This is a genomic window from Salinibacterium sp. 10G20-15, assembly GCF_057365065.1.
Map to the genome: position 1 here is coordinate 402,911 of NZ_CP195118.1, position 115,343 is coordinate 518,253.

The 115,343-nt window shown below is 61.3% G+C and carries 111 protein-coding genes, 1 tRNA gene, 1 pseudogene and 2 riboswitches (2 of these 115 running past the window's edge); of the genes and pseudogenes, 40 read left to right on the forward strand and 73 right to left on the reverse strand.

Translation table 11 applies throughout. The features are described 5' to 3' along the window. Positions 1-1,241: the 3' portion of an excinuclease ABC subunit UvrA gene (gene uvrA, locus ACR3YK_RS01895; RefSeq protein WP_486175563.1), read on the forward strand. The gene continues 1,237 nt to the left of window position 1, outside the view; only the last 1,241 of its 2,478 coding nucleotides appear in the window; its start codon lies beyond the left edge, outside the window; its stop codon occupies positions 1,239-1,241. Positions 1,242-1,395: 154 nt separating this feature from the next. Here the strand turns inward: uvrA and ACR3YK_RS01900 are convergent, their stop codons facing one another. From ACR3YK_RS01900 to dapE, 3 genes are all read right to left on the reverse strand, one after another. Further along, positions 1,396-1,569 carry a DUF3117 domain-containing protein gene (locus ACR3YK_RS01900; RefSeq protein ID WP_100389750.1) on the reverse strand — a complete coding sequence of 58 codons (174 nt, stop codon included), beginning with the start codon at positions 1,567-1,569 and terminating at the stop codon, positions 1,396-1,398. Between the two features lie 94 nt (positions 1,570-1,663). Next, positions 1,664-2,905 carry a mannosyltransferase family protein gene (locus ACR3YK_RS01905; RefSeq protein WP_486175564.1) on the reverse strand — a complete coding sequence of 414 codons (1,242 nt, stop codon included), beginning with the start codon at positions 2,903-2,905 and terminating at the stop codon, positions 1,664-1,666. Then, positions 2,887-3,984, reverse strand: a complete 1,098-nt coding sequence (dapE, locus tag ACR3YK_RS01910) for a succinyl-diaminopimelate desuccinylase (protein ID WP_486175565.1) — start codon at positions 3,982-3,984, stop codon at positions 2,887-2,889. The genes ACR3YK_RS01905 and dapE overlap by 19 nt, the downstream gene beginning before the upstream one ends. Positions 3,985-4,010: 26 nt before the next feature. Here dapE and dapD point away from each other — a divergent pair, with 26 nt between their 5' ends. Together dapD and ACR3YK_RS01920 are read left to right on the forward strand one after the other, a co-directional pair. After that, the gene (dapD, locus tag ACR3YK_RS01915) at positions 4,011-4,952 is read left to right on the forward strand and encodes a 2,3,4,5-tetrahydropyridine-2,6-dicarboxylate N-succinyltransferase (RefSeq protein WP_341620314.1); all 942 of its coding nucleotides are present in this window, start codon (positions 4,011-4,013) and stop codon (positions 4,950-4,952) included. A gap of 32 nt (positions 4,953-4,984) precedes the next feature. Then, entirely contained in the window at positions 4,985-6,298 is a 1,314-nt protein-coding gene (locus ACR3YK_RS01920) for a hypothetical protein (RefSeq protein WP_486175566.1), read from the forward strand. A 76-nt stretch (positions 6,299-6,374) separates the two neighbouring features. On the opposite strand, the gene ACR3YK_RS01925 is transcribed toward ACR3YK_RS01920, so the two are convergent. The 4 genes from ACR3YK_RS01925 to ACR3YK_RS01940 form a co-directional block, all read right to left on the reverse strand. Next, the gene (locus tag ACR3YK_RS01925; protein ID WP_486175567.1) at positions 6,375-7,670 is read right to left on the reverse strand and encodes a citrate synthase; all 1,296 of its coding nucleotides are present in this window, start codon (positions 7,668-7,670) and stop codon (positions 6,375-6,377) included. A 99-nt stretch (positions 7,671-7,769) separates the two neighbouring features. Beyond that, entirely contained in the window at positions 7,770-8,876 is a 1,107-nt protein-coding gene (dapC, locus tag ACR3YK_RS01930; RefSeq protein ID WP_486175568.1) for a succinyldiaminopimelate transaminase, read from the reverse strand. Further along, positions 8,876-9,211 (reverse strand): ferredoxin, encoded by a 336-nt coding sequence (fdxA, locus tag ACR3YK_RS01935; protein WP_486175569.1) that lies wholly within the window; start codon positions 9,209-9,211, stop codon positions 8,876-8,878. The genes dapC and fdxA overlap by 1 nt, the downstream gene beginning before the upstream one ends. After that, positions 9,208-10,383, reverse strand: coding sequence for a PIG-L family deacetylase (locus ACR3YK_RS01940; protein WP_486175570.1), 1,176 nt, complete (start codon positions 10,381-10,383; stop codon positions 9,208-9,210). The genes fdxA and ACR3YK_RS01940 overlap by 4 nt, the downstream gene beginning before the upstream one ends. Before the next feature lie 116 nt (positions 10,384-10,499). Here ACR3YK_RS01940 and efeU point away from each other — a divergent pair, with 116 nt between their 5' ends. Genes efeU through efeB form a run of 3 tightly spaced genes read left to right on the forward strand, consistent with a single transcriptional unit; the run spans position 10,500 to position 13,843 of the window. After that, positions 10,500-11,357 carry an iron uptake transporter permease EfeU gene (gene efeU, locus ACR3YK_RS01945; protein ID WP_100389743.1) on the forward strand — a complete coding sequence of 286 codons (858 nt, stop codon included), beginning with the start codon at positions 10,500-10,502 and terminating at the stop codon, positions 11,355-11,357. Then, positions 11,357-12,532, forward strand: a complete 1,176-nt coding sequence (gene efeO, locus ACR3YK_RS01950) for an iron uptake system protein EfeO (protein WP_100389742.1) — start codon at positions 11,357-11,359, stop codon at positions 12,530-12,532. Before efeU ends, efeO begins: the two co-directional genes overlap by 1 nt. A 42-nt stretch (positions 12,533-12,574) precedes the next feature. Beyond that, on the forward strand, positions 12,575-13,843 hold the full coding sequence (gene efeB / locus ACR3YK_RS01955) for an iron uptake transporter deferrochelatase/peroxidase subunit (RefSeq protein ID WP_486175571.1): 1,269 nt from the start codon (positions 12,575-12,577) through the stop codon (positions 13,841-13,843). Between the two features lie 27 nt (positions 13,844-13,870). Here efeB and ACR3YK_RS01960 read toward each other — a convergent pair whose 3' ends face one another. From ACR3YK_RS01960 to ACR3YK_RS01990, 7 genes are all read right to left on the reverse strand, one after another. Next, complete coding sequence (locus tag ACR3YK_RS01960) at positions 13,871-14,332, reverse strand: hypothetical protein (RefSeq protein WP_486175572.1); 462 nt, start codon at positions 14,330-14,332, stop codon at positions 13,871-13,873. A 132-nt stretch (positions 14,333-14,464) separates the two neighbouring features. Further along, positions 14,465-16,372, reverse strand: a complete 1,908-nt coding sequence (typA, locus tag ACR3YK_RS01965; protein ID WP_486175573.1) for a translational GTPase TypA — start codon at positions 16,370-16,372, stop codon at positions 14,465-14,467. Positions 16,373-16,591: 219 nt separating this feature from the next. Further along, the gene (locus ACR3YK_RS01970) at positions 16,592-18,394 is read right to left on the reverse strand and encodes an ABC transporter family substrate-binding protein (protein ID WP_486175574.1); all 1,803 of its coding nucleotides are present in this window, start codon (positions 18,392-18,394) and stop codon (positions 16,592-16,594) included. Positions 18,395-18,499: 105 nt separating this feature from the next. Next, a complete protein-coding gene (locus ACR3YK_RS01975; protein WP_486175575.1) occupies positions 18,500-20,251 on the reverse strand; it encodes a dipeptide ABC transporter ATP-binding protein in 1,752 nt (583 codons plus the stop codon). Further along, complete coding sequence (locus tag ACR3YK_RS01980) at positions 20,248-21,207, reverse strand: ABC transporter permease (RefSeq protein ID WP_486175576.1); 960 nt, start codon at positions 21,205-21,207, stop codon at positions 20,248-20,250. Before ACR3YK_RS01980 ends, ACR3YK_RS01975 begins: the two co-directional genes overlap by 4 nt. Then, positions 21,197-22,126, reverse strand: coding sequence for an ABC transporter permease (locus ACR3YK_RS01985; protein ID WP_486175577.1), 930 nt, complete (start codon positions 22,124-22,126; stop codon positions 21,197-21,199). The genes ACR3YK_RS01980 and ACR3YK_RS01985 overlap by 11 nt, the downstream gene beginning before the upstream one ends. Before the next feature lie 139 nt (positions 22,127-22,265). Continuing rightward, on the reverse strand, positions 22,266-23,876 hold the full coding sequence (locus ACR3YK_RS01990; protein WP_486175578.1) for a peptide ABC transporter substrate-binding protein: 1,611 nt from the start codon (positions 23,874-23,876) through the stop codon (positions 22,266-22,268). A 249-nt stretch (positions 23,877-24,125) separates the two neighbouring features. On the opposite strand from ACR3YK_RS01990, the gene ACR3YK_RS01995 reads away from it, so the two are divergent. The 4 genes from ACR3YK_RS01995 (at position 24,126) to ACR3YK_RS02010 (ending at position 26,337) form a co-directional block, all read left to right on the forward strand. Beyond that, complete coding sequence (locus ACR3YK_RS01995; protein WP_486175579.1) at positions 24,126-24,527, forward strand: thiol-disulfide oxidoreductase DCC family protein; 402 nt, start codon at positions 24,126-24,128, stop codon at positions 24,525-24,527. A gap of 11 nt (positions 24,528-24,538) precedes the next feature. Next, on the forward strand, positions 24,539-25,315 hold the full coding sequence (locus tag ACR3YK_RS02000; protein ID WP_486175580.1) for a CPBP family intramembrane glutamic endopeptidase: 777 nt from the start codon (positions 24,539-24,541) through the stop codon (positions 25,313-25,315). A gap of 75 nt (positions 25,316-25,390) precedes the next feature. Then, entirely contained in the window at positions 25,391-25,882 is a 492-nt protein-coding gene (locus ACR3YK_RS02005) for a GyrI-like domain-containing protein (protein WP_486175581.1), read from the forward strand. A 32-nt stretch (positions 25,883-25,914) separates the two neighbouring features. Beyond that, on the forward strand, positions 25,915-26,337 hold the full coding sequence (locus ACR3YK_RS02010) for a VOC family protein (RefSeq protein ID WP_486175582.1): 423 nt from the start codon (positions 25,915-25,917) through the stop codon (positions 26,335-26,337). Between the two features lie 35 nt (positions 26,338-26,372). Here ACR3YK_RS02010 and ACR3YK_RS02015 read toward each other — a convergent pair whose 3' ends face one another. The 5 genes from ACR3YK_RS02015 to ACR3YK_RS02035 all read right to left on the reverse strand — a co-directional run bounded on the left by ACR3YK_RS02015 (position 26,373) and on the right by ACR3YK_RS02035 (position 33,602). Next, positions 26,373-28,139 (reverse strand): VWA domain-containing protein, encoded by a 1,767-nt coding sequence (locus tag ACR3YK_RS02015; protein WP_486175583.1) that lies wholly within the window; start codon positions 28,137-28,139, stop codon positions 26,373-26,375. A gap of 256 nt (positions 28,140-28,395) precedes the next feature. Further along, positions 28,396-31,323, reverse strand: a complete 2,928-nt coding sequence (gcvP, locus tag ACR3YK_RS02020) for an aminomethyl-transferring glycine dehydrogenase (RefSeq protein WP_486175584.1) — start codon at positions 31,321-31,323, stop codon at positions 28,396-28,398. Then, positions 31,323-31,694 (reverse strand): glycine cleavage system protein GcvH, encoded by a 372-nt coding sequence (gcvH, locus tag ACR3YK_RS02025; RefSeq protein ID WP_100389727.1) that lies wholly within the window; start codon positions 31,692-31,694, stop codon positions 31,323-31,325. Before gcvH ends, gcvP begins: the two co-directional genes overlap by 1 nt. Positions 31,695-31,696: 2 nt before the next feature. Continuing rightward, the gene (gene gcvT, locus ACR3YK_RS02030; RefSeq protein ID WP_486175585.1) at positions 31,697-32,854 is read right to left on the reverse strand and encodes a glycine cleavage system aminomethyltransferase GcvT; all 1,158 of its coding nucleotides are present in this window, start codon (positions 32,852-32,854) and stop codon (positions 31,697-31,699) included. 35 nt (positions 32,855-32,889) lie between these two features. Beyond that, a riboswitch (glycine riboswitch) is annotated at positions 32,890-32,993 on the reverse strand. Position 32,994: 1 nt separating this feature from the next. After that, a riboswitch (glycine riboswitch) is annotated at positions 32,995-33,116 on the reverse strand. Between the two features lie 54 nt (positions 33,117-33,170). Next, on the reverse strand, positions 33,171-33,602 hold the full coding sequence (locus tag ACR3YK_RS02035; RefSeq protein WP_486175586.1) for an Lrp/AsnC family transcriptional regulator: 432 nt from the start codon (positions 33,600-33,602) through the stop codon (positions 33,171-33,173). 129 nt (positions 33,603-33,731) lie between these two features. On the opposite strand from ACR3YK_RS02035, the gene ACR3YK_RS02040 reads away from it, so the two are divergent. Both ACR3YK_RS02040 and ctlX read left to right on the forward strand, forming a co-directional pair. After that, positions 33,732-34,763, forward strand: coding sequence for an ornithine cyclodeaminase (locus ACR3YK_RS02040; RefSeq protein ID WP_486175587.1), 1,032 nt, complete (start codon positions 33,732-33,734; stop codon positions 34,761-34,763). Between the two features lie 6 nt (positions 34,764-34,769). Beyond that, on the forward strand, positions 34,770-35,762 hold the full coding sequence (ctlX, locus tag ACR3YK_RS02045) for a citrulline utilization hydrolase CtlX (protein ID WP_486175588.1): 993 nt from the start codon (positions 34,770-34,772) through the stop codon (positions 35,760-35,762). A 138-nt stretch (positions 35,763-35,900) separates the two neighbouring features. Here the strand turns inward: ctlX and ACR3YK_RS02050 are convergent, their stop codons facing one another. The 5 genes from ACR3YK_RS02050 to ACR3YK_RS02070 all read right to left on the reverse strand — a co-directional run bounded on the left by ACR3YK_RS02050 (position 35,901) and on the right by ACR3YK_RS02070 (position 39,710). Then, on the reverse strand, positions 35,901-37,580 hold the full coding sequence (locus ACR3YK_RS02050) for a VWA domain-containing protein (protein WP_486175589.1): 1,680 nt from the start codon (positions 37,578-37,580) through the stop codon (positions 35,901-35,903). 310 nt (positions 37,581-37,890) lie between these two features. Beyond that, positions 37,891-38,094, reverse strand: a complete 204-nt coding sequence (locus ACR3YK_RS02055) for a hypothetical protein (protein WP_486175590.1) — start codon at positions 38,092-38,094, stop codon at positions 37,891-37,893. 43 nt (positions 38,095-38,137) lie between these two features. Further along, complete coding sequence (locus tag ACR3YK_RS02060) at positions 38,138-38,263, reverse strand: hypothetical protein (protein WP_486175591.1); 126 nt, start codon at positions 38,261-38,263, stop codon at positions 38,138-38,140. Positions 38,264-38,283: 20 nt separating this feature from the next. Continuing rightward, positions 38,284-38,490 (reverse strand): CDGSH iron-sulfur domain-containing protein, encoded by a 207-nt coding sequence (locus ACR3YK_RS02065; RefSeq protein ID WP_486175592.1) that lies wholly within the window; start codon positions 38,488-38,490, stop codon positions 38,284-38,286. Further along, complete coding sequence (locus ACR3YK_RS02070; RefSeq protein ID WP_486175593.1) at positions 38,487-39,710, reverse strand: iron-containing redox enzyme family protein; 1,224 nt, start codon at positions 39,708-39,710, stop codon at positions 38,487-38,489. The genes ACR3YK_RS02065 and ACR3YK_RS02070 overlap by 4 nt, the downstream gene beginning before the upstream one ends. A gap of 291 nt (positions 39,711-40,001) precedes the next feature. On the opposite strand from ACR3YK_RS02070, the gene ACR3YK_RS02075 reads away from it, so the two are divergent. Further along, positions 40,002-41,351, forward strand: a complete 1,350-nt coding sequence (locus ACR3YK_RS02075) for an MFS transporter (RefSeq protein ID WP_486175594.1) — start codon at positions 40,002-40,004, stop codon at positions 41,349-41,351. On the opposite strand, the gene ACR3YK_RS02080 is transcribed toward ACR3YK_RS02075, so the two are convergent. Together ACR3YK_RS02080 and ACR3YK_RS02085 are read right to left on the reverse strand one after the other, a co-directional pair. Beyond that, entirely contained in the window at positions 41,352-42,329 is a 978-nt protein-coding gene (locus tag ACR3YK_RS02080; protein ID WP_486175595.1) for a Ppx/GppA phosphatase family protein, read from the reverse strand. Between the two features lie 21 nt (positions 42,330-42,350). After that, positions 42,351-42,710, reverse strand: a complete 360-nt coding sequence (locus tag ACR3YK_RS02085) for a zinc ribbon domain-containing protein YjdM (protein WP_197107410.1) — start codon at positions 42,708-42,710, stop codon at positions 42,351-42,353. A gap of 182 nt (positions 42,711-42,892) precedes the next feature. Here ACR3YK_RS02085 and ACR3YK_RS02090 point away from each other — a divergent pair, with 182 nt between their 5' ends. Further along, positions 42,893-43,477 (forward strand): nitroreductase family protein, encoded by a 585-nt coding sequence (locus ACR3YK_RS02090; RefSeq protein ID WP_486175596.1) that lies wholly within the window; start codon positions 42,893-42,895, stop codon positions 43,475-43,477. Here the strand turns inward: ACR3YK_RS02090 and ACR3YK_RS02095 are convergent. After that, on the reverse strand, positions 43,474-44,493 hold the full coding sequence (locus ACR3YK_RS02095; protein WP_486175597.1) for a hypothetical protein: 1,020 nt from the start codon (positions 44,491-44,493) through the stop codon (positions 43,474-43,476). The two genes, ACR3YK_RS02090 and ACR3YK_RS02095, sit on opposite strands and share 4 nt — an antisense overlap. A 56-nt stretch (positions 44,494-44,549) precedes the next feature. After that, positions 44,550-45,224: an SDR family NAD(P)-dependent oxidoreductase gene (locus ACR3YK_RS02100; RefSeq protein WP_486175598.1), complete on the reverse strand. Its 675-nt coding sequence runs from the start codon at positions 45,222-45,224 to the stop codon at positions 44,550-44,552. Positions 45,225-45,609: 385 nt separating this feature from the next. Here ACR3YK_RS02100 and ACR3YK_RS02105 point away from each other — a divergent pair, with 385 nt between their 5' ends. Continuing rightward, positions 45,610-46,287 (forward strand): hypothetical protein, encoded by a 678-nt coding sequence (locus ACR3YK_RS02105; RefSeq protein ID WP_486175599.1) that lies wholly within the window; start codon positions 45,610-45,612, stop codon positions 46,285-46,287. A gap of 86 nt (positions 46,288-46,373) precedes the next feature. Here the strand turns inward: ACR3YK_RS02105 and ACR3YK_RS02110 are convergent, their stop codons facing one another. After that, positions 46,374-46,574, reverse strand: coding sequence for a type II toxin-antitoxin system RelE/ParE family toxin (locus tag ACR3YK_RS02110; RefSeq protein WP_486175600.1), 201 nt, complete (start codon positions 46,572-46,574; stop codon positions 46,374-46,376). 421 nt (positions 46,575-46,995) lie between these two features. On the opposite strand from ACR3YK_RS02110, the gene ACR3YK_RS02115 reads away from it, so the two are divergent. Both ACR3YK_RS02115 and ACR3YK_RS02120 read left to right on the forward strand, forming a co-directional pair. After that, on the forward strand, positions 46,996-47,154 hold the full coding sequence (locus ACR3YK_RS02115; protein ID WP_486175601.1) for a hypothetical protein: 159 nt from the start codon (positions 46,996-46,998) through the stop codon (positions 47,152-47,154). Positions 47,155-47,182: 28 nt separating this feature from the next. Then, positions 47,183-47,446, forward strand: coding sequence for a hypothetical protein (locus ACR3YK_RS02120; RefSeq protein WP_486175602.1), 264 nt, complete (start codon positions 47,183-47,185; stop codon positions 47,444-47,446). Between the two features lie 102 nt (positions 47,447-47,548). Here ACR3YK_RS02120 and ACR3YK_RS02125 read toward each other — a convergent pair whose 3' ends face one another. Together ACR3YK_RS02125 and ACR3YK_RS02130 are read right to left on the reverse strand one after the other, a co-directional pair. Continuing rightward, positions 47,549-48,169, reverse strand: a complete 621-nt coding sequence (locus tag ACR3YK_RS02125) for a hypothetical protein (protein WP_486175603.1) — start codon at positions 48,167-48,169, stop codon at positions 47,549-47,551. A 226-nt stretch (positions 48,170-48,395) separates the two neighbouring features. After that, positions 48,396-48,750, reverse strand: a pseudogene (locus tag ACR3YK_RS02130) (DUF933 domain-containing protein); the annotation flags it as partial. 149 nt (positions 48,751-48,899) lie between these two features. Here ACR3YK_RS02130 and ACR3YK_RS02135 point away from each other — a divergent pair. The 3 genes from ACR3YK_RS02135 to ACR3YK_RS02145 all read left to right on the forward strand — a co-directional run bounded on the left by ACR3YK_RS02135 (position 48,900) and on the right by ACR3YK_RS02145 (position 53,366). Beyond that, on the forward strand, positions 48,900-51,101 hold the full coding sequence (locus ACR3YK_RS02135; protein ID WP_486175604.1) for an AAA family ATPase: 2,202 nt from the start codon (positions 48,900-48,902) through the stop codon (positions 51,099-51,101). Continuing rightward, on the forward strand, positions 51,098-52,147 hold the full coding sequence (gene mcrC / locus ACR3YK_RS02140; protein ID WP_486175605.1) for a 5-methylcytosine-specific restriction endonuclease system specificity protein McrC: 1,050 nt from the start codon (positions 51,098-51,100) through the stop codon (positions 52,145-52,147). Before ACR3YK_RS02135 ends, mcrC begins: the two co-directional genes overlap by 4 nt. A 271-nt stretch (positions 52,148-52,418) precedes the next feature. Further along, entirely contained in the window at positions 52,419-53,366 is a 948-nt protein-coding gene (locus ACR3YK_RS02145) for a class II glutamine amidotransferase (protein ID WP_486175606.1), read from the forward strand. Positions 53,367-53,487: 121 nt separating this feature from the next. Here ACR3YK_RS02145 and ACR3YK_RS02150 read toward each other — a convergent pair whose 3' ends face one another. The 4 genes from ACR3YK_RS02150 to ACR3YK_RS02165 all read right to left on the reverse strand — a co-directional run bounded on the left by ACR3YK_RS02150 (position 53,488) and on the right by ACR3YK_RS02165 (position 60,232). After that, positions 53,488-55,950: a hypothetical protein gene (locus ACR3YK_RS02150; protein ID WP_486175607.1), complete on the reverse strand. Its 2,463-nt coding sequence runs from the start codon at positions 55,948-55,950 to the stop codon at positions 53,488-53,490. Between the two features lie 583 nt (positions 55,951-56,533). After that, positions 56,534-57,610 (reverse strand): redox-regulated ATPase YchF, encoded by a 1,077-nt coding sequence (gene ychF, locus ACR3YK_RS02155; protein WP_486175608.1) that lies wholly within the window; start codon positions 57,608-57,610, stop codon positions 56,534-56,536. Between the two features lie 73 nt (positions 57,611-57,683). Then, positions 57,684-59,180, reverse strand: coding sequence for a CoA-acylating methylmalonate-semialdehyde dehydrogenase (locus tag ACR3YK_RS02160; RefSeq protein ID WP_486175609.1), 1,497 nt, complete (start codon positions 59,178-59,180; stop codon positions 57,684-57,686). Between the two features lie 131 nt (positions 59,181-59,311). Next, on the reverse strand, positions 59,312-60,232 hold the full coding sequence (locus ACR3YK_RS02165; protein WP_100389706.1) for a LysR family transcriptional regulator: 921 nt from the start codon (positions 60,230-60,232) through the stop codon (positions 59,312-59,314). Between the two features lie 95 nt (positions 60,233-60,327). On the opposite strand from ACR3YK_RS02165, the gene ACR3YK_RS02170 reads away from it, so the two are divergent. Continuing rightward, positions 60,328-61,635, forward strand: a complete 1,308-nt coding sequence (locus tag ACR3YK_RS02170) for a DNA recombination protein RmuC (protein WP_486175610.1) — start codon at positions 60,328-60,330, stop codon at positions 61,633-61,635. Between the two features lie 28 nt (positions 61,636-61,663). Here ACR3YK_RS02170 and glpX read toward each other — a convergent pair whose 3' ends face one another. Beyond that, positions 61,664-62,653 (reverse strand): class II fructose-bisphosphatase, encoded by a 990-nt coding sequence (glpX, locus tag ACR3YK_RS02175; protein ID WP_486175611.1) that lies wholly within the window; start codon positions 62,651-62,653, stop codon positions 61,664-61,666. Positions 62,654-62,865: 212 nt separating this feature from the next. Between glpX and fbaA the strand changes: the two genes are divergently transcribed. Next, positions 62,866-63,891, forward strand: coding sequence for a class II fructose-bisphosphate aldolase (gene fbaA, locus ACR3YK_RS02180; protein WP_486175612.1), 1,026 nt, complete (start codon positions 62,866-62,868; stop codon positions 63,889-63,891). Positions 63,892-64,015: 124 nt separating this feature from the next. Here the strand turns inward: fbaA and ACR3YK_RS02185 are convergent, their stop codons facing one another. Both ACR3YK_RS02185 and ACR3YK_RS02190 read right to left on the reverse strand, forming a co-directional pair. Then, a complete protein-coding gene (locus ACR3YK_RS02185) occupies positions 64,016-64,576 on the reverse strand; it encodes a DUF6264 family protein (RefSeq protein WP_486175613.1) in 561 nt (186 codons plus the stop codon). Continuing rightward, entirely contained in the window at positions 64,576-65,628 is a 1,053-nt protein-coding gene (locus ACR3YK_RS02190) for a 4-hydroxy-3-methylbut-2-enyl diphosphate reductase (protein ID WP_486176361.1), read from the reverse strand. The genes ACR3YK_RS02185 and ACR3YK_RS02190 overlap by 1 nt, the downstream gene beginning before the upstream one ends. A gap of 136 nt (positions 65,629-65,764) precedes the next feature. On the opposite strand from ACR3YK_RS02190, the gene xseA reads away from it, so the two are divergent. Genes xseA through ACR3YK_RS02215 form a run of 5 tightly spaced genes read left to right on the forward strand, consistent with a single transcriptional unit; the run spans position 65,765 to position 69,987 of the window. Further along, positions 65,765-66,985 (forward strand): exodeoxyribonuclease VII large subunit, encoded by a 1,221-nt coding sequence (xseA, locus tag ACR3YK_RS02195; RefSeq protein ID WP_486175614.1) that lies wholly within the window; start codon positions 65,765-65,767, stop codon positions 66,983-66,985. A 19-nt stretch (positions 66,986-67,004) separates the two neighbouring features. Next, a complete protein-coding gene (locus ACR3YK_RS02200; RefSeq protein WP_486175615.1) occupies positions 67,005-67,250 on the forward strand; it encodes an exodeoxyribonuclease VII small subunit in 246 nt (81 codons plus the stop codon). Continuing rightward, entirely contained in the window at positions 67,250-67,897 is a 648-nt protein-coding gene (locus tag ACR3YK_RS02205; protein ID WP_486175616.1) for a DUF4245 domain-containing protein, read from the forward strand. The genes ACR3YK_RS02200 and ACR3YK_RS02205 overlap by 1 nt, the downstream gene beginning before the upstream one ends. Next, positions 67,894-68,535, forward strand: a complete 642-nt coding sequence (locus ACR3YK_RS02210; protein ID WP_486175617.1) for a carbonic anhydrase — start codon at positions 67,894-67,896, stop codon at positions 68,533-68,535. Before ACR3YK_RS02205 ends, ACR3YK_RS02210 begins: the two co-directional genes overlap by 4 nt. Positions 68,536-68,589: 54 nt before the next feature. Further along, a complete protein-coding gene (locus ACR3YK_RS02215) occupies positions 68,590-69,987 on the forward strand; it encodes a class II fumarate hydratase (RefSeq protein WP_486175618.1) in 1,398 nt (465 codons plus the stop codon). Here ACR3YK_RS02215 and ACR3YK_RS02220 read toward each other — a convergent pair. From ACR3YK_RS02220 to ACR3YK_RS02230, 3 genes are all read right to left on the reverse strand, one after another. Next, on the reverse strand, positions 69,984-70,751 hold the full coding sequence (locus tag ACR3YK_RS02220; RefSeq protein ID WP_486175619.1) for a fumarate hydratase: 768 nt from the start codon (positions 70,749-70,751) through the stop codon (positions 69,984-69,986). The two genes, ACR3YK_RS02215 and ACR3YK_RS02220, sit on opposite strands and share 4 nt — an antisense overlap. 73 nt (positions 70,752-70,824) lie before the next feature. Beyond that, the gene (gene phoH2 / locus ACR3YK_RS02225) at positions 70,825-72,186 is read right to left on the reverse strand and encodes an RNA 5'-3' helicase PhoH2 (RefSeq protein ID WP_486175620.1); all 1,362 of its coding nucleotides are present in this window, start codon (positions 72,184-72,186) and stop codon (positions 70,825-70,827) included. Positions 72,187-72,432: 246 nt separating this feature from the next. Continuing rightward, positions 72,433-73,218, reverse strand: a complete 786-nt coding sequence (locus tag ACR3YK_RS02230; RefSeq protein ID WP_486175621.1) for an isoprenyl transferase — start codon at positions 73,216-73,218, stop codon at positions 72,433-72,435. A gap of 63 nt (positions 73,219-73,281) precedes the next feature. Between ACR3YK_RS02230 and trhA the strand changes: the two genes are divergently transcribed. Further along, the gene (gene trhA / locus ACR3YK_RS02235; RefSeq protein WP_486175622.1) at positions 73,282-74,031 is read left to right on the forward strand and encodes a PAQR family membrane homeostasis protein TrhA; all 750 of its coding nucleotides are present in this window, start codon (positions 73,282-73,284) and stop codon (positions 74,029-74,031) included. On the opposite strand, the gene ACR3YK_RS02240 is transcribed toward trhA, so the two are convergent. Continuing rightward, complete coding sequence (locus ACR3YK_RS02240; RefSeq protein WP_486175623.1) at positions 74,012-74,395, reverse strand: hypothetical protein; 384 nt, start codon at positions 74,393-74,395, stop codon at positions 74,012-74,014. The two genes, trhA and ACR3YK_RS02240, sit on opposite strands and share 20 nt — an antisense overlap. Positions 74,396-74,491: 96 nt before the next feature. Here ACR3YK_RS02240 and ACR3YK_RS02245 point away from each other — a divergent pair, with 96 nt between their 5' ends. Next, a complete protein-coding gene (locus ACR3YK_RS02245) occupies positions 74,492-74,947 on the forward strand; it encodes a DUF4307 domain-containing protein (RefSeq protein ID WP_486175624.1) in 456 nt (151 codons plus the stop codon). A 67-nt stretch (positions 74,948-75,014) separates the two neighbouring features. Next, a complete protein-coding gene (gene greA, locus ACR3YK_RS02250; protein ID WP_486175625.1) occupies positions 75,015-75,506 on the forward strand; it encodes a transcription elongation factor GreA in 492 nt (163 codons plus the stop codon). Between the two features lie 49 nt (positions 75,507-75,555). Here the strand turns inward: greA and ilvA are convergent, their stop codons facing one another. The 6 genes from ilvA to ACR3YK_RS02280 form a co-directional block, all read right to left on the reverse strand. Next, positions 75,556-76,794: a threonine ammonia-lyase gene (gene ilvA, locus ACR3YK_RS02255; RefSeq protein WP_486175626.1), complete on the reverse strand. Its 1,239-nt coding sequence runs from the start codon at positions 76,792-76,794 to the stop codon at positions 75,556-75,558. Then, entirely contained in the window at positions 76,784-77,950 is a 1,167-nt protein-coding gene (locus tag ACR3YK_RS02260; RefSeq protein ID WP_486175627.1) for an AI-2E family transporter, read from the reverse strand. The genes ilvA and ACR3YK_RS02260 overlap by 11 nt, the downstream gene beginning before the upstream one ends. Positions 77,951-78,014: 64 nt before the next feature. Continuing rightward, a complete protein-coding gene (locus tag ACR3YK_RS02265; protein WP_486175628.1) occupies positions 78,015-79,118 on the reverse strand; it encodes an ABC transporter ATP-binding protein in 1,104 nt (367 codons plus the stop codon). After that, positions 79,115-79,936 carry an ABC transporter permease gene (locus ACR3YK_RS02270; protein WP_486175629.1) on the reverse strand — a complete coding sequence of 274 codons (822 nt, stop codon included), beginning with the start codon at positions 79,934-79,936 and terminating at the stop codon, positions 79,115-79,117. Before ACR3YK_RS02270 ends, ACR3YK_RS02265 begins: the two co-directional genes overlap by 4 nt. Next, entirely contained in the window at positions 79,933-80,877 is a 945-nt protein-coding gene (locus ACR3YK_RS02275) for an ABC transporter permease (RefSeq protein WP_100389689.1), read from the reverse strand. The genes ACR3YK_RS02270 and ACR3YK_RS02275 overlap by 4 nt, the downstream gene beginning before the upstream one ends. Positions 80,878-80,912: 35 nt before the next feature. After that, a complete protein-coding gene (locus ACR3YK_RS02280) occupies positions 80,913-82,025 on the reverse strand; it encodes an ABC transporter substrate-binding protein (protein ID WP_486175630.1) in 1,113 nt (370 codons plus the stop codon). A 206-nt stretch (positions 82,026-82,231) separates the two neighbouring features. On the opposite strand from ACR3YK_RS02280, the gene ACR3YK_RS02285 reads away from it, so the two are divergent. Next, positions 82,232-83,464 carry a winged helix-turn-helix domain-containing protein gene (locus ACR3YK_RS02285; RefSeq protein WP_486175631.1) on the forward strand — a complete coding sequence of 411 codons (1,233 nt, stop codon included), beginning with the start codon at positions 82,232-82,234 and terminating at the stop codon, positions 83,462-83,464. On the opposite strand, the gene ACR3YK_RS02290 is transcribed toward ACR3YK_RS02285, so the two are convergent. From ACR3YK_RS02290 to ACR3YK_RS02310, 5 genes are all read right to left on the reverse strand, one after another. After that, a complete protein-coding gene (locus tag ACR3YK_RS02290; protein ID WP_486175632.1) occupies positions 83,465-84,349 on the reverse strand; it encodes a M48 family metalloprotease in 885 nt (294 codons plus the stop codon). Positions 84,350-84,386: 37 nt separating this feature from the next. Continuing rightward, positions 84,387-84,953 carry a LemA family protein gene (locus ACR3YK_RS02295; RefSeq protein ID WP_486175633.1) on the reverse strand — a complete coding sequence of 189 codons (567 nt, stop codon included), beginning with the start codon at positions 84,951-84,953 and terminating at the stop codon, positions 84,387-84,389. A gap of 114 nt (positions 84,954-85,067) precedes the next feature. Further along, complete coding sequence (locus ACR3YK_RS02300; RefSeq protein ID WP_486175634.1) at positions 85,068-86,213, reverse strand: FAD-dependent oxidoreductase; 1,146 nt, start codon at positions 86,211-86,213, stop codon at positions 85,068-85,070. 62 nt (positions 86,214-86,275) lie between these two features. Continuing rightward, on the reverse strand, positions 86,276-87,625 hold the full coding sequence (locus ACR3YK_RS02305; protein ID WP_486176362.1) for a D-arabinono-1,4-lactone oxidase: 1,350 nt from the start codon (positions 87,623-87,625) through the stop codon (positions 86,276-86,278). Positions 87,626-87,639: 14 nt separating this feature from the next. Beyond that, positions 87,640-88,866, reverse strand: a complete 1,227-nt coding sequence (locus ACR3YK_RS02310; RefSeq protein WP_486175635.1) for an amino acid deaminase/aldolase — start codon at positions 88,864-88,866, stop codon at positions 87,640-87,642. Between the two features lie 156 nt (positions 88,867-89,022). On the opposite strand from ACR3YK_RS02310, the gene ACR3YK_RS02315 reads away from it, so the two are divergent. Continuing rightward, the gene (locus ACR3YK_RS02315) at positions 89,023-89,325 is read left to right on the forward strand and encodes a putative quinol monooxygenase (RefSeq protein ID WP_486175636.1); all 303 of its coding nucleotides are present in this window, start codon (positions 89,023-89,025) and stop codon (positions 89,323-89,325) included. Positions 89,326-89,338: 13 nt separating this feature from the next. Here ACR3YK_RS02315 and ACR3YK_RS02320 read toward each other — a convergent pair whose 3' ends face one another. Together ACR3YK_RS02320 and ACR3YK_RS02325 are read right to left on the reverse strand one after the other, a co-directional pair. Beyond that, positions 89,339-89,548: a hypothetical protein gene (locus tag ACR3YK_RS02320; RefSeq protein ID WP_100389680.1), complete on the reverse strand. Its 210-nt coding sequence runs from the start codon at positions 89,546-89,548 to the stop codon at positions 89,339-89,341. 42 nt (positions 89,549-89,590) lie between these two features. After that, positions 89,591-90,277, reverse strand: coding sequence for an aquaporin (locus ACR3YK_RS02325; protein ID WP_486175637.1), 687 nt, complete (start codon positions 90,275-90,277; stop codon positions 89,591-89,593). A 66-nt stretch (positions 90,278-90,343) separates the two neighbouring features. Between ACR3YK_RS02325 and ACR3YK_RS02330 the strand changes: the two genes are divergently transcribed. Beyond that, positions 90,344-91,288 carry a metalloregulator ArsR/SmtB family transcription factor gene (locus tag ACR3YK_RS02330; protein WP_486175638.1) on the forward strand — a complete coding sequence of 315 codons (945 nt, stop codon included), beginning with the start codon at positions 90,344-90,346 and terminating at the stop codon, positions 91,286-91,288. A 62-nt stretch (positions 91,289-91,350) separates the two neighbouring features. Continuing rightward, complete coding sequence (locus ACR3YK_RS02335; protein WP_486175639.1) at positions 91,351-91,782, forward strand: arsenate reductase ArsC; 432 nt, start codon at positions 91,351-91,353, stop codon at positions 91,780-91,782. A gap of 63 nt (positions 91,783-91,845) precedes the next feature. Here the strand turns inward: ACR3YK_RS02335 and ACR3YK_RS02340 are convergent. From ACR3YK_RS02340 to mazG, 10 genes are all read right to left on the reverse strand, one after another. Then, positions 91,846-91,919 (reverse strand) — tRNA-Leu (locus tag ACR3YK_RS02340). A 39-nt stretch (positions 91,920-91,958) separates the two neighbouring features. Beyond that, entirely contained in the window at positions 91,959-93,275 is a 1,317-nt protein-coding gene (locus ACR3YK_RS02345) for an NAD(P)/FAD-dependent oxidoreductase (protein WP_486175640.1), read from the reverse strand. Between the two features lie 38 nt (positions 93,276-93,313). Then, a complete protein-coding gene (locus ACR3YK_RS02350; protein WP_486175641.1) occupies positions 93,314-94,564 on the reverse strand; it encodes a S8 family serine peptidase in 1,251 nt (416 codons plus the stop codon). After that, positions 94,561-95,115, reverse strand: coding sequence for a DUF501 domain-containing protein (locus tag ACR3YK_RS02355; protein ID WP_486175642.1), 555 nt, complete (start codon positions 95,113-95,115; stop codon positions 94,561-94,563). The genes ACR3YK_RS02350 and ACR3YK_RS02355 overlap by 4 nt, the downstream gene beginning before the upstream one ends. Then, positions 95,112-95,585, reverse strand: coding sequence for an FtsB family cell division protein (locus ACR3YK_RS02360; RefSeq protein WP_486175643.1), 474 nt, complete (start codon positions 95,583-95,585; stop codon positions 95,112-95,114). The genes ACR3YK_RS02355 and ACR3YK_RS02360 overlap by 4 nt, the downstream gene beginning before the upstream one ends. A 63-nt stretch (positions 95,586-95,648) precedes the next feature. Beyond that, entirely contained in the window at positions 95,649-96,929 is a 1,281-nt protein-coding gene (gene eno, locus ACR3YK_RS02365; RefSeq protein ID WP_486175644.1) for a phosphopyruvate hydratase, read from the reverse strand. A gap of 60 nt (positions 96,930-96,989) precedes the next feature. Continuing rightward, positions 96,990-97,946, reverse strand: a complete 957-nt coding sequence (locus tag ACR3YK_RS02370; protein ID WP_486175645.1) for a CPBP family intramembrane glutamic endopeptidase — start codon at positions 97,944-97,946, stop codon at positions 96,990-96,992. Between the two features lie 28 nt (positions 97,947-97,974). After that, on the reverse strand, positions 97,975-99,264 hold the full coding sequence (hisS, locus tag ACR3YK_RS02375) for a histidine--tRNA ligase (RefSeq protein ID WP_486175646.1): 1,290 nt from the start codon (positions 99,262-99,264) through the stop codon (positions 97,975-97,977). Between the two features lie 76 nt (positions 99,265-99,340). After that, positions 99,341-99,940 (reverse strand): TetR/AcrR family transcriptional regulator, encoded by a 600-nt coding sequence (locus ACR3YK_RS02380; RefSeq protein ID WP_486175647.1) that lies wholly within the window; start codon positions 99,938-99,940, stop codon positions 99,341-99,343. 290 nt (positions 99,941-100,230) lie between these two features. After that, entirely contained in the window at positions 100,231-100,887 is a 657-nt protein-coding gene (mazG, locus tag ACR3YK_RS02385) for a nucleoside triphosphate pyrophosphohydrolase (protein WP_486175648.1), read from the reverse strand. Between the two features lie 99 nt (positions 100,888-100,986). Here mazG and ACR3YK_RS02390 point away from each other — a divergent pair, with 99 nt between their 5' ends. From ACR3YK_RS02390 to ACR3YK_RS02400, 3 genes are all read left to right on the forward strand, one after another. Next, complete coding sequence (locus ACR3YK_RS02390; protein ID WP_486175649.1) at positions 100,987-101,787, forward strand: SGNH/GDSL hydrolase family protein; 801 nt, start codon at positions 100,987-100,989, stop codon at positions 101,785-101,787. Between the two features lie 121 nt (positions 101,788-101,908). Beyond that, entirely contained in the window at positions 101,909-102,562 is a 654-nt protein-coding gene (locus ACR3YK_RS02395) for a thermonuclease family protein (protein WP_486175650.1), read from the forward strand. 120 nt (positions 102,563-102,682) lie between these two features. Next, complete coding sequence (locus ACR3YK_RS02400) at positions 102,683-103,546, forward strand: CPBP family intramembrane glutamic endopeptidase (RefSeq protein ID WP_486175651.1); 864 nt, start codon at positions 102,683-102,685, stop codon at positions 103,544-103,546. Between the two features lie 19 nt (positions 103,547-103,565). Here ACR3YK_RS02400 and mfd read toward each other — a convergent pair whose 3' ends face one another. From mfd to ACR3YK_RS02415, 3 genes are all read right to left on the reverse strand, one after another. Further along, positions 103,566-107,243 carry a transcription-repair coupling factor gene (gene mfd, locus ACR3YK_RS02405; protein ID WP_486175652.1) on the reverse strand — a complete coding sequence of 1,226 codons (3,678 nt, stop codon included), beginning with the start codon at positions 107,241-107,243 and terminating at the stop codon, positions 103,566-103,568. A gap of 64 nt (positions 107,244-107,307) precedes the next feature. Then, positions 107,308-107,889, reverse strand: coding sequence for an aminoacyl-tRNA hydrolase (gene pth, locus ACR3YK_RS02410; protein WP_486175653.1), 582 nt, complete (start codon positions 107,887-107,889; stop codon positions 107,308-107,310). 26 nt (positions 107,890-107,915) lie between these two features. Then, positions 107,916-108,542 carry a 50S ribosomal protein L25/general stress protein Ctc gene (locus tag ACR3YK_RS02415; protein ID WP_486175654.1) on the reverse strand — a complete coding sequence of 209 codons (627 nt, stop codon included), beginning with the start codon at positions 108,540-108,542 and terminating at the stop codon, positions 107,916-107,918. A gap of 313 nt (positions 108,543-108,855) precedes the next feature. Here ACR3YK_RS02415 and ACR3YK_RS02420 point away from each other — a divergent pair, with 313 nt between their 5' ends. Then, entirely contained in the window at positions 108,856-109,572 is a 717-nt protein-coding gene (locus ACR3YK_RS02420) for a FadR/GntR family transcriptional regulator (protein ID WP_486175655.1), read from the forward strand. 24 nt (positions 109,573-109,596) lie between these two features. Here the strand turns inward: ACR3YK_RS02420 and ACR3YK_RS02425 are convergent, their stop codons facing one another. From ACR3YK_RS02425 to ACR3YK_RS02440, 4 genes are read right to left on the reverse strand one after another with little or no spacing between them, the layout of a single operon-like run. Continuing rightward, positions 109,597-110,640 (reverse strand): L-idonate 5-dehydrogenase, encoded by a 1,044-nt coding sequence (locus ACR3YK_RS02425; protein ID WP_486175656.1) that lies wholly within the window; start codon positions 110,638-110,640, stop codon positions 109,597-109,599. 56 nt (positions 110,641-110,696) lie between these two features. Continuing rightward, positions 110,697-111,470, reverse strand: coding sequence for an SDR family oxidoreductase (locus ACR3YK_RS02430; protein ID WP_486175657.1), 774 nt, complete (start codon positions 111,468-111,470; stop codon positions 110,697-110,699). Positions 111,471-111,479: 9 nt separating this feature from the next. Beyond that, a complete protein-coding gene (locus ACR3YK_RS02435) occupies positions 111,480-112,889 on the reverse strand; it encodes a GntP family permease (RefSeq protein ID WP_100389660.1) in 1,410 nt (469 codons plus the stop codon). A gap of 23 nt (positions 112,890-112,912) precedes the next feature. Beyond that, positions 112,913-113,434 (reverse strand): gluconokinase, encoded by a 522-nt coding sequence (locus ACR3YK_RS02440; protein ID WP_486175658.1) that lies wholly within the window; start codon positions 113,432-113,434, stop codon positions 112,913-112,915. Positions 113,435-113,613: 179 nt separating this feature from the next. Between ACR3YK_RS02440 and ACR3YK_RS02445 the strand changes: the two genes are divergently transcribed. Next, complete coding sequence (locus ACR3YK_RS02445; protein ID WP_486175659.1) at positions 113,614-114,039, forward strand: pyridoxamine 5'-phosphate oxidase family protein; 426 nt, start codon at positions 113,614-113,616, stop codon at positions 114,037-114,039. 6 nt (positions 114,040-114,045) lie between these two features. Here ACR3YK_RS02445 and ACR3YK_RS02450 read toward each other — a convergent pair whose 3' ends face one another. Beyond that, complete coding sequence (locus ACR3YK_RS02450; RefSeq protein WP_486175660.1) at positions 114,046-114,363, reverse strand: putative quinol monooxygenase; 318 nt, start codon at positions 114,361-114,363, stop codon at positions 114,046-114,048. A gap of 186 nt (positions 114,364-114,549) precedes the next feature. Here ACR3YK_RS02450 and gndA point away from each other — a divergent pair, with 186 nt between their 5' ends. Then, positions 114,550-115,343 carry the 5' portion of an NADP-dependent phosphogluconate dehydrogenase gene (gndA, locus tag ACR3YK_RS02455; RefSeq protein WP_486175661.1) on the forward strand. 664 nt of this gene lie beyond the right edge of the window, so only the first 794 of its 1,458 coding nucleotides appear in the window; the start codon lies at positions 114,550-114,552; the stop codon falls past the right edge of the window.

Below are 115,343 nucleotides of genomic sequence, written 5' to 3' on the forward strand. Positions count from 1 at the left end.
TCTTCGTGGTGGAACACGACCTCGACGTTATTCGTCGTGCTGACTGGATCGTCGACATCGGTCCCGGTGCGGGCGAGGGCGGCGGGCAACTCGTGTACTCGGGCCCCGTCGACGGCCTCAAGGATGTTCCCGAATCGGTCACCGGCCGCTACCTCTTTCCGCAGGAGTCGCGACCGACGCGCGAGGTGCGCTCCCCGGAATCGTGGGTGCGGCTGAAGAAAGCCTCGCTGCACAACATCCGCGATCTCACGGTCGACTTCCCGCTGGGCGTCATGACCGCGGTCACGGGCGTCTCAGGCTCGGGCAAGTCAACCCTCGTCACCCACGTGCTCGCCGAAGCCGTGCGCGCTCAGCTCGGTGCCGCTGCGGATAACGCAGGCGACGCCGCAGACGCGGATGACCCGCGCCACGACCTCACGCTCGAAGACACCGCCGGCCTCGACTCTTTCGACCGTCTGGTGCTCGTCGATCAGCGCCCGATCGGCCGCACCCCGCGCTCGAACCTGGCCACCTACACCGGCATGTTCGATGTCGTACGCAAGCTCTTTGCCGCCACCGACGAAGCCCACAAGCGCGGCTACACGGCCAGCCGGTTCTCGTTCAACGTGGCCGGTGGTCGCTGCGAGACCTGCCAAGGCGAAGGATTCGTTTCGGTCGAGCTTCTGTTCCTGCCGGGCACGTATGCGCCCTGCCACACCTGCCACGGTGCGCGCTACAACGACGAAACACTCGAAGTCACCTACTTGGGCAAGACAATCGCCGACGTCTTGGGCATGACCGTCAACACCGCCGCCGACTTCTTCGCCGAATCCACCTCAGCGCTGCGCAGCCTCGATACGCTGCGCGATGTCGGCCTTGGCTACCTGCGGCTAGGCCAGCCCGCAACTGAACTGAGTGGCGGTGAAGCGCAGCGCATCAAACTCGCGACCGAATTGCAGCGCGCACGCCGCGGCCATGCGCTGTATCTGCTCGATGAGCCTACGGCGGGGCTGCATCCCTCGGACACCGAGCTGTTGCTCGCCCAGTTGCAGCGCCTCGTGGATGCCGGAAACACTGTCGTGCTTGTCGAACACGATTTGGCCACCATTGCCGCCAGCGACTGGATCATTGACCTCGGTCCGAGCGGCGGCGACCAGGGAGGCACGATCGTGGCCACCGGCACTCCCCGCGAGGTGGCCGCCGGCCCCGGCGCAACGGCGAAGTACCTCAGCGAGTGGCTCGAGACCAGCACCGCTGACTAGTCACAGCAAGCTCACGGCCCCGGCGGCGACGGGTTAAACACAAGCACCGAACACGAGTGATCGTGTTCGGTGCTTGTTTCGACAAGCTCTGCCCGTGTGGCAAACTCAGAAGAGTGCGCAGTGGCGTGAGCTGCCGATTAAGGCTGAGAAGGCTCTAGGCGGAAGCGACTACACCCGCGAGAGCGTCGTGCAGTTCTTTTGCTTCCTCATCGTTTACAGATACGACGAGACGGCCGCCACCTTCGAGAGGCACCCGGACGACGATGAGTCGACCCTCTTTGACAGCCTCCATTGGTCCGTCACCGGTCCTCGGCTTCATTGCTGCCATCGATAGTCCCCTTTCATCGGTACTGGTTTCTATTATCCAGCAAAAACCGCCGATACTGAAACTCTGTCGAATCGTTCACCCCGTGTGCACCTCTTTAGGGCGGAGTCCAGTCGTAGCCGTCAACCCACCATGCCAAATGGATCCACGCCCATTGCCCGGCGATACAGGCCGCGAGCAGGGCGGCGCGGTACCACCGCGACTGCGGGAGCGCGAGCACTCCGGCCAGTGGGAATAGCGGCATGAGCAGGCGGAACGTGCTCGACTGAGGAAAGAACACCGCTAGGAGGTAGAGCGCATAGCTCGCCACCCACAGCCGCAGGTCCACCCCCACACGGCGTGCAGGCTTCGTGAACAAGAACCCGAAGAAGGCAAGCACTCCCAGAATCACCATTCCCGTCAGCAGCCACTGTGGCAGCTGCCACCACTCGGCCCAGAAGGCTGCCCCTTGGAACCACGCCGCGAACGGCACCAGCTCGCCATACCCCACGTAGCTTGCCCGCCACGCGAGCTCGGTATCGGTGTAGGCGGTGAGCGATCCGGTAACGGCGGCCGCGATCAGCAGCCACGCGAATCCCATGACAAGGCTGAAGAGAGTCGCGGTGACAGCCGCCACTCTCTCGCGCACTGGGAACTCCTCGCGCCCACGAATCCACCAGCGATAGACAACGTGCAGTCCGAGCGCGAGCGCGAAGGCGAGCCCGCTTGGCCGGGTGACAGACATGACCGCGATCACCGGCACGAGCATCCAATACTGACGCTTCATGAGCAAGAACAACGCGAGCATCAGCAAGAACAGGTACATGGATTCGGCGTACGAGACCTGCAGGATGGCGGAGAGCGGCGCGAAACAAAAGATGGACACCGCAAAGAGCGCCGTGCCTGCGGGTAGCACGAGGTGCATCACCCGGTAGAGCATGAGGGCAGCGCCGAGCGCGAAGGCGACCGAAACAAGCACGCCCGCGACCGCGAAGTCGAGGGTCGTCAGCGTCATCACGATGCGCACCAGAGCCGGATACGCCGGCATGAAGGCCCAGGCGTTCTCACCGACGTGGCCGGACTCCGTCACCGGCAGTTCAGCCGGATATCCCGCGAGCGCGATGATGAAATACCAGTGACCATCCCAGATCTTGGCAAACGAGAAGTAGTCGGGGTGCGGGCCCGTCCACGCGTTCTGGCCCTGAATTGAGGCGAACCACAGCAACAACGACGTCGTTACGACGCGCGACGCCACGAAGATGGCAATGACCGCAAGCCACCAACGCTCTGGCGCAAGAAGGGCTGCAGTCGCACCGCGCACGGCGGAGCGCCCTGCCGAAACTAGCGAGCGGTCAGCCACGCCCTCAGCCCCTGCTCGCAGGCGACAATCTCACTCGTCGCAACACGCTCATCGTCGGCGTGAGCCCGCAGCGGGTTGCCGGGGCCGTAGTTCACGGCGGGCACGCCGAGCTCGGCGAATCGAGCAACGTCGGTCCAGCCATATTTGGGGGCCGCGGTGCCACCGACGGCAGCGAGAAAGTTCTTGGCGAGCGGCGCATCGAGGCCGGGGCGCGCACCACCGGCGAGGTCGGTCACCTCAAAGTCGAAGCCAGCGAAGACCTCACGCAGATGCTGAATGGCCTGCTCAGTACTGCGATCCGGAGCGAACCTAAAGTTCACGGTCACGGTCGCGGCATCGGGAATCACGTTGCCGGCAACTCCGCCCGTGATGCCCACGGCGTTAAGACCCTCGCGGTAGACGAGGCCATCGACCTCGTGCTGCTCAGGCTCGTACGCTGCCAGAATCGCCAGCACAGGCGCTGCAGCGTGAATCGCGTTCTGCCCCATCCAGGCGCGCGCTGAATGAGCGCGCAGCCCCGTGAGGGAGATGTCGATGCGGGCGGTGCCATTGCAGCCGCCCTCCACGGTCGCATTCGACGGCTCGCCAATGATGGCGAAGTCTCCCGCCATTAGGTCGGGGCGGTTGCGCGCAAGGCGACCGAGGCCATTGAGTTCAGCAGCAACCTCTTCGTGGTCGTAGAAAATCCAGGTCACATCGACGGCGGGGTCGGTGAGTTCTGCGGCGAGCTTGAGCGCGATCGCGACGCCGCCCTTCATGTCGACGGTGCCGCGGCCCACAAGGTGCTCTTCGCCGTCGATCATCTCGAGCGTCGTCGGCAGGTTGTTGTTCACGGGAACCGTGTCGAGATGCCCGGCGATCACGACGCGCTGCGCCTTGCCGCCGTTCGTGCGGGCAACAACGGCATCCGCATCCCGAATCACCTCAAGGTGGCTGAACGCGCTGAGAGCGGTTTCTACGGCATCCGCGATGCGCTTCTCGTTGCCGGAGACCGACTCGATATCGCAGATCTGGCGGGTGAGATCGGGGCTCGAGGCCGTCACATCAAGCACAGGAAGAGTGGGATCGGTCGCAGGCATGCACCCAGTGTAAGTAACCTTGATGCATGACTTCGCGCACAGCATGGGGATACGGACTCGCAACAATCGCCAGCGACGGAACAACACTTGACGTGTGGTTCCCCGCTCCGCACCTGGGATCTATCCCCGAGGGCACCGACCCGCACTACACCCCCGCCGACCTCGAAGAGCACTTGGGGGCTGACGAACGCCGCCGTGTGCGCACCGAATTCGTGACCGTTGAGATCGATTTGGATGCCGCACCGCAGAACGTCGCCGACGCCTACCTGCGTTTGCACCTGCTCAGCCACTTACTCGTGAAGCCCAACAGCATCAACCTCGACGGCCTCTTCGGCGCGCTGCCGATCGTCGTCTGGACCAACGCCGGAGCGGTGCACCCCGACGATTACCGCGAACTGCGCATCTCGCTCAAGCGTCACGGCATCATCGTGACCGGCATCGACAAGTTCCCGCGGATGCTCGACTACGTCGTGCCCGAACGCGTCCGCATCGCCGATGCGTCGCGCGTTCGCCTCGGCGCGTACCTCTCCCCCGGAACCACCGTCATGCACGAGGGCTTCGTCAACTTCAACGCCGGAACGCTCGGCAGCTCGATGGTCGAGGGCCGCATCTCTCAGGGTGTCGTCGTGGGCGACGGCGCCGATATCGGTGGCGGAGCATCCATAATGGGAACGCTCAGCGGTGGGGGCACCGAACGCGTCTCCATCGGTGAGCGCGCGTTGCTCGGAGCCAACTCGGGAATCGGCATCGCGATCGGTGACGACACGGTTGTTGAAGCCGGGCTCTACGTCACGGCCGGCACCAAGGTCACCATCATTGATGGATCGGCTACCCCGCGCAGCGTCAAGGCTGTTGAGCTCAGTGGCGTGAACGGCCTGCTGTTCCGCCGCAACTCCGTCACGGGCGCTGTCGAGGTGCTGCCTCGCAGCGGCACCGGCGTCGAACTCAACGCGGCACTGCACGCTTAAGCACACCAACGCCGGGGGCTAAGGAGCTTGATATGAAGACCTTCACCATTGCCCGGTTTGGCACCACACTGCGGTTGCGCCGATGTCGCGCAGCCGCAGTGTGTGTCGCCGCAGCACTCGCCCTCACGGCCTGCACCGGCGCCGGCTCGGAGCTCACTCCCGTGCCAACGCTCGCGCCGGTCGCTCCCGTCAACAACGACTCTCTCGTCTGGGGCATGGACGCCACCGCCCCTGACGCCACGTGGCAGAAGCCGGCGCTGGGCGAGCTGCGCGCTGACCCGATCTACGGCACCGGGGTGCGGCGGGTCACCTCGTCCGAGGGCACCCGCTTCGATCGCAACAGTTACAGTCGCCGCCAAGCCGAGAATGCCGACGGCTCGCTATTCTTCACGTATCACGGCGACGCCGAATACCACGTGTACTCCACCGCTGATGCCTCCCTGATCAGCGCCCTCGACATTCACCCGGATGCTGAACCACAGTGGCATCCGACCGATCCTCGTCTGATTCGCTATCTGGCCGGCCCCAATTCCTCCGAGGGCGACCTCGTGCTTTTCGAGCTCGACGTGGCGACAGGCGAGTCGGCTGTCATCGCCGACCTCACTGAGCCCGTGACGAGCGCCTTCCCCCGCGCGGACTATATGAAGGACCGGAGTGAGGGATCTCCCAGCAGCGACGGCAACGGGTACGCGTGGATCGTGTATAGCGATGACGAGGAGGCGCTGGGGATGGTCAGCTACGACCTCGCCTCCGATACCGTGCTCGGCACTAGCGAGCTGCCCGCCGATACCGACTGGGTCAGCGCCTCGCCGACGGGAAAATACGTCGTTGCCTCCGCCGAGTCCGGCACCTACGTGTACGACGCAGACCTCACGAACCAACGCCTGCTCACCGAGGCAAGCGAACACAGCGACATCGCTCTTTCCGCGGATGGCCGGGATGCCTACGTCTATATCGACTTCAACTCGGCGAGCGAAACGGCGGGCTTCCTCACTTCGGTTGACATGGATTCCTTAGAGCGCACCACAATCTTCGATGCTTACGACGACGCCAACACTTCGATGCACATCTCCGGGAAAGGCTACGACAAGCCGGGGTGGGTCATCGTCTCCACCTATAACTGCAACGCCGAGGGCGCTTGGACCTGCGAAAAGGTGATGGCTGTTGAACTCGACGGCGGCCGCATCCTCAACCTCGCCCACACCTACAACTGCGGCGAGGACTATTGGACCGAAACCCATGCCGTAGTCAACCGCTCGTTCAGCCACGTGTATTTCAACTCTGATGGAGGCTCATGCGGCATGGACGCTGAAGTGTACCGCCTCGACATTCCCGCTTTCGACTAGCTGCCACAAGCACGGCAAGCGAAACGGCCGGCTTCCCCGCGGGGATGCTGGCCGTTCGTCGTAAGGATGGTGCGATCTAGCGCTGAGGCCAGTTCCGAGCCGCGGGGCCCGTGTAGAGCTGCTGGGGGCGGCCGATCTTTGTCTTGGGGTCTTGATTCATCTCACGCCAGTTGGCGATCCAGCCCGGCAGGCGACCGATAGCGAAAAGCACCGTGAACATGCGCGGCGGGAAACCCATCGCCTTATAGATGACACCGGTGTAGAAGTCGACGTTGGGGTACAGCTTGCGCTCGATGAAGTAATCATCCGCCAAGGCAACCTCTTCAAGTTCGCGAGCAATGTCGAGCAGAGGGTCGCTGATACCGAGGTCGGCTAGCACCTCATCCGCACTCTCTTTCACAAGACGTGCACGAGGGTCGAAGCTCTTGTACACGCGGTGCCCGAAGCCCATCAGGCGCACACCATCTTCTTTGCGCTTCACGCGGTCAACAAACTTCTGAACGCCCTCGCCCGATTCCTGAATCTCGCCCAGCATCTTGAGCACGGCCTCGTTGGCGCCACCGTGAAGCGGGCCGTAAAGAGCGTTGATGCCTGCGGAGATCGAGGCGAAGATGTTTGCTTCGGTCGAGCCGACGAGGCGCACCGTGGAGGTGGAGGCGTTCTGTTCGTGGTCTTCATGCAGGATGAGGAGGCGATCGAGTGCCTTGCTCAGCACGGGATTGACCTGGTACTCCTCGGCCATGTTGCCGAAATTGAGCTTCAAGAAATTGTCGACAAAACTCATCGAGTTGTCGGGATAGAGAAGCGCCTGACCAAGCGACTTCTTGTGAGCATAGGCCGCGATAACCGGCAACTTTGCCAGTAAGCGGATGGTCGAGATCTCGACCTGCTCGGGGTCGCGTACATCGTGCGAGTCTTCATAGTAGGTCGAGAGCGCCGATACTGCGCTCGAGAGCACCGACATCGGGTGCGCGCTGTGCGGCAGAGCATCGAAGAATCGACGGAGATCTTCGTGCAGCAGAGTGTGGCGGCGAATCTTCTCGTCGAACTCTTCTAGCTGCGATTTCGACGGTAGCTCGCCGTAGATCAGCAACCAGGCAACCTCGAGGTAGGTCGAGTTCGCTGCGACGTCTTCGATCGCATACCCGCGATAGCGCAGGATTCCGCGGTCTCCATCGATGTAGGTGATCTCACTGCGGGTTGAGGCAGTGTTGACGAACCCTTGATCAAGCGCCGTGTAGCCGGTCTGCTTCATAAAGGTGGAGATATCGATGCTGTTGTGACCATCGACCCCACGGATAATGGGAAATTCAGCAGCACCGCCCGGAAAGTGGAGGGTGGCCTTCTCTGGGTCTTGAGGGGCTTCATTCACCGCTACAGCCTACAAGGCTTGGATAGCCACTGTCACACCCACTAATCGAATGCCCGCACTTTTGGAGGTCAAACACAAGGCCTCAGCGCGTTAGTGCACTTAAGCCAGCAAGTCGAGGCGTGCCACGGCATCCGCGATCGTCTCATCATTCGCTGTGAGAGCGATACGCACGTGACGAGGTGGCGATTCGCCATAAAACGACCCCGGCACGACGAGAATGCCAGCCTGGGCCAGATCACCAACTGTCTGCCAAGAGTCTTCGTTCTTCGTCGCCCACAGGTAGAGCCCGGCCACGCTGTCATCGATATGGAATCCCGCGTGTTTGAGTGCCGGAAGAAGCCGTGCGCGGCGAGCCCGGTACAGCTCCCGTTGTTCCGCGACGTGCGCGTCGTCGGTGAGCGCTGCAACCATCGCTGCTTGCACGGGCCCGGGAACCATGAGCCCAGCGTGCTTGCGCACCGCGAGAAGTTCGGAGATCAGCCCTGAGCATCCGGCGACAAACGCAGCGCGGTACCCGGCAAGGTTTGACTGCTTACTCAGCGAATACACCGCGAGAACTGACGAGCGATCGTCACCGATAACGTCCGGGTCAAGAATCGAAGGTGTCGGGTCGCTGCCATTCCAATTCAACTCGGCATAGCACTCGTCGGAAGCAATTACGGCACCCAACTGGCGGGCACGAGCCACCGCAGCACGCAATTGCTCGGTGTCGAGCACCCGGCCGTCGGGATTGCCGGGGCTGTTGAGCCAGACGAGCGCGGTGTTCTCGGGCCATTCAGCAGGGTCATCAGACGCGAAAGCGGTTGCGCCAACCAGAGCGGCACCAATCGCATAGGTCGGATAAGCGACCGTAGGAAGCACGACCACGTCGCCCCTACCGAGGCCGAGCATCTGCGGCAGCAACGCCACCAGTTCTTTCGAGCCGACAGTGGGTAGAACGTTGTCAGCGGTGAGCCCGGTAACGCCACGACGACGCGCAAACCAATCGACGATGGCTTCGCGGAGCGGCGCGGTGCCCGCCACTGTGGGGTAGGCGTGGGCATCCGTCGCCGTCGCAAGACTCTCACGAATAATGGCGGGAGTCGGGTCTACCGGAGACCCCACTGAAAGGTCGACTATGCCGTCGGGGTGCGTACGCGCGGTCGCACCAAAAGGAGCAAGGGCATCCCAAGGAAAATCTGGGAGATTCAGCGGCGTGCGCGTCATTAGTCGGAGGATCCGCCACCTTCGGGCAACGCAGTGATAAGCGCGTGATCCTTGTGGATCACGCCCACCTTCGCGGCACCGCCGGGCGAGGAGTCCTCAAGGAGGTCGAAGAATTCGACGTTCGCCTTGTAGTAATCAGCCCACTTGTCGGGCAGATCATCTTCGTAGTAGATGGCTTCAACGGGGCACACCGGCTCGCACGCACCACAGTCAACACACTCATCCGGGTGGATGTAGAGCATGCGGTCACCCTCATAAATGCAGTCGACAGGGCATTCGTCTACGCACGCGCGATCCTTCAGATCGACACAGGGCTGAGCGATGACATACGTCACGAGATATCCGCACCTTTCACGGGAGAGTTCAGTTCAATGTTAGCGCGGCTCGCCGACGAAACCTGACGATTCACCCGTGGCCACCCCACGATCACGAGCACCACAAGCACGGGTGCGAAAGTCCATACATACCCCGCGGTGTTTGCCGGAATGAGGATCGTGCCGCCAGGCATCACATTGGCCAAGAGAGCCGACATCATGAGAACGCCGAGCGAAGCAAAGCCGGCAGCAACCCGAGTGTCATAGATCAATCGCAAGCCGAGGATCAACGCGGTCACCAAGGTAACGGAGGCAACAATTCCCCACGGGATTCGAGCGTCCCCGATGGTGAACGACGACTGGTGAACGGCGGTGAGCACAACGCCGACGAGAGCGCCCAGAACGAGAGAAGCGATCGCCAACACCACGCGCTCGGCGCGGCTGCGTTCCCCAACGACGAGTTCACGGCGACGCAATCGACGCAAATACTCAGCCGGCGTCGAAACGGTCTCACCGACAGGAATCTCATTGCGGTAAATTTCCGTCGCGCGACGCTTGAAGGCAAGCGCCGTCGCAGAGGCAACCGCGACTCCACGATCAACAGGCACAGCGGATGCCGTGTAGAAGGGCACGCCAGCAAGTTCGGTAGCGAGAGCGGTGGCCTCATGCACGAGCAGCGCTTCAGAACCACGCGCCGTTCCGCTGTGCTCTCTCGCATAGCTGACGACGACATCCGGCTTCAGCGCCGTGATCGCCCCGGCAAGGTCAGATGCGAGGTCGCGGGCGTTGAGCTTCGTGAACTGGCGCCCGTTGTCTTCGCGAAGAATGTGATGGGCTGTGATGCCGAGGATTTCGCGTACGACCTCGTCGACGGACGCGGGCGAGTTGACTTCGGGTGCCTTCATGCTGTCACTAACCGCTGTCGCACCGGCCACGGTCGCCCCCGCCACTGTCGCACCCGCTACCGGAGCCGTGCCCGTGGCGGCGGTGGAGAAAGTGGTCTCGGCCGCGACGAGAGGAACGTCGCCCGTTGCGGGGCTTGCGCCAATGGCGGCACTGGCACTGTTACTGCAGCTCAGAACGATGAGTTCAGTGCCGCGCTGAACGAGAGTGGCAATGGTGGCCCCGAATACGTAGGCCTCATCTTCTGGACGCGCGGCGATAACCAACACGCGCTGCGCACGATCTTTCACGATTGAACCTCCACCCCTTTTTCTGCAGTAGACAGAATAAGCACAGGTAGTCCAATTACGGTTGCTTAGGTTAGGCTTACCAATCCACCGACAAACACGAGTGACAAGAGAGTTCAGTGCTCGCAAACTTCCTGATTGGCCTGCGCGAAGGCCTTGAAGCCGCGCTCGTTGTCGGCATCCTGATTGCCTACGTTCACAAGATCGATCGTCGCGACGTTCTGCCCCGCATCTGGCTCGGCGTCGGCATTGCCGTTGCGCTTTCCCTCGGCCTCGGCGCGAGTCTGACCTTTGGCGCCTACGGCCTCTCCTTTCAGGCGCAAGAGCTGATCGGCGGCATCCTCTCGATCATCGCAACGGCGTTTGTCACATGGATGATCTTCTGGATGCTGCGCGCCGCCCGCGGCCTTGGTCGCGAACTGCGAAGCGAAGTCGACTCGCATCTCACCGGCGCCGGCTGGGGCCTCGTGCTCGTGGCGTTCCTCGCCGTGGGGCGCGAAGGAATCGAAACCGCTCTCTTTATCTGGGCCGCCGTTCAGGCCAGCGGCTCCACGACTCTCCCCCTTACCGGGGCAGCGCTCGGCATCGCCGCGGCAATTGTTCTTGGCTACCTCATCTATCGCGGTGTGGTCAGCATCAACCTCACTCGCTTCTTCACCTGGACCGGTGCCATTCTGATCATCGTGGCCGCTGGCGTGCTCTCGTACGGAGTTCACGATCTGCAAGAGGCCGGCGTGCTGCCGGGGCTTCACGCCCTCGCCTTCGACGTGAGCGCGGTCATCCCACCCGATAGCTGGTACGGAACGCTGCTCAAGGGCGTCTTCAATTTCTCCCCCGCCACCACGTGGTTCGAGGCGGGTGTCTGGTCGGCTTACGTCGGCATCGTTATGACGATCTTCATCCGCACTGTTCGCGGCAACGCCCGTGCAGATAAGTCTTTCGTTCCCGCTTCACCTCTCAGCACTCAAGGAGCCTAATGACCGCCCTTTCGCCCCGCTTTGGCTATGCCGCAGCCGCTACCGTTGCGGCACTCGCGCTCACCGGTTGCGTGCCCAACAACGTCGGAACCACCGCGGCCAGCAACACAATCACCGTCGACAGCAGTGCGACCGATTGTGCAGTGAGCTCGACCGAAGCACCCAGCGGCAACCTCGTGTTCTCGGTCACCAACTCGGGCGACCAGGTCACCGAGTTCTATTTGCTCGCGGATGACGGCCTGCGCATCGTAGGTGAGGTCGAGAATATCGGCCCCGGCATCACTCGCGACCTCGTCGTTCTGGCGCAGCCCGGCGAATACTTCACGGTCTGCAAGCCCGGGATGGTCGGCGAAGGCATTGGTTCAACGCCGTTCACCGTGACCGACTCCGGCGCCGATCTTTCTTTTAGCGGAGACATCGCCGCTCAGGTCGAGGCGGCCAATGCCAACTACAAGAGCTACGTGAAAGACCAGATCGAGAACCTCGTGGTCGGCACCGAAGACTTCGCTGCCGCCTACATTGCGGGCGACGATGACACTGCTCGCGCGCTTTACGCCCCCACTCGCGTCTTCTGGGAGCGCGTTGAAACTGTCGCCGAGTCGTTCGGTGACCTCGACCCCCGTATGGATCTGCGTGAAGCCGACCTCGAAGACGGCCAGGAGTGGACCGGTTGGCACGCCATCGAAAAGGACCTGTGGCCCGAGGATGCCGAAGCCGGCTTCGAAGCCTACGACCAGTCCAAGCGTGAAGCGCTCGCGTCGCAGCTCGTCGCTGACACCAACACGCTCTACGCCAACGTGCAGGATCTCGAGTTCACTCTCGACCAGCAGACCAACGGCGCTATTGGCCTCCTCGATGAGGTCGCCAGCGGCAAGGTCACTGGCGAAGAAGAATTCTGGTCGCACACCGACCTCTGGGACTTCCAAGCCAACATCGATGGCGCACGCGTGCTCTACGACGGTGTTCGCGACATTCTGGTGGAGAAGGACGCCGACCTCGCCGCCACTCTCGATGAGGAATTCGAGCAGCTGCAGGTCTTGCTCGACGCCCAGCGGGAAGGCGACGGGTTCCGCCTTTACACTGAACTATCCACGAGTGAAATTCGCGCGTTCTCCGATCAAGTGAATGCTCTTGCGGAACCACTCTCGCGACTGACCGCAGTTCTCGTTCTCTAACCGCAGTCGCGACCACGCACTAATCACCCCGAAAGCACCGCCATGCCTCACGATGACACCAAGGGACTCTCCCGCCGCGGCCTGCTCGGCCTCGCCGGAGCAGGAGTCGTGGGTGCCGGTCTCGGCGTCGGCGGTGCTTTCGCGGTCAACGGTGGCGGCTCGACATCCACCAGCAATGATGTGGCGTCGACCTACCCGTTCTTCGGCGCGCACCAGTCGGGCATTATTACGCCGGCGCAAGATCGACTGCACTTCGCCGCGTTCGACGTCAACGACATCAGCCGCGACGAACTCATCGAGTTGCTGCGCGACTGGAGCTACGCTGCAGCACGGATGACGGCAGGCCAGGCCGCCGGCGAATACGGGCCTGCAGGTGGCCCGTACGACGCTCCACCGGACGACACCGGTGAGGCCCTCGACCTTCCGCCGGGCGGACTCACGATCACGTTTGGCTTCGGCCCCAGCCTGTTCGACGACCGTTTCGGCCTCGCCAGCAAGCGACCAACCGCCCTCATCGACCTCCCCAAGTTCCCCAGCGACGCTCTGCTGCCCGAACTCGTCGGCGGCGACATCTGCATCCAAGCGTGCAGCGACGACCCTCAGGTCGCCGTTCACGCCATCCGCAACCTGTCCCGCATCGCCTTCGGGCGGGCAACGCTCCGCTGGTCCCAGCTCGGCTTTGGCCGCACGTCGTCCACCACGCAGGCGCAAACGACACCGCGCAATCTCTTCGGCTTCAAAGACGGCACCGCCAACCTGCGCGCCGAAGACACCGAGGGCGTCAACGAACACGTCTGGGCAGCATCCGGAGACGGAACAGCGTGGATGGCCGGCGGCTCGTACCTCGTAAGCCGCAAGATTCGGATGACGATCGAAACCTGGGACCGCACGTCACTGCGTGAACAAGAAACAATCTTCGGCCGCACTAAGGGCGAAGGGGCCCCGCTCAGCGGCGGTGACGAATTCACCGAGCCTAACTTCGAACAGACCGGTCGCGATGACGCTCCCCTAATCGACGACGCATCGCACGTGAAGCTCGCCCATCCCGACACTCATGACGGTGCTCAGATTCTGCGCCGCGGGTACAACTTCGTCGATGGCAACGACGAGCTCGGCCGACTCAATGCCGGATTGTTCTTTATCAGCTTCCAACGCGATCCCGAGAGACAGTTCGTTCCGATTCAGCTCGCCCTCTCCCGCAACGACCTCATGAATGAGTATGTGCGTTACGTAGGCTCAGCAATTTTCGCTGTTCCTCCCGGGGCATCATCGTCGAGCTTCATTGGCGCCGGGATGTTCGACCTCGCGTAAGCGACCGCGCGGGTTCGGGCGACAGCCCTAGTTCGTGGCACTCACTGGTGCAACGGTGTAGTTGGCGGTGTAGCCGTCATCAGTGCTCGCAACGATCACGGCCACATTCCAGTCGTCGTTCGAAAAAATGACGGTGCCAACGCCGTCAGAGCCGCTCGCTTGCACTTGCGATTCGAAGCCGACATCAGCGAAGGCTGCCTCAATGGCGTCGAGCGGCGACTGTGCCCCTGTCATGATCGTGACGTTGTAGCCGCGACCATCGCCCTCTCCGGCCGCGATTCCGAACTGCACTTCGCCATCGTGCAGGGGCACGGCGCTAGGGAACCCTTCGGGAATCTCGGTGCCGCCCAAGCTCACGTTTCCGCCCGTGGCCTGCTCCACGATTCCCCCGATCGGGTTATCCCCGGAGCAGCCGGCAAGCGCCGGGGTGGCCGCGAGGGCCAGAACGAGGGCTACGGATGCGCTAACACTGTGGCGTGCGCTCAACATGACAACTCCAGAAGACGAGAGACTACGACTGAACGGCTCGTTAACCAACGATGCAGCCACGGTCACGTGACCGTGGCTGCATCGTACTCCGTACAGATCGCTGGCTCATGTGAGCCTGCTGCAAGAGTGACGTTAAGCGTTCTGCTTCTTCAGTCGCGAGGCGTTACGCGCACGGGCGTTGCTGTCGAGCTCCACCTTGCGGATACGCACGAACTCAGGAGTCACCTCGACGCATTCATCCTCGCGGGCGAATTCAAGGCACTCCTCCAACGTAAGTTTGCGCGAGGGCGTCATGCGCTCGAACGAATCCGAGGTTGACTGGCGCATGTTGGTAAGTTGCTTTTCTTTGGTGATGTTGACATCCATGTCGTCTGCGCGCGAGTTCTCGCCAACAACCATGCCTTCGTACACTTCTTGCGTGGGCTCGACAAAGAACGACATGCGCTCCTGCAGGGCGACCATCGCGAACGGAGTCGCAACACCGGCACGGTCAGCGACAATTGAACCGTTGACGCGGGTGACGATCTCGCCAGCCCACGGCTCGTAGCCGTGCGAGACCGCGTTAGCGATACCCGCACCACGAGTGATGGTCATGAACTCCGTGCGGAAACCGATGAGTCCACGCGAAGGAACGATGAATTCCATGCGAACCCAGCCGGTGCCGTGGTTGCTCATGCCGTCCATGCGTCCCTTGCGGGAAGCCAAGAGCTGAGTAATGGCGCCGAGGTATTCCTCAGGAGCATCAATCGTGAGGTGCTCGAAAGGCTCGTGAACCTTGCCATCGATCTTCTTGATAACTACCTGCGGCTTGCCGACCGTGAGTTCGAAGCCCTCACGACGCATCTGCTCAACGAGGATGGCGAGAGCAAGCTCTCCACGACCCTGAACTTCCCAGGCATCCGGGCGCCCGATGTCAACGAGCTTGAGCGAAACGTTACCGACGAGCTCGCGGTCGAGACGGTCCTTGACCATACGAGCGGTGAGCTTGTGGCCCTTGACCTTGCCGATGATCGGCGAGGTGTTTGTTCCGATCGTCATCGAGATCGCGGGGTCATCAACCGTGATGGTCGGCAATGGGCGAACGTCGTTGGGGTCGCAGAGAGTTTCACCGATGAAGATGTCTTCGAAGCCAGCAACAGCGACGATGTCTCCGGGGCCTGCGCTTTCGGCCGGATAACGGTCAAGAGCCTTCGTGATCATGAGCTCAGTGACGCGAACATTCGCCTGCGTGCCATCGTGCTTAACCCAAGCGACGGTTTGTCCCTTTTTGATGGTGCCGTTGAAGATTCGAAGCAGAGCAAGGCGGCCGAGGAACGGCGAGGAGTCGAGGTTGGTGACCCACGCCTGGAGGGGGTGCTCGTCGTCGTACGAGGGGGCAGGAACGTGCTTGAGGATAGCCTCAAACAGCGGCTCGAGGTCGTCGTTGTCTGGCAACGAACCGTTATCTGGCTTATTGGCGCTCGCAGCACCGGCACGGCCGGATGCAAAGACAACAGGAACGTCAAGGATGGCGTCCAAGTCAAGGTCGGGAACGTCATCCGCCATGTCGCTGGCAAGCCCCAGAAGCAGGTCTTGGCTTTCGGCAACGACCTCATCGATGCGAGCATCGGGACGGTCGGTCTTGTTGACCAGAAGGATGACGGGCAACTTGGCTTCGAGTGCCTTGCGGAGCACGAAGCGGGTCTGCGGAAGCGGGCCCTCGCTGGCGTCGACGAGCAGTACAACGCCGTCAACCATGCTCAGTCCACGCTCAACCTCGCCACCGAAGTCGGCGTGGCCGGGAGTGTCGATCACGTTGATCGTGATGGGACCCTCAGTGGCGTACTTGCCGTTGTAGGAGATCGCGGTGTTCTTCGCGAGAATCGTGATGCCTTTTTCCCGCTCGAGTTCGTTCGAGTCCATCGCGCGCTCTTCGAGGTGCGCGTGGGCTTCGAAGGAGTTCGTCTGGCGAAGCATCGCGTCTACGAGCGTCGTCTTTCCGTGGTCAACGTGGGCAACGATTGCTACGTTGCGCAAGTCGCTGCGAGTGGCCATAGCCATAGCAATATTCCTTAATTCATTGGAGGCTGTGCGGACTTTCACCGCAGTCGCTGCGCAGAAAGTCTCGGCAGCAGATCGGCGGCCGAATGCCACCGGGTTAAGAACTTGGGAGGGCGCAGAAGATCATTCAGAGTATCCTGCTCCACCAGTTTAGCCTGTTTGACAAGAAATATCGCAGCCGCCCGTTCACGGGCCAATGCTCACAGGTGAAACACCGGTCTAAGGCGTCCACTCCCACACGTTCCACCACACGCCAGGGCTCAGCGACGAAAGCGAAACGTTCTCTACCGCGTCTTGATCGAACGCGATGGTGACGGGGTACTGGAATAGGGGCATGCCGTAAGCAGAGGCCCACAGTGAGGCATCCGCCTCTGTCAAGATATCGACGCGCTCGTCGCCCTCTATCTGAACAGAACTCGCGTCCGCCAGCAGTGAATCGACCTGCGCGTCGGAGAAGTAATTGAGATTGGCATAGCCATCTGTGCCGAACACCGCCGGTGCCACCCCCACACCGGGTCGCGGGCTCTGCCAACTGAACAACGCGGCGTCGTAGGCTTCAGGCGCGCCGAGTGACTCTTGCCAGTCATCGCGTGAGCAATCGCTGACGACGAAACCGGCCGATCCAGCGGACTTCGCGATGAGCGAGTACTCGGCTGCGCGCACGTCATCATCGGCGTCGAACAAGATGCAGACCTTGGGCTTCGAGATACCGGCCTCAGCCAGAAGCTCTTTCGCGCCTGCAATGTCAGGCTCCGCGTAATCAGCGGAACCGTTTACTGACCGGGCCCCTGTGTATCCCGGGTCTCCTGGCGCAAACAGGAACGAGTCGCGGGTGCTCGCCCGAGGCTGAATCTCTGCCAGGGCCACGCGGACGATCTCCGCACGCGGCACTGTCTTCAAGAAAGCTTGCCGCACAAGCACGTCGTCAAAAACGCCACTTTTCGATTGGGCAACCTGAAGGTCGAGATGCTCGAAGCTGTCAGCAAAACCATCGCGAATAGTGGCGTCCATCGTTGCAAGTGCATTCCGAACGTCGCTATCCATCGTTGGTAGCGCTATCTGCACCGCTCCCACCAGAAGAGCTTGAGCTTGAGCCAGCGGGTCGCTCATAAAGCGCACACGAATCTGTTGGAAGGTGGGCTCCCGTGTGCCGCTGTAGTTCTCGTTAGCCCTCAGCGTGAGGTATTGATCGGCAACGTACTCAGAAATGACATAGGGACCATTCGATACCAGAAGGCTTTTATTGGCGGGCATGCCGTCGAAATTGAAAACGGTGCTCCACGTGCGCGCAACAGCCGCAAGATCACTCTCGTTCTCTCCCGTGATGGCAGAGTACACACGCTCTTTTGCTGTAATCGCGTCATCACTCGCGAACGCCATCATTCCCACCACATGAGCTGGTTTAGCAAAAGAACCCGGGCCGAAGAACGCTGCTTGCCAGTCGGCGGTGGGCTCATCGAAGACCAAAGTGAGAGACATGCGATCATCGCTCATCTGTGGGAGCTCTGTGACTAACGAGATTCCGGTATCGCCGCGAGCTGTTGCGTCGAAAACTACGCGGGGATCGGACCGGTCAAGGGGTGCGCCCGACTCAGGATCGATAACCTGGGCAGCCTCGGTGTCTTCGGCGTTGAGAGCGCCGGATGCCGCCGCCCACTCGAGGAGAAGATCGACGGCGTCAACGGCCGAACCGTCTGACCAGCGCACGCCGTCAGCTACCGTGTAGGTGACCGCCAGAGGGTCATCAGAGACCTTTTCGAAGTGGCCGAATGATTCATCGCGCACCAGCTCAGAGTCAGCGTTGAAGTAGCTGAAGCCCGTTCCGGTGGCGTAGGCGATGGAGGAGTTTGTTTCGCCCGCACCGAACGAAGTCGCCGGGTTGCCTGACGTGAACGGCTCACTCACCGCGACCGTGAGCTCTGAACCCTCGATAGTGGGCGACGCTTGCGGAACGCAACCGGCAAGTACCAGTGCTGTGGCAGCAGCCATAGCCAGGGTCGCCATGATTCTTGTGGCGCTCACTGAACCTCCTGCACGCGGGCTTGCAGCGCGCAATGGCACGCTAGAAACGAGTCTAAGTCAGAAGGGCCGCTCCCCGAGGGGGAACGGCCCTTCTGACTCAATAAACTAAGCGCCGAGCTTAATGTTGGCGCCCGGAATAGCTTCAAGCAGCTCCCGCGTATAGGGGTTGGTGGAGTTCTCAAAGACCTCGTCTGTCGACGCGGCTTCGACGATTTGCCCGCCCTGCATCACGCACACGTTGTCAGCCACAAGGCGCACAACCGCGAGGTCGTGGGTTATGAACAGGTACGTCAGGTCAAGCTCCGTCTGAAGCTCCGTGAGCAAGTTGAGAACCTGCCCCTGTACGAGCACGTCGAGTGCAGAAACGGCTTCGTCGAGCACGAGAACTTCGGGCTTGAGCGCCAAAGCACGAGCGATTGCTACGCGCTGACGCTGACCACCGGAGAGCTCACCGGGGTAACGGTGACGTGCAGCCTGCGGAAGCGACACCTGATCGAGCAGTTCGCTCACTCGGTCATAGCGTTCCTTCGTGGTGCCGAGCTTGTGGGCAAGCAGCGGTTCAGCGATCGTGTTGCCCACGCTGTACTGCGGGTCGAGTGAACCGTACGGGTCCTGGAAGACAGGCTGAACCCGGCGACGGAACTCCAAGAGTTCCTGTCCCTTGATTCCAGCCAGGTTCTTGCCATCGAACTCGATGGTTCCGCTCGTGAGCGATTCCAGCTGCAGGATGAGCTTGGCCACCGTCGACTTGCCCGATCCGGACTCCCCCACCAGAGCGGTAGTGGTGCCCTTCTTGACGCCAAACGAGATGTCGTTGACAGCAAGGAGCTTGTCTTTACGGAAACCCTGCTTGCGAATTTCGTAGACCTTGGTGATGTTGCTCACCTTGATCAGATCTTCGTTGGCTCCAGCTTCCCGGCTTTCCGCGCGAGCGATAAGAGCGTCATCGAGAGAGCCCTCACCGAAGATGCGCACGCTGTCATCCGAGGACTTCGACGACTTGATCGACTGAATACGACGCGAAGCAAGGCTCGGTGCCGCGGCGACAAGTCTCTGCGTGTAGGGGTGCTGCGGATTCTCGAGGATCGCGCGAGACGGTCCCGACTCCACTACCTTGCCCTTGTACATCACGACGAGCTGCTCTGCACGCTCTGCGGCGAGGCCGAGGTCGTGAGTGATGAAGAGCACCGAGGTGCCGTAATCACGCGTGAGCGTCTGCAAGTGATCGAGAATCTGGCGTTGCACCGTGACGTCGAGGGCCGAGGTGGGCTCGTCGGCGATCAGGAGTTTCGGGCGAGCCGAAAGACCGATACCGATGAGCACGCGCTGACGCATTCCGCCGGAGAACTGGTGAGGGAACTGCTTGAGGCGCTCACCTGCGTCGCTCAGACCCGCTTCTTGCAGGACTTCGATAGTGCGCTGACGCGCTTCCTTGCCTTGAGCGATTCCGTTCGCCTTGATCGCTTCTTCAACCTGAAAGCCAATGCTCCATACCGGGTTGAGGTTCGACATCGGGTCCTGCGGAACATAACCGATCTGGCTACCACGAACCTCAGCAAACTGAGAGTCGGAGAACTTGGTCAGGTCATGACCTTCGAACTCGATCGATCCGCCCGAGACCTTGCCGGCACCCGGCAGGAGGCCAATTACTGCCTGCGCAGTGGTGGACTTACCCGATCCTGATTCGCCCACAATGGCGAGCGACTGGCCCTGGTACAGAGTCAGATCGACACCGCGCACGGCGGGAACGAGACCGCGCTGAGTCTCGAAGCCAACTTCGAGATTGCGGATCTTGAGTAGCGGCGTCTCCTCGTTCGAGAATTCGGATGCCACGGGAACTGTTTCTGGGTTAGTCATCGGCGTGCTCTCGCTTCCGGGTCAAGGGCATCGCGAACTACGTCGCCGAACATCAAGAAGGCAAGAACCGTGATCGACAGCGCGGCCGAAGGCAGCAGCAGCGTTTGCGGGTTCGTGCGGATCGACACTCGAGCCTGGTTGATGTCATTTCCCCACGACATAACTGTCGGCGGGAGGCCAATTCCAAGGAAGCCCAGCGTGGCCTCAGCCACGATGAAGATTCCGAGCGACACCGTGGCGATGACGATTACCGGGGCGATTGCGTTGGGGACAACGTGACGCACGAGGGTCTTGAAGCGCGAGACGCCCAGCGCGGCCGAGGCCGTTACGTAGTCAGAGTTGCGCGCCGAGAGCACGGCACCGCGCATGATGCGGGCGATCTGTGGCCAGGCGAACAGCGCGAGGATCAGCGATACCGAGAGCGGGTCGCGAACGGGGATAACCGAAATGACGACGATCGCCCCGAGAACAGTAGGAATCGCGAAGAAAATATCACCAATACGCGAGACAAAGGAGTCGAGGATTCCGCCGTAGAAGCCCGCGAGGGCACCGACGATACCGCCGAACAGGGTCACCATGATCGTGGTCAGGAGGCCGATGGTGACCGACGCTTGAGTTCCGAAGATGATTCGCGAGTAGACATCGCAACCCTGGCGAGTAAAGCCGAGGGGATGCCCTGCTTCCGGCCCGCCATCGCTGAACTTGAGATAGCACTCTGTGGGGCTGTAGGTAGCGAAGAGGCTCGGGAACATGGCAACAACCACAATCACAAAAATCAATACCGCCGAGATCCAGAACATCGGACGACGACGCATAGCTTCCCACGCGTCAGTCCAGGTGCTGCGAGCTTTACCCGTCTCATCCACCTGGTCGACTTCAGCGACAGGGGTTTCAGCAAGCGAAGCGATGAAGTGTTCTTGGCCGGGCCGTTCACGGCCAGTGTTATTACTTGGCATAACGAATCCTTGGGTCGAGCGCGGCGTACAGAAGGTCGACAAGCAAGTTGGCGAGCACGAAGATGATGACCATCACCGCGACGAACGAGACGACCGTGGGGCCTTCTCCCAACGTGATTGCTCGATAGACGGTTCCACCGACACCGTTGATGTTGAAGATTCCCTCGGTGACGATCGCGCCGACCATGAGCGAACCGATGTCGACACCGAGATAGGTAACGACGGGAACGAGCGAGTTGCGCAGCACGTGCACCGTGACGACTCGACGGCGGGAGAGCCCCTTCGCGGTTGCCGTGCGAACGAAGTCGGCGCCGAGATTGTCGGCGACACTGGCCCGCGTCAAACGCACAATATAAGCGAAAGAGACAGAAGCAAGCACGATAGCCGGCATGACCAGTTCGCCCCACGGAGCGTCACCGCTCACGGTGGTTCGCGCCCAGCCGAGTTGGATACCAAAAATGAATTGAAGAATGAAACCGACTACGAAGGTGGGTACTGAGATGAGCAGCAGGCTGATCACGAGGGCCGAAGCGTCGAAGAGCTTTCCCTTGCGGAGCCCAGCGATGAGACCCACGATGATACCGAAGACGGCTTCGAAGGCAAGGGCCAGAAGGGCAAGGCGCGCGGTGATCGGGAAGGCCTGAGCCATCACGTCAGAAACCGCCCGCCCGGAGAAGGTGGTACCGAAGTCACCCTGGAACAGTCCGCCTATATACAGCAAATACTGAACGATAAATGGTTTGTCGAGGTTGTACTCGGCCCTAATGAGTTCAATAACTCCGGGGGCAGGGGGCCGGTCGCCGTAAAGCGCGGCAATGGGGTCGCCGGGAACCGCGAACACCATGAAATAGATCAAGAATGTTGCGCCGAAAAACACGGGGATCATCTGGAGGAAGCGCTTGCCTGCGTACCAGAACATCAGATGGTTCCCTCGAAGAAACGGATAAGCATAAGAGTCACAATCACTGAATGAGGGTACTCAGTGTAATGCCCGGGGCCTAAAGCAAGCCCCGGGCACGACACATTGAGAGTGGAAACTGGGTAAAGCTAAGAGCTAGCTAGCCCTTCGTTACCTCGTTGTACAGCGGAACGGAGTCCCAGCCGAATACCACGTTGTCAACGCTGTCTGAGTAGACACCGGTGACGTTCGAGTACCACAGCGGAATCGAGGGAAGGTCAACCAGAAGGACTTCCTGAGCTTCCTGGTACTTCGCCGTTGCTTCCTCTACCGACGACGCGCTAGCGCCCTCGGCAAGGATCTTCTCGAACTCGGGGCTCGAGTAGCCTTCCTTGTTCGAGCCAGCGCCATCAACGTAGAGCGGGCCGAGGAAGTTGTACAGCGACGGGTAGTCTGCCTGCCATCCAGCACGCGTGGCTCCGGTGAGCGCGTTAGCGTCACGGTCGTTGAGCGCGTCCTTGAACGTGGGGTATGCCTTACCAACAGCTTCGATTCCGAGCGTGTTGCTGATGCTGTTTACCACAGCGTCAACCCAGGCTTGGTGTCCACCATCAGCGTTGTAAGCGAGGTCGAAGACAGTGTCTCCGTAGGGAGCGATAGCGTCAGCCTCTGCCCACAGCTTCTTGGCCTCTTCGGGGTTGAAGTCGAGAACTTCAGCACCCGCGAGGTTGTCCGAGTGACCAGCGATTACCGGCGATGTGAAGTCGGTCGCCGGCGTACGGGTGCCCTGGAAGATGACATCCGTGATCTCCGCGCGGTCAATTGACATCGAGATAGCGGCACGACGCAGCTTGCCCTCTTCGCCCGACCAGTGGTCAAGGTAGTACGGCATGTTGAACGCCTGGAAGATGGCAGCAGGCTGGTTTACCGAACGACCGGGGAAGTCTGCTTCATAGGTGGCGAATGCCGAGTCGGGGACAGCGTCGAGGATGTCGAGGTTGCCGCCGAGAGCGTCAGCATATGCTGCGTCTTGGCTGGTGTAGAAGATGATCGAAACGCCGCCGTTGACAGCCTTACGAACGCCGTCGTAGTCGGGGTTGGTAACCAGATCGATCTGTACATCATGCGTCCAGGCGTCTTCGCCATCGAGCATGTATGGACCGTTGCCGACAGGGTTCTCGCCGAAAGCCTCGAGGTCGTCCCATGCCGACTCGGGCAGCGGCATGAATGCCGAGTAACCGAGACGCAGCGGGAAGTCAGCCTCGGGGTTGATCAGCGAAACCGTGAACTCGGTGTCGCTAACGACGTCGAGGCCCGTGAGCTCTGAATCTTCGTCGTAGCTGAAGCCTTCAATGTTGTCGAAGAAGTAGGACGAGCTCTGAGCGTTGCTGAGCAGAGCGCCGTACTGCCACGCCTTGACGAACGAGTCAGAAGTGACGGGCTCACCATTGGTGAAGGTCCAGCCGTCGTTCAGCGTGACGGTCCAGTTCTGGCCATCCTCTGATTCGATCGACTGTGCTACCTCGTTCACAACATCGCCGTCAGCGGTGTACGAAACAAGTCCAGCAAAAATGGACGTGATGACCTTGCCGCCACCGGTCTCGGTGGTGTTGGTCGGGATGAGCGACTGCTGTGGTTCGCTACCGTTTGTGGTGATGATCGCGGCGCTGTCGCCTTCGGCAGGCGCCTCGCTGGCCGAGCAACCCGCAAGTGCGAGTGCTGAGGCTGACAGCAGTGCGACTGCACTGATGCCTATGCGTGATCTCTTCAATGTTTCCTCCTGTGCAGAATTGCGCTAACGGCACGGAATTTTTGACGCCGCGCCGCGCTTGATAGTTCACACCCTAAAACGGGGGGATACCCCAATCAAAACTGTAAAGCGAAACGTTACACAGCGGTAACGCCCGTGAAGATTATGTGCACACTTTGCAGATTATCTGCACACATCCCGTGTCATTCACAGAAATAATGCGCATTCTCGTCAAGAGTCGCGCTCAGCATCGTGGGTTAGCATCGTGCCATGGCGCACACGAGCACAACTTTAGCCCCGACTGGCACCGTACTCATCTTTGATGGAGACTGCGCTTTTTGCACTGTGTGGGTCGACCGCCTACAGGCTCTACTCCCCACTTTTCCCGCAAGCACTCCGTGGCAGTGGATCGACCTCGACGACTACGCACTCACTCAAGATGACGTCGACAAAGCAGCGTGGTTCGTGACTCCTACTCGACAATTCGCCGGTCATCTCGCGCTCTCGCTGCTCTTGAGGAGTCAACCGAATTTCGGATGGCGCTTCCTCGGGCACCTCCTTGCGACCGAGCCGTTCAACACCGTCGCCGCACTCGGCTACCGATTCGTTGCGCGGTTCCGTCACCGTCTACCCGGGGGGACTCCGGCCTGCGCTGTGCGCCCGACCGCGTGAGTGCTGGACTGGTGGCCGTGCCCTCGCGCGGCAGAATCTGGAGCGAAATTTCGATCGTTCTTGCGCTCTCGCTCGGCGCATCTGCAGTTTATTCGGTCGTATCGATCACGAACAGACTCACGCGCACCGAATCCCTCTCGCAACAAACTGCGACGCTGAACTCCTCTCTCAGCACTCGCCCCACCTTCGATCTGATCTATCAAGTCCTGGGCATTACCTTCGATCTCGCGCCGGTAGCACTCGTCGCGTTCCTCCTCTGGGCCGCCCACAAACCTCGGCTTTCTCGACTGGGAATCGACTTCACGCGACCCGGGCGTGATGCGCTCGGCGGCCTCGCACTCGCCCTCATCATCGGCATCCCCGGCATCGCCGTCTATCTAGGAGGACGCGCGTTGGGAGTGACCGTCAATGTTGTTCCCGCCGCTCTCGATCAGTACTGGTGGACGGTGCCCGTGTTGTTGCTTTCCGCATTGCGTGCCGGCATCACCGAAGAAGTGATCGTGATCGGGTATCTCTATGCCCGCCTCGGCGACCTGGGCTGGAGCCGCTGGCACATCATCATCTCCACGGCGCTCCTGCGTGGCACTTACCACCTGTATCAGGGCATCGGAGCCTTTATTGGCAACGTTGCCATGGGATTGCTCTTTGGCTGGCTCTACACCCGCTACCGCCGCGTTCTGCCACTCGTGATTGCCCACACGATCATCGACGCCGCGATATTTGTCGGCTATGGCTGGGCAGTAGGGGCCTTTCCCGCCCTCTTCGGCCCAAGCGACCCAGCCAGCTAGAGCAGCCGCGTCCGCCTCCGACAAAGTTTGCACAGCCCCTACCTTCAGCAGCGTGCCACGCGTAAAGTGGCTCGCATGGCTCCGGAAATCACCATCGAAACGGTTGCTTCTCAGTTGGTAGCTGGCCTCGACTTCTCCACCACATTTGCGACGTTACCGCGCGACATGAGCGAAGCGATCGGGACCCTTCAGCGCGAGACAGCAAAGGCGGGCGTCAACATCTCGGGCCCAATAATGGCCGTCTACACCGAAGAGATGCATCCCGAGCGGACATGGAACTGTGAAGTGTGCGTTCCGATCGCGAAAGCGTTCACCGAGCATCCAACCCTGCGCTCCCACGAACTACCGGGTGGCACCGTGGCAACCGTGACCCACCAGGGGCCCTATACGGGCCTGAAAGCCGCGTATGACGAGATCTTCGAGTGGTTCTCTACGAATGGCCACACCTATGCGGGACCGCCGCGCGAGATCTACCTCAACAGCCCCGAAGAAGTCGCACCAACCGAACTGCTCACCAGACTCGAGTTTCCCGTCGTGCTCGCGAACACGGCACCCCGCACGGACTAGCCGGTTCGCGCTCCCCCACCCAAGGAATGACAATGAAGTCCAACCCCTATCTCAGCTTCCGTGACAACGCGAGAGAAGCGCTCGCCTACTATCAAACGGTGTTCGGTGGCAGCACCGAGATCAGCACTTTTGCCGATTTCAAGGCCAGCGAGGAACCCGACGAGCAGGATCTCGTGATGCACGGGCAACTCGAATCACCGGCAGGCCTCACACTGATGGTGTCAGATACCCCCAAGTCGATGGAGTACTCCCCCGGCGGCTCGATGTCGATCTCGCTCAGCGGGTATCTCAGCGAAAAGGCCGAGATGCAGAGCTTTTGGGAAAAGCTCTGTGATGGTGGCTCACCCCTCATGCCCTTGGAGCGCGCCGAGTGGGGCGGACTCTTTGGCATGGTTATCGATCGCTACTCCGTGACCTGGATGATCAGTATTAGCGACGACAACGAAACCCGGTAGCGGGACGCCACGCAGGCGCCACGCTACGACCCACTCTAGGAGCAGTTCGGGCGACAGGAACGCTGGCTTAGAGCATCCACGAGCACCTTGCCGAGATCTTCGGGAACAGTCGCAGAATAAGCCGCGCCACCGGTTGACTGAGCGATCTCCGTCATTGACTTGAGGTCAGTATCGGGACCAAAGCCAATCAAGATAACCGGAACGGGCTGCGTGGGATCCTCCAGCCCCTTCAAGCTCTTGAGAAGTTCCTTGAGACTGATCCCGTTGTCATCCTCGTTGTAGCCGTCCGTGATGAGCAGCACAGAGTTGACCTTGGAGGGGTCGTAATCCTCCTTGACGTGCTTCACTGCCGCCAGAATCGTGTCGTAAAGCCCCGTATAGCCGTAAATCCTGTCGGGGAGGGACGCCACCACGCCATTGATTTGCGCGACGTGTGCTGCATCCGATAGTGGAGCGATAGGAGAAAGTGGTTCCCAGTCCTGTGTTCCGACTCGGTTCTGAGAGAAGGCCCATACCCCGAGTTCGGCTTCACCCGAGAACTTGGAGAGTGCTTCGCTCGCGGCGAGTTGGAAAACGTCGATCCTCCGGAGTCCATTATTTGCAGGGTCAAGCATTGAGCCCGAAGTGTCGATCACGACGAGCAGTCGCGACCGAAGTGTGAGCACACTCCACGACCGCAGAATCTCGATCTGGACTGCAGCATCCGCAGTAGGTTTCGCTTCAGCGGCGGTCTCAGGCACCCCGGCAACGCGCAAGGCGCCGCCGCCGTCAGCGTCACGGAAGCCCTCACCAGCCAGCACCTCGCCCGAGGCACGCGTCGCTGCGGCCAGAGCCGCGAGCAGAGAGCTTGGAGCGTCGGCCGCAGTGACCTCGCCCGGTGCTGCCGCAGCAGCCCCCGTGCTACTGGCACCGGTCGCGTCCGCTTCAGGTTCGGCATCGCTGTCGCCGTCGCCACCGCCCACTTCGACAAAGGGGTACGTCAGTTCGACAGTGCCATCGGAAGGATAGAGCGCGATGACGGGCGACGAAGACGCTGACGAATTATAGGCGGCAACTTCACGCTCAGTCGTGATCACGACAGTGGGGAGAGTGGCATCGGAAGCGAGCTCGAAAGCCTCTTCCGTTGACTGCGGAATTGTCTTGCCGATAGCGATCATCGCTCCGGCGAACTGGCGCGGGTCTTCTTGCGACGACACCGACTTCAACTGAGCGAGCCCCGCGAGGCTCGCCGTCGAGGCCTCAGGGTCGGGCAACAGAGTCGTAACCGTGCCGGAGAGTAACGACGACCATGACAGAGGTTCATCGCCGAGTTTGGACACCTGCGACGCGGTCGTAGCGAACACTACCGGTGTGCTGGCAACGTAGTCGGTGACTTCCAGAGCCGGAGCCGTACGTCCGAGCGAGGAAGCCATTGACTCCACCCGGTCGAGCCACGCCGCAGAATCTGGAACCCAAGCGTCGACATCTCCGGATGCACCTGAGGCGAAAAGCGCCGCGGTGTCGGCGGAGAGCAACGACCGCACTTCGGTCTCGGTGCAGTTGCCATCGGCTTCATCGAAGTCAGCCGCAACAGCGGTAAGCGTGGGCGCAATCGAAGGATCAGCGGCAATAACCACGGGACGGATGTCGCTGCAACCGCCTGCTACCGGCGTAATGGCATTCATGACCCAGCCGATTGCACCGAAATGAATGCCGGCTAACGCGAGCGACGTGATCGAAACGAGCGCGATCGGCACCAGCCACCAGCGCTTCTTCCAGCGTTGCCAGAACGACTTTCGGTGTCGATGCCGTCGAGTCGTCACGAAATTCTCCTGTCGGTGAAGTAGCGATTTGGGGCCGTCGGGTCGACCACTCGCCATACACCACACGCACATTACAACAACTGGTACAGCAATATCCAGCGATCGACGTGAAAAGATGAGCGATCGAACACAGATACCAGTAGAACACTGATGTCCCGCTTTTGGGGGACACAGTGATGGCGCGTGCGGAGTCGAACTGGATCAACTCCGCACGCGCCATTTTCCACTAGCCTGCTTGCGGGCTCAAGGGCACGAATTAGTGCGCGAAAGCCTCAATCGGTGGGCAGGAGCAGACCAAGTTGCGGTCACCATACGCGTTGTCCACGCGACGAACCGGAGGCCAATACTTGCCCGAAACGAGCGTCGACAACGGGTACACCGCTTGCTCGCGAGAGTAGGCGTGCTCCCACTCGCCCGCGATCACCGAATGCGCCGTGTGCGGAGCATTGATGAGCGGGTTGTCGTCGGCGGGCCACGTTCCGGCGGCCACGGCATCCGCCTCTTTCTTGATGGCAATCATCGCGTCGATGAAGCGATCAAGCTCGGCGAGGTCTTCGCTCTCGGTGGGCTCGACCATCAGCGTTCCCGCTACGGGGAACGACATGGTCGGTGCGTGGAAGCCGTAGTCAATAAGGCGCTTAGCGACATCGTTGTTGTCAATGCCCGTCGCTTCCTTGAGCGGACGCAGATCGAGAATGCACTCGTGAGCGACCAGCCCGTTGTCTCCCGCATAAAGCACCGGGAAATGCTCGCGCAGTCGAACCGCGATGTAGTTGGCCGAGAGCACAGCGGCACCGGTTGCCGCCTTGAGGCCGGCCGAGCCCATCATGCGCACATAGGCCCACGTGATGGGCAGAATGCTCGGGCTGCCGTACGGTGCAGCACTGACCGCTCCCCCGGCGTGAACATACGGGCCTGCAGCACCGGTCTGCATGTCGAATGCGGGATGGTGCTGGCTCTGGGCCATGGGATGCCCGGGCAAGAACTTAGCCAAGTGCGCTTTCGCCACAACCGGACCAACACCGGGGCCGCCACCACCGTGAGGGATGCAGAAGGTCTTGTGCAGGTTGAGGTGGCTGACGTCGCCGCCGAAGTCACCGAACCGCGCGTAGCCAAGCAGGGCGTTGAGGTTGGCACCGTCGACGTAAACCTGACCGCCCGCATCGTGCACGGCCTGCGTGATCTCGCGCACTTCGTGCTCGTAGACACCGTGGGTCGAGGGATAGGTGATCATCAGGGCAGCGATTTCGTTCGCGTGCTCGGCGATTTTAGCGCGCAAGTCATCGAGGTCAACGTTGCCGAGATCATCACAGGCGACCACAACAACGCGCATTCCGGCGAGCATGGCGCTGGCGGCATTCGTGCCGTGCGCGCTCGACGGGATGAGGCAGATAGTACGTTCCGGATTGCCATTGGCGCGGTGGTAGCTGCGAATTGCGAGCAGCCCGGCAAGTTCGCCCTGGCTGCCGGCATTCGGCTGCAATGACGCGGTGTCGTATCCGGTGACCTCAGTAAGCCACGATTCGAGGTGCGAGATCATGACGAGGTACCCCGCGACGTCTTCGGCAGGAGCGAAGGGGTGGATGCCCGCAAATTCCGGCCAGCTCACCGCTTCCATCTCGGTCGCTGCGTTCAACTTCATCGTGCACGAGCCCAGCGGGATCATGCCGCGGTCGAGCGCATAGTCCTTGTCGGCGAGGTACTTGAGGTACCGCATCATGCTCGTCTCCGAGCGGTGCGTGTTGAAGACCGGGTGCGTGAGGTACTCACTCGTGCGGTTCAGCGCCTCGGGGATTGTGGTGTCGTCGGGCGAGTAGCTGAAGAAGCCGCCCTCAAGCCCAAAGGCCTCGGCGAGATCGTTCTCTTGCGCGGCGAGCATTCCACCATAGGGCTGCGTCGATACTTCGTCGAAGCTCAAACGCACGGTGTCGGCATCCACTACATGGAGCAGGATGTCGCTCTCAAGGGCCTTAGCGGCAATCGCCTGAGCCTGCCCCTTTTTCGTCACTGTCAGGGTGTCGAAGAAGGTCTCGTTCTCGACTGTGTAGCCGGCAGCGGTCAAGCGCGCGGCGAACTGAGCGGTGTCGTGGTGGATGCGCTGGGCTATTCGCTTGAGCCCCTGCGGTCCGTGATACACGGCGTACATGGATGCCATGACAGCCAACAGCACCTGAGCGGTACAGATGTTGGAGGTCGCCTTCTCGCGGCGGATGTGCTGCTCGCGTGCCTGCAACGACAGACGATAGGCGGGGTCGCCAGCGGCATCCTGAGACACCCCAACGAGACGACCAGGCAACTGGCGTTCGAGACCCTTGCGCACCGACATGTAGCCGGCGTGCGGTCCGCCGAAGCCCATCGGAACGCCGAAGCGCTGCGTGGTGCCCACGGCAACGTCTGCGCCGAGCTCGCCCGGAGACGTGAGAATCGTGAGGGCGAGCAGGTCGGCTGCAACAACGGCGAGTCCGCCCTGTGCCTTCACCGCAGCAATAACCTCGCTGGAATCCCACACGCGACCGGTTGCACCCGGATACTGGATGAGCGCGCCGAAGCACTCCGGCAACTCAGGGTTCGCCCCCATCGTGGCCAGGTCGAGCTCGACAAGCTCGATCCTAAGAGCCTCCGCGCGGTTCGCCAGCAGAGCCTTGGTCTGCGGAAGAGTGTCGGCATCCACGATGAAGACGGGCGACTCGACGCGAGCTGCGCGGCGAGCAAGGAGCATGCCCTCAACGGCCGCGGTGCCCTCATCGAGCATCGACGCGTTCGTAGTGGTCATACCCGCAAGGTCGGCCACCATCGTCTGGAAGTTAATGAGCGCCTCAAGACGACCCTGCGAGATCTCCGGCTGGTACGGCGTGTACGCCGTGTACCAGCTCGGGTTCTCGAGCACGTTGCGCTTGATGACCGCGGGGGTGATGGTGTCGTAGTAACCGAGACCGATCATGCTGCGACGAACCTTGTTCGCGCCGGCGAGAGCGCGCAGTTCGGCGAGCGCTTCACGCTCTGAAGCGGGAGCCGGAATCGTGGAATTCTCGACGGGAGTCTGGTGGATAGCCGGCGGAACCGCGGCATCCACGAGCGCTTCGAGGCTGTCGTAGCCGACCGCAGCGAGCATGCTGGCCTGGGCGGCGTCATCCGTACCGATGTGACGGTCGGCGAACGTGCCGCTGATGAAAGGGTTGGGCATTATTCGCCTGTCAGTGCGGTGTACTCGTCGAGGCTGAGCATCGACGGGAGTTCGGAGAATTCGATCTTCACGAGCCAGCCTTCACCGAAGGGGTCGCTGTTGACGAGTTCGGGGCTGTCGGCAACGGCGTCGTTGGACTCGACGACGGTTCCGGCAACGGGAGCGAAGAGTTCGCCCACGGACTTGGTCGACTCGATCTCGCCGACAATCTTGCCCTCGGTGACGGTGTCGCCCACCTTGGGAAGGTCAACGAAGACGATGTCGCCGAGCTTGCCTGCGGCGAAATCGGTGATTCCCACAGTCGCGACGTTTCCGTCGACCAGCACCCACTCGTGCTCGGCGGTGTACTGCAGTTCGCTCTTCTCAGCCATGATCAGGCCTCTCTCTTGTAAAAGGGTAGGGAAACAACGGATGCAGCAATGCGACTGCCCCGCACATCAATGTGAAGCTCGGTGCCGACCTCGCTCACGTCGGGGTCGACGTAAGCCATAGCGATCGGGTGGCCCAGGGTCGGCGAAAGCGCGCCCGAGGTAATGACGCCGACTTCTTTGTCACCGTGGAAGAGCAGGTAGTCGGCGCGACCGGCGCGACGGCCTTCAGCCGCAAGACCGACGAGCACGCGGGCACCGGCATCCGGGCCTTCTTCGATTGCAGTGCGGCCCACGAAGTCGCCCTCTTTGCTGAGCGCGACGACGCGGCCAAGACCGGCCTGCACGGGGAAAGTTGTGAGGCTGAGCTCGTGACCGTACAGGGGCATGCCCGCCTCAAGGCGGAGAGTGTCTCGGCAGGCGAGACCGGCGGGGACGAGACCGAGCGGGGAGCCGGCAACCGTGAGCGCTGCCCAGAGGGCGGCGGCGGCATCCACGTGAATGTACAGTTCGAAACCGTCTTCGCCGGTGTAGCCGGTGCGACCGATGATGAGGTCAGTGCCGTTGAAGGTTGCCGCGGTTTCGCGGTAGTACTTGAGTTCGTCGAGCGGCGTTGCGAAGTCGCTGAGCCCGACAGTCGCTTCGAGGATGGCGCGGGCAACGGGGCCCTGAACGGCGATGAGCGCGTAGTCGTCACTCTCATCGGTGACGGCAACGTCGAAACCTTCGGCGCGTTCGGCGAGCGCCGTCGCTGCGGCGAAACGGTTACCGGCATTAGCCACAACCAAAAAGTGATCGTCGGCGAGACGGTAGGTGACGAGGTCATCAATAATGCCGCCGGCCTCGTTGAGTAGCAGGCTGTACTTGGCCTGCGCGAGGGCGATGCCCGAGAGCTTTCCGGCCAGAGCGAAGTCGAGGTACGCGCCGGCGTCAGCGCCGCGAACGTGAATCTCGGCCATGTGCGAGATGTCGAAGATTCCCGCAGCGGTGCGCACGGCATGGTGCTCGGCGAGGTCGGAGCTGTACCGTACCGGCATCATCCACCCGGCAAAGTCGGTGAAGGCGGCACCGAGTTGTTCGTGGATGCTGTGCAGCGGCGAGTACTTCACCGGGGCACGCGAAGAGTCAGCGGGTGACGCTGACGAGGGTGATTCATCGGACACGGAGTTCTCCTGGCGCGTGGGCTAGTGAATAGAACTCCCCCTCTGTGATGAGCCTGAGAGCTTCACACACCAAAGAATCTAGTGAGCTTTCACCGTCGGCGGAACCTCAGGGTGATGCGAGGTTCTCTTTCCAGAGTGGCCAGTGCGGTGCGGTACGTGAACCTGAGAGATTGGCGGGGAGGCTTGCTCCTTCGGTGCCGGTCTCGCGCTTGCCAACTTCTGTTGACGAACACGGGGTGCCCGGCTCTCCCGCATCGTGTTGCGGCCCGATGTTCAGTTGTTAGCTCAGCATAGCAATGCGGGGCCGATGCGCGCGTTACAAGAGTGCCGAGCTCAGCAGCAAGCTCGTCTCGCTATTCACTACGCCTTCGACATTGCGCATGCGGGCGAGCACGCGGTCGAAGTTGCTGAGACTGTCAGTACGGATGTCGGCCACGAGATCCCAGGCACCGTTGGTGGTGTGGAGCTCGTGGATTTCGGGCAGTCCGCGCAGTTTGCTGATCACGGCATCCGTGGATCGACCTTCAACCTCGATGAACGCAATAGCACGGATGAAGGACGGGTCGCGGTCTTCCCGAATTCGTACAGAGAACCCGAGCACTGTGCCATTGCTCACGAGGCGATCGATGCGGCTTGTGACGGTCGCGCGCGTGACGTTGAGGCGGCGCGACAGACTCGCCACAGACTCGCGTGCATCGGCACGAAGGGCGGCAAGGAGACGGCGATCGAGGTCATCGAGATCAGACATATGCAAAGTGTACATTTTTGCAGAGCATTATGCGCATTTATTAGCCGAAAATCGCGTTGACTGCGAGTTGTAGCTACATAGTGCGCATTCGTAACGTGGGACTAGTAATACCGCAACGAAAGGAGTGACATGGTTCACTACGTAGACGTCCCAAACATGCGCCGCTGGATCGCCGATACCGGCATCGAGCCAATCATTATGGGCATCGTCAGCTACCTCGAACAGGACTACGCCAAGTGGCCGCAGTTCGATAAAAGCCCCCGCGTCGCAGCTCACTCCCCCGAGGGCGTTATCGAACTTATGCCCACGAGCGACGGTGAGACCTACGCCTTTAAGTACGTCAACGGTCACCCCTCCAACCCCGCTCTCGGCTTCCAAACTGTCACCGCACTAGGCATGCTCGCTCGTGTCGACAACGGCTACCCCACTTTCCTCTCGGAGATGACCCTGCTCACCGCCCTGCGCACCGCAGCGACCTCAGTGATGGCCGCCCGAGCGCTCGCCCGACCAGATTCGAGCGTGCTTGCGCTCATCGGCACCGGTACACAGTCTGAGTTCCAGGCCCTCGGCTTTCGCGCCGGACTCGGCATCACGAGCCTGCGCGTGTGGGACACCGACCCTGCGGCCCTCGATAAGTTCATTCGCAACGTCGAGCCTCTCGGCTTCGAGATCGTGCGCGCGACATCTGCGGCGGATGCTGCGGCCGGCGCCGACATCGTCACGACCTGCACCGCTGACAAGAAGAACGCAACGATCCTCACCGCCGACATGATCGAACCCGGCATGCACCTCAACGCCATCGGCGGCGACTGCCCTGGCAAGACCGAACTCGAAGCGGCAATCGTGCGCAATGCAACGGTGTTCGTGGAGTTCCCCGAACAAACTCGCATCGAGGGCGAAATTCAGCAACTCGAAGCCGATTCCCCCATCACCGAACTGTGGGAAGTTCTCGCAGGCACGGCCGCAGGCCGCACCACCAGCGAGGAGGTCACCCTCTTTGACTCGGTCGGTTTCGCGATCGAAGACTTCTCGGCCCTGCGTTACGTTTTCGACGCTGTTCGCGGCACCGAATACGCGACGGACCTCGATCTCATCGCGGACCCGTCGGATCCCAAGGATTTGTTCTCACTCGTCTCGCGCTCTCCCGCGCTGACCGCGTAACCGTCAATGAGCGTTCAAGCACCCTCCGCCGCAGTACTAATACGCCCGCACCTGTTCACCCCGAACAGCCAAACCGCGGGTGACAACGCATTTCAGTCCACTGATCCCACGAGAACCCCGGATGAGATTGCTCGCGCTGCGTACAAGGAGTCCACTCAGGTGGCCGAGACTCTGCGCAACGCAGGCGTGAACATCCACGTCTTTGAAGACACGGAGAGCTCACGCCCCGACAGCGTGTTCCCGAACAACTGGTTTTCGACTCACAGTGGCGGCCGCGTGGCGGTCTACCCGATGTATGCGCCGAATCGTCGCACGGAGCGTCGCCCCGACGTGATCGAGATGCTGAAGCGTGACTTTCGGGTGCAGGATGTCGTCGATTACTCCGGGTTGGAGCACGACGGCATTTATCTCGAAGGCACCGGCGCGATGGTCATTGACCATACCAATCGCGTCGCTTACGCGGCCGAGTCGCACCGTGCGAACCCGCTCGCGCTTGAGCGATTCTGCGCATCCTTCGGGTACGAACCCATGATGTTCGAAGCGCGCGACCGCCACGGAGTGCCGATCTATCACACCAACGTCATGATGTGCATCGCCACCGACTTCGCCATGATCGGGCTCGACCTGATCGCCTCGGGAGACCGCAGGATGGAAATGGCGGAGCGATTGACAGAGCCGGGGCGCACCCTCATTGACCTCACTGCTGATCAGATCGCGAATTTTGCCGGCAATGCGCTCGAACTCAAGGGCGCCAACGGTCGCATTCTCGCTCTCTCCAGCCGAGCTGTGAAGAGTCTGACGCCTGCGCAACGTTCGGTGATCGAGACGAGCTGCGAAATTGTTCCTCTCGACATTCCGACTATTGAGCTGGCTGGGGGCTCTGTGCGCTGCATGGTAGCGGGCATCCACTTGGATCGTCGCTCCCGTATGGCGGCCGATGTTGCCGCGGGCGTGCCCGCCACAGGCTCTGCTGAGACAGCCCCGACTGCGGGAGCCTGATAGCCCTACACGGTCGATGAATCTCTTACAGCCGGTGAATTTAGCCGCCGCTGAGTCGTGCAGCCGGTGAAGCCTGCCGCCATCAGAGCAGACCTCCGCCCCGAGCCATCGCAGTAGCAACTCGGGGCGGAGGTTTCGCTAACTGCAGTTCGGGCGGCAGTCGCGCTGGGACAACGCCTCGAGCATTACATTGCTGAGCTCGGTGGGGTTGTTTGCTTGGTAGGCCGTTCCCCCGGTCGCTTGCGCGATCTTGCGCATCGCTTCCACATCGGTGTCAGGACCGATTCCGACGAGCACCACGGGCACGGGTTCGTCACGGTTCGCTTCAACCATGGCGGTGAGTTCCTCAAGCAGCTTCTCGAGAGAGATACCGTTGTCGTCTTCGTTGCGCCCATCAGTGATGAGCATCACCGAGTTGACCTTGTCGGGGTTGTAGTCCTCGCGAACGTGCGTTACCGCAGCGAGCACTGAGTCATTGAGTCCCGTGTAGCCATTGATGCGTGACGGGAGCGAGTCGATAATCGCTTGCAGGTTCTTGACGTGTTCAGGGTCATTCATCGAGCGGATGCCCGCGACGTCTTCCCAGTCTTCGGTGCCAACGCGCTCCTTTGAAAAGAGCCACATACCGAGTTCATCATCCTCAGACAGCGTACTCAAGGCGTCTTCTGCCGAGTTTTGGAACATCTCGATTCGGCGCTGGCCGTCCCACGCACGCTCCAGCATCGAACCGGAAACGTCAACAACGGTCAGGATGCGTGAACGCAGGTTGAGAGCGTTCCAGTTGCGCAGAATGCCCACGAGCTCGTCAGTGTCACCGACATTTTCGGTCGGCACAGGTGCCGCGATGACGCCGGAAGCAAGAATCTCTCCCTCGCCCGCGTTATCTCGGAAGCCTTCGGCATTGAGCACTTGCGACGAGCCACGAATGAGGTCGGCAAACTCTTCCAGCAGGGCCGTGCGTTCGGTTTCAGCCTCGTTGTTGGCGGCGCGCTCTTCTTCCGTCATTCGCGACAACTCAACCTCGGTGATGGCTGAATTCTCGACGACAACAAACGGATACGTGAGCGCAACGGTTCCCTCCGCGGGGTACAGCGCGACGAGGGGCTCGTCGGGGTTTGACGCGTTGTGCTCTACGATCTCGCGCTCAGTCGCCAGAGCGACCATCCGCGAATCCGAAATCTGCAATTCAGTGAATGCAGCTTTTGTGGAGTCCGGAATGGACCGGCCGAGGTTTGTAAGAACCTGGTCGAAATCTGACGGGTCTCCCTCGGTAGAGAGGTCGTTAAGCGTCGCAAGGGCGATCATGCTCGAGGCGGATGACTCGGGATCGGGAAGTAGCGTGCGGTAACGGCCCGCGAGAATCGCTCCCCAACCCACCTCTGCCGCTTCGAACTCTGCAACTTTGACCGCTGGCGTCGCCAGCACGAGGGGGCTGGAGGCGATCGAGTCCCACTCTTGAGTTGCCGGAACCTCACGGCCGAGTGCGGTTGCCGTGCTCTCCACGCGGTTGAGCCAGACGGGCGAGTCAGGGATCCACGCATCCGCACCGGTCGAGGTACCCGAGGCCAGCAGAGCCGCGGTATCGGCAGAGCGTTGGGTAACAATCTTGACCGAGAGGCACTGGCCGACGTGCTCTGCGTTAAAGGCATTCGCGACAGTTTGTGCCGTCGAGGAGATCGTCGGGTCAGTGACGACCGCGAGCTCGGTCGCGTTCGGGCAACCGAATGTTTGGGCAACGAAATCGTCAAGTTTGTTTTGCGCAGCGAGCGCCACAAGCGCTCCACCGCCCGCGAGGGACAGCGTTAACAAGGTCGCCAAGACAGGGGTACTTGCGCGGATAAGCCAGGATTTGAGCGTTCTGGAACGGTGGCGAGGTCGGGACACGGGGACTCCATCGATCACGGGTGCTCTCAGTTTCGGGGGAACCAAGAGTTGACCCCCTTTCGGGGGCATACACAATAGTGACACAATTTCGCGTCATTGAAACGGTTGTGTACAGTTTTTTCTCACTTTTGCGACGGAAATTTGCCGATGTCACCAAAATTGCGCTCGCTAGTCACCGCGTGCGCAATAATCCACGGTCGACCGGTGGGACTCTCGGGCCCGCTGAGAGCGTGCGGATGGCGCGCTAGCGTCGCTCGTTGCCGCGTTTGTAATTGCCCGTCACTCGTGCCAACGCCTGTTGATCAGCAGCGGCGCTGATTCCCAGCCGAGCAACGAGGGCGTTGGCTGCGGCACCACGCACCACGACCACTTCGCGCCCGCCCCGAAAAATGCGCACCTGACCGGCCTGGGTGACTTCGTAGGCAAAAGGATCAGCATCGAGGCTCATGGTGCGTTTCTGGATGTTGCAGGCAAAGCCTGCGTCGCCTCAGTCATTCGAGTCGAATCTCGAGCCCCACGAATTGCCCCGCAGTGCCACCGTCGGAAAGGTTGCCGCACATGTCGCACGGCGTGACTTCGACGCGCGGGCTGTGACGCACGCGCTTCATTTTGGTCATAAGCCCATTATCGCGTAGCGCTAGGCCTTGAAGTTGATGAGCTTGTGGGTGCCATCGCAGAACGGTTTGATCGCCGATACTCCGCACCGACAGAGAGCCACCGTTTTTCGAGACTGCTCAATCGGTTCGCCATCAGCTGAGCGCAGGTCGATCTGACCCCGCACGAGAAGAGGGCCGTTGGTGCAGGCCATTACCTCGACGTCATCCGGGTTCTCTGAACGTGTCATCGGCCTGCCCCCGCCTCAGCATCAGCCGGGCTCGCCGCGCCCCCGTCGCGGTCGGCCAGCACCGCCTCGAAGGGAAACGGCTTACGCAGGGATGACTTCTCGGACACCCACGATTCGAGGATGTGGTCGCCAACCCATTCGTCGATCAGTAAGCAGGCCCGTGCTCCGAAGAAGATCTCGCTGAGCAGGGCGGGCTCACTTTCGGCCAGCCCACCAGCGAGGTCGCGGGCGGCGATTTGTTCGTGCACGGCATCCGCCTCAACATGCTCGTCAAAGTATTCAGTGACGCTCTCGTCGAAACCGAGACGGCGGAAACCGCGCGCGTAGAGGCCGTTAGGAATCGAGGAGGTCATCTCAAACGCAGCCAGGTGCCCCGTGATCGCACCGCGCAGTCGACGGTTCATTCCGAAGAGCGAAATCATGTTGAACGAGGCAAGTGTGATGGCCGGCGAAAAGTTGACGTAGGTGCCGTACCGAGAGTCCAGCCCGATGCCGCGCATCGAGCGCGCAAACAGTTCGGAGTGCATCCGCTCCCGGCGACCATTGCCGTACTCGTCCGCTTGGATCTCGACGAGCGCCGCTTTAGCGCGTCCTGTCAGCCGCGGGATCGCCCACGAGTGTGGGTCTGCTTCTTTCAGGGTGTAGATGGAACGCTGCACCATGAACTCGATCGCTTGCTCGTGAGTGAGACTCTTTGCGACGTGGCGCGAGAGGCTCGGCCCTGCATCCGGATCAGGAGCAGTAAGAGCGAAGAGCGCTTGTGCGACATCTTCTGCGGCTGCGTTGGGAAGCTCAGTGGTCGGAACCAGCTCGCGCAGCTGAGCCTCGAAAGCGCGTTCGAGATCGAGTCGAGCGGCAACGGTGTCGAGGCGCCACTCCCACTGGTCGCCGTTGTCGACGACGCGACCATAGGACAGGCCGTAGAGAAGATAGAGCGCGAGTTGTACATCGTCATCACGCACTAGGTCGCGCCCGCTCGCAATAGTGCTTGCCACCTCATCAGCGAGGCCGTCAATCGTGGGCGGCGCGGCTTGATTCCCGAAGGCAGCCAGCAGGAGTTCGCTGATGGGACCGCGCGGTTCGATCTCTTCGTCGTGCCAGTTTTCGCACAGTCGTGCGCCGTCACCGGACTTCGCGGTACGCGTGGTGGTGTTTGCCTCGGCAATTGAGCCGTTGTGGGGAGTCGTTTCGAGGGCGGGAGAGTTCTCCGTGGGGTTCATTATGACCTCTCCGATCGTGACGAAGACCTCAGACAGGGCACCCGAATTGCCCCGCCAGCTTCGTTAGTGACCTTATGTTGCCAACCGGTTCGAGCGCGGTCAACGTAATTGCCGTGCTCCCAATTTTTTCTCAGTAAGCTCACTGACAACGCCCAAGAGGGGCAGCTACACGACTCGGGTGCTATGTTGTTGCTCGTCCCCACGGGAGCCCGAAAGCACGGGCTGAGAGGAAGCTGACGCCGCTTCGACCGTTGAACCTACCGGGTAATGCCGGCGAAGGAAGAACGGCCTATGGCTCCATCTCGCTCCCTCACTGCTGCGTCGAACTCCGCCGCCGAATCTAGGCCGCCACTCGGCACTCGTCGTGCTGTGCGCGGTGGCATCTTCGGCAACTATGTCGACCAGTTCGACATCTTTTTGCCGGTAATTGCGCTGGCTCCGGCATCCGCCCAACTGTTTGGCTCGGATAACCTCGTCGGCAACGCCGGGCTGATCTTCGTGGCCACCCTGCTCGGGCGCCCGATCGGGGCTGCGGTTTTCGGATCGATCTCTGATCGCATTGGGCGAACGGCAACCACAATAGTCGCGCTGCTGGGCGTTGCCCTCACGACGCTGCTGATCGCGCTCGTTCCCGATCACACCGTGTTGGGCGGTGGAACCCTGGCCGCAATTCTGCTTCTACGGTTTGTCGGCGGCATTTTCCTGGGCGGCGAATACACCTCCGCGATCCCGCTCGCGATGGAATGGTCGCGGCCCGAACGGCGCGGCCTCGTCAGCGGCCTCATCATGTGGATGTCGCCCTGGGCCAACGCGTCGATCGCTGGCATGGTGTTCGTGCTGCAGAGCGTGCTCGATGCCGCCGCCTATAACCAGTGGGGGTGGCGAACTCTCTTCGTTCTGGGCTCGCTGCTCGCGTTCACGATGCTGTTCTACTACCGTGCGCGCGTCGAAGAATCGCCGCAGTGGCAACGACCGGGGCAGCGCACGAACCCGCTGAAAGAGATCCTCATCGGTCGCCACCGCCGCGCCCTCTGGCAAGTGTTCATCATGATGAGCGGGCTCTGGCTGCTGACCAACATGGCGATTCCGGTGCTGGCCGGGCAACTGGGTTCCGGCGCCGGGGCGCTGGGTGCGACAGGAACTTTGGATGGTCGAACCCTGTCATTCGCGATGATGATCGGCACCGCGGCATCCGCTCTCACTATGACAGCCTGCGGCCACCTCTCGACCTTCACCGGACGGCGGCGCTTCTTTATGGGATTTGGGGTGCTGACGGCGGCTGCCGGACCACTCGCTTTTCTCGCAGTGTTCACAGCGCCCAACCTGGCGCAGCTCGTGCTCGGAGTGGTCGTGCTGCAAGTCGTGACGGTCTCGGCCTACGGACCCGTTGGAGCGTACCTGGTTGAACGTTTTCCGACCTCCGTGCGTGCGAGCGGCTACGGGGTCGGATACAGCCTGTCGATCGTGATTCCGGCGCTCTACCCCTACTATTTACCGGCATTGCAGAGCGTGCTCGGGCAGCAGGGTGCGGTTGCTGCATTGCTCGCGCTCGGCGGGGTACTGATTGCGGTGGGTGCGTTTCTGGGGCCGGAGACGGCGCGGGTTGACCTCGGTGCAGGTGAGAACGCTTCAGTCGCCTAGCTAGACGTTTCCGAGCGAAAGGGCGACGCCGTCGAGGATGTCGTGCTCGCTCGTCGTCACCCACTCGAGCGGGTGTCCAGCTGCAGCCGCGGCATCCGCCACTCGCTGCAGTACGGTAGCCCAGATGATGGCACCCGACGCGATCACGTCGACGCGGCCGGGGTGCATGTAAGGCAAGGCTTCGCGTTCGGCGCGCGACATGAGGGTGAGCGCCTCGCACGAACGGAGCACGTCGGCGAGCGGCAGCCGACTGCCGCTGATCGCGACCGGGTCGTAGCTGGTGAGGCCGAGGGCATGCGCGGTGATCGTGGTGACAGTCCCGGCAACACCGATGACTTCGGTGGCCCGCGAGAGGTCCACCGTTGCCGTTGCGATATCGAGAGCTGCGCTGACGTCGCTGCGGATGGCGGCGAGCTCGGATTCGGAGGGCGGGTCGCTTGTGATGTTGCGCTCCGCCAGACGCACGCAGCCGACATCCATCGAATATGCCGCTTCGGGGATGTTGCCGCCGATTACGAGCTCAGTGGAGCCGCCGCCGAGGTCAACGACGAGGTTTTTCGGCGCCGGCGTGCTGTTGACGGCGTCGTTGGGCTCGGCTGCATGCAACGCCGTGAGCGCTCCGCGGAACGACAGTGCGGCTTCTTCAGTTCCGGGAATCACTTCGACCGGCACACCAAGAATTGCGACGACCGCGTCGGTGAACTCGGCACGATTGGCGGCATCCCGAGTGGCAGAGGTAGCGACGAATCGAATGCGCTCGGCACCGTGCTCGCGGCACAGATCGGCGTAGCGGCGCACGGCCGCGAGGGTGCGATCGAGGGCGCCCTGGCTGAACTGGCCGGTGCCGTCGACGCCCTCCCCCAGTCGCACGACTTCGAGAGTGCGCACCACGTCGGTGAGGCCGCCGTGCCCGTCGACGTCGGCGATGAGCAGGCGGATCGAGTTGGTTCCGCAATCGATAGCGGCGACGCGAGTCATGGGGTCTCCTTGGTGCTGCCGCTAAACCTTCTTGACGACGCTCGACTTGAGTTGCATCTGGCCGAAACCGTCGACCTTGCAGTCGATGTCGTGGTCACCAACGCCGTCAACGAGGCGGATGTTGCGCACCTTCGTTCCGACCTTGATCGACGTGGGGCTGCCCTTGACCTTGAGGTCCTTGACGATGCTCACCGTGTCGCCATCGGCGAGGGGCGTGCCGAACGCGTCCTTGATCACTGCGGCGTTCTGCTCGGCTTCGGCAGCGGCATCCGCCTCGCTTGGCGACCACTCGTGCGCGCACATCGGGCACACCAACAGCGAGCCCATTTCGTAGGCAAGGTCGCTTGAGCAGTTCGGGCAGAGAGGCAGGGCGTCAGACATAAGGCACTTTCGGCTGGGCGCCGATGGGGCTGGCGCAGCGCTGAACTAGTCGCTAATCGTCAATTTTACCTGATTGCGCGGTTACAGATTGGTGCGCTGATCTGGAATACGACCGGCAACGCACACGTTGCACCCCACGACATTACTGTTCGACTCTGTTCAGCTTCTGAAAGGCCCACTTCATGACCATGCTTCACGACCGTCTCGCCGCGACCGACTCCCCCATCCTTGATGTGCTTGCCGAACGGTGGAGCCCCCGCCACTTCGACGCCACCGCACCTCTTGATGAGACGGCGCTGCAGAACGCTCTCGAAGCCGCCCGTTGGGCACCCTCGGCCTACAACAGCCAGCCCTGGCGAGTCGTTATCGCTCGTCGCGGAACTCCGCAGCACGACGCCATCGTCTCCACTCTCAGTGGCTTCAACCAGTCGTGGGCTCCCTCCGCATCTGCGCTGATTCTGTTCGTTGCAGAGCACCACAACGAAGAGGGACGGGCGCAGGCCATGGCGACGTATGACCTCGGTCAGGCCGTTGCCTACTTCACCATTCAGGCCCAGAGCCACGGACTGTTCAGCCACCAGATGTCAGGCTTCGATCCGGATGCCGCAGCAGCAGCCCTCGAGATCGACGACCGCTTCACCCCCACCACGGTCATGGCCGTTGGCTCACTCGGCGACCCCGCCGAGATGACCGACGTTATTCGCGAGCGCGAAACTGCACCCCGTGCACGTCGTGCCGCCGCCGAATCGGTACTCGTCAACGCCTAAGACTTGATGTCGCCCGCGACCAGTTCGCGCATCGCGGTTACGATGCCATTCTTCACGTCGGCCGATAGGTGCGAGACGAGAACGTGCGCTACGCCGGGTTCGGTGATGATCGCCTTCGCCTGCTCATCGAACTTGATCTCGGCCGGATCAATCGCGCTCCGCAGCGACACGATCGGCTCTTCCATGAGGTCGCACGAGCGAACCGCGACATCGGTGACGACGATGCCGTACACACCAGCGAAAGTTTTATCGAGCGATGCGAACGCGATCGTCTCGCCGTCGCCCAAGCCAATCTTTGGGCCAAATTTCTTGAGCATCTTCGCGAGGCGCGGGTCGTCTGCCAGCATTACGTCACTACGGATGCCGAGCTCTGCCAGCCGAGGAACTAACTCAGAAGCAGTCGAGTTCTCAGTCTCTTCCTCGCCCGATTCACCCGCGACGGCCAGCCCGAGCGCCTGCGAGAGCTGCACGACGCTAGTCACCGCGTCCACGAGAAGTTGGGTGAGTCGGAACTCTGGAGAATGGCCCTCAGCTGAGTGAGCTCCGATGAGCTTCACCATGTCTGACCAGTCGAACGCACTGCCAACGGAACTGATCAGGGCATGGCTGGAGGCGACCGGATCTACCGAGGTGACGGGCAGCATCCGATAGTTGGGAAGCTCTCGCCCGAATACTCCCGCAAACTTGTCTTGAATAACGATGCGCTGATCGGTCACGAGAAAACCCAGAGCTTGGCGCTTTCGTGTGAAGCGATTCATGGCGTGGTAGCCAACAAACAGCAACGGCACCTCGTTAGGTCGCGGAGCATCCGCGAGCAACAGCTGCTCGGCGGCATCCTCGAAGACTCGTGCAGCATCGTCGAAAGCGGGGTGATCCGTTTGGCCGGGGAGGAAGACCACAGGCTGCAGTTCAGCGGCAAAGTTCTTGGCCCAGCCCGCGAGCTTCGCCACGATTGTGTCTGTCGCCGCACGATGCGCGGCGGGGATGTCGCGAAGGTAGTCTTCCGCTACTGTCATGAACTGGTTCCTTTTCGAAGGGCTACGGGGGGTGCGTTTAGCGGAGGAATAGCGCGCTACTCGCGGCCGTCTTCGAGCGGGATGAGCATCGTGCGGAACTCGCCTTCTGCTGCGTGGATGTCCCAAATCCGTGACGCGACATCGTCGATGCCGTTGGGTAGTTGAAGCTTGGGAATGCCGCCCGGGATCACGAGCTGACGGATGCGGATCCCCTCCCCTTCGAGCGTCTCGTGCAGCATCTCGCCGTAGGCACTCTCGGCGGGGAACGCGAGTGACGTTCCCGCGAAGCCGGCGCGCGACTTCACCGAGGTGCCGCCGTTGATCAGGATGATGCTGCCATGTCCGGCCTCACGCATTGCGGGCAGCACCGCGCGCACGGTGTGGATGAGCCCGAGGGCAGAAAACTGGAGTGCTTCGAGCGCGAGTTCGGGAGTCAGATCGAGCACCGGCTTCAGGTAATCACGCGAGGGAAGCGGGCTGTACTGCACCGTCGTGATCGGCCCAAGTTCGGCAGCCGCACGAGCGAGTGCGCCTTCGAGCTGCGCAGGCTCGCGCACGTCCGCAGCAAAACCGCGGGCTGTCACCCCAGCCGTTTCGAGCTCAGCGGCGAGCGCATCGAGCTTCGACTGATCCCGAGAGATGAGGGCAACCGCGAAGCCCTCGCGTCCGAACCGGCGGGCTACTGCAGCGCCCAATCCTGGGCCTGCTCCGATGATGGCGATGACGGGCATGAGCATCCTTTGATCAAAGCGTTCGGCGGGCGGTGCTGCTCGAAAAGCCTAGCGGCGTGTTTCCGATCGATCTGAACGGGATTGAAGCAGAACCGTGCGGTTGAGAAGACCACCAGCCGCATCCGTGCGCCGCCAGACAGAACGCTAGTTGCTGAAGTGGAACACCACATCACTGTGCTGCCTAACAATGTGTCGGCTGGCAACACACCAGAAGCCTCACTGCGATCTCGCAAAAGAAAAGAGGTGCGCCACCTCGTGGCGCACCTCAAAATCTTGGTTATTACTCCAGCGCGCCGACGTGATTTCTCTCCGCCTCGTCCAGAGCGTACTAGGCCATAATAGGTGACGTGCACCCCAAGATCAAGTCAAGGCCCGGCAGGAAGTAATGAACCCAATCGATCCCGCCACACTGACGAAACTCCCCGCGATTCTCGGAACTGACCGATTTAAGCCATACTTAGTCGCTTGCAAAGGCGACCACGCGGGTGGCATTCGCCTCTATACGTGGAACGTCGAAGTCAGCGCCGCTTACCTAGGGGCGTTCGCCGCGTTGGAAGTGGGCCTTCGAAACGCGATGCATTCACAGCTCTCGCAGATTTCTGGCTCCTCATCGTGGTGGAGCAAAATCAAGTTCAGTGCAGCAGATGACGCAAGAATCGACGAAGTTATTGAGGATCTCAACCGAAAAAAAGCAAACAATTGGACACCTGGGCACGTAGTGGCGGAAATGCGGTTCGGCTTCTGGGTAGGGTTGCTCGCAAATCGATACCATACGAAGCTCTGGGAAGCTGGCCTAGAACGTGCCTTCCCGCACCTGGACCACGAACGCCCCCGCGGTTACCTGCACGATTCGCTCGAAAGGCTCCGCTTGCTGCGAAACCGCGCTGCGCACCATGAACCCATCCATGCGCGCGACCTTTTGATTGATCACAAGCTGATGTGCGAGATCGCTGGACATATCGACCCAGAATTGAGTGTCTGGATAGAATCGCACAGCCGCCTCGCTGGCATCGTCAACGCTCGCGCCCAGACAGTAGAAGCCTCAAGGCCCACACGGTTTTAGAACTCCCAATATGAAAACGTCGCCAATGAATACCCGGCCTGATAGACCACAGACGAATAGTCATGACGAGTCCACCGCTGGTGCACCTACAGGTGCCGAGTAATATCCATCCGTTGGTGCAGGATGCGAATCACGTCCACACTGTCGGCTCTCTCGATATAGAAGAGTAGATGGCTGCCAATGCTGTAGCGACGGTAACCATCACGTTCCAGCATTTTATCTGCGTGGCTTCGCTGACGGTGGGCGCACCAAAACCGTGCGACTTCCTGGAAAAACTCGATACGCAAACAGTGTGCTAACGACGACCGCGGAGAACGGTTTCTACGCCGTTCCCGGTCACCCGGATGGCGACGATGCTTTCAAAAAAGTACTGAGCCCCATAGAGGGGGGGGGGGGGAAACAGCGAGCATTATCGCTCCTATCGGGAGCGGAGAGTGACCTCTTCCGCCCGAGGACCGCGCGACCCTCGCCTACTTCATTGCGCTACAAGTCACTCGTGGACCCGAGCAACGCAGGAACACTGACTAACTGCCTGCGAGAGTGACGCGCTTGGAGCTTGGCTATGGGGCCAAGTCCAACGTGAAGGCCTGAGCGAAACGTAAGCACGGCATCGACATCACCGACAAAGAAGCTGACAAGTTTTAGGATCGATCTACACAACCAGGTGGTCCACCAATACGCCATCCTGCTCTCGCCCACATCACGCACATGACGGAGCTAGTCGATTCCATCCATTCGTACATCTCGGGTCCTCTCTGGATTCTCGTCCGCATCGAGCGGTGGTCACTCATCACCTCCGATGCTCCAGTCACCCTAGTTGCACGTCATGACGATGACCCATACATGGGTGTCGGCTTCGGCTTGTGATTTATCCGCTCAGTCAAAACTCGACCTAATGGTCGGCGACCCGCTGATGCTGATTGACCTCAAAGCGGCGGTCGAACGAATGCGCAGTTCGGAGTTCGATAGCGAGCAGAAGGGCGTTGTGAAAGTGGAGAAGCTCACCAACGAACACACAATACGTCAAGCGAGCATGTATCTCTTCCATCAACCGGACGACGAGAAGTTCATCCCTGACGATCTACCGGAGCCTCGTCCCGTGACGATGTCGATATGGGTTGACGACCTCAAGTTCACGGTGAGCCGCTTGAGATGCTAGGTGACCTGGAATCGTCTAGGAACTGACACGACCCCATGCCGGGCAGATCCAAGCAGCAAAAGGGTCTACTGAAAGCTTAGTTCAGTCTGAGGCTTATACCGCTCATATTCCGAGCACTACAGAATGCAGGTTCTCAAGCTCTGCTTCAATCTCCCAGAACTCATTTGCAAGCCAGCGTAGAGTATCCGAACTGAACGGCATGATTTCACGCTTTGGAGCGTCAGTACGATAACTACGCTTCATAGACAGAAACTCATATTGCTCACCTGTCTTTTCATTCTTCATAAATCCTCCAGCAACGAAGAACCCATGGACAACGAAATGACGGAGCTTGAGAGCTGTCTTCAACCTTTCAATCAGCTCTCTTGAGACATGCGTCTTCAGAGCCTTTACGAGGCTGCTGCTCGTGTCGTCATACCCTTTCGCTCTGACTTCCCAGTCACCTGAAGAGGCTTGAATGAGCGTGCCTCCTGCATCTTCAGCCCACGCCGCGGCGATAATCACTTCTCCTATGAGCTTGGGCAGCTCTGGCGAAGGTTGAGAACGGGAGAGCTTCATTGCTACTTCCTCAGGATTGTCACGCATCTCTTCAAGAGTGGTTTCCAGCCTATGCAGAACTGATTTCGCCAGAGCCAATTGCTCTGTTTTTGTTAGCTCTTCGACGTTCTTGGGAATGAGAGCTTCAATCACTTCGTCGATGAAGTCTGGTTCTTGTTCAGCCATGCCTTGACTATGCCACAGAGCAAACCAGCCCCGGTGGTGCATGCTGAAGCCTTCAGAGATGGAGAGTGAGAAAAGTTTCCTTGATGGGTTCAGAAAACTCTCTCGGCAGAACACTCCGTAAGGGGAGCTGGTTGTGCGTCAAGGAACAAGCGAAGCACAGATTCAGGCACAGGCTCTGTCAAGAACACGCGTTCTGGGCTTTAGTTTATGTCGCCTGACCTGCGATTTATAAGTTGAAGCGGAACTCCACGACGTCGCCATCGCTCCTGACATATTCCTTGCCCTCGGGGCGATCCTCAGCGATGGAGCCCGTCTCGACGAGGTCGTCGAATCCGATTACTTCAAGCCTTGATAAAGCCCTTTTCGAAGTCAGTGTGGATGACGCCGGCAGCCTGAGGTGCCTCGGCACCCTTCGGGATCGTCCAGGCGCGAGTCTCTTTCGGACCAGCCGTGAGGTACGTCTGCAGGCCGAACGGGTCGAAGCCGATGCGGGCGAGCCGGTCGAGACCGCTCTCTTCCTGACCGGAGCTCGCGAGAAGCTCTGCGGCATCTTCTTCGTCGACTGCTGCCAATTCAGATTCACTACTTCGACGCCACCGCAAGCCGTCCGTAACGGACGCTAGGGCAACGATGCAGTATGCTCCTCCCCTCTCCCGCGCCACAATGGAATCGGTACTCTTGAGTTATCGGGGCCGTTGTCGGTGCCTGTTCGAACCGAGGGACTCGCTACATGACTATGAATTCAAAAACTGACGAGGATGCAGCTCCAGCAACTTCGCGTCTTTCGGCACAACTGGAGCTCGCGGCGCAAGTACAACCGGTCATCGCCAATATGCTTGGCAGCGGTAAATCTCTGATCGATCCCGAGATTACGATCTGGACCAGCACGGTGGCTGAAGACCTAAAGTCCCGAGTCGGCGACAACCTCATCCCTGGCAGTGATCAAGGCCAATGGGAAAAGCTCGACAAACAGCTGACTGGCGCTTCCAACGCAGTCGTTCTTCTCGCCGCCGAGATTGTCTTCTTGCGTGGGCATGTGGTCTCAAGCGCGCTGCCAGATACGCGGCGGCAAAACGTCCGCCGCGTTCTAGCGCATCTTGACCAAGCGATCGAAATACCTAAAACACTGTCAATTGCGTTGGCGCGAGAAGCGCGCGTTGCAGGTTTTGATCCAGGGCGACAGTACAACGGGGCACTTTGGCGTCACGTTATCTGGGTCTCGAATTTCGTCTCTCACTGGACAGAGATGTCGGAGGCCGAACGTGATGCTGCGCGCTCCGACCCCTGGGCTCTGCAGCAGGTGATGATGGATTTGCGCAGCGATCAGCCTGATATTCGAAACGCGCTACAGTTCCTCGCGCACCCAGAGCATTTTGAATTGATTTCTTCAGACCCGACGAAGCGGCAAATTCGGGACGCCTTGGCGGAGACCATCGGAGGCGGTACTGAATCTGTTGACCGCGACCTTCTCAGAATCCGAGGGCATCTCGCAAAGGAAATGCCGGGTGAGTTCGACTTTTGGACGCCAGGGATAATCGAGCGTTGGACCCCGGAGGTTTCTTCGTCTGCGCCCGAACCACGGCAACGACGCACCTGGATCTATTCGCCTGGCCAATCAGCCTCTGAATGGCCAGAATGTTCGACCAATGCAATCATGACAATAGGTTGGGATCAGCTCGGAGACTACGCCCAGTATTCAAGCCGAGAAGAGGTTCGCCAAGAGCTGGACACGGAGAACACGGGCGCTTCCTTCAAAAACGATGTCCTTGCCGTTTGGCAGTTTCAACACGACATGGCGGTCGGCGACGTCGTCTTCGCCAAGCGAGGAACTAAGGAGATCATCGGGCGCGGCATCGTCGAGTCAGCTGCACGGTTTGAGCCGGAGCGTGCATCGTTCCGTGAAGTACGCTCCGTAACATGGACGCATGTTGGCTCCTGGGTGCATCCGGGAAATGCAGTTCTCAAAACACTCACCGACATCACGCCACATCACGGCTACGTCGAGACGTTAGAGGAACTGGTTACCGGAGTCGTCGAACCAGACCCGATCCCCCTGCCGACACCACTGCCGGTCTATGACCGCGCTTCATTCCTCAACGAGGTCTACTTCTCAGACGCGCAATATAGCCGAGTCAGCGGACTGTTGGCACGCAAGAAGAACGTGATCTTGGCAGGCCCGCCTGGCGTCGGAAAGACGTTCGCGGCAAAGCGACTCGCGTACTCGATCATGGGAGCTAAGGATCCGAGCCGTGTTCAGATGGTTCAATTTCACCAAAGCTACTCGTACGAAGATTTCATGATGGGATTTCGCCCCACCGAAGCCGGTGGCTTCTCACTTTCCGAAGGACCGTTCTATCGGTTTTGCGAGGAAGCTCGCATTGACGACAGCGAACGCCCCTACTTCTTCATTATTGATGAGATAAACCGCGGAAATATCTCCAAAATATTTGGCGAACTGCTTATGCTCATCGAAGCAGACAAACGCGGACAAGAGTTGCGCTTGCTCTACAAGGACGAATCATTTTCGGTTCCCGCAAATGTTCACATCATCGGCATGATGAACACTGCTGACCGCAGCCTCGCCGTTCTCGATTACGCGCTTCGGCGGCGCTTTGGATTCTTTGAGATGGAACCCGGTTTCAGTTCTGCAGGGTTCGTCCGCTGGCAAGAAGAAGCTGCACTTCCCGCCTTTGAACGCCTAACAACAACGGTGGCGGCCCTGAACGACGCCATCGCCGATGACCCGGCGTTGGGCCGGGGCTTCGCCATCGGCCATAGTTACCTCTCTCGCCCCCTTGACGGTGAGGCTGACGAGACTTGGCTGCAGTCAGTAGTCGAAGATGAACTCATTCCTCTACTAGATGAGTATTGGTTCGACGAACTTTCCAAAGCTACTGAGTGGGCGCACAAGCTCAGGAGCGCGCTGGAATGACCGGCGAAACGATCGGCATCCGCAACATCTACGTGATGATGGCTTACGCGTTTCGCACGATTGACAGCAACGGAACTGTCCCCGTGCTCGGCGAGAAGTTCGATCATCTGCACGACTTGCTCGCGCACATCATCGAACGCGGAGTAGCAGCCCAAATAAAACGCGGCCTCTACCGTGACTATCAGCCCCAGATCGAGGACGTCGCGGGAGTACGGGGGCGAATCGACATGGCGCAGACCGTAGCTACGCGCTCCATGACACGTGGTCGGTTAGTGTGTCGATTCGATGAGTACGAAGCGGATACTCCACACAATCAGGCGCTGAAGTCGGTGCTCCTTTTGCTTGCCAGACATAGCGAGGTCTCGCCTGATCGCAAGAAAGCCATCCGCAGACTCCTGCCACATTTGACAGAGGTCACCGACGTTGTCCCTCAGTCCATCTGCTGGAACTCACTCACCTTCCATCGCGCGAACGCCCCGTATCGACTTCTCCTTGGGGTCTGTGAACTGGTTGTTCACGGGTTGCTGCTAACCGAAGAAGCCGGCGAAAAGAAACTTGCTTCTTGGTTTAGTCCTGAAAAATTGAGCAGCCTTTACGAGCAATTTCTCCGCGAGTACTTCATCGTGCACCACCCAGAACTATCACCGAGTGCGCCGCACGTTAGATGGGATTACACCGCTGTTGACGCTATTGGGATGGAGCAGCTTCCCAGCATGCAAACCGATCTCACACTAAAAAGAGATGGTCGAACGCTAATAATTGATGCGAAGTTCTACGACGATCCGATGCAAATAGGGTGGAAGGGCACCACGCCAAAAGTCCGCTCGCAACATCTCTACCAAATCCTCGCCTACGCGAAAAATGAAGACGTCAGACAGGACGGCTCGGTGAGTGCCCTACTGCTATACGCCCGAACTGCTGCTGCCGTACAACCCGACCTCGATGTCGTGATCCAAAAAACCCGAATCGGCGCTCGAACACTCGACCTCAGCCTGCCGTGGGAACAGGTGCGCGAACAGCTAGAGGCGATTGCTGCACGGGTATAGACAAAAGGTGTACGCGCCGTACGGACGATACGTGACCAGCCTCGATTTATCTGCGATTCTCACGCAAACGCGATAACGGCCCTACTTACCGAAGCAGACGGCGGCCGTCTCCGTCGTCCAGCGCTCACTCCCAACTCCTCATAGATAGCTCGTTGTTGAAGCGGAACTGCACCGCGTTCCATAGCCGATTAACCTCGGTGTGCTGTTCAGATGTCCAGCCCCGGCTCCATGCACCGACAGTAGAATGGCAGGAGCCCAACGAAGGAGACGTATGTGCCGCGTGCTCGCTTACCTCGGTCCTGAGACAGCACTGGAGAACCTCCTACTCAAGCCAGAGAACAGCCTGATTAACCAGGCACTCGACCCCGAACGGCACCCCGAGCTTCAGTTAGCCGGATGGGGATTCGGGATCTGGGGCGAGCACCTGCTTAAGCCCGAAGAACCCTTCATCTACCGCCGACCCATGGCGGCCTTTTACGACGACAACGCTAGCCGGATGATCCCCAGCCTCCAGGCCAGCACGATGTTGGCGCATGTGCGAGCCGCGGCGTACGACTCGAAGGTCGTGATGGTCGACGAGAACTGCCACCCGTTCTCCTTCGAGGAGACCCCGTGGATCGTCGCCCAAAATGGCTACCTACCCAACTGGCAGCTCCTGCAGCGCGAGCTGCTGCAGCACTGCGAGGATCGGTATCTCAAACAGATGCGCGGGAACACGGACACCGAGTTCATCTACGTGCTACTCCTCTCGTTGCTCGAGGGTGACAGCAACGAGGACGTCCAACGTGCGATCGAGAAGCTCATCGAGCTGATCGCTCAGGCGATGAAGGACCTCGACCTCGGCGCTCTGACCAAGCTGAAGATGGCCCTCGTGTCAGCCGACCGCATCATCGGTATCAACGTCGGCCTCGGTCACCACGGTGAGACCAACCCCGCTGGTGACTGGAAGCAGCTGCGGAAGTCAGCCCCCGACAGCGACGACTTCGCACTCTCGATGCTCCTCGAACCGATGTACCTACTGATGGGGCGCAACTTCGAGGACGACGCAACGACCTACGACTTTGAGGAGTGCGGCGAGGATGACGCGACCGGTGTCATCTTCGCCTCCGAGCCTTTGACCGAGGGTGACGACTGGTCTCAGCTCAAGTTCGGCGAGATCGTCTTTCTCGAGAATGACGGTGAGCGCATCACCAAAACAATCAACACGCTGAAGGTCTGAGCGCGCTAGGTGTTCTTCTCACCGCGGTTGTGAGGCCAGCGGTATGGCTAGTTGTTGAAGCGGAACTCCACCACGCCGCCGCGGTTGGCAACCTTAACGTGCGGTATTGCGGGGGTGGTCGTTAGCGGCCTCGCTTACCCCTCTTCTTCGGCTTCCGACTCGGATTCAGCCTGGCGGTCGCCCTTCGCGCCGACGGTGGGATCGGACGTACCATGACGGCCGGAGGGGTGAGGCCCATCTCCGCAACGAAGCCGTCAAGCTCTCTGTTCTCCACCGGAGGCGAGTTGTCATAACGGATCGATCCGATGCGCTGCTCCTCATCGAAGACCACCATGAGCGCACGATCCGACAGAATCTGGTGCTTCTTCGCGAATCCGTAAGCCGCGAGCCGGGTGCTGGCCTCTTGGATAGACATCTTTCGAGGTTTGGAGCCCATGAACAACGTCGGGTAGCCCCACGCTCCGGCGAAGGCCATCATCGAATTGTGGTGGAGACCGTCCTGCCGAGTCATCGACGCCAAGCGTTCGACCATGTCGCCCAGCGACTCCTGCGACTCCTCAGCAAGGTTTAACAGGTCAGCGCTGAAGCGGAACCACCCTGGCTTGTGCCCATCCTGAAGGAAGTCTACGATCCGGGCGATGCCCGGCAGGACGCCGAAGGAAGGCTTCTCGGCTTCCACATCGCTCAAGCCTTCCTGGAAGTAGACCCAAGCGTCCAGCTCATCGGTTTGAGTCATCACTCGAGTTGGAACAGCCGACTCCTGATACCGACGACGCTCCTTGCCCGTAGAAGGCGCGACGCCAAGGAACTCTTCGCTTACCCGATCGGGGTCCGGTTCAACCCACAAGCCGCCCGAGAGAAACAGCATGAAGAGATCGAGCTCGTCGACGGCTGAGAACTTCAGCGACACTTCCGACTCTGTGCGACGTCGCAGATAGAGCAGGAACTCCGCAGGCCTATCGATGACCTCGGCAATGACGCTGAGGTCATGCAATGTCACGAGCCAAGGGAAACGATCACTTCCCACCACCTTGGCACGCACGAGTTCGTCCAAGGCAGTGGACAGCGGGCCGAAGTCGTCGAGGTAGACGGTCACCGAGCGAATCTCGCGGATCTCCGAGAGGTCCAGCCATTCGCGATTCTCAAGCCACAGCCCGTGATTTGTTCGGATATGGTTCTCAAGCCTGAGCGCCTGGTCGGTCGCGCTCCCGACCGTTTCCCGCAGGTCGGCAGACAACCTCTGGACATGCCCACGCCGCGCGTGACTGGAGATGCTCTTTGCCTTCACTTCGACGCAAATCGCGACATCCTCGATGATGAACAGCCCGTCTGCTTCAGTCTGCTCGGCGATCGAGTTGATGTCCTGCGCATCGGATCCGAGCTCAGAAACCTCGATGCCCGGATTAGCGCGGAAGTATTTGAGGTTCGCGTGGGCTGCGTCTGAGCCCAGGAGCGCGGCCAGACGCTTCAGAGCGAGCCCCTCGCTCACGAACATGCGGCGCTTCTCATAACGGCGAAACTTTGCGGGGTCCGCCTTGAGCGCCTCTTCGACGACTTGACGGAAGCAGTCGGTGCCGATCGGCTTGCCTGTCAGGATGTAGTTGCCGTCGACGTCCTTGACCAGCGATGCGGAGCGAAACGGGTTATCGCCGCTCAGGAACTTCGTCACTACGGCAAGCGCGTCGTCAGCGCCGTTGAACGACAGGCTGAACCGATCCAGAACGGCCTGGGTCCGATCTGCCGGCACACCCGAAGCTTCGGCAATCTCTTGAACAGTTAGGGTTGCGCGCTCTCCAGGAAGCTCCAACATACTCATCAGGGCGGAGCGCGCGTCCTTTTCAAACGAAGGATCGTTCTTCTTCTGGTCACGCTGCTCGAACATCTCGCCGACGGTGTCGCGGATGGCGAAGAACTTCTCCCCGTGGACACGAACGATTGCCTCACGCACAGCGCAGAAGTCCTCGTAGCTGAAACCAAGCGTCTCGAGGAGCAAATCACCGAGGTAGTGCGATGAGAACAGCTCTTCGTTGATCTCGTCATGGATATGCGCGTACTGCATGAACTGCACTGTCAGATTGTGGCTGACGAATTGGGCGGACAACATGGTCAGCGACCCGAATTCGTTTCGCTCACCCGAACTGAATAGGGCGAAGGAGCCCAAGGTCAGCATTTCCCGCGCCCGTTCGTGCAGGTCGGGAATCAATCCCGCAGGGCGGGTCTTGCTCGTCGGCGTCGACACAGGCGCGCGCCGACCCCTAGCGAGCAGAATGAGCGCGACGAGTTCGACCGCTGCCGGCATCTGATCAGCAAGGCTTTCGCGGTAGCCCTCGAGGATCATCGGCATCTCGCGCATCCGCATGAGCTCGATCACGTCGAAGGCGTCAGCGTCCTTCAACGACTCCGCGATGGCATGGACATGCTCGGCGATTATCGCTGGGCCACGAAGCACGTACTCCCTCGGGTTCTCCCCCTCGTTCATTCGACCAAGCATTTCCCCCATGCGCTCAAAGGCCGCGGCAAGACCCTCATCATCGGCCGTGACTATTCGCCCCGAAGGCAAATCGCGAACCTGCTTCTTCCCCATGACACTCCCCTTCTGTCCACACAAACCGTAGCTACTGGATTCCTACCCCATCGCAAGACCGGGACTACTACAGCTCCCTGCTGTGATCGCGGGGGCTCTGTGGCATGCACAGGCACTGCCAGAACTCCGAGTGGCGGTTGTGCCCTTTTAGGTCGACGATATCGCCTGTTCTCGCGTTAGCCTCAGGCCTAGCCTTCGAGCCTAGGCCTCGGTGAGCGCATTGATCGTGTTCGAGCGGCGAGATGCCGGCAGTTGGGCGACCGTGGAGGTGAAGGGAGCACCTGCAACGATCGATCCCCCTCGAGCTCCGAGTTTTGAGTCAGACCTTTTTTGAGTCAGCGCAACTAGCGAGAGATCGCGCGTCGAACAACTCGAATCCTCCCCAGAACTGACCATCCGGGGTGCTTGCCCGCGACGCTCCCGCACCGCAGAAACGAGTGTCGGCCCTTGCGCAGGTTCCGCAGGGGCCGACTAAAAGCGCAGGTCAGCGGGATGAACGCTAAGCAACTGATGGTAGATCGAAACTCGTCCGTCGAGCCCCATCGGAAGCCGAGAAGATAAAAACCTTAGTCAGAAGCCCTTTTTAGTTGTTGAAGCGGAACTCCACGACGTCGCCGTCGCTCATGACGTATTCCTTGCCCTCAACGCGGGCCTTGCCCTTGGCGCGAGCCTCAGCGATGGACCCGGTCTCAACGAGGTCGTCGAAGCCGATGACCTCAGCCTTGATGAAGCCCTTTTCGAAGTCTGTGTGGATGACGCCGGCAGCCTGAGGCGCCTTGGCGCCCTTCGGGATCGTCCAGGCGCGAGTCTCTTTCGGACCAGCCGTGAGGTAGGTCTGCAGGCCGAGAGTGTCGAATCCGATGCGGGCGAGCTGGTCGAGACCGCTCTCTTCTTGACCGGTGCTCGCGAGAAGTTCTGCGGCATCCTCTTCGTCGAGGTCGATGAGTTCGGCCTCCAACTTAGCGTCGAGGAAGATGGCCTTCGCGGGGGCGACAAGGGCCGCCAACTCGGCGAGCTTATCGGTGCTGCCCAGCACCGCTTCATCCACGTTGAAAACGTAAATGAACGGCTTGGAGGTGAGCAGACCCAGTTCACGGATCAACTCAAGTTCAATCTTCGTAGCCTCAGAGAGCGGCTTGCCCTCGTTGAGGAACGCCTGCGCAGCAAGCGCGGCCTCGAGAACGGCGGGCTCAACGCGCTTGGTCTTGAGTTCCTTCTCGTACCGCGCGACAGCCTTTTCGAGCGTCTGCAGGTCAGCGAGAATCAGCTCAGTGTTGATGGTCTCCATGTCGGATGCCGCATCAACCTTGCCGTCGACGTGAATAACATCCGGGTCGCTAAAGCCGCGCACGACCTGAGCGATAGCGTCAGCCTCGCGGATGTTCGCCAAGAACTTGTTACCCAGGCCTTCACCCTCGCTGGCGCCCTGCACAATGCCGGCGATGTCAACGAAGGAAACAGGAGCAGGCAGGATGCGCTCACTGCCGAAGATGCCCGCCAGCACCTTGAGGCGTGGGTCGGGCAAGTTAACGATGCCCACGTTAGGTTCGATGGTCGCGAACGGATAGTTCGCGGCGAGCACCGAATTCTTGGTCAGGGCGTTAAAGAGGGTGGACTTGCCGACATTCGGGAGTCCAACGATTGCAATAGTGAGAGCCACGAGGGTCAATCCTACCGGCGATAGCGGCCCCGAGGTGCGGGACCGCTATCGCGACGGTAAAGCAGGCTAGTTCTTAGCCGTTGTTTTGCGGAAAGCCGAGGTTGATTCCACCGTGGCTGGGGTCGAGCCAGCGGCTGGTGACAGCCTTCTGACGCGTGAAGAAACGGATGGCGTCGGGGCCATAAGCCTTCGTGTCACCAAACGCGGAGTCCTTCCAGCCGCCGAACGAGAAGTACGCCACGGGAACGGGGATCGGAACGTTGATGCCGACCATGCCGACCTCAACTTCGCGCTGGAAGCGACGCGCCGCTCCCCCATCGTTCGTGAAGATCGCGGTGCCGTTTCCGTACTGCGAGGAGTTGATCAGTTCAAGACCCTCTTCGTAGCTGGCGACGCGAATGACGCTGAGCACCGGTCCGAAGATCTCGTGCTTGTAAACGTCGGAGTCGGTGGAGACGTTGTCGATCAGCGTCGGGCCGAGCCAGAAACCATTAGCGTCGCCATCGATCTCAATGCCGCGACCGTCAACAACAACGGAAGCACCATCGGTCTCAGCGAGCTCGATGTAGCTGGCGACCTTGTCACGGTGCTGCTCGGTGATGAGCGGCCCCATGTCGCACCCGCGGGTGCCATCACCGGTGCGCAGCGTCGCCATGCGCTCGCTGACCTTGGCGATGAGTTCGTCAGCAACGGGCTCGACGGCAACGACGACCGAGACGGCCATGCAGCGCTCGCCAGCGGAACCGAAACCGGCGTTGACGGCAGAGTCGGCAACGAGGTCGAGGTCAGCATCCGGAAGAACCAGCATGTGGTTCTTGGCGCCGCCCAGAGCCTGAACGCGCTTGCCGTGGTGGGCAGCAGTTTCGTAAATGTACTTAGCGATCGGGGTGGAACCAACGAACGAGACGCTGGCAACATCCGGATGCTCAAGAAGAGTGTCAACGGCGAGCTTGTCACCGTGAACGACGTTGAACACACCGTCGGGGAGGCCGGCCTCGGTGAAGAGTTCTGCCATCCACACGGCGGATGACGGGTCCTTCTCGCTGGGCTTCAACACAACGGTGTTTCCCGCGGCGACAGCCATAGGGAAGAACCACATCGGCACCATGGCCGGGAAGTTGAAGGGGCTGATGATCGAGACAACACCGAGCGGCTGCTGCAACGAGTACACGTCAACACCGGTCGAGACGTTCTCGCTGTACTCACCCTTGCTGAGCTGAGCGATGCCACAGGCGAAGTCGAGAACTTCGAGGCCACGAGCGATCTCGCCAGCAGCATCCGAGAGAACCTTGCCATGCTCGGCGGTGATGATGGCAGCAAGCTCATCCTTGCGAGCATTGAAGAGCTCACGGAAAGCGAACATCACGGCGGTGCGCTTAGCAAGCGACGTGTTGCCCCACTCGGGGAAGGCAGCCTTAGCAGCGGCAACACCAGCGTTGACGTCAGCGACGGATGCGAGAGGAACGGTGCGTGCGACAGCTCCGGTTGCGGGGTTGAAGACATCGCCACGGTTGGGCGAGTCGCCCTCGGCAGCGGCGCCGTTGATCCAGTGCGGAATCGTGGAGTACATGGGCCTACTTTCGTCGGAAGTAGCCCCAGTCTGCGACCTTTGCGATCTGCAATCAAGACCTATTAGTGCACGGGCAATCTGCAAAAATGCACAGTAGGTGCACGGGCGTCAGCGACCGACACCCCGCGGCACTAATTGAGGGGCAAGAGCTCTGAACTGCGACGGGCAACTTCGCGGTGTAAAGCGGCCCGGACCAGCTGAACCGCCTCGACATCCGCGGCCTCTTTTCGCACCGAAAGAGCGAACTCTAAGCGAAAACTGACCTCGTCGGGCAGCACCGCAACGAGTCCAGGTTCGGGCTCGGCCATGAAGGCGTGCAGCAGGCCAATGCCGGCTCCCTGACGCGTGGCCTCGAGCTGCGCAAACACACTCGTCGAACCAAAGCCCACGCGCATGCCGCCGAGCACCGGGGCGAGGTCGAGCTCGCGAACGGTGAGCAGAGCATCCACATAGAAGACCAGCGGATGGGCGTCAAGATCGGCCACCGAGCGGATCGGCGGATGAGAAGCCACGTAACCGGGTGAGGCGTAGAGACGAAGGGCGTACGCGGCGAGCGGTTCGGAGGCGAGACGAGAGGTCGCCGTTGTACCGATCGTGATCGCCAAGTCGAAGCCAGCTCCACGCAAGCTGAGGGGGCGTGTTGAGGTCACCAATTCGACCGTGATGGATGGATGCTCCGCCTGCACCGCCGCGAGCGCAGCGGTCACAAAAGTGGCCCCGAATCCATCGGGCGCCACGATGCGCACGGTGCCGCGTACTTCGTCGGCGCTGCCGCTTGTGGCACCGACAACGTTTTCGACGATGTTCTCGAGCCCGGCGGCACGCGTGGCGACTTCGCGGCCGATGGTGGTGAGTTCCCAGCCGTCGGCGCCGCGGTCGAGCAGGCGTACGCCGAGCGCGGCCTCGAGGCGATCGATGCGGCGACGCACGGTGGTGTGGTCGACGCCGAGCAGCGTGGCGGCAGACACCATCCGGCCGGCCCGTGCCACAGCAATGAGGTAGCGCAGATCGTCGGTGCTCACATCGAGCGGATGCACGGAGTCGCTGGCCATGCCCTTAACCCTAGGGGCGCGTCCCGAGGGGCGCGACCGGGCCCCTCCCCCGCATTGCTCCCGGGAATGTCCGTGCTGGCTGGCACACTGACGGCATGGATCCTGTTGTTGCTCTCGTTGTTGGCCTGCTCGTTGGTGCGGTTCTCGGTGTCGTCATCGGCCTGCTCATTGCGCGCGTGCGCTCGACCGCCCCCACCGACCAGGTTCCGCCCGAGGTTCTCGAGGCCCGCCACCAGGCCGCGATCGCTCAGGTCACCGCTCAGGAGCGGGAGCAGCAGTCGCGCCTTGCCGCCCAGCTTGCGTCCACCACTGCTCGGGCGGATGCTCTGAACGAGCAAGTGGCGTCGCTGCAGTTGCAGTACCGCGAGACTCTCGATCGCCAGCGCGAGGAGGCTGCGGCTCTTGCCGAGCGCGAGCGCCGCGAGTCGAAGGTGCTTCAAGCCCTCACGCCGGTGCAGGAGACGCTGCGCACGATGCAGAACAAGGTCACCGAGTTGGAATCACAGCGCAGCCAGCAGCACGGCGAGCTGAGCCAGCAGCTCAAGTCAGCCACGGAATCCGAAGAACGATTGCGAAGTACCGCCGAGTCGTTGGCGTCAGCGTTGCGCAACAACTCCACCCGTGGCGTCTGGGGTGAAACCCAGTTGCGCAATGTTGTGCAGGCAGCCGGCCTCATCGAGCGGGTCGACTTTGACGTGCAATCGAGCATCACCTCGGATGCCGGTGCCGGCCGCCCCGACATGGTCGTGCACCTTCCCGGCGGCAAGAATATCGCCGTCGATGCCAAGGTGCCTTTCACCGCGTTCTTAGAGGCGAGCCAGATCTCGGTCACTGCAACGGGAGAAGAAGGTGCTCGTCGCGAAGCCCTCATCAAGCAGCACGTCAAGGTGATGCGCGGCCACATCGATACCCTCGCGAGCAAGGCCTACTGGGCGGGGCTCGACGCCTCCCCCGAGCTTGTGATCGCGTTCATCCCGAGCGAGTCGCTCGTATCGTCGGCGATGGAGGCTGACCCCTCGATCATGGATTACGCCTTCACCAAGCGCGTCGCCCTCGCTTCACCCGTCACCCTGTGGTCGGTGCTCAAGACTGTCGCGTTCTCGTGGCAGCAAGACGTACTCACCGACCAGGCCAAAACCCTGTTCGACCTCAGCAAAGAGCTCTATCAGCGCCTCGCCACGCTTGCCGAGCACGCTGACAAGCTGCGTCGTTCAATCGACACCACCGTTAACAGTTACAACCAGTTCGCCAACTCGCTCGAAAGCCGGGTACTCGTCACGGCCCGCAAACTCAACGCGCTCGACGAATCAAAAGTGATCGGCGATACCCACACGGTGGAGGGCACGCCAAAGCACATCACTGCAGCCGAGATGGAGCTGCCCTCCGCAGACGCAGCCGACTAAGCCGCGTCGTATTTCGCTCTCTGCGTGATTAGTGGTCGAGCCACTTCTCGGCAAGGTGGTCAGCTGAAATACGGCGGATCGTTCCCGAGTGTGACCGCAAGACGATCGATTCGGTGCGAATGATGGGGCCGTAGCGACGGACCCCCTTCACGAGTCCGCCATCGGTCACACCCGTGGCAACAAAGAACGTGTTGTCACTGGCGACCATCTCGTCGGCCGTGTAAACATGATCGAACTTGAGGCCGGCATCCATACCGCGCTGGCGCTCGTCGTCAGTCTGCGGGTAAAGCATTGTTTGAATTTCGCCGCCAAGAGCCTTGATCGCACAGGCCGTAGCAACGCCCTCCGGGCTGCCGCCGATGCCAACACACATATCGATGCGCGTGCCGTACAGCGCCGCATTAATGCCACCGGCAACATCACCATCAAGCATGAGGCGCGTTCCCGCACCCGCCTCGCGGATGTCTTCAATCAGTTGGGCGTGACGCGGACGGTCGAGTACCGCAACAACAATATCTTCGGGCGATTTTCCTTTTGCCTTCGCGAGCGCACGAATGTTTTCACCGATGGGTTTACGCACATCGACAACACCAACACCTTCGGCGCCAGTGACGATTTTGTCCATGTAGAACACGCTCGAGGCGTCGAGCATCGTGCCGCGGTCAGACACCGCGATCATGGAGATTGCGTTCTGACGTCCCGCAGCGGTCAGCGAAGTTCCATCGATCGGGTCAACGGCGATATCGCAGGCGGGTCCGCGGCCCGTGCCGACGTGCTCCCCGTTAAACAGCATGGGAGCGTTGTCTTTCTCACCCTCGCCAATAACGACAAGACCGTCGAAATCCACGGTGCCCAAGAATTTGCGCATCGCGTCGACTGCAGCACCATCAGCACCAAGCTTGTCGCCCTTACCGATGAAGGGAACGGCGCGAATCGCAGCCGCTTCGGTGGCCCGCACAAGCTCGAGAGCGAGGTTGCGGTCGGGGTGGAGGAATAGCGTGCCGGTTTCTGGACTCACCTGAAAGCATCCTTCGTTGAGAGTTGGTCGACTGGGGACGCGCCGGTGGTGGACAGCGCGCCCCCAGTGTACCCGGATCGGTAGGCCCGGTTCGGGCCGTTCGCCCGAGATCGCACTAACGTGCAACAGTTCGCGCCCGTCCAGAGCGGGTGGATAGAATCGACGCGAGCCGGACCAGAGCGGTAGTCGGTACCGCATGAGGAGAGACAACAATGCCCGTCGCAACCCCAGACCAGTACGCAGAAATGCTCGACAAGGCGAAGAAGAACTCTTTCGCCTACCCCGCCATCAACGTTTCGTCGTCATCGACCATCAACGGCGTACTTCAGGGCCTCAGCGATGCTGGCTCTGACGGCATCATTCAGGTCACCACGGGTGGCGCAGACTACTTCGCTGGCCAGTCGGTCAAGGCACGGGCATCCGGAGCTTTGGCTTTTGCTGCTTTCGTCACCGAAGCCGCCAAGAACTACCCCGTCACGGTTGCCCTGCACACCGACCACTGCCCCAAGAATGCCCTCGACGACTTCGTATACCCGCTCATCGCGGCCTCCGAAGCTGAGGTCAAGGCCGGTCGCAACCCCATCTTCCAGTCGCACATGTGGGATGGCTCGGCTGTTCCCCTCGACGAGAACCTCGCCATTGCGCGCGACATCCTTCCCCGCATGAAGGCCATCAACTCGATTCTCGAAGTTGAAATCGGCGTCGTCGGCGGAGAAGAAGACGGTGTGAGCCACGACATCAACGACAGCCTCTACACGACGCTGGATGACGTTATCGCTACCGTCGACGCGCTCGGCCTCGGCGAGCAGGGTCGCTACATCGCCGCCCTCACCTTCGGCAACGTGCACGGCGTGTACAAGCCTGGCAATGTGAAGCTGCGCCCCGAACTGCTCGGCGACATTCAGGCCGGCATCGCCGCGAAGTACGGCACCGACGCCAAACCCCTCGACCTCGTGTTCCACGGTGGATCGGGATCGACCGATGAAGAAATCGCGACCGCCGTGGCTAACGGCGTCATCAAGATGAACATCGACACCGACACGCAGTACGCCTACAGCCGCTCGATCGCCGACAGCGTTCTGCGCAACTACGACGGCTTCCTCAAGGTAGACGGCGAAGTCGGCAACAAGAAGGTCTACGATCCCCGCGCCTGGGGCAAGACCGCAGAGTCGGCTCTCGCCGCTCGCGTGGTAGAAGCTACCCAGCAGTTGGGCTCGGCTGGGTTCTCCAGCAAGTAACGCTCCACACGAATGGGGGTTGACCTGCGGGTCAGCCCCCATTTGTCGTTGGTGCCGAGTAGACCCGGCATCCACCGACTGCCGCGACAGCTGTGCACGACAGCTGAAATCACCGCCGTGCGCGCTACTGCTGCTGCATGCTGTCGACGTAGGTCATGAAGCCGGGATCGCTCAGCACGGCAACGAAGATCGCAACGAGCATCGCGAGCGTGGCGATCGCGGCGCCAACGAGCGGAATCCAGAATGCGATCCGCTTGCGCTGCACTTGAATGAGCGCGAACACGATCGTGAGCACGAGGACGACAACGCGCACGATGTTGGCAACCGCTCCTGCTTCGGCGGCAGCTTCATCGGCCGCAAAGCCCTCGTACCCTTGCGCCGCCAGACCCTTGCGCAGAATCGGCCCCAAATCGGCGACCGTGCCGAAGCTGTTGATGACGTCCACCACCCCGAAGAGCAAGAGAGTGGCCGTGAGTAAGACATCCCACATGCGTTGTTTGCGCTCGGAAGGTGCCGCGGGCTGTGAGGCCGGGATCACAGAGGGCGTCGCGTTCGATGGTCTCGCGTTCGAAGGCACTGCTGTGGAGTGCTGAGTGTCTGGGGCGGGCTCAGCGACCCCGTCCGGCGATGCGGATGGCAGCGGCGCATATTCGCCATACTTCGGGCGAGGGCGGGGATCAGTCATTAATCCTGTTGCCAATCAAGTTTGCGGTTGCGGCCGCCGAGGCCGCGCTTATCGGGATTGCCGTCAGCGTCGGTGCGCAGTTCTTTTGGTAGCGAGAACATGAGGTCCTCTTCGGCAGTGACGACGGTAGAGACATCGCCATAGCCGGCCTCGGCGAGGTCGGCGAGAACTTCTTGCACAAGGACTTCGGGAACGGATGCTCCACTCGTCACACCAATCGTCGCGACGCCGTCAAGCCACTCCTGTTTGATTTCGCTCGCGTAATCGACGCGGTAGGCGGCCTTGGCTCCGTTCTCGAGCGCGACATCCACGAGGCGCACAGTGTTGGAGCTGTTCGCACTGCCGACCACGATCACGAGTTCTGCCTCCTCGGCAACCTTCTTGATGGCGACCTGGCGGTTTTGCGTGGCGTAACAAATGTCGTCACTCGGCGGGTCTTGAAGGGTCGGGAACCGTTCGCGCAGCAGCCGAACCGTCTCCATCGTTTCGTCGACGCTCAGCGTGGTCTGCGAGAGCCACACGAGGTTGTCGGTGTTTTCGACCACGATGTTGGGTACGTCGGCGGGGCTGTTGACGAGGATGGTGCGCTCGGGCGCGTGGCCCATCGTGCCCTCGACTTCTTCGTGGCCGTCGTGGCCAATCAGCAAGATTTGGTAATCGTCGCGGGCGAAGCGTGTTGCTTCTCGGTGCACCTTCGTGACGAGCGGGCAGGTGGCGTCGATCGCGTGCAGCTCGCGGTCGGCGGCTCCCTTGACAACAGCAGGCGAGACACCGTGGGCGGAGAACACGACGGTTGATCCTTCGGGCACCTCTTCGACCTCATCCACAAAAATGGCGCCCTGCGCTTCGAGCGTGGTGACGACATGGATGTTGTGCACAATCTGCTTGCGCACATACACGGGAGCACCGTAGTTGGCGAGTGCTTTCTCGACCGCAATCACGGCGCGATCCACCCCCGCGCAGTAGCCGCGCGGGGCCGCCAATACGACGCGCTTAGCTCCCGCGACCGGCACATCTTTCAATTGCTCTCGGCGGGCGGGCATCGGGGGCATCGCTAGCGCCTGGGCGCTTCCGTTAGAAATGGTGCTCACGGAAAAGGATTCTACCGAACCCTGCTGCACGAACGCCGAGCGGAAACCAGTATCAGCGGCATCCTCTACCCTGTAATTACAAGCTTGAGGAGGCTAGGTGACGATCACACAGGGCCCACCCACCGTCGATACGCCGTGGCCGGTATCAGTTCTGTCGCAGAAGATTCGCGGCTGGATCGAACGACTCGGCACCGCGTGGGTCGAAGGCGAGATCACCCAGTGGGGTGGCTCGGGCGGCAACATCTACGGCAAGCTCAAAGACCTTGAAGTGGATGCCACCATCTCGTTCACGATTTGGTCGTCGGTGCGCGCCAAGCTGCCCAAAGATCTCAAGCAGGGCGATCGCGTTGTTGCCCTCGTCAAACCCAACTACTGGGTCAAGGGCGGCACGCTCACCATGCAGGTGCTCGAAATGCGCCACGTCGGGCTGGGCGACCTGCTCGAGAAGCTAGAACTGCTGCGCCAGAAACTGCGCGCCGAGGGACTCTTCGAGCACAAGAAGCCTCTCCCCTTCCTGCCCAACTGCATCGGGCTCGTCACCGCTAAAGACAGTGACGCCGAAAAAGATGTCATTCGCAACGCCCAGTTGCGTTGGCCTGCAGTGAAGTTCCGCACCGCGCACGCCGCCGTGCAGGGTGAGCGTGCTGTCGCTGAGGTATCGCAGGGCATCCGCGAATTGGATGCCGACCCCGACGTCGATGTCATCATCGTCGCCCGCGGTGGTGGAGATTTTCAGAACCTGCTCGTGTTTAGCGACGAAGCGTTAGTGCGCACGGCCGCGGCCTGCGTTACTCCGCTGGTATCGGCGATTGGGCATGAGAACGATCGACCGCTGCTCGACGAGGTTGCTGATTTGCGGGCATCCACCCCCACTGATGCGGCAAAACGCGTCGTGCCGGATGTCGCAGAAGAGCTGAGTCGCGTGCAGCAAGCGCGCGCCGGAATGCGGTTACGCATCACTCAGCGTTTGGGCTACGAGGGCGACCGCTTGGAGTCGCTGCGCACGCGCCCCGTGCTTGCGAACCCGGTATCGCTCGTCGACGCGCACGCCGACGAGCTTTCGCGCTACGTGTCGCGCAGCAACGAGCTCATGGAGCGGGCGATTGAGAAGGCGCACTCCGGCGTCACCGAACTCACCGGCCAGTTGCGAGCCCTCTCACCGCAGCGCACACTGCAGCGCGGGTACGCGATCGCGCAGCTGCCCGACGGAACCGCCGTGCGCTCTACCGCGGACGCTCCTGCTGGCACCGAGCTGCTGCTCACCGTTGCCGACGGCAAGATTTCCACCACTGTCTCCGGCCCGCCGGCAGACCACTAGAGAACAGTAGAATTACATCGTGGCTACCCCCAACGAAACCCCTGTCAGCGAGCTCAGCTATGAAGAGGCTCGGGATGAGCTCATCTCCGTGGTGAGTGAGCTTGAGCAGGGTTCGGCAACGCTCGAACAGTCGCTCGCGTTCTGGGAACGCGGCGAGGCTCTCGCGCAGCGCTGCGAAGAGTGGCTCGTGGGTGCCCGCGCCCGACTCGACGCCGCCCGCACCGCCGGCCTAGGCGACAACGCCGACTCGGGCGACAACCAGTAATGGCAAAGAACACCGAACCACGCATCGTCGCTGAACTGGGTCGTCCAGAAACACCAGAAGAGACCTTCGCCCGTAAAGCGGAAACTTCACGCAAGCACCGCGCCAACCAGACGTTGCTCAACCTCGTAGGCGCCACCGTAGCGTCCCTTGTCATCGTGCTTTTTTTGGTACTCGTGGTTGTTCGCCCCACCACTGAGACTCCCGTTACGGCCGATTACCGCACCATCGCGGCAGACTCTCAAACCAACGCCAGCGAACCGCTTCTCGCGCCAGCCACACCCGAGGACTGGTACGCGAATGCAGCACGACTCGGCACCACATCATCTGTCCAGACCTGGTACATCGGTTTCATCACCGCCGCCACCGATTCGTCCGCAGCGCAGTTCATTGCGCTCGAGCAGGGCATAGAGGCGAACCCGACCTGGCTCGGCATCGTGACAGATGGCGCTCTCGCTACCGAAACGACCACTATTGACGGCATCCAGTGGACAATTTATGACCGTCGATCTTCCGCTGACACCGGAAACTACGCATACTCAATGTCGGCAGAGATTGGCGGCAGCACGGTGGTGCTCCACGGCACGGCCGCCGACACCGATTTTGAACTACTCGCCGCAGCAATCGCTGCCGACTCGGAGGCGCAATGACCAACCCCACACGAACACCGGCTCAAGTCTGGAATGAGATGGCACGCGGCAACGATCGTTTCGTTGCGGGAGAGCCGGCCCACCCCCGCCAAGACGTCGAGCGACGTGCCGAGCTAGCCAATTCTCAAGCTCCGCACGCGGCATTGTTCGGCTGCAGCGACTCACGACTGGCCGCTGAAATTATCTTCGACAAAGGCCTCGGCGACCTCTTTGTGGTGCGCAATGCGGGCCAAGTCATCTCCAGCTCGGTTGTCGGGTCTCTCGAGTACGCCGTGAGCGTGCTCAACGTGCCCCTGATTCTCGTGCTCGGCCACGACGAGTGCGGCGCGGTCGCCGCCGCTATCGAATCGCAAACCGAAGATGCCCCGGCGCTGCCCCCGCACATCCAAGACCTCATTTCCAAGATCGTGCCCGCCGTTCGTCGAGTTGCCGGCAGCGACACCGGGGCCGTCGACGTCGAGAACATCAATGCTTACGATGTGGGGCGCATTCACTTGCGCGCCACCATCCTTGAACTGATGAATGCTTCTGAACTCATCAGCGACGCGGTCGCCGCCGGTACGCTTGCAGTAGTAGGCGCCAACTACCGTTTGCTTGAAGGGCGGGCCGTTCCCGACCTCGTTATCGGCACGGTCTAACGCTTCCACCACGTTCACACACCCCATCGCTCGCAAACAAAGGACTACAACGCTGTGACGAGTTCCACCGAATACCGCATCGAACACGACACCATGGGCGAGGTACGTGTGCCCAAGGATGCTCTCTATGGCGCTCAGACGCAGCGTGCCGTCGAGAACTTTCCGATCTCGGGCACCGGCTTAGAATCGGCTCAAATCGTAGCGCTCGCTCGCGTTAAGCGCGCCGCTGCGATTGCCAACAGTGAACTCGGCAAACTCGACTCCGGAATTGCGGATGCGATTGTCAACGCTGCCGACCAGATCATCGCCGGCCAGCACCACAGCCACTTCCCCGTCGACACCTACCAGACCGGCAGCGGCACCTCGTCGAACATGAACATGAACGAGGTTCTTGCTCGACTGGCCACCGACTCGCTCGGCAGCGCCGTTCACCCCAATGACCACGTCAACGCTTCGCAGTCGTCGAACGACGTGTTCCCCACCTCGGTGCACCTCGCCGTCACGGGCGCCCTCATCGGCGACCTCATCCCCTCCCTTGAGCACCTCGCAGCAGCCCTCGACGTGAAGGCTGAACTGTGGAAGGGCGCCGTGAAGGCTGGCCGCACCCACCTCATGGATGCCACTCCCGTCACCCTCGGCCAAGAGTTCGCCGGGTACGCTCGCCAGATTCGTCTCGGCATTGCCCGCATTCAGTCGGCCATCCCTCGCGTTGCGGAAGTGCCGCTCGGCGGCACGGCCGTCGGTACCGGGATCAATACTCCGCTCGGCTTCCCGCAGCGCGTTATCGAGATCCTCGCCGAGAACTCCGGCCTGCCGATCACCGAGGCGGAAGATCACTTCGAAGCTCAGGGCGCTCGCGATTCCTTGGTCGAGGCATCCGGCGCTCTTCGTGTGATCGCCGTCTCCGTCACCAAGATGTGCAACGACCTCCGCTGGATGGGCTCAGGCCCCAACACCGGTCTCGGCGAACTACAGATTCCTGACCTTCAGCCTGGTTCGTCGATCATGCCCGGCAAGGTCAACCCCGTCATTCCCGAGGCCGTGCTCATGGTCTGTGCTCGCGTTATCGGCAACGATGCCACGATTGCCTGGGGTGGAGCATCCGGAGCTTTCGAACTCAACGTGGCGATTCCCGTCATGGGCACTTCGCTGCTCGAGTCGAGCCGCCTGCTTTCCAACTCATTGCGCGCCCTCGCTGACAAGACGATTGATGGTCTCCAGGCAAACCTTGAGCGTGCGCTGGCTCTTGCCGAGTCGTCACCCTCGATCGTGACGCCGCTCAATAAGATCATCGGCTATGAAGCTGCCGCCAAAATCGCCAAGCACTCCGTCGCGCAGTCGATGACGGTGCGCGAAGCCGTGATCGACCTCGGCTTCGTCGAGCGTGGCGAAGTCACCCTCGAACAGCTGGATGCCGCCCTCGACGTTCTGTCGATGACGACGCCTGGCTAACCTTCCGAACCCGCCACCGCGAGCGGCGTTCCGTCGAGAGTTTCGACGGAACGCTCTCCGATCGGATCGTTGAGTCGCACCGGGATAAGAACAGAACCGGTCAGGTCTTCTCCCACCGGGCAGGCATCGACGTTGTTTGGCGTGGAGCCATCGCTCGGGGTGGGCAAACCATATTGCACCGAGAGTTGCACGCTCTCCGGTGTCTCGATCGCAACCACACGGCGAGGGATGCACAGCAGCGGCCCGCGCACATGAACGACGACATCCGCCCGTGTGATCGTCGAATCTGTCTCTGCTGGCTCGCTTCCGATGTAGCCGGGGATCCCCGTGGTGCCCAAGCGCGAGAAGTGCTCGAGGTCGAGAAGGTAGAGCGGCGGATACGCGTCATCGTTCACGGCGAGATAGCTCTCGATCGGAACATCAACGAGCGAAGCATCGGCGGTCTTTGAGGTCTGAAAAGTCCGATAAACCAACAGGGGCGCTGGTGATCCCCACATGTGTTCGATGTCATCGACGCTGGTCTGTTCTTGTGGTTGGTGGCTGTGGGAAACCACTACTGCAACGACAATCATGGTCAGTGCCGACCCGAGAGCAGTCGCCGCCACAATTTGGCGCAACGCATAAGCAGCACCGCCCGGTTCCGCGGTGTGCGCGTTGGCAACCGACCACGAAAACAGGCTGCGCCATTGATTTCGGGGCGCGAGAATCGCCCACACGGCAGCAACCCCGAGGGGAACTGCAAGAAACCACCAAACCCAGCCCACGAGAAAACCTTACGTTGCCTGAGCGCGTCGCGCTGACACTGACGCGGCGCGCTCAGACTTTGAGAGCTAATTGTTAGGCGAGTTCGTTGCCCTCCAAGAGGTCGGTCACGAGCGCAGCGATGGCCGAACGCTCCGAACGTGTGAGAGTGATGTGCCCAAATAGCGAATGTCCCTTGAGCGTTTCAATCACAGAGGCGACTCCATCGTGACGCCCCACGCGCAGATTGTCACGCTGCGCCACATCGTGGGTCAGAACGACTCGTGAGTTCTGCCCGATGCGGCTCAGCACTGTCAACAGCACGTTGCGTTCGAGCGATTGCGCCTCATCCACGATCACAAACGCGTCGTGCAGGGAACGCCCGCGAATGTGGGTGAGCGGAAGTACCTCGAGAAGCCCCCGGTCAAGCACTTCTTCGAGAACGTTCTCAGAGACAACGGAACCGAGAGTGTCAAATACCGCCTGGGCCCATGGGTTCATCTTCTCAGCCGCATCCCCCGGCAGGTAGCCGAGCTCTTGGCCGCCGACAGCGTACAGCGGGCGGAACACCATGATTTTGCGGTGCTGCTGCTTTTCGAGCACGGCTTCGAGACCGGCACACAGGGCGAGGGCCGACTTGCCGGTACCGGCACGGCCACCGAGAGACACGATGCCCAGCTCGGGGTCGAGCAGCATCTCAATCGCCAGCCGCTGCTCAGCACTGCGACCGTGAAGTCCGAAAATGTCGCGGTCGCCGCGCACAAGTGCCATCTTGCCGCGCGCGGTTACCCGCGCCAGTGCAGAGCCGCGTTCGGAGTGCACCACAAGACCGGTGTTGACGGGCAGCTCGGCAATCGCGCGCGTGTGCAATTCTTCTTTGTCGTAGAGCGTCGCGACTTGATCGCCGCTGAGCTCGAGCTCCGCCTGACCAGTCCAGCCGGAGTCCACGGCCAGTTCGGCCCGGTATTCCTCGGCCGCGAGCCCGATGGATGCCGCCTTCACTCGGAGCGGAAGATCCTTGGAGACGACGGTGACATCCAGCCCCTCGTTGGCGAGGTTGAGCGCAACGGCAAGGATTCGCGAGTCGTTATCGCCGAGCTGCAGCCCGGAGGGCAGAACCGACATATTGGAGTGATTGAGCTCAACGCGCAGGGTGCCGCCAGCATCCCCGACAGCAATCGGAAAGTCGAGGCGCTCATGCTTGACGCGCATCTCGTCGAGGCTGCGCAGAGCCTTTCTGGCGAAGAAGCCGATCTCCGGGTCGTTGCGTTTAGCCTCGAGTTCGGTGATCACCACCACGGGCAGAACAACATTATGTTCCGCGAACCGCTTGATCGAGCTCGGGTCGGAGAGCAAAACTGACGTATCCAGAACGTAAGTGCGTTCGGCTTGCCGCTGAGCCCGACCTCCCGCCTTCGACGTGGTGTTCGTGGTCTTGGGGGTTGCTAGGTCGGCCAACGTGCACTCCATCCCCGAGTGCGAGCACTCGGATCCAGTCTGCGAAGACGGCCAGTACTTTACGAAAACGAACTTACGTGGCCGTCTCGATCAGGCGCCATACCTGATGTCTTGAACGCTAAACCTGCGCTGCGTTCTGGGTGCGACGACACGCCACGAGACACCATTGCGTCACTTTCTCGCTACGCGGGCACGGCGCAGCGGCCTATGGCGAGCGAATCGCCGGCAGCGAGCGCTAGACGCCCCTTAGGCGCCGAACCGGCGGTGGCGGCGCGAAAAATCGCGCAACGCGCGCAGAAAATCTACCTCACGGAGATCGGGCCCGAGGGCTTCCATGAAGTACAGCTCGCTATGGGCAGACTGCCACAGCATGAAGTCGCTGATTCGCTGTTCACCCGACGTGCGGATGACTAGGTCGGGGTCGGGCTGACCTTTCGTGTACAGGTGCTCGCCGATCAGTTCGGGCGTGAGCAACTCGGCAAGCGCTTCAAGGCTGTGACCCTCATCGCTGTGGTTGCGGACGATCCGGCGCATGGCTTCGGCAATTTCGTGGCGTCCGCCGTAGCCAATCGCGAGATTGACGTGCAAGCCGGTGTTCGTGGCCGTGCGCTCGTGAGCCGCTCTAAGTTGGGCTTTGAGCTGATCCGGGAGCCCCGCATCCGACCCCACATGTTGAACCCGCCAGTCTCGAAAGTGGGAGAGATCTTCCGCGAGGTCACCAATGATGGTGAACAGTTCTTTGAGCTCCTCGGGTGACCGCCCCGTGAGGTTATCGGTAGAGAGCAAATACAGAGTGGCGACGGAGATGTCGAGATCATCGCACCAGACAAGAAACTCGCGGTACTTGGCGGCACCGGCACGATGGCCGTGCGCTGCAGTCTCGAGATCCTTCAATTTGGCCCAACGCCTGTTGCCATCAATGATCATGGCTACGTGGCGCGGCAATTGCTGGCCCTCTAGCTGGCGACGCAGTTTCTTTTGGTAAAGACCGTAGAGAAAACCGCGACCTAATCGAGACTGTCGCTTACTCACGGAACTACGTTAGACCACCGCAACGCTCAGCAAGTGAAACTCACCCCGGCGTAAGCTGAGATCATGAACCAGAATGCTGCCGATTCTGCTGCTGCAGCAGCCGTCGAACAGGAAGATGCGTCGCGTCTTCCCGAGATCCCACTCGTCGATGATGTGATGCTGCACGCGCCAGCGGAGACGAAGCCCACCTGGCGCGGGTGGATTCACGCGGGAACTTTCCCGGTCGCAATCGCGCTGGGCGTCATCCTGATCGTGATGGCCGACGGCGTTGCCGCCAAGGTCAGTTCCGCCGTCTTCGTGGCCTCGTCGCTCATGCTGTTCGGCATCTCGGCGCTTTACCACCGCTTCAATTGGAGTGAGAAGACGCGGATGCTGCTGAAGCGTTTTGATCACTCCAACATTTTCTTGCTCATTGCCGGTTCCTATACGCCCATTACGGTGCTGGCGCTGCCGCCCGAGAAGGCAACCCTGTTGCTCTGGCTCGTGTGGGGCGGTGCCGCTCTCGGCATTGGCTTCCGCATTTTCTGGGTGGGTGCGCCGCGCTGGCTCTACGTACCGCTGTACGTACTACTCGGCTGGGCCGCAATGATGTTCGTCGTCGACTTCTTCCAAGCTAACTGGATCATGATGACGCTGATTCTGACTGGCGGACTCTTCTACACTGTGGGCGCCGTGGTCTACGGCATGAAGCGCCCCAACCCCATTCCCGGGGTCTTTGGTTTCCACGAGATTTTTCACACGCTGACGCTACTGGCGTTCCTCTGCCACTTGGTTGGCATCTTCCTCGTGGCGACTAATCCGCCCGTGGTGTAGTGGAGTCGTCACGGGGAGCATCCACGTCATGGTCGGGGTCGACAGCCAACTCAGGATCAGCGTTGAGATCCGGGTCGGCATCGGGTGCAGCACCGAGCGCAGCAGCGTCGGCTGCCGCCGCTTCCTGCTCAGCACGGATCGTGTCGTGAGCGAGCTCGCGGTACCGCACGCGACGCACACGACGCACCATATCGACAATGATCAGCACGGTGACGATCGCAATGAAGGCTGTGGCAAGAAAGCCAATTACGCCGGGCGTTACGAGATTCGGATCGCCCTCGTACGCCGGGTAGAGAGTCGGTTCCGGGCTGGGAGTCTCCGTCCAGAGAATCGCGCTGGTGGCGAGCGAAGCAAAAGAAATCAACTGTTGTCCTCTGGGGTGTTCACTCGATGATTTCATCACGCGAGTTTGCGAATAGCCTTGTAGTAACCAGAGTACCGTCGCCAGAAGGAGCCCCGCGTGCCCGAAGCATCCAGTAGTCCCGCTGGCAGCGCCGATAGCGCAGCAACCGCCAGCGCAGCATCCACTGACTTGGATGCTCGCTATGGCCGCAGCCCGCGCTCGACACGCAACAATCGTGTGATCGTGATTGGTGCTGCTGTCGGTTTCGTCGTGGTGTTTGCTGCGTGGCTGGTGTGGGGCGGACTACTAGAAGCCCCGGCCCAGTTCGAGGCAAAAGATACCGGGTTTGAGATCATCGACGACACCGCGATTGAAGTGCGGTGGCAGTTCAATGTTCCCGAGAACACGGATGCTCGCTGCGCGGTTCAGGCCCTCAACTCCACGTTCGCAATTATCGGGTGGAAAGTCGTCGATGTTCCCGCGAGTGACCAACGCAACCGCGACTTGAGCACTACCGTGTTGACGACTGAACAAGCAGTGTCAGGCTTGATCTACCGGTGCTGGCTCACCTAAGCTATAGCAAATCATCGCGAAACCGGTCGAGTGCGGCCGGTTTCCTTTTTGTATAGGGAGAAGCACAGTGGCTGCAGAAAATAATGTCACGTGGTTGACCCAGGAGGCGTTCGATCGTCGCACCGCCGAACTGGAACAGCTTACGGGTGAGGGACGGTACGAGATCGCCAAGAAGATCGAAGCCGCCCGCGAAGAGGGAGATCTTAAAGAGAACGGTGGCTACCACGCCGCGAAGGAAGAGCAGGGCAAGATCGAGGCCCGCATTCGCGTTCTCACCGAACTGCTTCGCAACGCCGTTGTCGGCGACGTTCAAGACGACGACGGCGTTGTTGAGCCGGGAATTCTTGTCACTGCCAAGATCATGGGCGAAGAGAGCGTGTTTTTGCTCGGCAGTCGTGAAATCGTCGCCGACGATAGCGACCTAGATGTTTACAGCGAGAAGAGCCCGCTCGGTCTCGCGATTAACGGCCTGAAGGTCGGCGAATCGACGACCTACACCGCCCCCAATGGCAAGGCAATTACCGTCGAGATCATTAAGATCGCGACCTACTCGGGCTAATCGGCTACCCCTCGTCGTCCCGCAGTCCTTCGTAGGTCCGCGGTCGTGACTAGAAGTCGACCTGAGGGTCAAACCCTTCGTCCCTGAGCCGCGCGAGCACTGACTCCGCGTGCTCGGGGCCTCGGGTCTCAATGTGCAGTTCGAGCTGAACCTGGCTGAACTGCACTTTGTTGTTGTGCCTACTGTGCAACACCTCAACGACGTTCGCGCTCGCTTCCGCCACGAGGGCCGAAATGCGAGCGAGCTGACCGGGGCGGTCGGGCAGCGGGATGCGCAGACGGAGGTAGCGTTCGGATGCCGAAAGACCGTGACTGATGATGCGTTCCATCATCATGGGGTCGATGTTGCCTCCGCTCAGTAGCACGACGGTATTGCCGCTGGGGGCGATCGCGCCGGCGAGAATCGCCGCGACACCTACGGCACCGGCGGGCTCGACGACCTGCTTGGCGCGCTCGAGAAGAACGAGCACGGCGTAGGCGATCTGGTCGTCGGAGACGGTGATTACTTCATCCACAAGGTCGCGGACCATGCTGAAGTTGAGCACGCCCGGTCGGCTGACGGCGATACCGTCCGCAATTGTGGGCGAGGTGCGCACCTCGACAATTTCGCCCTTATCGAGTGAAGGCCGATAGGCGGAAGCATTCGCAGCCTGCACTCCGATAACGCGGACGTTGCGGCCTTCGAGGCGAGCTCGCTGCTTGATTGCGCCAGCAACGCCAGAGATGAGACCACCACCACCGATGGGAACAATGATGGTGTCCACGTGGGGAACCTGATCAAAGACTTCGAGTGCGAGCGTCCCCTGACCCGCCACGACATCTTCGTGATCGAACGGGTGGATGAGCACGGCACCGGTCTCTTCCGCAAAGCGGGCCGCCGCACGCAAGGGCTCGTCCACCGTGTGACCACGCAGCACAACCTCGGCGCCGTAATCACGTGTGGCCTGCAACTTGGGCAGAGGAACCCCGACGGGCATGAAAATCGTGGACTTGATGCCGAGCTCGCGAGCGGCAAAAGCGACCCCTTGAGCGTGGTTCCCTGCCGACGCTGCCACCACTCCCCGAGCTTTCTCTTCGTGCGAAAGCCCCGCAAGACGGTTATACGCGCCACGCAGTTTGAACGACCCGGTGCGTTGAAGATTCTCGCACTTCAAAAACACGGGCGAGCCGAGCACCTCCGCGAGAAAACGTGACGTCTGCATAGGAGTGACGTCGGCAACTTCTGCGACCCGAACGCGTGCTGCGTCATACTCAGCAAGGGTGGGGCCGGGCATCCGGTTATTTACCATTACCGAGAACATCCGTAATCGTGGGGCGGCCATGGATTCGCCAGTCACCGCTGGCTATGTATTTGGTCATGACGTTGACAACAGCCACCAATGGCACCGCGAAGAGTGCGCCCGGAATACCGGCAACGAATGATCCGGCGGCCACCGCGAACACGACCGCGAGCGGATGGACTTTGACTGCCGTGCCCATCACGAGCGGCTGAAGGATATGACCCTCGAGCTGCTGCACCAGCAAGACGATACCAAGCATGATGATCGCGGGGATCGGCCCGAGAAACACGAGAGCAATAAACACCGCGAGCGCGCCCGTAACGAGAGCACCAACCACAGGAATGAAGGAGCCAAGGAAAACCGCGACCGCGATCGGGATGACGAGGGGAAAGCCTCCGTAGAAGAGCCCCAAGATCCAGGCGCCAAGACCGATACCGACGGCATCGACGGCCGCCACGAAAATCTGCACCTTCACAAAAGTTGTCAGGGTGAGCCATCCTGCCACGCCAGCGCCGTCGACCGCAGTACGAGCACGGCGCGGGAACAGCCGAACTGTCCACCCCCAAATGCGCTTGCCGTCAATGAGCACGAAGATAGTGGCAAAGAGGCTGAGCAGAGCACCCGTCAGGACGTGACCAGCGGTGGAACCGACAGAGAGGATGCCCGACACCAGTGCTTGAGAGTCTCGCTGGATGACATCAAAAATTTCAGTGAGGTAGCCGTCGAGATCAGCGTCGCTGAGCTGCAGGGGCGAGTTGCGCAAAAACTCACGCAGGTTCTCGTACGCCGCGGCGGACTGAATTTGCAGCGCAGGGAGCCCCGAACGCACTTGCGTGACCACAACAACGATGAGTCCGCTGACAACGGCGAGAAAGCCGGCAAGCACGACGGTGACGGCAGCCCAACGCGGCCACTTCATCCGCACACAGAAGTTCACGACGGGCACTAGCAGTGCCCCGATCAGAATGGCAATCAGGAACGGAATAACAATGTACTTGAGGGTGATCACCAGGTAAATGAGAACCGCGACCAGTCCCAAAACGACAAGAATGCGCCACGAGTAGGCAGCAGCTATCGAAAGCCCGGCGGGAACCTCAGCGGCGTCTGGAGTGCTGGCGCGTGACGGGACCCGATTGTCTGGTTTATTGCGTCGACCGAATACCACGTGCCTATCTTAGTTGTGCTCGAGCGAGCACTTGATGCGCAGCGAACGCTGTGGCATGCCGCCGCTACTTCTTCACCTTCGGCGGCAACGCGCTCACCGGGGCCCCCTTGAGCCGCACTGTGACGGCTTCGCCGGGCAGCGGATGCCGCTCCACTTCATGCTGGATAGCAACGACGGTGCCGTCGTCGAGTCGCACGCGCGTGCGGCGCAGCGAGCCCAAGAAGCTCGACGAGATGACCGTGCCGGCGATGCCTTCGGACGAGAGCGCGATGTCCTCCGGGCGAACGAGCGCGAGTACGGGACCGTCAGGCATGGGGTCGCCGAGAAGGGTAAGGGTGCAGCCGTGAAGGTGCACTTGGCCGTCAATCAGCTCGGCGGGCATCCGGTTGCTGAGGCCAACAAAGTCGGCAACGAAAGCATTGGTGGGCGTCGCGTAAAGCTCTTCGGGAGTGCCGATCTGTTCGATGCGACCGTCGCGCATGACCGCGACACGGTCGGCGACGGCGAGCGCCTCTTCTTGGTCGTGCGTGACGAAGACGGTCGTGATGCCGAGCTCGGTTTGCAGGCGACGAATCTCTTCGCGCAGTTGCACGCGCACCTTGGCATCGAGGGCACTCAGCGGCTCATCGAGCAGCAGCACGCGCGGGCGTGTGACGAGGGCGCGGGCGAGAGCTACACGCTGTTGCTGACCGCCCGAGAGCTGGTGGGCGAAGCGTTCGCTGTGCTTGGTGAGGCCGACCATGTCCAAGGTTTCGAGGGCGCGTTCGCGGCGACGAGCGGCAGCGACCTTGCGCATCTTGAGCCCGAACTCGACGTTCTCGAGCACCGTCATGTGCGGGAACAGCGAGTAGGCCTGAAAGACCATTCCGATGTCGCGCTTGTTCGTGGGAGTGTCGGCGACATCCACACCATCGATCACAATGCGGCCGCTGTCGATGCTCTCGAGACCCGAGATACTGCGCAGGGCGGTGGTCTTGCCACAGCCCGAGGGACCGAGGAGTGCAACGAGTTCTCCCGGTGCCACCTCGAGGTCGATGCTGTTGAGCGCGGTGTGCCCGGCGAAGGCTTTGACGACGGCGCTGAGCTGCACCGTGGCGCCCGTGGGCGGCGCGGCGCCGGCGGGATCGGATGTTGGCGTCGGGCCCGTCAGGGTGAACGTGGCGGTCATGATTTTCTCCTAGAGGGCGAAGCTGCGCCGAGGCGGCCAATAATCAGCAGCAAGATAAAAGCGAGAGCAAGGGCCGCGAGCGCGAAGATCACAGCGACCCACGGGTCGGACTGAGATACCTGCAGCAGCGCAGTTTGCAGGTTACGGCGGTTGAGCAGGCTCGCAATGGTGAACTCGCCCAGCACAACCGCAATCGAGATGAAGGATGCCGCGAGCACTCCCCGGCGCAGGTTCGGCAGCAGAATCTTCCACAGCACGGTCATCCAGCCAGCACCGAGCGTGCTCGCTGCTTCGCTGAGGGTCTTCACCGGGATCGCGTCGAGGTTGCCTTGGATGGCGCGGTAGGCATACGGCAGCACCGTGATGCCGTATGCGAAGGCGAGAGTCCAGGTGGAGCCGCCGAGCACTTGCACGACCACCGAGTAGACCGGGGCAAGACCGACGACGAGCACGATGGCCGGCACCGTGATGGGGATGATGCAGATGAATTCGAGGGTGCGCTTGAGCCTCGGGAACTGCATGTGCACGAGCACCATGGTGGGCAGCAGGAGCACGAGCACGATGCCCACGGTCACGGCGGCGAGCACGAGCGAGTTTTCGATCGCTTGATAAAGCCCGCGGTAAGTGCGGGCGCTGTCTTCGCTGAAAAGGCCCGTCCAGTGACTCGTCGTGTAATCGCCCGCAAGACCGTTACGGAAGGTGAACTCGATCATCGCGATCACGGGGATCAGGAAGATCGCGCCAATGATGCCGAGGATGAGGCGGCGGGCCAGAGCGCTCGGTTCGGCCCCGATGCGCACAGCCTGGTTCGCGCTCACTTCTGCCACCGCGAGGTGCGGGACTGCAGTGCGGAGTACGCCCACATGACGACGACCATGACCACGATCATCCCGAGCGCGAGGGCGCCCGCCATGTTCTCGCGGCCCAGTACGGTTTCACTGACGAGCGCGGCCCGAATCTGCAGGGGCACGATTTGCGAGCCCTGGCTGATGAGCGCGGCGGCCGTGGCGAACGACGAGAAGGCGTTGGCAAAGAGCAGCAGTAGCGAGCCGAGGAACGCCGGAGCGAGCACGGGAGCCGCAATGTGGCGCCAGTACGCGAAGCGCGTGCCGCCAAGCGTTGCACTCGCTTCCGCCCATTGTGGCCGCAGCGCAGTGAGGGCGGGCAAGAAGGTAATCACCATGAGGGGAACCTGAAAGTAGACGTAGGGAAGGATGAGGCCGGGCACCTGATAGAGCCACACGCCATCCGCAAAAATATCGACCCCGAAGGTGTCACGCAGGATGACTGTGACGAGCCCCTGCACGCCGATCGTCGCGATAAACGCGAAGGCGAGCATCACGCCACCGAACTGGGCGAGCACGCTGGCGGCCGATTCGATGATGGTGCGTAGCAAGCCACCCACCTTGGTGCCGAGCATTGCATAGCAAATGAGGGCGCCGACAACGGCACCGATCACGGCGGTGACACCCGAGAGCCAGAACGAGCTACCGAAGGTGGCGAGGATGGTCGGGGTAAACAGTCCCGTGATGTTGTCGAACGTCAGCGAACCGTCGTCGGAGAAGAAGCCCGTAACCACGGCAAGGATGGTGGGCAGGGCGAGAAAGATGAGAACGTAGGCCGCAAACGGCGTGAGCCCCGCATAGGCGAGGCGACGACGTCGATTCGACGGCTTCTTGGCCGGAGCCACGCGAGGATGGTGCCGAGCGGTGAGCTCGACACCATCCTGTGCGGGCGCTGGCGCGGTGGCTAGCGACACGATGGATTAGCTAAGAGTGCGTGAGGGAATCAGCGTTAGCCGATTGCCACAGTCCACTTTTCAGCCAAGATTTCTGCGTTCTTCTCGGCCTGCTCCGGGGTGGGCGTGACGAGTTCACCCTCGAGAGCACCGAGGGCGTCGAGTGCCGCGGTGTCGACGGTTCCGGCATCCTGCAACGCCTGAATCGTCACGGGGTAGGCGCCACCGACGATGAAGAGGTTTTGCGCTTCGGGGCTGTAGAGGAATTCCTGCCAGAGACGAGCAGCGGCCGGGTGCGGGGCATCCTTGTTGATGGCCTGGTTGTAGAAGCTCGTGTAGACATCGCCGGGAAGAGTCGTGACCTTCCACCCGTCAACCGTTGCGGCGGCAGCGAGGTTGTTGTAGCTCCAGTCGAAGGCAACCTTGGTCTCACCGGCAGCAATGGTTGCTCCCGTGACGTTGACCGGGATGAAGTTGCCGGCGTCGTTGAGCTCTTCGAAGAACTCGATGCCGGGAGTGAAGTCATCGAGCGTTCCACCCTGGTGAACTGTGGCGAGACCGAGCGCAGCAAACGCGGCGCCAGCCTGCGTGGGGTCACCGTTCAGCGCAACAGCGCCGCGGTACTCAGGCTTGAGCAGGTCGTCCAGGCTCGTGGGCTCGGGAACCGAGTTGGAGTCATACCCAATCGACATGCTGCCGGTGTAGTCGTTGACCCAGAGGCCGGTTGCTTCCTTGTTGCCCTCAGGAATTTCATCCCAGTTGGCGACCATGTAGGGAGCGAAGTAGTCGAGGCTGTCGAGCGTTACCGCGGTGCCGAGGTCGAAGACGTCGGGGGCGGTGTCTTGGCCCTTGAGGTTGTCAGCGGCGGCGATTTCTTCGGCGCTGGAAACGTCGGGGTCAGCCGAGTTGACGATGATGTCGTACTTCTCTTCAAAGAGAGCCTTGATCTCGCCGTAGTTTGCCCAGTTGTCGGGCAAGGCGATGACGTTGAGTTCGCCCTCAGCCTGCGCGGCTGCGATTAGAGCGTCCATTCCGCCAAAGTCTTCGGCGGTGGTTGCGGTCGATGCGTCAACATCGCCCGCTGCTGCCTCGGTGGTGCTGCAGCCACTGAGTGAGATCGCCGATGCTGCAACGAGTGCAACTGCGGCGAGGGTGCGCTTAGTGAACAAGACTTCCTCCAACGACCGCCACGGCCGCCCGCGCTGTGAGCGGGCAGAGGGTACCGAAACGATCCGAGGATGACCGTACGCAGCAGGATGCCTCGCTCCCTGTCATCCCGGTAAACGATCGATGAACGACACAAACACAATTGCTCGCTTGCTCTGCGCGCGACGAGACAGAGTGGATGTCGCCGCCGCTCGGTAGAGTCAGTTCCGTGGCCGATTCTCTCTCTGCAGCGCAAGCGCGCCGAGTGCTGCTCGCTGCTCAAGGCTTTGGGCGCGGGGTCGCGAGTGCGGCCAACCCCGCGGGAACGCGCCAGCTCAACCTGCTGTTTGACCGTATCCGGCTGCTGCAAATCGACTCGGTGAACGTGTTTGAGCGCAGTCACTATCAGCCGGTGTTCGCCCGGCTCGGGCACTACGACAAGTCCGCTCTTGATGCGCTGACGTTCCGCAAGCCAACCGCGCGCACGCCGGGCCGGTATGTCGAATACTGGGCGCACGAAGCCGCCCTCATTCCTCTCGAATCCTGGCCGCTGTGGCGCTGGAAGATGGAGTCGCTGCGCGAACGCGACGCCCAGCGCTACGAATGGGTACGCGACAACCAGCCCATGCTGCAGTGGCTGCGCGAAGAACTTGCCACCACCGGCCCGGTTACCGCCCGCGAGATCGAACACGACGCCAACCGTCGCACCGGACCGTGGTGGGGATGGTCTGACGTGAAGCAGGGCCTAGAGATGCTGTTCCGCTGGGGCGAAGTCGTGAGCGCCGGTCGCACCCGCTTCGAACGCACCTACGCGCTGACCGACCACCTGATTCCGGCCGAGCTGCGCGAGCGCGAGGTGTCCCGCGCCGACGCGCATCGAGCTCTGGTTGCTGAGTCAGCACGGGCGCTGGGAATCGGCACGGCATCCGACCTCGCCGACTACTTTCGACTCAAAGGCGCCGACGTGCGCCCGGCCATTGCCGAACTAGCGGATGCCGGCGAGCTCGTTCCTGTGACCGTGCGCGGCTGGGACCAGCCCGCGTGGCTACACCGGGAGGCACGCATCGCCCGCCGCATCGAACACGTTGCCCTACTGTCGCCCTTCGATCCCGTGGTGTGGGATCGCAAGCGCGCCGAGCGCATGTTCGGGTTCCACTACCGCATCGAGATTTACACTCCCGAACCTCAGCGCCAGTTCGGCTACTACTCGCTACCCGTGCTCGTCGATGATGCGCTCGTCGGCCGCATCGACCTCAAAACCGATCGCCACGCGGGTGTGCTGCGCGTGCAATCCGCCTGGCACGAAGCCGGTCTCGACGCCCTCCCCGGCGGCACCGGAGCCCTCGCCGAACGCATCGTGCCGACGCTGCGCGAAATCGCGCACTGGCAAGGCATGGGCGAAATCAGCGTGACCGGCCGCGGCACTCTCTCCCCCGCCATCGAGGCAGAGTTGAAGCGTTAGTTAGAAACCGCCGCCGATTGTGCTCAACCGCTCAACGCGATCCGCAATCGGCGGGTGCGTACTGAACAAGCGATCCATGATGCCCGGTTTCGTCGGGTCGGAAATCCACATGTGGGCCATCGTCGAATTCTGCTTCACCATCGGACGGCTGTACTCGCCCAACTTCTGCAAAGCACTGGCCAGAGCATCCGGGTGACGCGTCGTCATCGCACCGGTTGCGTCGGCAAGGTACTCACGCTGGCGCGAAATCGAAGCCTGCACAGCCGCTGCCACGAGAGGAGAAATAAGCAACGCAGCCAAGCCAATAACGATCATGACCGGATTGCTGTTCTGGTTGTTGCCACGACCGCCAAAGAGCGTGAAGCGCAGTGCGATGTCGGAGATGAAACCCACCGCGACAACGAGACCGAACACGATCATCGATACGCGGATGTCGTAATTGCGCACGTGACCCAGCTCGTGGGCCATCACGCCCTCAAGCTCGGCATCAGTCATGAGGTCGAGCAGACCGGTCGTTGCCGCCACAATGGCGTGCTCAGGGTCACGACCCGTTGCGAACGCATTCGGCGCGGGATCGTGCACGATGTACACCTTCGGCATCGGCATTCCCGTCGTAATCGACAGGTTTTCGACGATGCGATACAGGCGCGGGTTATCGGCTTTCTGAATCTCGACCGCGCCACTCATCGCCACTGCTTGACCGCTCGCAGCAAAGTACTGAATCAGGGTGTACGCGCCGGCACCAATGATCGTGCCAATCGTAACCGTCATCGGATCGCCCCCCATCAGGAAGCTCAGCGCAAAGCCGAGAAACCCAATAAGGATGACGAACAAAATGATGATCAGAACAGTGTTGCGCTTGTTTTTTGCTATCGCGCGATACATCTAGCCATCCCGGTCATGCCGTGAGAAAGACGAAGAATTAGAACTGAACGCGAGGCGGCTCTGCGATAGACGCAGCATCCGCAACCTCGAAAAAGTCGCGCTCAGTGAAACCAAGGTTGCGTGCAAACAGAGTGTTCGGGAACACCTTGATCTTGGTGTTGAGTTCGCGCACACCACCGTTATAGAAGCGGCGGCTGGCTTGGATCTTGTCTTCGGTGTCGACAAGTTCGCCCTGAAGCTGGAGGAAGTTCTGGCTAGCCTGCAGCTGCGGGTATGCCTCAGCGACCGCAAAAATGCTCTTGAGGGCAGACTGCATGTGGTTCTCTGCCTCAGCAGCATCCACGGGGCCCTGCGCGCTCAGCGTCTCAGCGCGAGCCTTCGTAACTGCCTCAAAGACGCCCTTTTCGTGAGCGGCGTAGCCCTTGACGGCCTCGATGAGGTTCGGCAGCAAGTCAGCACGACGCTTGAGCTGCACAGTGATGTCGCTCCACGCTTCGTCAACGCGAACGTTGAGAGTCACTAGAGCGTTGTACGTGGTCCACAGGTAAATACCCACGATCACGACGAGCAGAACAATGACGCCAAGTACGATCAGGAATTCCATGCCTCAACTATAGAGCGCCCTGCTGTGCCTCCACCGAGAAAATGGGCCACTTGCGGCCCCCAATCGCGGGTCGACAACCGCCGCTATGCCAGCGGGCCCCACGGAGCAAACCGCTTACTGATTCAGAGCTTTTGTCCCTGTGACAGCCGAAGTCACGAACTTGCCGATCACGGGAGCCGTGAGCAGTGCGAGCCCCACGCGACGCTTCCACAACTGGAACGTGGTGTGCGGCAGAAAGCCGTTCGCGGCACGGCGACCAGCGGCCTGCTTGTCGGCGACCACCGGCATCCACTCTTCTTCGTACTCGGCGAAGGCGGCACTCGGCTCAAGATCGCCCGCGAGCTTTTCGGCCAGCAGCACGCCGCCGGCGATCGCCAAAGATGCCCCCTGCCCGGCAAGCAACGACACCGCTTGACAGGCGTCTCCCGCAAAGACCACGCGACCGCGGCTCCACACCGGCAACTCGATCTGTGCAACCTGGTCGTAGTAGATCTTGGACGGTTTCGGGCACTTCGCCAGCGCTTCGGCCACGTCGTCGCCCATGCCCGCATAAGCGGCCTGAATGGCCTCGCGGGGGTTGGCGGGCAGCACGGTGTCATCGACGCGGTGCGCGGCGAACAGAGCCACCTGACCGTTGTGGAGGCCATACAGGCCGACCATCCGATCTAGTTCGTCGGTCGAGACGACGGCCTTTCCGAGCTTGGCGTGCAGTTTCGGCGAATCGAATGTGTAAGCGCACGTGTGCATACCGAGTTGACGATCGAACGCCGCCGAATCGCCAAAGATGCTGTGGCGAACAGCCGAATGGATGCCGTCGGCCGCCACCACAATGTCGCCCGAAATGCGCGTGCCATTGGCCAACACCGCCGTGACGTAGTCCGTACGATCTTCCACCGCGACGACAGCGCTGCCGAAGCGCACCTCCACGGATTCAGGCAACGCCTCAAAGAGTGTCAATTCAAGATCTTGGCGCATGAGACTTATGAGCTTGCCGCCCTCATTGGCCGCAACCACGCCGTAGTCGAGCGACTGACTGCGACCATTCGGCCGCACAAACCGCGCCTCGGTGATCGAATAGCTCAGCTCGCGCAAGCGCCCCAGAATGCCCATCTTCTCGGCGGCGTCATAGCCGGGCCCGAAGAAGTCGATCATGTAACCCTGCGTGCGACGTCCTGGCGCAGCCTCCAGCAGAGTGACCTCCCAGCCGCGCTCGGCCAACTGACCGGCGACCGTTAGTCCCGAAATTCCTGCTCCACACACAATGGCTTTAATAATCGTGCCCTCTCGCTACATGTATTGAGCCTGACTTCGGCCCCAGGCAGCTACTGCCCCAACACTCGGCGCAGATAATCGTTCGCGAACACGCGACCCGGATCGAGCCGGTCACGAATGTTCAAGAACTCATTGAAACCCGAATACGCCGCCGAGAGTGATTCGGCTGGCCGGTTATGCAACTTTCCCCAGTGAGGTCTCCCGTCATGCGCCATCATGATCGCCTCGACTTCACGAAAATACTCGGCCGGGTCTTCGCGCCAATACTGGTGCACCGCGACATATCCGGTGGCCCGCCCCGACGCGGTAGACAGCAGCAATGAGTCCGCAGCCGCCGAACGCACTTCGATCGGGAACGAAACTCTCCACCCTCGGTCGGCGATCAGCTTCTGGACGGCGCGTACGGCATCCGGCACCGCCTCGATGGGGAGGGCATATTCCATTTCGCGAAAACGTACGGTGCGATCGGTGACGAAGACGCTGCTCGATACATCGGTGAATTCGCGATTGCCGGAGAGCTTCACGGCGAGACGATTGACCGGCGGGATGATCGCTGGCGCGGCTGTGCCCGCCGCACAGATTGCTCGGTACACACCATTGGCCATGAACTCGTCATCGAACCAGCGCGAAAACGTGGTGAGTGGATGCCGCGGCGCATCACCCGGTAAGCGCGTGTTGCTCTTGGTCAGGGCTGTGATGGTGTGCGGCCACACGTAGAACTCGAAGTGGTCGGTTTCGGCACTGCGCTGTAGCCACTCGTCGAGGACGGCGGCAGCGGGTTCGGGGCGCTCGACCGCGTGCAGCAGAAAGGTCGGTACGCACTCGATCGTCACGTCAACGAGGATGCCGAGGGCACCCAGACTGAGCGCTGCAGCCGACAACAGGTGCGGGTTTTCGGTCGCGTTCACCCGCAGCAGCTCGCCCGCCGCCGTCACGAGGGTGACGCCGCGTACTTGGGTGGCGATGCCGCCGAAGCGCGCGCCGGTGCCGTGGGTGCCCGTGGAGATCGCGCCCGCGATTGTTTGGCGATCGATGTCGCCCATGTTCGCGAGCGCGAGCCCGAGCGGTTCGAGCAGGGCGGGGAGTTCGTAGAGGTTCGTGCCGGCGCCGAGCGTGACCAGCGGGCCGTCGACGGCAATGACTCCCGCGAGCGCGCCCACGTCAAGGTGCAGACCGTCGGTCGCTGCGATCGAGGTGAAGCTGTGGCCGGCACCCCAGGCCTTGACCGTGACGCCAGCGTCGCGCGCGAAGTTCACCGCCGCGATAACCTCGTCGACGCTCTCGGGGCGAGCCGTGAATTCTGGATGCGCACGCTCAGATCGACCCCAGTTGCGCCACACGGCACCGGGGCGGAGGGATGCCGGGGCGGCGCTCGATGCGCGGTGCTCCGATCGCGGCATCCACTCCGGAGTCGTCATAGGAAGGCTTTGCCCTCGCCGCGATACGTGGGCACCGTATCGACGATGCGACCGTCGGCCACGACCGCGAACTCGTTGAGGTGCTCGGAGAGCTCACCCGCCTTGGTGTGACGGAACCAGACGCGGTCACCCACCTCAAGCTGCTCGGCAGCGGGGCCGGTTAGCGGTGACTGCACTTCGCCGGCGCCCTCGCGCGGCACATACTTGAGCCCTTCGGGCCACGTGGGCTGGGGCATCCGGTCGACACCCGCTTCGCCCGAGGCGATCCAACCGCCACCGTGCACCGTCGCGATATCGAGCGAGTATTTGCGGTCGACGGCAAGCGCGAAGGCCGCCGCCGGGGCCGGGGTGAAGTGGCTGTAGTTGTCGAACAGGTGCGGGCCGAACAGGCCGCTCCCGGCGGCGATCTCGGTGACCGACGTGTCTTCGGCGGTGGATTCGAGCGACCCCGTTCCCCCACCGTTCACGAATTCGAGTTCGGCGATTTCGCTCACCGACGCCACGATCTCGCCGCGACGCTCGCGAAGTTCTTTGGCAGAGGCGGTCTGCATGACGTCGAGCAGGCGACCAAATGCGGCCTTGTTCGGCGGGCGGTTGCCTACCCCGGCGATCTGCGCTTCGTACGCCATAATCCCCACCAGAGTGAAGCCGGCGCGGTCCACCACGGTGCTGGCCAGGGTCCGTGCTTGCGCCGCCGAGCGCACGGGCGAGCGATGCGCGCCCACGTGACCGAGCAGCGGGGAGTGGAAGGAGGCATCCACATCGATGCAGACGCGGATGGTTTCGCGGTGCTGCGGCGAGAGCACCGAGTCGACGAAGTCGAGGTGCTCGACCGAGTCGATCATGAGCGTGACGCGTTCGGCGAGCGCCGGGCTCGTGCCGAGCGCTGCGATGGCCGCGCGATCGACGGAGGGGTAGCCGACAACGACATCGTCAATAGTTTCGGCAAGCCAGAGCGCCTCAGTGAGGGTGTACGCCAGAACGCCCCGGAACTCGTCGAGCTCGAGCACGGCATCCATGACTTCGCGAACGCGAATCGACTTGCTCGCCACCCGAATCGGCACCCCGGATGCCCGGCGAATCATGTCGGCGGCGTTGTGCGACAGCGCCTCAAGGGAGAGCACCCCGTAGGGAGCGTCGAGGGCGTGCGTGGCATCGGCGAGCGTCTGCCAATAATCCTCGGGCGTGTGCCAGGGCGTTGCAGGGGTGCTGAGAAGCTTCACGGGTTCCTTCGGGACACGGCGGCGAGTGATCACGGTACGACGGGACCGGGCGAGGCATCGGCGCCGTGTTGCTCAACTTTCCCAGAACGCGCGCCGCAACACAACGGGCGCCTCCTGCCGCTTGACCCTCGCGGTTCGGTGGCGTTGAGTGGAGCCATGACTTTCGCAAACGTAGGCACCCTTGGAGTTAAGCCCGGCCACCGCGATGAGGTTGTCGCTATTCTCGCGCGGCGCAGCACAGACCTAGACAGCGCCGGATGCCTCAGCTACGAGGTCGGCGTGAGCGACGAGCATCCCGACACCGTGTTTGTCTCCGAGCTGTGGGAGTCGGCAGAAGCCCACCAGCTCTCGTTGCAACTGGCAAGCGTGCAGGCCGCGATCAAGGAAGCGATGCCCCTATTGAGCGGCGAGATGGGCGGCAACCGCTTCGAGGTCGTCGGATCACCGCTGCGCGACTAGGCGAGGGCCGCGCTCACAACCCTTTGCGCGTGTTCCACCAGTAACGCCACAGGGCGAATCCCCCGTACGGGATGACGATCAGCACGAGCGACCACAGCAAGACCGTGCGTACGCTCTGGTTGCCCTCGCGAATCATCGTCAGAATGGCCCATCCGTCGAAGGCTAACGCGATGAAAAGGACCGGCGCGAGCATCGGATACGAGAGGCCATAGGCGCCGAACATTGTTTTCCTGTCGTTGAAACCTGAGTATCTGTTCTCTCCAGATTACGCGACGCGGTGTTCGGCGAACAGCCATCGCACGAGGCCGAATCCAATCGCTGCGCCAAGGAGCTGGGCCGCGATGAAACCGGGGGCCGAGCCCGGCGCGATGCCCGCAAAGGTGTCGCTGAACATCCGACCGATGGTGATGGCCGGGTTGGCGAAGCTCGTGGAGCTTGTGAAGAAATAGGCGCCACCGATGTATGCGCCAACGGCGATCGGAGCGAGGTTTGCGCGCCCCGTGCGCACGAGCGCGAAGATCACGACGATGAGTCCGGCGGTCGCGACGACCTCGCTGAGAAAGTGTGCCGGGGTGAGTCGCGCCGTCGTACTGAAGGTGACAGCAGCCTGCGCGAACATGAGGTTCGCGAGGATCGCGCCGGCGACGCATCCGACAATCTGGGTTGGGATGTAGAACGCCGTATCGCGCCACGACCGCAGCCCGCTGAGCGAATCCACGATCGAGACGACCGGGTTGAAGTGCGCGCCACTGACCGTCATGAACACGAGAATGAGCACACCGAGCCCGAAGGCGGTCGCTAGCGCGTTCTCGAGAAGTTGCAGCCCGACATCGCCCGGCGAGAGTTGCTGCGCCGCAATGCCGGAGCCGATGACGACGGCGGAAAGCCCCGCGCTACCCACAAATTCGGCGGTCAGGCGACGGGTGAGAGCGAAGGTACGAGGCGTGGTCATTCGGAGATCATACCCAAACATTGATAACTGTCTATGAATTGCGCCTCGTCGTTTAGACTGCTTGCTATGTCAGCGATCGAGTCACCCGCCTCCGAACGCGCCGTGGCCGAACGCATTGCCCAGAGCATGCGCGCGATCGCCGACCCAACGCGAGTGCAGATTCTGCGCTTGTTGATGGATGCCCCCGAAGGCCGCCGCGGAGTCACTGACCTTGCCGCTCGCCTCGGCCTCACCCAACCCACCGTGAGCCACCACGTGCGCATCATGGCCGACGATGGAATCTTGCAGAGTGCTCAAGAAGGGCGCCAGGTCTGGTACTCCCTCGTTCCGTCACGCCTGGCCGATGTCTTCGGCTTTGTGCAGCACTCCCCCGCGGATGCCGCCACCGCTGTTGACCCCACAATTCTCGACCGCATCACCGACGACCTCGCCCTCCGCTTTGCCGGCGTCTTCTCGCGCGAAACCGTCGCCGAGTACGTCGCCAGCAGCTACGACCTGTTGCGTGCGGGCGCCCCCACGGATCGCCACTTGTCGTCTCACACGTCTCGCTTTGCCGCTGATCGATTGGGGGCACTCCCCGAGGCAGATGCTGCAGCCACCACGGCACCGACCGACGTGCTGTTCGTATGCGTGCAGAATGCGGGCCGCTCGCAACTCGCCGCCGCCATCCTGCGATCCCTCGCGGGAGACCGCGTGCGCGTACTGACCGCAGGCTCGCAACCGACCGCGTCGATCAACCCCAAGATCGTCGCCGCCCTCGACGAAATCGGCGTTTCCGTCGATGGCGAATACCCCAAACCGCTCACCGACGAAGTAGTGCGCGGTGCGGATGTCGTGATCACGATGGGCTGCGGCGACGCGTGCCCGATCTACCCTGGCCGCCGCTACCTCGACTGGGAACTCCCCGACCCTGCCGACATGGCAATGGATGGTGTGCGAGCCGTGCGCGATGACATCGACGCCCGCGTGCGGGAGCTGCTTCGCTCGCTGCCGCCGGTGAACGCTGAGTGAACTAGTCACGCTGCACCCCGCAACCCTCGCGCAACGTATAGACATTCATCTATGCTTTAGGCATGACCACCGAAACTACTGCCACCACCGAGGCCCGCAAGCCTGTCGTTCTTTTCGTCTGCATTCACAATGCGGGCCGCTCCCAGATGGCCGCCGGCTACATGACGGCACTCTCGAACGGCGCTGTCGAAGTGCGTTCGGGCGGCTCGGAGCCGGGCAACGAGATCAACCCCACCGCGATCGCAGCGATGGCTGAAGAGGGTATCGACATCTCGCAGGCAGTCCCCCAGCTGATGACAGCCGATCAGGTGCAGGCATCGGATGTCGTCATCACGATGGGCTGCGGCGACGTCTGCCCGATCTTCCCCGGCAAGCGCTACGAAGACTGGGAGCTCGTCGACCCCAAGGGCAAAGGCATCGATGAAGTTCGGCCGATCCGCGACGACATCAAGGCGCGCATCCAGAGGCTACTCGCAGAGATTCTTCCCGCCTAAGCACCCCGTTAAACGACTGAAGGCGGCCGCATTGCGACCGCCTTCAGTTAGTTAAACACACAGTGCCCCGACAGGGACTCGAACCCTGACTTGGATGATTTTAAGTCATCTGCCTCTGCCAATTGGGCTATCGGGGCACGCATGCTCCACACTGACGCGTGGAGCATGCAAACACACTACTTGGGGCGTGACGCGAACTCTTCGAAGGCGCGGCGCGGTTCTACGCGAGCCTCGATCGAGATGGTGTCGCGACCCCAGAAGAAGTTCGTGATCCAGTTGCTGAAGACGCGAGCCTTGCGCTCGAACATCGGCATCGCCATGCCGTGGTATCCACGGTGCATGAACCAGGCCGGGAAGCCCTTGATCGCGATCTTACCGGACTGGAAGACACCGTGGTACAGGCCGAGACCGGCAACTGCACCCTGGTTCTTGTGGAAGTAGTCCTTCGTCTCTTCGCCACGAAGCGAAGCCACAATGTTCTTGGCCATGAGCTTGGCCTGGCGAACAGCATGCTGAGCGTTCGGAACGCAGAAGCCGCCAACGCCACCACCGGTGAGGTCAGGAACAGCACACACGTCGCCGGCGCCCCAGGCACCCTCGACGACACCGTCATCGTTGATGACACGGAGGTCGGCCTGCACGCGGATGCGTCCACGCTCTTCGATGGGAAGGTCGGTGCTGCGAACAACAGGGTTCGCCATAACGCCCGCAGTCCACACGATGGTGTCGGACTCAAAGCTTTCACCGGTCGACAGCTCAACCACGCCATCCACAGCAGACTTCAGCTGGGTGTCGAGGTGGATCTGGGCGCCACGGTCAGCGAGGTTCTTGATGACCCACTTGCTCGTCTCGAGCGAAACCTCGGGCATGATGCGGCCCATCGCTTCAATGAGGTGGAAGTGCGTGTCTTCGAACGTGAGGTTCGGGTAGAGCGGCAGCAGCGACGAGGCCAGGCTGCGCATTTCGCCGAAGGCTTCGATACCGGCGAAGCCGCCACCGACAACAACGAACGTCAGGAGACGGTCGCGCTCGGGGCCAGCAGGCAGGTTGGATGCCTTGTCGAAGTTGGTGAGAAGACGGTCACGAACGGCAACAGCCTCTTCGATCGTCTTCATGCCGATAGCTTCGTCAGCAACACCGGGGATGGGGAAGGTACGCGAAACGGCACCGGCGGTCACAACAACGAGGTCGTAATCCATCTCCCACGAGTCGCCCACCTCGGGCTGAATCGTCGCGGTCTTTGCCGCGTGGTTGATTCCGGTGACCTTCGCCGTGACGACCTTGGTGGTCTTCAAGTGACGACGGTGAGGAACGACCGCGTGACGAGGCTCAATCGAGCCCGCAGCAACCTCGGGCAGGAAAGGCTGGTACGTCATGTAGGGAAGAGGGTCAACCATAGTGACCTCAGCTTCGCCGCGACGTAGCCACTTTTCGAGCTTACGAGCAGTGTAAAAACCGGCGTAGCCGCCGCCGACAATCAAGATTTTTGGCACGAGTCAGAGTCTCCTAAAGGGGAAGTTCGCCACCAAACTTACTCTCTCTCGCGCAGACTCCTAAACCGACGCCATGCCAGAACTCCGGAACCGGCCAAAATGAGCAGAAAAATTCCGTAAATGGCGAGTGGTACGCCCACATTCCGAAGCATGCTCACTGTCGGAAGCACGGTACCGAGGGGGCTTGCGGGCGCCGCAATGACGTCATCCTCGCTCTCAGGAATGGGGGTGGGCGACGGGCTGAAAGTCGGCAAGGGCGCGGGAGTTGACTCCGCACGGCGGTAAATCGTAATCCACTCCGCGAGACTCCCCATGGGGTTCTCGTCAACCAGCGGCACGTTCGCTTTCACGGCATCATCCGCATCAATCAGCCCAAAACCGTAGATGGCATCGGCGCCAGGAGCGCCGGTGTCATGGGCGGTGGCGACAATGCGGTTGATCACATTGTTGGCATCCAACTCTGGATGCGCGGCACGCACGAGCGCGACGATACCGGCAACAATCGGCGTAGCTCCACTTGTGCCGTTCCACAGCACATGCGATCCGCCGGGAGCAACCCCCACAAGGTCTTCGCTGGGAGCCGCGACACCGATCGTGATTCCCTGAGTGGAAGCATTGAAGCTAGCAACACCGTTGACATCAACACCGGCAACAGTAAGCACGCCCGGCATCGTGGCAGGGGCACCAACCGAAGTAGTGCCACTACCCCGGTTACCGGCAGCGGCAACCACAACGACATCGTTGTCCATCGCGTAAAGGAAGGCGCTATCCCAACTCGTTGGCCAGTCAAGCGTCTCGCGCGTGAGCGACAGGTTGATGACATCGGCGCCCTGATCGACGGCATAGCGCACGGCTTGTGCGATCTGGTCGTCCGAGCTGACGGGGCCGCCAGTGAAGCCAATCGAGATCGCCAAAATGTTGGCGGCAGGGGCTGCACCAATCACGCCTGCGTCCTCTCCCGTCCCCCTGCCTGCAGCGAGCGACGCGACGAGGGTGCCGTGGGCTGGGTTATCGTCACCGACAGGCTTTTGGCCGTTCGGCGCCCCTTGGCCCGAGAAGTCTGTTCCGCCGGTGACGGCACCGACCAGTTCTTTCACTGTGCCATCAACGCCGGTATCGATCACCGCAATGGTGACGCCAGCACCCTTTGTGGTCTTCCACGCGGCCTCAATACCGTACTCCTGAAGCCAATACTCTTGATCTCGTACTTCATCGGCGTGAGCCGGCGTTGCTACGAGCACAGAGGCGAGACTCGCCAGCGCAACAAAGACCGCCGCCCAGCGCTTCACTGGCCGCTCTCCGCAGCCTTGCCTGCTGCGGCATCCTGCTGCGCGGCCTCCGAGTAATCGGGGCACTGACACACAGCGGGGCTCCAGGAGGCACGCTCGAGCGCAATGTCACCGATGGGGTTGACGCCAGGCCCCGCAGCAAGCGAATGCCCTACGAGGGCATGGAGGCACTTCACGCGCGTGGGCATGCCACCGGCCGAAACACCGGCGAGTTCTGGAACGACCTCGATGCCTTCACGGTCGGCAATGTACGCCTCGTGAGCCGCCTGATACTGTGCGCCGATCTGGCCTTCAAGCATCGCGGCAAGTTGCGGCATGTGCCCCTCGGCTTCCAGCGTCGACACGGATGCCGTAGCCGCCGGGTGGCACAGGTAATAGATCGTGGGGAACGGCGTTCCATCGCTCAGACGCGGCTTGGTCGACACGACGGTTGGAGCCCCGCACACGCAGCGCGCGGCAATTCCGATCACATCACGAGCAGGCCGCCCAAGTTGAAGCGACACAATGCGCACATCTTCATCGCTGACGGCGTCAAACGGTGGGGTGGTCATTGTTGGGGTCCTTCACTCGCGGGGGTAGTGAGCTCGTCGGGAGCGTCATCCGTGAGACCAGCAGTGTAGATGGACGACACGAGAGTTTGCACCCAGTCAATTTGAGTGGTTTGGATGCTCGTGCTGACGGGCACGCCATCGTTCGTCGTCACCTCATCGACATCGCCGGTGACGAGGTAACTTACTTCGCCCGGTTTGATAAAGAAAAGCCGATCACGCGCTTGGGATTCGATGTAAGCGGGGTCATCCCAGCGAGCAAGATTCTCGTTGAGCTCGTCAACGGAGTCTTGCGCCTCATCTACTTCTTGTTGCAATTGCGCAATCGTCTGCTGCTGATCGATCAGGATGCGCAAATTGGGGGCAAGAACGATGACGGCGAGTATGAGCAAACCAAGCATGAGCACGGTGAAGCCCGAGAAGCGGATCGTGCGCAACCAGTGTTCTGGCGCGCTCTCCTCGGGCAACGTCACCGCTACCTTTTTTGCTCGTACTCGCCTAGCCATGCGTTCGATGCTAGACGACGCCAGTGAGTGCTAGCCGTTGAACCGCGGGAAGGCGGAGCGGCCGGCGTAAACTGCGGCATCGCCGAGCTCTTCTTCGATGCGCAGCAGCTGGTTGTACTTCGCTACGCGCTCGGAGCGAGCCGGTGCACCAGTCTTGATCTGGCCGGTGTTGAGCGCTACCGCGAGGTCAGCGATCGTGGTGTCTTCGGTCTCACCGGAACGGTGCGACATGACGGCCGTGTAGCCGTTGCGCTGAGCCAACGACACAGCGTCGAGGGTCTCGGTGAGCGAACCAATCTGGTTGACCTTGACGAGGATCGAGTTTGCCGTTGCGAGCTCGATTCCCTTGGCGAGACGCTTGGGGTTGGTGACGAACAGGTCGTCTCCGACGATCTGAGTCTTCGAACCGATTTCGGCGGTGAGCTGAGCCCAGCCTTCCCAGTCGTCTTCGTCGAGCGGGTCTTCGATCGAGACGAGGGGGTACGCGGCAACGAGCTCGGCGTAGTACGCGCTCATGTCACCAGCGGACTTCGAGACACCTTCGAACGTGTACGAACCGTCGTTGTAGAACTCGGTGGCGGCAACGTCAAGGCCAACGGCGATGTCCTTGCCCGGCGTGAAGCCAGCCTTCTCGATTGCTTCCATGAGGAGGTCGAGTGCTGCACGGTTGCTGGAGAGGTCGGGGGCGAAGCCACCCTCGTCGCCGAGGCCCGTGCTGAGGCCCTTGCTCTTGAGCAGTCCCTTGAGCACGTGGTACGTCTCAACGCCCCAACGGAGGCCCTCGCTGAAGGTCTCGGCGCCGTGCGGAAGAATCATGAATTCTTGGATGTCGACGTTGCTGTCGGCGTGCGATCCACCGTTGATGACGTTCATCATCGGCACGGGAAGCACGTGAGCGTTCGGTCCGCCAAGGTAACGGAAGAGGGGCAGGTCTGCCGAGTCAGCAGCAGCCTTGGCTACCGCGAGCGAAACACCGAGGATCGCGTTAGCGCCAAGGTTCTTTTTGTTCTCGGAACCATCAACCGCGATGAGCTCAGCGTCAACGAGGCGCTGGTCGGAAGCGTCGAGGCCCTCAATCGCAGGGCCAAGGTCGTCGATAACAGCGTCAACGGCCTTCTGGACGCCCTTGCCGAGGTAGCGGTCTTTGTCGCCATCGCGAAGCTCGTAAGCCTCGAATGCGCCGGTGGATGCTCCCGAAGGCACCGCGGCGCGAGAAACTACGCCGTCGTCAAGCAATACTTCAACCTCGACCGTGGGGTTTCCCCGGGAGTCGAGAATTTCACGGGCGCCAACTGCTTCGATCAAAGCCACAGGGGGTCTCCTTAAAGAAAGTTTGATTGGACTGGAAGTGGTGGATGTCCGTGGCAAAGCCTACTCCGCGCCAGCGACGGGCGCTGACTCGTTACGAGTGGCCACTGGTTGTTGAGGTGCCGGGCGGAACTGCCCGGTGGCCAGCAGCACGACCACGAGAACCAGGGGAACAAGCCATCCGGTCCACCCCAGGATGCTGGCCTGAAGCGGGTCAAAGCTCTCGCCGACCATGATGAAAACCAAGGAGAATCCGGCAGCCGCGTTGAACGAACCGTGCGCGAGAGCGGCCGGCCACACCGACACCGAACGGATGCGCAGCCACGAGAACACGCCGCCGACCACGATCGTCATCCCCACCATTGCGGAGAGAGCGAGCCAGCCGGGAGCGCCGGGATAGTTGTAGCCGAGCAGGATAAGCGGTGCGTGCCAGAGGCCCCACATCACACCCGAAATGAGAAGGGCCGGAACTATCCCCAAGGGCAGCAGTTTGGGCAACAGCCAGCCGCGCCAGCCAAGTTCTTCGCCGAGGGCTGGAATTGTGTTGATAAGCGCACCGATTGCCACGTTGAGGAACTGGGCTGCCACGAGCAATCCGATCGGTATCGGCAGGGGTGCTTGGCCGAGCGCCTCAAGCTGGCTGTCGAGCATCGCCTCGAACCCCGAGAAATTCACGAAGTCGGCCGGATAGACCCCCACGAGCGCTCCGACGACGAGCGCCGCCAGGATCAAGGCGGGCGGAATGACGAGCGCCAAAGCCAAGTAGCGCAAGAACCGGCCAACGGGGCGCACCGAACCGAGCCCGAGCGCCGCACGGCGGGAGCGAGCATCCGGATGCTTCTCAACAAAGAAAACAACGATCAGTGCCGCAATCGCCGGGGTGAACATCATCGCCAAAGCGAACACGGTGAAGAACGGGTTGGCGAGGCCGCCAGTGAACCACAGGGGGAAAGCGAACAGCCACGCAAGGCCGAAGCTCAGGACGGTAAAAAAGAGAACCGGCTTCACTGCGACGTTCACGTTTTCTCCCTCAACACGTGGGCGCTAACTAGCCACCCAGTGGCTTGAATTCGAGACTATCAATACTCACGTTTTCTGCACGGACCGTGGCGAAACTGGTGAACCCGGCATCCCGAAGCTGGTCAAGAAGTTGCGGCAGTTTCTTGGGCCGCGCCTCGAGCCGAACCCGCTTGCCTTCTTTGATCAGGGCGGCCTGCAAACGCACCAGAGTTGCCGCCTCAACATCGGCGCCATAGACGAGCGCAACCTGGTCGTCAGCCGTTTCCACACCGAGGTCAACCAGATCCACCAAACGCTCAAAGCCGAGCGAGAAACCGACAGCCGGAACATCGCTGCCTAAGAAACGACCGATCATTCCGTCGTAACGACCACCACCACCGAGCGAATAGCCGAGCGACGGATGCGCGACCTCAAAGATCGTGCCGGTGTAGTAGCCCATCCCCCGCACCAACCACGGGTCGAATTCAATGAGACGTTGCGGGTCTCTGCGACCCGCCTCGATGGCTTGGCCGATCGATGCGAGCTCACGGATGACATCGTCCGTGACGCCGGGGGGCAGAGCGGCACGGATGGCATCCGCACTGAACTCGGGATCAGATTCGGGCGCAGGACGCTTCAAGAATTCAGCGAGCGCGGCCACAGGGGCGTCTGGGAAGGCGCGCTCACGCAATTCAGCGATGACGCCGTCGGCACCGAGCTTGTCGAGCTTGTCGACGGTGATCAGCACCGCCTCGTGCTCCTTGGCCGGGAAGCCGAGAACGCTGAGCGAGCTTGTGAGGAGGCGTCGGTCATTGACTCGAATGGTGCAGCCTTGGATACCAAGCGCATCCAGTGTCGCCGCTGTCGCCGCAATAAGTTCGACCTCAGCGCTGGAACCCGCTTCGCCGATGATGTCGATGTCGCACTGCACAAACTGGCGGTATCGTCCCTTCTGCGGGCGCTCTGCACGCCACACGGGCGCCATCTGAATCGAACGGAAGACCTTGGGTAGTTCGGCACGGTGGGACGCATAAAATCGCGCGAGCGGAACCGTGAGGTCGAACCGCATCCCGAGGTCGGCGAGTTCAAGGGAATCGGATGCCGTCTGGAGGTTTTCCGGCGTTAGCCCGCGCTTCATGACTGCGAAGGCTAGCTTCTCGTTATCACCACCCAAACCGGCGTGCAGGCGGGAGCTGTCCTCCATCACGGGGGTTTCGATCTCATCGAATCCGTGGGCACGGTAGCTGCCGCGGATGACACCGAGAACACGCTCGCGCTGAGCTTTTTCTGCCGGAAGGAAGTCGCGCATACCGCGGGGAGGATTAACCGTTGACGCCATGATCTCTATTCTTGCCCACGCGAGAAGGTTTTCAGTGCCAGCAGGCGACACTCAAAGCCACGGGGCGAGTTCAGCGTCAGCGAGCGAGTCCCGCGAGCAGCTGTTCGATGCGGTGGCGGTGGTGTGCGACAGCGGCCTCGAACACAGCAGCGGAGGCCTCGAAGTCGTGATTGAGCACGAGATCGAACTGCACGCCGTGAAACATATTGACAAGCAACCGCGCTTCAGTGTGGGCTTGTTCCTCAGTGAGCCCGAAGGAAACGAGGGCGGTGGCGCCCATCGAGATCCATTGCGTGAAAATGGGTCGTGTCACGTGGAGCTCGTCAGGTTCAACAGCTTCGAGCAGTCCCGCCTCAAGTTCAAGGCGCTGGCGATGAAGGTTTTCGGGTAGCTGAGTCCACTGCCACGCTAGCGAGAGACTGGCGAAATAGTCGTCCAACGTGCTGGCAGGCAATCTCGACGCATCATCGGGGCTCGCCCCGCGCGCATTCGCATGCACGATCTCGCGAATGAGTTCGGAGCGGGTTCCAAAGTGATAAACCAGCGTGAAAGTACTAACGTCGAGGGCTTTCGCGAGCGAACGAAAAGTGAGACTAGACAGCGGTTTATCAGCAAGGTAGGCAATAGTTTGCTGAATAAGAGCTGGCTTGCGCGTCGGGTCGGGTCTGCGTGCCATGAGTATTAACATAACGGTTGTTTGCTAATGAACGACGCAACAGTTATGATTTCTCCTTGTGCCGCAAACTCCTTAGCGGCGCCATCTCTACGTGAAACCCTCTCACCAGGGGCTTCTCCAACGCTGGATCGGTAGGCCGGGTAATCCCACCGATCCATCAACGCGCGATGCCACTTCTGCAGACGATCGACGTGCGATCACATGTCTCGTGTGCAGGCGTCGCGCCGGTGCCCTCCTTATTCGGGTTAGGGAGGGCACCACCCTCCCGGGCTTCCCGTGAGAAGCGAACGCTAGCTCGACGCCTCGTGTTCTTTGATCTCGTCAGTCAACTGGCGAAGTGCCGTGCGCAGCGCTCGCTCCGAATCCAAACCGTTGGCTTTCGCAGATGCCACGATGGCCAGCAAGAGAGGGCCAAGCTCATCTTCGTGCGTGACATTTATCGCACCGGGTGTTGTGGCATCCAGAAGCCCTACTTTGTGGGCGCGGCCGAGAAGCTTGTCGGCCAGCGCTAGCGCGGGCATTTTCGAGGGAATCCCGTCGGTCACACTCGTACGATGTGGCTTTTCTGTTTTCTTGAGGTCGTCCCACACCGCCATCACATCATCGGCTGTATCCGCTGTAGCGTCGCCGAAGACGTGCGGGTGCCGTCCGACCATCTTGGCCGTCATGTGAGCGGCTACGTCCTCGAGAGTGAACCGCCCTGCTTCAGCGGCAATATCAGCATGGAAGAGCACTTGATAAAGCACATCGCCGAGTTCCTCGACTATCTCGGCGGAATCGCCGCTTTCAATCGCATCAACCAGCTCATAGGTTTCTTCAACGAGGTACTGCACGAGAGACTCATGCGTTTGATCGCGGTCCCACGCGCAGCCACCCGGGGCCCGCAAGCGCTCAAGCGTGCTGATGAGTGTGTCGAGTTCAGGATGCGGGGCGTGAGGCTCGGTCATCCCCCCATCCTCCCACTCGATAAAGTAAGCGGAAGTCACGTACCCCAAAGGGGTATGTCGTGACGTGAGCCCCACCTCGAGTCCGCCACTATATGAACCGTGGACCCGAAGAACACGTCTCCCGCGCGCAACGACGAAATCCCGTCCCACGCTCCCCTGACCCGACGCCTCATCGCCGGCGTCATCCACATTTTCCGGCCGCTGCTGAAGCTGAACCTTCTCGCCTTTCGGGTCGACGCCGCAAACACTCTCTTTCCGCCCGATGAGCCCGAGGGCGAAGTAGTCGCCCCTGACCCCGCGCGTCTCCTGTTCATCGGCGATGCGGCGGCATCCGGCTACGGCCTCCTTCACCATGGGCTTGGGGTGGTTTCCCAAACATCGCGATATGTCGCACGCGAGCTTGCCTCCGGATGCACCTGGAGCAGTATCGCTGACGTCGAGTTGACTTTGACACGCGCCGCAGACGAGCTTGAGGATGCGGAGCACGATGTCGATGCGGTCGTTATCATTCTCGGCCCACCCGATGTTTTGTTTGGCACCACCGCAACCGAATGGACCGCCGCCCTCCACCGGATTATTGATCGCGTGCGCCACGGATCCACCCCGGAATGCCGCGTCATCGTTGCCGCAGTGCCCCCGATGTACCGTTTTCGAGCGATGCCGCGCTTTGTTCAGCGTCTTCTCGCCCTGCAAATCACGAGACTCAACCGGGCGTCTCTTGCGGTCGCCGATGCGATTCCCCACGTGAGCTATGTCTCGTTTCCGCCGCTAGAAATGTGCAACTCTTTCATTCAAGACCCACTCAATTGGAAGTCGGTTCATTCGCTCTGGGGCAAGCAGCTTGGCGCGGTGACGTCGCGCGAGCTCGCAGCTCAGCGTGGGGCGCGCGAATCCACCTAAAGCGGTCACATCGTGGCAGCGTGTGATCGATCGCCGCTCTGCGCTCCTCGCACGGGCCGGCCTACCGGCGTGCGCGCGTGCGTGCGTGCCTGCCCGCGTGCGCGCGTGCGAGAATCGCGATGTGTCAACTTCTCAACCGCGTTCTCGCCTCCTCGGCGTTATCGTTGCGATCGCCCTTGTGGGTGGAGCGGCCGTCGCCCTCTATTCCGGAGCGATCTCGCCGGAATCGCCTGGTGACAGTGCGCCTCCCGACGGAGCGTCCGACAAGTCCGCTGTGGCATCCGAGTCGGCGAACACCGCGCAAAGCAATAGTGATCCAGACGACACTGAGAGCAACGCGACTGGCGGCATCCCTTCTGGCGCTTTTGCAGCGACCGTCACCTATGTGCATGATGGCGACACCCTGTACCTCGACAATGGGAGCGCCGAGGAACTGAAGGTACGACTCATCGGACTCGATACCCCCGAACTCGCCAGCCAGCAGCGACCGGATGCCGAAGAATGCTACGGAGTTGAAGCTCGCGAATTACTTCGCGACTTTCTACCCGAGGGCACCGACGTGTGGGCGCTCGAAGATCGCGAGCCCGAGGACCACTACGGGCGCTCGCTGCTCTACGTCTATCTCCAGGACGGCACCTTCGTGAACCTTGCCATGGTTGAGTTGGGAGCCGCCGAAGCCCTCAAAGTGGGGCTCAACGACCGCTTTTGGCCCGAGCTGCGCAACGCCGAAGACGATGCATACACGGCGAAGCTCGGCATGTGGGGCTCGTGCTAGTTCTCAAACGCTGGGCGTGCGCGCTGTGATCTCCCCGCTGAGCGCGCCAACTCGCCTCGTTAGCGCACAACGGTAACGAGGTTTCTCAGACACTCAGCCGCCCCATGGCACGATTGATGCATGCTCGACCCTGCCAACCCGCTCATGCTTGCCCTGTTGTGGGTCGTGCTTCTCGGTGTGCTCACGGCACTAGCCCTCAGAACCTTCCGCCGCGATCAGCGCGAGTATCGCCGCTTTAAACGTTTTCGCACCACCAAGCGACGCCAACTGATGCTCCGCCGCTGGCTGTTAATCTCCTTCTCGCTTTTTGGTGGCCTCGCTCTGGCGACACTCTTAGCCAGTGGAGCATTCGCAGCGCCCCTGCTCGCCGAGGTGCAGGCTTGGCCCGGGGCCTCGTGGCTACTCGGCGTCTTCGCCGCGCATCCGACCATCACCGCTGGAGTACTCAGTGGGCTCGTAATCGGGTTTATTGTCGTCACTGTTCTCGCCATCATCTCCGTGCGCAAGGAAGGCGAAGAGGTGGTGAGCGTCGGCGACGTTCAAGCCATCCTCCCCCGCAACCGTCAGGAGCTTGTGCTGGGCGGACTGCTCTCGATTAACGCCGGAGTCGTCGAAGAGTTGCTCTTCCGGCTCGCTTTGCCCGCGCTACTGTTCGCGACAACCGGCAACGCAGTGGTCGCTATTGTCGTCAGCCTTCTGCTGTTCGGCCTCATGCACTCGTATCAAGGCCTGACCGGCATCATCGTCACGACAGTGCTCGGTGCCATCTTCATGGCTATCTACGTTCTCACCGGAAGCATTCTTGTGACAATCATCGCGCACGCGCTGCTCGACCTGCGCTCGCTCGTGCTTATTCCGATGGCGATCGGGGGCGTCCACCGCATCGACGGCCGTCGCAATCCGCTCGCGTTCACTCCGAAGCCGAAGCCCGTTGCTTCAGGAGTAACTAGTGAAGCGCCCGCGCCGGAAACAACGCAACCGTAATCGTCCGCTATTTTGTGGCTTAAGAAGCTGGACCGGCGTCGTTTGCCGCTGCAGATCGTTCGGCCGTCTTCGCTGCAGCCCTATCGACTGCGAGCTTCTCGGCAGCCTCTGCTGCAAGAGCGGCCTCTTTGGCCTCCTCCGCCGCGTCTTGAGCACCGAATACTGAAACGAGGAGGTCTTTCGTCCACTCGATGAGAGCGCCATCATCGGCACCGGAAGGCAACGGGATGATCGCCGTCGACGCTGCCGAATGATATTTAGAGCCCGGGTACATTCGCTGCAATCGCACTTGCTTCGAGTCAGCGAGTTCAGCCGGTGCGATACGCAGTTTGTCGCCCATGACCACAACTTCGCTCAGCTTCAAACGCTGAGACATCCGGCGCAGTCGAGACACCGCGATCAGGTGTTGCACTTCCTCGGGCGGCTCGCCGTACCGGTCGATGAGTTCGTCGAGCACGCGATCGATGCTGTCCGCTGCCGCCGACGGTGAACTTGCTGCCGACAGCTTTTGGTACGCCTCGAGCCGCAGTCGCTCGCTCTCCACGTAGTCCTCGGGGATGCTAGCATCCACCGGTAGTTCGAGGCGCAGCTCGGTCTGACCTTCGGCAACATCACCACGGAAAGTGGAGACGGCCTCGCCGATCATCCGCAAGTACAGGTCGAATCCCACCCCGGCTATGTGGCCGGACTGTTCGCCACCGAGCAGGTTTCCAGCACCTCGAATTTCGAGGTCCTTCATGGCGATCTGCATACCGGCGCCGAGCTCATTGTTGGCGGCGATGGTGTCGAGACGCTCGTGAGCGGTTTCGCTCAGCGGCTTCTCTTCGTCATACAAGAAATACGCGTAGGCGCGCTCACGGCCGCGGCCCACTCGACCGCGCAACTGGTGCAGTTGGCTGAGACCGTACTTGTCGGCACGGTCAATGATGAGCGTGTTGGCGTTCGGGATGTCGAGCCCGGTTTCCACAATCGTCGTCGACACGAGCACGTCAAACTTGCGATCCCAGAAGTCGACCATCACTTGCTCAAGTGCGGCTTCGGGCATCTGGCCGTGGGCGATCGCGATACGAGCATCCGGAACCAATTCCGCAATCTTCGCCGCGACCCGGTTGATCGAGCTCACGCGATTGTGCACGTAAAACACTTGGCCTTCGCGCAGCAGTTCGCGGCGAATTGCCGCACCAACCTGACGCTCAGAGTATGGGCCGACGAAGCTGAGGATCGGATGCCGGTCTTCTGGCGGAGTCGCCAGCGTCGACATTTCACGGATGCCGGTGACGGCCATCTCGAGCGTGCGCGGAATCGGGGTTGCCGTCATCGCCAGGATGTCGACGTTGGTCTTGAGCTTCTTGAGAGCATCCTTGTGCTCAACGCCGAAGCGCTGCTCTTCGTCGATGATGACGAGCCCGAGGTCTTTGAACGCGACGCTCTTGGAGAGCAGGCGGTGGGTCCCAATGACAACATCCACGGTGCCGTCGGCGAGGCCCGCTACCGTTTCGCGGGACTCCTTCTCGGTCTGGAAGCGACTGAGCGCCCGCAAGTGCACGGGGAAGCCGGCGAAGCGATCGGCGAAGGTCTCCATGTGCTGACGCACGAGCAAAGTGGTCGGCACGATCATCGCGACCTGCTTGCCATCCTGCACAGCCTTGAAGGCGGCGCGAACGGCGACCTCGGTCTTACCGTATCCGACGTCTCCGCTGAGCAGTCGGTCCATCGGAACCGGGCTCTGCATGTCGGCTTTGACTTCGTCAATCGTCGTCAGTTGGTCAGGGGTTTCAGCGTAGGCGAAGGCTTCTTCAAGCTCGCGCTGCCACGGGGTATCCGGCCCGAACGCGTGGCCCTTGCTGGCCATGCGCGCGCTGTAGAGCTTGACGAGTTCAACAGCGATGTCGCGAACCGCCTTGCGCGCCTTGCTCTTGGCTGCCGACCAGTCGCTGCCGCCCATCTTGTTGAGCGAGGGGGCTTCGCCTCCCACATAGCGCGACAGCAGGTCGAGCTGATCGGTGGGTACATACAGCTTGTCGCCGGGGTAACCGCGCTTGTTGGGCGCGTATTCGAGCACCAAGAATTCGCGCTGAGTCTTGACCGCGTTGCGACCGCCCGTGCTGACCTGCCGGGTGACAAGTTCGATGAACTTGCCGATGCCGTGGGTCTGGTGCACGACATAATCGCCGCTCTTGAGTTGCAGCGGGTCAACAACATTTTTGCGGCGAGTGGCGAGCTTGCGGGCCGGGCGCGAGGCATAGCCGACCGAACGGCCGAAGAACTCGCCCTCGCTGAGCACCGCCAACTTGACTTCGGGCACGGCGAAACCATGATCGACGGATGCCCGCAGCAGGTACGCGACGCCGGGTTCCGTGGTCTCGGGGAAGGCGTCAACCGCGCGCCCGGAGAGTTCTCGCTCCCCCAGCAGGTCGGCGGTGCGCTCCACGAGCCCGGCGCCTTCGGCGACGATTGCCACCGACCAACCGTCGGCGAGTAACGTGCCAACGTGGTCGAGGGCGCCGTCGAGGGTTCCTGCGAACGAGGGCGTGGCGGTGGCCTCGATGCGCACGTATTCGGAGGCTTCTTCTGCGGCATCGATTAGGTTGGCGGCATCCGCTTCGCCCGAGTCGAACGTGCTGAGGGTCCACCAGGGGCGATCCCCTGCGGATGCGCGAAGCGTGGTGAGCGTGACAAAGTCACCGGCATCCAAGTCGATGGGCGCTTCGGCTCCAGCGGTTGCGGCATTCCACGCCGCACTCAAAAATTCTTGGTTGGTTTCGGCGAGGTTCACGGCACGCGACGACACCTTCTCGGGCGAGAGCACCGCGATGGCGGCATCCGCGGGAAGGTAATGCGTCAACGGGACGAGCTTGTCAACGAGTGCGGGCGCGAGCGACTCCATGCCGTCGACGGGGATGCCCTCGGCGATCTTGGCCAGCATCGTGGAGAGACTCGGAAACTCGTGCTGCATTTCGCGGGCACGCTGGCGCACCGAATCGCTGAGCAGCAACTCCCGGCTCGGCACAAGTTCGGCGTACTCGATGTCGCCATCGATTGATCGCTGGTCGGCGACCGAGAACTCGCGCAACTGCTCGAGCTCATCGCCGAAGAACTCAAGTCGAAGCGGGTGCTCGTGGTTGGGCGCAAAGACGTCGAGGATGCCGCCGCGCACCGCGAATTCACCACGGCGAGTCACCATGTCGACACGGGAATATGCCAGTGCCACGAGGCGCTCCGAGAGGGCGGAGAGGTCGTAGTTGCGACCGCCCTTCGTGAGCATGACCGGCTCGATCGTAATGAGGTTGTCGGCGATGGGCTGCAGCGCCGCCCGCACGGATGCCACCAGCACAAACTGGCCAACCGGGTTCGCTTGCCATTTAGCCAGGTCGCGCAGCGCCTGCATACGCTTGCCGACCGTCTCGGCGCTCGGGCTCAGTCGCTCGTGCGGCAGAGTTTCCCAGGCGGGGAACTCCACGATCTGAGCGTCGGGAAGATAGCTTGCGAGTGAGCGGCGCAGCGATTCAGACTCGCGGCCCGTCGCGGTCACCGCAAGCATCGAGCGCGGCGCATCGGTTGCCGTAAGCAGGCCACCGATGAGGGGCGCCCGTAACCCTTCGACGAGGGAGAAGTCGGCGCTGCGCTGTGAGTAACGCAGCGCGCTCTCTACAGTTTGGGCGCGCGAAAGCGCTGAGATAATTCCGTCGAGAGTCACCGGATTACTCTACTCGCGGCCACCGACGCTGCGATGAGAGTTCACCCACAGCGCAGCAGCAGAACTAGCGCGGGCTGTGGAAACGCTGTTGAGCTGCTTCGAGTCCCTCGTTGGCGACCATCACTACGGCATCTGCAGCATCGCCTAACAGGTTGGGCAGCACCGTGCGCTCCTCACCCGTGAAGTCGCGGAGAACGAAGTCAGCGGCAGGCTGGCGACCGGGAGGGCGTCCGATACCCACCCGAACACGTGTGAAGTCGGGGGACCCGACAGCCGCAGCGATATCGCGGATACCGTTGTGGCCTCCGTGACCGCCACCGGTCTTGAGTTTCACGCTGTCGAAGTCGATGTCGAGTTCATCGTGCACAACGATCAGTCGCTCGACGGGAATCTTGTAGAACCTCATGAGTGCGGCGGTGGGCCCACCCGACAGGTTCATGAAGGAATTGGGCTTAGCCAGAATCAGCTTGGGTCCATCCCCAAAGCTGCGACCTTCGGCCACCGCGGCATTCGCTTTGTGGTTCTTAAAAGTGGCCGACAGCTCGTCAGCCAAGTGGGCCAACACCATGTGGCCCACGTTGTGGCGATTACCGGCGTAGCCGGGCCCGGGGTTACCGAGCCCGACTACTAACCATTGGTCATCCACGATTGCTCGTTTGCGGAAGAAGCTGATTATTCGGCAGCCTCGTCAGCAGCCGCTGCTTCCTCGGCAACCGCTTCGGCCTCTTCTTCGGCCGCTTCGGCTTCGACCGAGGCGCGCGGGGTGCTGATACCAACAACGAGTAGCTCGGGGTCAGCAAGAAGGTTTGCACCTTCGACAAGAGTGACGTCCTTGGCGTAAACGTGCTGGCCGTCTTCGAGGCCCTCGATGTCTACCGTGAAGTACTCGGGAATGTGGGTAGCTTCTGCCTCGACGGAAATGGTCGGTGCATCCAAGTTCGCGATAGTGCCCGCAAACGACTCGCCAACGAGGTGAATCGGCACGTCGACGATAACCTTCTCGCCCTTGCGGATAACAACGAGGTCAACGTGCTCGATGATCTGGCGAACCGGATCCTTCTGCACGTCCTTCACGAGAGCGAGCTGGCTCTTGCCGCTGATGTCGAGGTCGAGAATCTGGTTCGACTTGCGCAGGATCAAAGCCATCTCGTGACCCGGGAGGGCAACGTGGATGGGCTCGGTACCGTGTCCGTAGATGACGGCGGGAATCTTGCCCGCAGCGCGCAGCTTGCGTGCGGCGCCCTTACCGAATGATTCGCGGGCATCTGTAACAACGTGGTTTACGCCTGGCTTTGCCATCGTTAGCTCCTGTTCGACCGAAGTCTGTTGTGGGCTCAGCGCCTGCAACGAACGGAGTGCTCGTGGCGGGCTCAGTGCCCAGATCATTGTCTGTAATTCAACTCGAACGCCGGCAGACCGTGGATCTGCCGCGTGAGGAAAAGCCCTGTGAGGAAATGGTCCTGTGACTTGCCCGCCGCGTCGATAACGGAACCAGAAGGTTCCCTCGCCGAAGTTCAAGCTCAAGTTTACACGGTTCAGGCTGATTCGGTGCCCACGAGTTGAGCGGCTTGGCACCGTTCGGCGGCGTCGCGAGAACCACTACTCTGGAAGCATGCCCGGAAGTCTTCACGCACGCGTGCTCAACGATCTCGGGCTCAGCATCGTTTCGGGCGAGATCTCCCCTGAATCCACGATCCTCGCCGAGCAGCTCGAAGAGCGTTACAGCGTCTCGCGTTCGGTCGTTCGTGAAGCCGTGCGTGTGCTGCAATCGCTCGGCATGGTGGCCTCCGTCAAGCGGGTCGGGATGCGCGTGCTGCCGATGTCCCAGTGGAGTCTCTACGACCCCCTCGTGATCCGGTGGCGCCTCGAGCAGGCCGAGAACGGACGCCAACTGCGCTCCCTCACCGAGCTGCGCAGCGCCATCGAACCGCAGGCTGCAAAACTCGCAGCCCTGCACGCCTCAAACGAGGCAGCCGGCGAGCTACTGGCGCTGGCCGCGCGAATGCGGGCCGTGGGGCGCTCCGGCGACCTCGAATTGTTTCTTGAGCTCGACATCCGCTTTCATTCGCTGGTTCTTGCCGCGAGCGGCAACGAGATGTTTGCACGCCTCGACCGTGTAATCGCCGAAGTGCTGACGGGCCGCACCCACCGTGGTCTCATGCCATCGACTCCGCACGAAGAAGCACTACAGCTACACGTGGATGTGGCGGATGCCATCCAGGGCAAGCGCCCGGCGGACGCGTTCGCCTCGATGGAGCGCATCATGAGCCGCACGATCGAAGAAGTCGAACCCATCTGGGATGGCGAACCGCGCATCTTCCTCGACTAAACGTCGCGCAAGAAACCCAGCACCCTAGAAGCGCAGCAGCACCTTGCCGCTGTTCTCCGAGTCCTTGGCAACAGCAAACGCTTCATGAGCATCGGATGCCGCGAACTCGTGGGTCACAATCGGCCCGACAACGAGGCTGCCGTCTGCGAGCGCCGCGATCACTTCGCCAATCTCGTCGTTGAAGCGGAATGACCCGACGAGTTCGAGCTCGCGGGTGATCGCGAGTGAGATGAGGGCGGGCTGCTGACCGGAGGGCAAGAGCCCCACCATGACCACGCGGCCGCCACGAGTTGCTCCGCGCACGGCCGACTCGAGGCCGCGGTAGCTGCCCGATGATTCGAAGACGATGTCGGCGTCGACGGCGGCAATGGCATCCACATCGGTGGCGTGAAGAGTGTCGGTCGCGCCGACCTGGCGGGCGATCGCAAGGGGGCCAGCGAACATATCGACGGCCACAATCTCGCTGGCACCGGCACGCTTGAGCACAGCGACGATGAGAGCGCCGATGGGGCCAGCGCCAATCACGAGAGCACGTTTTCCGCGAACGTCACCGGCACGCGAGACGGCATGCCAGGCCACGCTGGCGGGTTCGACGAGCGCGGCATCACGCAGGGTCAACGAGCTGGGGAGTGCTCGCAGCATCCGGCTGGGCAAAGTAACGAACTCGGCGAAGGCACCTTCGGTGTGCGGAAAGCGTGCCGCGCTGCCGAGGTAGGTGCAGCCGGGGGAAAGATTCGGGCGGTCTTCGGGCCAGCGAGGCTCGGTGCCGCCGGGGGTTGCCGGATGCACGGCCACGGCTGTTCCCGCAGCAGGGCCGGTGCCATCAGCAGCTTGCTGAATGACGGTGCCGACAACCTCATGGCCGAGAATCATCGGTGCCTTAAGGATCGACTCCCCCGCCGCACCGTGCGACCAGTAGTGCAGGTCAGACCCGCAGACCCCGCCGAACGCAATCTGGATCACGGCTTCGTCGGCGGCCGGAGCGGCCAACGGAATGCTCTCCACGCGCAAGTCATCTTGAGCGTGAATCGTGACCGCGAGAGTTTCGGCGGGGGCTGCACTTGTCATGACAATCTTTTCTGTAGAACGGTGCCGGCAGCGACGCTCGGCGGTAAAGCAGGAGGTTAGACGACGACCGTCATGCCGCCATCGATGAAGATGACTTGGCCGTTGACGTAGTCGGAACCACTTGAGGCGAGCCACACTGCGGGGCCGCCCAGGTCGGCGGGAGTTCCCCAGCGACCGGCAGGCGTGCGCCCGAGAATCCAGCTGTTGAAGGTGTCGTCGTCGACGAGCGCCTGCGTCATCTCGGTGTGGATGTAGCCGGGAGCGATCGCATTGATCTGCAGCCCGCCGTTGGCCCACTCCGCCGTCATGGCACGAGTGAGATTGCGGATGCCGCCCTTCGAGACCGTGTACGGCCCGATAGTCGGTCGCGCAAGGTCGGTCTGCACCGACGCGATGTTGATGATCTTGCCCTCACCGCGAGCCAGCATGTGCCGGGCAACTTCGCGCCCGACGAGGAACGCGCTGGTGAGGTTGGTGGAGATGACTCGGTTCCAGTCCTCCACGTCGAGATCGAGCATCGGTTCGCGATGCTGGATACCCGCGTTGTTCACGAGCACCCCGATCGCACCGATGGATGCCTCGATCTCGGCGATCGCGGTGGCGACAGCCGTGGCATCCGCGACGTCAAACGCACGAGCGTAGACGCGTTCGGCCCCAAACTCGGCGCTGAAGTCGGCATGAGTTGCGGCGAGGCGCTCTTCATCGCGACCGTTCAGCACGATCGTTGCACCGGCTTCGGCGAGGGCTTGCGCAATGACGCGCCCGATTCCTCGGCTCGATCCGGTGATGAGGGCGATGCGCCCAGTGAGGTCAAACAGAGTGGATGCCACGGCTATCTCCTAGAACAATCCGGCGATGATGAAAATGACGAACGCAATCGCGAAGCCCATGACACCGATGAGTGCCTGGCCGACTGTCCACGTGCGCAGGGTGGTCTGGGTGTCCATGCCGAAGAAGCGGCTGACCAGCCAGAAGCCCGAGTCGTTGACGTGACCCGCGAACACTGAACCGGCGGCGAGAGCGAGCACGATGGCGGCGAGTTCGACGGGGTTGAGCGAAGCGTCAGCGAGAACGACGGGCTGGATAAGTGCTGCCGCAGTGGTGAGCGCGACAGTAGCCGAACCTTGAGCAACACGGATGATTGCAGCAATCACGAAGCCAGCAACGATGAGCGGCATGCCGATCGACTCGAGCGAGGTTGCGATGCTGGCGCCGATTCCGCTGGCACGCAGTACGCCACCGAACATTCCACCGGCACCGGTGATGAGGATGATCGAGCTAACCGGGCCGAGCGCGCTGTCGACGATGGTCTCGATGAGCGTGCGCTCCTTGTTGCGCTTCCATCCGAGCAGCCACATTCCGAAGACGACGGTGATGAGCAACGCGATGGGGGTCTCGCCGAGAAGGCGTAGAACCTGAACAACAGGGTTCTCGAGGTCAACCACACCGGCAGTAGCGAGAGCGTTGAGTCCGGTGTTCATGAAGATCAGAACGAGGGGCAGCAGGAGCAAGAAGAGAATCGTACCGAGCTTGGGGTTCGACTTGAACTGAGCGGCCTTCTCGTCATCCTGGCTTCCGAAGAGGATGTTGGGGATAGCAACGTCGAAGCGCTTACCGGTCCAGGTACCGAACTTGTAGCCGACGACGTACCAGGTGGGCAGTGCCACGATGAGACCGAAGATGAGGACGAGCCCAACGTCAGCACCGAGCAGGCCGGTGGCGGCAACGGGGCCGGGGTGCGGCGGCACGAAGATGTGCATGACCGAGAAGGCCACAGCCGAGGGGAAGGCGTAGAAGAGTAGCGATCCACCGAGGCGACGAGCCACCGTGAAGATGATCGGCAACATGACGACAAGACCAGCGTCGAAGAAGATGGGGAAACCCATCATGAGCGAGGCAACAGCGAGAGCGAGCGGTGCGCGCTTCTCACCGAAGCGGCGGATGAGCGAGTCGGCGAGCACCTGTGCTCCACCACTCATTTCGAGCATCCGCCCGAGCATCGCCCCCAAACCGACCAGCAGGGCAACGCTGGCAAGCGTGCCACCGAAGCCCGATGTGAGGGTCGGGATTATCTGGTTCGTCGGAATACCTGCAGCCACGGCAGTTACGAGGCTGACGATGATCAGGGAGAGGAACGCGTGAACGCGCCCCACGATGATCAGCAGCAGCAGGAGCGCAATCGCGCCGGCGGCCAGAAGGAGAAGGCCCCACGTGGGCAACTCCCACAGCAGTTGGAGGTCGGTCATCATTGTCCTAACTTCTTTTGTGCAGCTCAGTCGACGAAGGTGTCGGTGAGGTCTTTTTTGATGGACCGGACGATCTCGTCCGGAGTCTGGGTGAGGTCGACGAGCACACCGCGCTCGTCGACCTGGAGCGGTTCGAGGGTGTCGAACTGGGAGTCGAGCAGGCTGTTGGGCATGTACTCGTGGTTGCGGTGCGACTGGCGTTCCGCGATGACTTCGCGTTCGCCGCGCAAGTGCACAAACACAGTGGTGGGCGCGTAGGCCGTGAGCATGCGGCGATAAGAACGCTTGAGGGATGAACAGGCGACGATGATGGGGTTGCCGTCAGCGAGTTCGGCGCCGATACGTTCGGCGATGATCTCAAGCCACGGGGCGCGGTCTTCGTCGTTGAGGGCGTGACCGGCTGCCATCTTTTCTTTGTTGGCACGAGGGTGAAGGTCGTCACCGTCGATGAACTGCATGCCCAATTCGGCGCCGAGGGCTGCGCCAACGGTCGACTTACCTGATCCAGAGACACCCATCACGATGAGGGGTGGAAATTGTGAAGCCACGGTCTTCCTAACATTCGACGCATCGTTACGTCTGATATCAATCTGACCAGTGTGCCTTAAAGCAGACTTAATGCAAACTCATTGAGCAAATATCTCCGAAGCTTGCTTCCGGATGCTCCGCTCACGCCCTAGCGCCGAGACCACTGCGGTGGGAGAATTAGGCAAGGGAAGGAACTGCTATGAGCGAGAACCTGAACGATCCGGTCGAAGAACTGACACCGGAGACCTGCTGGGAATTGCTGCGAACGGCCACCCTCGGCAGAATCGCGGTCAGCTTTCAAGGAGAGCCTGAGATCACCCCGGTGAACTTCATCGCCGTGAAGAATCGACTCCTTCTGCGCACAGCGCAGGGCACCAAACTACTCAAGCTCACGATCAATGATCGGGTGGCTTTCGAAACCGACTACGTCGGGCCGCACACCGCTTGGAGCGTTGTGGCTAAAGGCACCGCCCGCATCATCGAATCTCACGACGAGATTTACGAAGCCGACCAACTGCCACTCACGCCGCTGATCCCAACGCTCAAATACGTCTGGGTAGAAATCAAGCCGACAGAAGTGACCGGGCGCCGCTTCACGCTCGGGCCGGAGCCCGAGCGCTACTGACGAAACCTAGATCGAACCCTTAACGTCGTCACCCATCGGGATTGCTGTCATCCGTAACACTGAGACGTCGGCGGTGAGGTGGTCACGCAGATCGCTCACGAGGGCTGCCACGGCGGGGCTGGAACCATGCGCGTCAAGGAGTTCTTCGGATTCCCACTTCTCGATCATGACGAAAGAACCATCAGCTGCTTCGTGAATCGCATACAACTCACAACCAGGTTCGGTGTGGACCGCAGCGAGAGCGGGCCGGAATGCACTCACCACTGCGTCGCGACTTTCGGGGCGAATGTGGAACACGGCGGTAACAATCACAGGTTGGCTCATAACTCCACGCTACTCCTCACCCCCAGAGTTTCCGCAAGGTAACCATGGCTCAACCACTCGCACACCAGCGACAACGAAACGGATGCCGCGAGACCGCTTCGCCGTGTGCCCTAGGCTTGATGATTGGGCCAACCAGCCGCGCTGCATAGGCCCACCACTTTGTCCCAGAGTCAAGGAGTGAACGATATGACCGCTGCTGAGCAAGCATCCGCAAACATTGGCGTAGTAGGGCTCGCAGTTATGGGCTCGAACCTCGCCCGCAACCTCGCTAGCCGCGAGGGCAACACCGTTGCCATCTACAACCGCTCCTACTCGAAGACCGAGACGTTGCTCACCGAGCACCCCGAAGCTGGCTTCGTTCCGGCATCCACCTATGAAGAATTTGCCGCGTCGCTGTCGAAGCCGCGCACCGCCATCATCATGGTGCAGGCCGGCAAGGGCACAGATGCCGTGATCGACGCTCTGACTGAAGCTTTCGAACCCGGCGACATCATCGTCGATGGCGGAAATGCGCTCTTCACCGACACCATCCGTCGCGAGAAGGCAGTGCGCGAGACCGGCATTAACTTTGTGGGCGCTGGAATCTCCGGCGGCGAAGAGGGCGCGCTGCTCGGCCCGTCGATCATGCCCGGCGGTTCCGCGGAAGCGTGGGAGACCCTCGGCCCGATCCTCAAGTCGATCGCCGCTGTTGCCGAAGGCGAGCCCTGCGTGACCCACGTGGGCACCGACGGTGCAGGTCACTTCGTCAAGATGATTCACAACGGCATCGAATACGCCGACATGCAGCTTATTGCTGAGGCCTACGACCTCATCCGCCAGGGCACCGGCGCTACCCCCGCCGAGATTGCCGACATCTTCGCCGAGTGGAACACGGGCGAGCTCGAGAGCTACCTCATCGAGATCACCGCCGAAGTTCTGCGCCAGGTCGACGCCAAGACCGACAAGCCCCTCGTGGATATCATTCTCGACCAGGCTGGTTC

Coding starts and splice junctions, on each gene's coding strand:
- ACR3YK_RS01900 (WP_100389750.1), bottom strand. CDS start 1,569: ATGGCAGCAATGAAGCCGAGGACCGGTGACGGACCAATGGAGGCTGTC.
- dapE (WP_486175565.1), bottom strand. CDS start 3,984: ATGCCTGCGACCGATCCCACTCTTCCTGTGCTTGATGTGACGGCCTCG.
- dapD (WP_341620314.1), top strand. CDS start 4,011: ATGACTTCGCGCACAGCATGGGGATACGGACTCGCAACAATCGCCAGC.
- ACR3YK_RS01920 (WP_486175566.1), top strand. CDS start 4,985: ATGAAGACCTTCACCATTGCCCGGTTTGGCACCACACTGCGGTTGCGC.
- dapC (WP_486175568.1), bottom strand. CDS start 8,876: ATGACGCGCACGCCGCTGAATCTCCCAGATTTTCCTTGGGATGCCCTT.
- efeO (WP_100389742.1), top strand. CDS start 11,357: ATGACCGCCCTTTCGCCCCGCTTTGGCTATGCCGCAGCCGCTACCGTT.
- efeB (WP_486175571.1), top strand. CDS start 12,575: ATGCCTCACGATGACACCAAGGGACTCTCCCGCCGCGGCCTGCTCGGC.
- ACR3YK_RS01960 (WP_486175572.1), bottom strand. CDS start 14,332: ATGTTGAGCGCACGCCACAGTGTTAGCGCATCCGTAGCCCTCGTTCTG.
- typA (WP_486175573.1), bottom strand. CDS start 16,372: ATGGCTATGGCCACTCGCAGCGACTTGCGCAACGTAGCAATCGTTGCC.
- ACR3YK_RS01975 (WP_486175575.1), bottom strand. CDS start 20,251: ATGACTAACCCAGAAACAGTTCCCGTGGCATCCGAATTCTCGAACGAG.
- ACR3YK_RS01980 (WP_486175576.1), bottom strand. CDS start 21,207: ATGCCAAGTAATAACACTGGCCGTGAACGGCCCGGCCAAGAACACTTC.
- ACR3YK_RS01985 (WP_486175577.1), bottom strand. CDS start 22,126: ATGTTCTGGTACGCAGGCAAGCGCTTCCTCCAGATGATCCCCGTGTTT.
- ACR3YK_RS01995 (WP_486175579.1), top strand. CDS start 24,126: ATGGCGCACACGAGCACAACTTTAGCCCCGACTGGCACCGTACTCATC.
- ACR3YK_RS02005 (WP_486175581.1), top strand. CDS start 25,391: ATGGCTCCGGAAATCACCATCGAAACGGTTGCTTCTCAGTTGGTAGCT.
- ACR3YK_RS02010 (WP_486175582.1), top strand. CDS start 25,915: ATGAAGTCCAACCCCTATCTCAGCTTCCGTGACAACGCGAGAGAAGCG.
- gcvP (WP_486175584.1), bottom strand. CDS start 31,323: ATGCCCAACCCTTTCATCAGCGGCACGTTCGCCGACCGTCACATCGGT.
- gcvH (WP_100389727.1), bottom strand. CDS start 31,694: ATGGCTGAGAAGAGCGAACTGCAGTACACCGCCGAGCACGAGTGGGTG.
- ACR3YK_RS02035 (WP_486175586.1), bottom strand. CDS start 33,602: ATGTCTGATCTCGATGACCTCGATCGCCGTCTCCTTGCCGCCCTTCGT.
- ACR3YK_RS02040 (WP_486175587.1), top strand. CDS start 33,732: ATGGTTCACTACGTAGACGTCCCAAACATGCGCCGCTGGATCGCCGAT.
- ctlX (WP_486175588.1), top strand. CDS start 34,770: ATGAGCGTTCAAGCACCCTCCGCCGCAGTACTAATACGCCCGCACCTG.
- ACR3YK_RS02055 (WP_486175590.1), bottom strand. CDS start 38,094: ATGAGCCTCGATGCTGATCCTTTTGCCTACGAAGTCACCCAGGCCGGT.
- ACR3YK_RS02060 (WP_486175591.1), bottom strand. CDS start 38,263: ATGACCAAAATGAAGCGCGTGCGTCACAGCCCGCGCGTCGAAGTCACG.
- ACR3YK_RS02065 (WP_486175592.1), bottom strand. CDS start 38,490: ATGACACGTTCAGAGAACCCGGATGACGTCGAGGTAATGGCCTGCACC.
- ACR3YK_RS02070 (WP_486175593.1), bottom strand. CDS start 39,710: ATGAACCCCACGGAGAACTCTCCCGCCCTCGAAACGACTCCCCACAAC.
- ACR3YK_RS02075 (WP_486175594.1), top strand. CDS start 40,002: ATGGCTCCATCTCGCTCCCTCACTGCTGCGTCGAACTCCGCCGCCGAA.
- ACR3YK_RS02080 (WP_486175595.1), bottom strand. CDS start 42,329: ATGACTCGCGTCGCCGCTATCGATTGCGGAACCAACTCGATCCGCCTG.
- ACR3YK_RS02085 (WP_197107410.1), bottom strand. CDS start 42,710: ATGTCTGACGCCCTGCCTCTCTGCCCGAACTGCTCAAGCGACCTTGCC.
- ACR3YK_RS02090 (WP_486175596.1), top strand. CDS start 42,893: ATGACCATGCTTCACGACCGTCTCGCCGCGACCGACTCCCCCATCCTT.
- ACR3YK_RS02095 (WP_486175597.1), bottom strand. CDS start 44,493: ATGACAGTAGCGGAAGACTACCTTCGCGACATCCCCGCCGCGCATCGT.
- ACR3YK_RS02100 (WP_486175598.1), bottom strand. CDS start 45,224: ATGCCCGTCATCGCCATCATCGGAGCAGGCCCAGGATTGGGCGCTGCA.
- ACR3YK_RS02105 (WP_486175599.1), top strand. CDS start 45,610: ATGAACCCAATCGATCCCGCCACACTGACGAAACTCCCCGCGATTCTC.
- ACR3YK_RS02115 (WP_486175601.1), top strand. CDS start 46,996: ATGACGGAGCTAGTCGATTCCATCCATTCGTACATCTCGGGTCCTCTC.
- ACR3YK_RS02120 (WP_486175602.1), top strand. CDS start 47,183: ATGGTCGGCGACCCGCTGATGCTGATTGACCTCAAAGCGGCGGTCGAA.
- ACR3YK_RS02125 (WP_486175603.1), bottom strand. CDS start 48,169: ATGGCTGAACAAGAACCAGACTTCATCGACGAAGTGATTGAAGCTCTC.
- ACR3YK_RS02135 (WP_486175604.1), top strand. CDS start 48,900: ATGACTATGAATTCAAAAACTGACGAGGATGCAGCTCCAGCAACTTCG.
- mcrC (WP_486175605.1), top strand. CDS start 51,098: ATGACCGGCGAAACGATCGGCATCCGCAACATCTACGTGATGATGGCT.
- ACR3YK_RS02145 (WP_486175606.1), top strand. CDS start 52,419: ATGTGCCGCGTGCTCGCTTACCTCGGTCCTGAGACAGCACTGGAGAAC.
- ACR3YK_RS02150 (WP_486175607.1), bottom strand. CDS start 55,950: ATGGGGAAGAAGCAGGTTCGCGATTTGCCTTCGGGGCGAATAGTCACG.
- ACR3YK_RS02160 (WP_486175609.1), bottom strand. CDS start 59,180: ATGTACTCCACGATTCCGCACTGGATCAACGGCGCCGCTGCCGAGGGC.
- ACR3YK_RS02165 (WP_100389706.1), bottom strand. CDS start 60,232: ATGGCCAGCGACTCCGTGCATCCGCTCGATGTGAGCACCGACGATCTG.
- ACR3YK_RS02170 (WP_486175610.1), top strand. CDS start 60,328: ATGGATCCTGTTGTTGCTCTCGTTGTTGGCCTGCTCGTTGGTGCGGTT.
- fbaA (WP_486175612.1), top strand. CDS start 62,866: ATGCCCGTCGCAACCCCAGACCAGTACGCAGAAATGCTCGACAAGGCG.
- ACR3YK_RS02185 (WP_486175613.1), bottom strand. CDS start 64,576: ATGACTGATCCCCGCCCTCGCCCGAAGTATGGCGAATATGCGCCGCTG.
- ACR3YK_RS02190 (WP_486176361.1), bottom strand. CDS start 65,628: ATGCCCCCGATGCCCGCCCGCCGAGAGCAATTGAAAGATGTGCCGGTC.
- ACR3YK_RS02205 (WP_486175616.1), top strand. CDS start 67,250: ATGGCAAAGAACACCGAACCACGCATCGTCGCTGAACTGGGTCGTCCA.
- ACR3YK_RS02210 (WP_486175617.1), top strand. CDS start 67,894: ATGACCAACCCCACACGAACACCGGCTCAAGTCTGGAATGAGATGGCA.
- trhA (WP_486175622.1), top strand. CDS start 73,282: ATGAACCAGAATGCTGCCGATTCTGCTGCTGCAGCAGCCGTCGAACAG.
- ilvA (WP_486175626.1), bottom strand. CDS start 76,794: ATGGTAAATAACCGGATGCCCGGCCCCACCCTTGCTGAGTATGACGCA.
- ACR3YK_RS02265 (WP_486175628.1), bottom strand. CDS start 79,118: ATGACCGCCACGTTCACCCTGACGGGCCCGACGCCAACATCCGATCCC.
- ACR3YK_RS02290 (WP_486175632.1), bottom strand. CDS start 84,349: ATGTATCGCGCGATAGCAAAAAACAAGCGCAACACTGTTCTGATCATC.
- ACR3YK_RS02295 (WP_486175633.1), bottom strand. CDS start 84,953: ATGGAATTCCTGATCGTACTTGGCGTCATTGTTCTGCTCGTCGTGATC.
- ACR3YK_RS02305 (WP_486176362.1), bottom strand. CDS start 87,625: ATGCCGCGATCGGAGCACCGCGCATCGAGCGCCGCCCCGGCATCCCTC.
- ACR3YK_RS02315 (WP_486175636.1), top strand. CDS start 89,023: ATGACTTTCGCAAACGTAGGCACCCTTGGAGTTAAGCCCGGCCACCGC.
- ACR3YK_RS02320 (WP_100389680.1), bottom strand. CDS start 89,548: ATGTTCGGCGCCTATGGCCTCTCGTATCCGATGCTCGCGCCGGTCCTT.
- ACR3YK_RS02325 (WP_486175637.1), bottom strand. CDS start 90,277: ATGACCACGCCTCGTACCTTCGCTCTCACCCGTCGCCTGACCGCCGAA.
- ACR3YK_RS02330 (WP_486175638.1), top strand. CDS start 90,344: ATGTCAGCGATCGAGTCACCCGCCTCCGAACGCGCCGTGGCCGAACGC.
- ACR3YK_RS02335 (WP_486175639.1), top strand. CDS start 91,351: ATGACCACCGAAACTACTGCCACCACCGAGGCCCGCAAGCCTGTCGTT.
- ACR3YK_RS02355 (WP_486175642.1), bottom strand. CDS start 95,115: ATGACCACCCCACCGTTTGACGCCGTCAGCGATGAAGATGTGCGCATT.
- hisS (WP_486175646.1), bottom strand. CDS start 99,264: ATGGCGTCAACGGTTAATCCTCCCCGCGGTATGCGCGACTTCCTTCCG.
- ACR3YK_RS02380 (WP_486175647.1), bottom strand. CDS start 99,940: ATGGCACGCAGACCCGACCCGACGCGCAAGCCAGCTCTTATTCAGCAA.
- mazG (WP_486175648.1), bottom strand. CDS start 100,887: ATGACCGAGCCTCACGCCCCGCATCCTGAACTCGACACACTCATCAGC.
- ACR3YK_RS02400 (WP_486175651.1), top strand. CDS start 102,683: ATGCTCGACCCTGCCAACCCGCTCATGCTTGCCCTGTTGTGGGTCGTG.
- ACR3YK_RS02415 (WP_486175654.1), bottom strand. CDS start 108,542: ATGGCAAAGCCAGGCGTAAACCACGTTGTTACAGATGCCCGCGAATCA.
- ACR3YK_RS02420 (WP_486175655.1), top strand. CDS start 108,856: ATGCCCGGAAGTCTTCACGCACGCGTGCTCAACGATCTCGGGCTCAGC.
- ACR3YK_RS02425 (WP_486175656.1), bottom strand. CDS start 110,640: ATGACAAGTGCAGCCCCCGCCGAAACTCTCGCGGTCACGATTCACGCT.
- ACR3YK_RS02435 (WP_100389660.1), bottom strand. CDS start 112,889: ATGATGACCGACCTCCAACTGCTGTGGGAGTTGCCCACGTGGGGCCTT.
- ACR3YK_RS02445 (WP_486175659.1), top strand. CDS start 113,614: ATGAGCGAGAACCTGAACGATCCGGTCGAAGAACTGACACCGGAGACC.
- ACR3YK_RS02450 (WP_486175660.1), bottom strand. CDS start 114,363: ATGAGCCAACCTGTGATTGTTACCGCCGTGTTCCACATTCGCCCCGAA.